Here is a 114,358-nt window from a genome sequence, read left to right as displayed (position 1 = left end):
GCTGATTTCGGGTGAAGATGGGATTCATATTTTTCCAGCTGATGCAGTCCGTCAGCAGGAAATTGTCCTGCGTGTTCCGGAAATTCTGCAATCACCTGTTCGAGTGTCGCTTTTTCATTTAGCAGCGGCTTTCGCTCAATCGCTCCCTCAATCATTCGGATATGTCCCGCCGTCTCTTTCAATTCGGTTTCCGCGGCTGCAAGGCGGGCTTCAAGCGTTCGTTTTTCCCCGAGAAGCTGATGATAGCCCGCTTCCTCTGCTTCAGCCTGTTTTAGCTTCACTGCCAGCTGCTTAAGCGTTTCCAGCTCCTGATTCAATTGAGGGTTTCGCCCATTTGGTTTATAGAGCCTTTCGCTTTCCTTCGTCAGCCTTGAATCAAGCTTTGATACGGCTTCAGCACCAAACAAGCTGGAAAAGAGCAAAAATTCCCCTATCTTGTCCCGATTAAAGGCGTGAATTTCCTGCAGCCCGAATACGTCGAACGAATATATGGCTTTGTACAACGACCTGTCTGTGCCCTGGAACAGCTGCTTTAAAACATCTCCCTGCTTTACTTCGCCCTTTTCTGTGTACACGCTTAGTTTTTCGGCAGTCCCTTTCGTCCGTTCGATCTTCAGCACCCCATACTCAGGATGTTCAGCTTCAAGAACACCGCCGTAGACACCGCCTGTTTTCGGTTCATACTTTTTCGTTTTCGGAAAACCGAACAGCATGCTTTCAATGAATGACATCATCGTCGTTTTTCCTGCCTCATTTAATCCGTAGATGACTTGGACAGGAGAGGCGGAAAAGTCAAAGGTCCGATTGGAAAATTTTCCGTATTGGTAGATATGTAAAGATATAATTCGCAAAGCTGTCACCGCCTCATGTATCAAGCACCTTAAGCTGTCTTTTCAATAATATCTGTGCCTGCTCTTTTATTTCCTTTACCTCCTCTTGGCTAAACCGGTCCGCGTGCCTTCTATACACTGGATGCCGCTCAAGCCCTTCCAGCACGTCTGACAGATCGCTGCGATCAATGTCTTCAAATAAACCGCCAAAAAAAGGATCAAGGTTTGTTAGGTTTGCTTCGTTTTCTGTCTCATCGTCCAATCTAAGAGGCCAAACGAAACGTTCCTCCTCCGCTTCTTGCTCCTGAAGAGCTTCAAGAAACTCATCCAAGGTGCCTTTTGGCGCCTCCAGCAGCCATTCCGGCGCCGTCCCTTGTAAAACAAGCCTTACACAAACAGGGCTCCCCTTTTTCCGCAGCTTCGAAAACGTGTCCTCCACCATTTGGAAGAGGGCTGTCATATTCTTTGCCTCCGTCACATCAACCGCCGCTTTTTCCCACAGGACATCATGCGCTCTCTGAAATTCATAAGATATATCTCCGTTTGTCACATGAACGAGATAATAGCCTTTATCTCCCGTCTCCTTCATATGGCGTGCTTGCGTGTTTCCCGGGTAAATGACTGCCGGATGCTCGGCAGATAGAACCTGGCGTTTATGTATATGGCCAAGCGCCCAATAATCCATCCCGCTTTTCACGAGGTCGTCATGTGTAAACGGGCAATACGGATCGTGTCCTTCAGATCCTGACAGCGTGCCGTGGAGCATGCCGATATGAAACGGTGCGTCAGTTGATCTCCGATAGCGGGCGGCTTGGTTTTCCGTCACTGCTCTGGCTTGATAGCTGAAGCCGTAAATGCTTGCTATGCGCCTGCCTTCTTTAAAAAACGATTTTTCTTCTGGAACAGCGGACGAAAAAATATGGACATTCTCAGGCCATTCAATCGGTGTCCACTCCCCGCCAAGATGATCGTGATTCCCAAAGATGACGTATACCGAAATCCCGCACTCTCTGAGTCTTTCAAACTGTTTTTTCAAAAAGAGCTGAGCCTTTAAGCTTCGATTGGCTTCATCAAACAGATCTCCCGCCAGCAAAATGAAATCAACGTGCTCTCTCACTGCAGCGTCTATCATATGTCTCACGCTTGCAAACGTGCTTTCTTTAATCCGGGCAAAAATCGGCTCCGGCAGATGCGATATCCCGTAAAACGGGCTGTCAAGATGAAGATCTGCCGCATGAATAAAGGTTAGTTCAGTCAACATTCTGCTCCTTTCCAGGATGAAGTACCCTTATTTTAGCACCGAATTCTTACGAATGCACGTTCTGTCAATAAAGAAACAGCCTGAGAATCCCCAGGCTGTTTTCCAATCAGTTTTTCGCTAAACGAAGCGCTTGTTTGATCGCTTTGAACGCGCTTGAATTGCCGTAAATTAATACACCGCCTTTATAAATTCTGGCGCCGATAACGGCCAGTATGACAATGGTGAGCAGTGTGATTCCGATTCCGACAGCCGCCTGCCAGAACGGAATATCAAGCATGCCGACGCGCAGGAACATAATCATTGGCGTAAAGAACGGAATAAACGAAGTTACCGTAATAAATCCTGCGTCAGGCGCATTTAAACCGAACATCGCGATCATAAAACCGGCGACAACCAAAAGCGTCATCGGCGTGATCGTTTGCTGCACGTCCTCTATTCTGCTGACGACACTGCCGAGAAACGCGGCAAGTGTCGCGTACAAAAAGTATCCGAGCAAAAAGAAAATGACAGCATAGATGACAGTGGTTGCAGATACGTCGGTCAAATTAAGGAATCCGCCGACAGATGAAGCCGTTTCGCTCTTTTCGTTCAGCTTAAGCGACAGAGAGCCGGCTCCTATAATAATAGCAAGCTGTGTGATCCCGACAAGCCCGATACCAAGCAGCTTTGCAAACATTTGCTGGATCGGCGGCATGCTTGAGATCAGGATTTCCATAACTCGCGAAGATTTTTCGGTTGCGACCTCCATCGCTATCATGCTGGCATACATAATCACCGAGAAATAAATGACGAACAGCATAATGTAAACAAGCCCTACCGTCTGGCCAAGCTCTTCCTCAGACTTCGCCCCTTCTTTCAGCGCCTTCTGCCCCACAGTAACGGGCGCATAAAGGCTGCTGATCGTTTCCTGCGACACGCCGAGCTCCGCCGTTCCGACAGCTGTTTTGGTTTGCGTCAGTGCCTGCTGCAGCGTTTGATACGTGCTTTCATCAGAAATCGTTAACGCTTTATATGTTCCTGAAATGGTCCCTTTTTCATCTCGTTTGATGATGAGCATGCCATCGAGTGATTCATCTTTGACTTGCTTTGTGACCTCATCCTCCGATTGCTTCGACAGCTTCACATCAAGATCGCCGTCAGTATCCACCGCTTTCAGCTGCTTTGAAAAAACCGGATATAATTCGTTTGTTTCATCAACAACGGCGATTTTTTCTTTCGCATCGTCACCTTGAAACAAAGAAATGATCGACTCCAGATTCGTTACAACTAAAACAAGCAGCACCGTGATGACAGTCGAAATAATAAAGGATTTTGCCATAATCTTATTTTTGTATGTATGAGAAAGCATGATCCAAAATTTATTCATAGACGGCCCCCACCTTTTCTATAAAAATATCATGCAGTGACGGCTCTTCAAGCTCAAACTTTCTGATAAACCCTTTTCCCTGTAGCATCGCAAAAATCTCTTGAGAAATGTCTTCATTGGCAATCTGCAGCTTGACGCCGTCTGCCGTTTCCTTCCATTGAAGAATGCCTTCATGGGACTGCAAAAAGCGCAGATCGTCATCGGAGTGAATGGTAACATTCTTTTTACCGAAGGAACGCTTGATCTCCTTCAGCTTGCCTTGTACAACCGGTTTTCCTTTCTGCAATATGCAAAGGTTCTCACAAAGCTCCTCCACGTGTTCCATCCGATGGCTTGAAAATAAAATAGAAACACCGCTGTTTTTCAGCGAGATCACAGCCTCTTTTAACAGCTCAACATTGACAGGGTCCAAGCCGCTGAATGGTTCATCAAGAATCAGGAGCTCCGGCTTATGCAAAACTGCCGAAATGAATTGGATTTTCTGCTGATTCCCCTTTGAAAGCTCTTCCACCTTCTTATTCTCGTAATCTGTAATATTGAAGCGTTCAAGCCATGTCCCGAGCTCTTTTACAGCCTCCCGCTTCTCCATCCCTTTTAATCTGGCAAGATAGACGAGCTGATCTCTTACCTTCATTTTCGGATAAAGGCCCCGTTCTTCCGGCAGATAACCGATTTTGTTGCTGATATGATAATTCACAGGACGGCCCTTCCAGCTGATTGAGCCCTCCGTAATGCTTAATAATCCTAGGATCATGCGAAACGTCGTTGTTTTTCCCGCTCCGTTTGCGCCTAATAGACCGAACATTTGCTGTTCCGGAATATCTAAGTCCAATCCGTCAACGGCTTTATAATCTCCAAATGTCTTCGTTACGTGATCAATTGTAAGCACTGAATCTCCTCCTTCCCTGACCCATTATATACTAATTTTGGATAAAGCATAATAAAGGATTTTGATTTCCTTTTTAGAATATAAATGAAGAAAGACTGATAAACCTTAAAATGGAGGAGAAACCTGATGGCTGATTATTTCCTTACCGTATTTGATCCTTCGGGGAACACGCTGGTAAACGAGCGATTCGAGGCAGAACATGAAGAAGCGGCAAAAACGCATGGTGAAGCCCTCTTAAAAGAAAAAGAGCTTCATAGTCATACTCATCGTTTAGTCAATGCAGCCGGAAAGCTGATTTTGTTTCACAGATGATCAGCTTTCCGGCTGATCTGTTACGCTTGAAACTTCGGCTCCCGTTTTTCTAAAAAGGCACGGATTCCTTCTTGGTGATCCTTGGTCCTTCTCATTCTCTCTTGGGCGCTGCGCTCAAGGGATAGCACTTTTTTCAGTTCTTCAATTTGGAGGCTTTGAAAAATAGCTTTCGTTTCGATCATCGCCAAAAGAGGGGAGGCCAACAGGGTTTCGATAATGGGTCTTGCGCCTTCGGCAGGGTCTCCGGCAAATGTCCCATCAAGAAGCCCCATATCGGCAGCTTCTGAGGCAGATAGTTTTTTTCCGCTCCAAATCAGTTTTTTCGCTTTTGCTTCACCGATTCTTTTCTTCAGCAAATAATGTCCTCCGCCGTCCGGAACAAGCCCAATGCCGATAAAATTCATCGCGAGGACGGCGTTTTTTTCAGCGAGCACAATGTCCGCACAAAGCGCCAAACTCAGGCCCAGTCCCGCAGCAGCACCATGAATGGCTGCAATTGTCACTTTCTTCATCTGATATAAATTCAGGGTGACAGCCTCAATCGTATCCATCAGCCGTTTAAATTGGTCAGGGTCATGCTCTGACGTCATCATCCTGATATCACCGCCGGCCGAAAAGCCTTTCCCGCTTCCTCTCAGGAGAACGATGAGTGCCTCGCTTGCAGACGCCATTTCGACTGCCTCCTTCAATTCAGACAGCATCTGTTCATTCAGGGCGTGATGGGCATCAGGCCGATTCAGGATAATCTCTGCAACAGCCCCATTACATGCATATTGAACAAACTCCATATAAAGCACCTCCATGTATGCGCTTACTTTTTTTCTTTCTCCTATACATTCCCCGCCATCCTCAAATAAACCTTTTTATTTTTCAAGGTCAATAGATACTGAAAAATGCATATTGTTTGAATGGAAACATAAAGTTTTATATAGTGAAAAAGAAGGGATATCTTGATGAGAAGGGAGGAAAGGAACATGGATAAATTGCTGATCAGTTTTCTATTAAGTTTATTTATGGTGTACTTTCCCCCTTCGGACGTGGTTCTGCCTTCTCAGTTTGAAGCAAGCACTGACAGCTATGTGCCTATGACTTCATATCCGCAGGAAACACAATCGGCAAAAACGCCGTCGCCGGGCAGCATGCACCCGGCTGAGCTGATCAAAGAGTACAGCCCGCTGGCGCAGTCTGTCAGGCAGCTCTCTGTCAAACCACTTGACGAACCGCTGATAAACAGGCTGGAAAAGGCTTTGGCCGTCCCTGTCAAATACCAGTCTAATTACCTCCGAATATAATTTGCTCAAGTTTTATTTGTAACTCACCCCATACTGCCAACACTACATTCGGAGGGATTTTCATTGAATATTAAAGAAAACGATCTGCCGGGCATCGGCAAAAAGTTTGAAATCGAAACAAGAAGCCACGAAAAAATGACGATTATCATTCATGATGACGGAAGAAGGGAAATTTACCGGTTTAATGACCGGGACCCGGATGAGCTTCTTTCAAATATTTCATTGGATGATTCTGAAGCAAGGCAAATTGCAGCTATTCTCGGGGGCATGGTCTATAAACCGCAAGCTCTGGAGTCCATCGAAATGGCCTTCAGCGATCTTATTATTGAATGGTTTAAGGTCGAAAAAGGCGCCAAATCGATTGGGCGCACACTCGGAGAGCTTGATGTTCGCCAGAATTACGATGTCACTGTAATTGCCATTATCAAACACAACCAGGAAAAGCTCCTAAATCCCGGAGCCGATTCGATTATTGAAGAAAATGACACCCTTGTCCTCTCAGGTGAGAGAAAGCATCTGAAGAAACTGATTCACGATTTTCTTTCTGGAGAGGGCGTGTGAGCCCCGATGGACCATCTTGTATTTGAAGTTGGAACTGCACTTGTGCTTGTGGCAATCGCCAGTGTGATCGCCAATAAAATTAAATTTTCGATTATTCCGTTTCTGATTGTGCTGGGGATGCTTGTTGGACCGCACGCGCCGAAAATGGGGATTATTGATCTAACATTTATTCAAAGCAGTGAAATCATCGAGTTTTTCGGGAGAATGGGCGTACTGTTCCTCCTCTTCTATCTCGGACTCGAATTCTCTGTCGGGAAGTTAATCAAATCAGGAAAATCAATCGCGGTCGGCGGGACGATTTATATTTTGATTAACTTCAGCCTCGGACTGCTTTACGGGTTTATCACCGGATTTTCCTTTCTGGAAGTCCTCATCCTCGCAGGCGTCATCACAATCTCGTCAAGTGCGATTGTCGCAAAAGTGCTCGTTGATTTAAAAAGAACTGCCAATCCGGAAACCGAATTGATTCTCGGCATCATCATGTTTGAAGATATTTTCCTTGCCGTATATCTGTCCGTTGTTTCCGGCCTTATACTAGGTGATGCGACATCCGTAGGGAGTGCACTCTTGTCCATTTTGATCGCCTTCGGTTATATGCTGCTGTTTTTTATCGCAGCAAGAAAACTCCCGCCGCTGTTGAACAAACTGTTGGACATTCGCTCAAACGAAGTGTTTATTATCGTCATTTTCGCAGCGCTCTTTTTTATCGCCGGGTTTTCCGAGACGATTCATGTAGCAGAAGCAATCGGCGCGCTGCTGCTCGGTTTGGTCTTTTCAGAAACAGAGCATTCCGATAGGATTGAACACCTCGTTGTTCCGTTTCGCGACTTCTTCGGTGCGATGTTCTTTTTCAGCTTCGGCCTCAGTATCGATCCGTTTTCGCTTGGTGAAGCGGTTTGGCTTGCGTTGGGTGCAGTGATTTTGACCATTCTGGGAAATTTTATCGCCGGAATGGTGGCAGGACGACGCGCAGGGCTTTCTCATAAGGCTTCATCGAATATCGGGCTGACGATCGTATCGCGGGGAGAATTTTCGATTATCGTTGCGAATCTCGGAATAGCCGGCGGACTGTCAGCCACATTAAAGCCGTTTGCCGCATTATATGTCCTCATTCTGGCGATTTTGGGACCGCTTGTCACAAAGGAATCAAAACGAATTTACCGCTTGCTGAACAAGGTATTTAAATGGAAGCCTGAGGTTCAGCCCGCAAAAAAACAGGGATAAAAAAAGCAGCACTGTGATCAGTGCTGCTTTGTCGTTTTTTCAAAAATCTGCTCTAAATATTTGATTTTTTCGTCCGTGTAGTGCTCGAAGCGCTCATTGTACGATTTCGGATCTTTCGGATTCGCAAAATGCGTAATTTTCCCTGTATCCCGATCAATAAATTTACTAGCAGCACCGCAGCCGATGCCAATAATCGTCTGGACCTCTTCCATAATCATAATGTTGTAGATGCTTTCTTGTCCCGGCAAAGAGTATCCGACGTTTTCAAGGTTTCCAAGAATGTTTTTCTGGCGGTATAAATAATAAGGCACGTACCCATGCTCTTTCGTCCAGGCTACCGCGTCTTCCATCATTTGAGAAACCTCTTCCCTGCCGGCAACTTTGTACTTATGCTTGTTTCTCGTCATTTCTGACGCCCGTTTAAATGAAAGAGTATGAACGGTAAGGGATTCCGGCATCAGTTTTTCTGTTTCTGAAAGACTGTGCCTGAACTCCTTCACGCCTTCCCCAGGCAAACCAATAATCAAGTCCATGTTAATATTATTCATGCCGTGCTGGCGTGACAGATGATATTTCTCAATGGTCTCTTCAACCGTATGGTGCCGCCCGATCGCCTTTAGCGTTTCGTTTTCATAGGATTGCGGATTGATGCTGATCCGATCAATGTCATATTTGTTTAAAACGGCGAGTTTTTCTTCTGTAATCGTATCAGGACGACCGGCCTCCACCGTAATCTCACGAATGTTTTTCACATCCGGGAAGGAGCGGACCATTTCTTCATACAACAGATCCATCTCCTCCGCTGTAATGCTTGTCGGCGTCCCGCCGCCAAAGTAAATGGTTGTAACCTTAACATCATGCTCCTTCAGCCATTCACCGATTTTCTGCATTTCGTAATGCAGTCCCCATAGGAATGAGCCGACTCTGCCTGCCTGTCCCTGGATGGCATACGCAGGGAATGTGCAATACGCGCATTTTGTCGGGCAGAACGGAATGCCGATATAAATGCTGACTTCATCCTTTACTCGGTACAAATCCGGCACTGCCGCAAGCTGACGGTCAACAATTTCCTGCATTAGCATGATTTTTTCATCATGAATTAAATAGTCTTTTTTCAACTCAGCATGCGCTTGCTCCTTGGACATTCCGCTTTGCAGTTTTTTATGAAGCAGCTTTGTGGGCCGGATTCCTGTGAGGATTCCCCACTTCTGCGTAATGCCCGTATGCGCCTGAAGAAGATTGAGATACACATAAGAAATTGTGTTTTTCACTTGCTTAAAAGCTTCTTTTTCAGTCATGCCGGGAGAAAAGAATTTTGTATGCTGTTCCTTTATGCCAGTTCCCTTCACTTCTCCCGAAACCGTCACATGCTCATCCGTTTGTGACAACGCTAAAGAAATGACAAAATCTGCGGGCTCCTCTCCGCCATACGCAAGCTCGCACTCTTCATAAAACAAATTTGCAATATTTTGCAGAGGCCGATGCAGGCGGTCATCATGTATGCCTTCTATTTTAATTTGCAACTTCATCACCTAATTTATCAGATTCAAAACTTTCTTTAGTGTACAGAAATAAACTGCTAAAATCAATCCGGCAAAAAAGCCGCCGCACCTGTCAGGGTGCGAGCGGCTTTTTTACACACGTTTCATGTGGAACTTATCAAGAAATCCTTTTCGCTGCTGCATTCGGAAATATTCCTTCATCATATAAGCGACACCTTGCTCGTCATTGGACCTTGTAACCCAATCTGCCTTTCTCTTAATTTCCGGAACGGCATTCCCCATCGCTACCCCAAGACCGGCAAGTTCGATCATCGGCAGATCGTCATACTGATGCCCAATGGCCACGACATCATCCATACTCAGGCCCAGCTCTGAAGCGACGAGGGCCAAACCCGCTTCCTTCGAGACACCTTTCGGGACGATATTCAGCTTCTCATCGTTTACGCGAATCACGTCCACCGCAGGGAAGGCTTTTGTAATCGTTTCTGTAATGTCATGCTGAATGTCGTGCTCCGTGTACACCTCGATGACGGGTGCACTCACCGGCTCATCCATGAGGAGATCGCTTAATGATTCAACGAACTGGACTGGATAAAAGATCGGGTCAGACGGATGAATGAGTGCTTTCCCCAATAAATTCGAATTCACCTTTTTCTTGTTTCCGATGGAATACTTTTCGTGAAGAAGCCGAATATTACATTGATAGCTCTCCAGCACTTGAACAATGTTAAAGGTATGATCATCAGAAATTCTTTTTTCAAAAAACGGGGCGTCAATTTTCTCAGCGATATATGCCCCGCTATGGGTGATCAGCTTGGCATCAAGCTTTAGCGATTTCGCTATTTTCTGTGCTGAGCGAAAATGACGGTTGGTCACAAGTGTGACGTAAATCCCTTTTTTCTTTACATATTCAATCGCGTCTTTCGTTGCCTGATGAATCTTCCCGTTCGACCGAAGCAGCGCTCCATCTATATTTAAGGCAAGCAATTGTTTTGACACAGAGATGTCCCCCTCCTTGATGACTGTACTTGTGTATAGGATATGACCCTGTCTCTGTGTTTAGAACAACCTTTTCTTAAAGCAAAAAAAGCCTGGCTCAGCAGACTTTATGTATGGCTTGTTGATAGGATACGATCGAAGCAGCCATTCTCCCTAATATCGTTATTTCGATTTACGAAAAATCATGTATCAGGAACCCCTTGTTTGACCAATGATGCGCTCCGAACACTTACTCTCTGTTGCTTATCCCCTCTATATAACGGCATGATATGCGACCGTATCCATTTGAAATAGGTAAGTGTAGGCGCTTTCAATGTTATTATCTCAGTTTTCCTTTCCGATGACAAGGGTTTTTTTAACTAAAAAAAGTAACCAACTTTTGTATATCCGTGGTAGGATCAGTTGTTAATTTTTAGGACTATACACTTGATCCAGAACGTACATTCCCATACAATATAAATAATAAACGAAAAAGCGGTGTTTATATGGCTGATTTAAAAGAAATATATAATGAAGAACTGATATCTCAGTTGATCCATCATGTAAGGTCATCCTATCCTGATTTTAACAAAAACAGATTCTTGGATACATTACGGCTGGAGGACTGGCCTGAACTCACTTTAAAAGAGCGGATGCGCCGCGTGACAGTTTCTTTATACGAAACTTTGCCAAAACAATACGTTGAAGCGCTCACAATTTTACGGGATACAGCCCCTCATTTTAAAGGACTCAGCGGAATTTTATTTCCAGATTATGTGGAACAGTACGGGTTAGCGCATTGGGAAGAATCAATAAAGGCATTGGAATACTTTACGCAATATTCGACCTCAGAATTTGCTGTAAGGCCTTTTTTGCTGTTAGATCAAGAAAAGATGATTGCACAATTGCTTGCATGGTCTGAGCATAAAAATGAACACGTGAGAAGACTTGCGAGCGAAGGCAGCAGGCCCCGCCTGCCATGGGGAAAATCGATACCGGCTTTGAAATCGGACCCTTCCCCCGTATTGCCGATCCTTGAGAAGCTGATGCAGGACGAGTCCTTATATGTAAGGAAAAGCGTGGCCAACAACCTTAATGATATATCAAAAACGCATCCTCATTTACTGAGTAAAGTCGCAGATCAATGGTACGGAACACATCCCCATACAGACTGGATTATCAAACACGCCTATCGGACCTTATTAAAAAAGGGTGATAAACAGGCCTTAGCGCTTTTTGGTTATGAAAATGCTGATTCGATACAACTACATGATTTAACATGCCAGCCCAAACGTATAGTTATTGGCGAAAGCCTTGAATTTTCTTTCTATATTCATTCAGACAGGGATCAAAAAGTAAGAATTGAGTACGCAATTGATTTTGTAAAAGCAAGAGGCCAGCGTCATCAGAAAGTATTTAAAATAACAGAAACAAATATACGAAAAAACGAAACGAAGTCATACACAAGAATCCAATCCTTTAAGGATTTAACCACCAGAAAGCATTACAAAGGAATTCATACATTATCAGTCATCATCAATGGAGAGGTAAAAGATTCATTGGATTTCCAAGTTTGCTGAATGAATAAAAAATCCCTTCTTATCCAAGAAGGGATTTTGCTGATTAGCCTTCAACACTGCCGTAAAGCTCTTCCAAAGGCTTCATAATGATTTTGTTCAATTCACCAATCAGCATGCTCATGCGCTGCTCCGCTTCCATCAGCTGAGAAATTTTTTCGTGCTGCTGTACAAGCGCAACTGTTTTTTGAGCCTGCGTCACTTCTTCTTGTGTAATCTCTTCTCCTGCCATTTGTTTTTGCTGGAGTCTAAGCTGTACATCACGGAAGTTTTCGAACATGCGCTTCGCTGATTCATCTGCGTTAACTTCGTCGTAAAGGTTTTTTAAACGGGTAAACTCTTCGCTCCCGCGTAATGCATTTTCCAGATCATACGCTACATCATAAAAATTAACAGCCATTGTAAATAGCTCCTTTCATCATTGCCGTTTGACATACCACTCCACTATAACAGACTATGGAGATCCTTTCATTAATCAGAACCCATTTCTTCTTAAAAAAGGATGACAAACAGTGCTTGAATCGCGCCTATAATTCCGCCGAGAAGGCCCCCCAAATAGGTAATCATTTTAAATTCTTTTTTTGAAATGGACAGCACCATTTCTTCAAGACGCTCCACCGGGAACTGATCCACCTGCTCCTTGACGATTTCCTCAAGACGCAACCGTTTTAAGACACTTTCAAGGTTGGACGAAATCCCTTCAAGCAATTTGTCTAACAGTGCCGGCAGCATTTGCTGGGTCAGCTCAGATTCATAGCGGACGGTAAGCGTGCCAATCGTATTGTTGAAGAAAGGGGCAGTCGAAAATGCTTGCAGCATTCTTCGTTTCAAACTGAAAATGAGCGCCTTTGCATTCCATTTTTCGTCTGCTTCATTAAACGTATACTCCCTCAGCTTGCCCCATTCGTTTTTTAAGAGATCAGAAAGCAATTTATTTGTTTCCTCATTCCGCAAGAATTTCAGCAGCTCCGGCAGCACGCGATCCGCAAGGCTTGAATTGCCAAGAAACATTTGCACCATGCTTCCAAGCATGCCGCGCTCTTTTAAAAAGTCATCAATCATATTGCCAAGACGGATTTTTCCTTCATCACTTTCAAAATAACGGACACTCCGTGACAATATATATCCTGAAATCATCGGAATTTTTTCCTCAAGCTTTTCCTGCACCTCTATAGGCACCAGCTCTTTTAACGATTGGTCCCCGTATTGGCGGAAAAGCTCATTCAGCTTATCATCGGTCCAGCTGCTGATCCATGCATCAGCAGCTTTTTCGGGGCGCTTCATCCCGGCTTTTTCAAGCGCTTCTTTTACTGTCACTTCAGAAAGTGACAGCTTTTGAATCAGCTGTTCCCCCACTCGAAGAGCCTGCGTTTTGGCTGCATCAGAGACGAGCCGCTTTTTAATGCCTTCAGGGGTTAAGAGATGATTGACTACCATCAGTCCCATTTGTTTTGCAAGTTCATCTCGCCGTCTTGGAATCAGCCCGGGCGTAAAAGGAACTCGCTTCCCAAACAAATAGTACGCTTTATACGGCCTAAACAGCATTTGAATTGCTAAATGATTGGTCACCGCTCCAATGGCAGCGCCGATCACGATCATAAAAATAAAGGTTCCTGCAATACCCATTCCTATTCATCTTCCTCCATCTGTGCTTCAGCTTTTTTCATATGGATTATGTACCTATACGTATTATAGAGGCTCATGCAATCACTTAGCAAACGAGGAGACAAATTCCTGTTCTTAGAAAATCAGCTTGTTCTTTTGGAATAGGGCAAGGTGAAGAATCGTATTCTGTAAAGTAGAATACCGTCAGCTGCGTTCGTCTTACATGTATTTAGTGTAAAGCTGCGGACACCCGCCGGCAGCTTTTGAATAAAAGGGGGAGTCTCACCATGATAACACTCGGTTTTATGTCCTTATCCCGCCAGCATGAAGCGGATTATTCCGCAGAACTGGCCAAAAGAGCACCCGAATTCGGCATACGTTTCATCCGGTTTACACCATTTGATATTTTACCTGACACTTTGCGTGTCAAAGCATCGGTCTATCATTCGGCCAGCAGCACATGGAACGAAACTGAAATGGCGATTCCAGATTATATTTATGATCGCTGTTTTTACGGCAAGGATTCACATTCCCAAAAAGCAAAACCAATCGTTGAGTGGCTCAAAAAATATCCGAAAACGGAATTTATCGGGCGGGGTCTTCCCGATAAGTGGACCGTCCTTCACGATTTGCAGCAGCACTCTGTAATCAATCCCTATATTCCCGAAACGATAAAGGTGAACCGCTACGAACAAATTCAATCCTTTTTATCCAAAGAAAAAGCCTGCATCCTTAAACCGGCATTCGGCGCGGGAGGCAGAGGCGTGATTCTTTTGAAGCTGGGCAAGAAAAACATCACTGCTACTTATCACATCGGAAAGGATAAGCAGACAAAAACGTTTTCCAACCAGACTTCTTTTAAAACATGGTGCAAAAAAGTGCTTCAGCATCAATATTTGCTTCAGCCTTACTTAAACATTCAAGATAAGGAACAATACCCTTGTGATATTCGTCTGTTTATGGAAAAAAACGAAGCAGGTGAATGGAATACAGTCGGAAAGGCAGTAAGACGCGGATACAAACACGGGCTGCTGGCCAATTTGTCAGGCGGATCTGATGCGCTGACATTTGACTCCTGGTTTGAAGATATACCGAAAAAACAGCAAGTGGTTTTACTAGATGATGTGTTTTCGATTACCCAATCGGTTCCGTATTATCTTGACGAGCGCTACGGGCCGTTGTTTGAACTCGGTCTTGATATATGTCTTGCTAAGGACGGGAGAATTTGGATTTTAGATATCAATTCCAAACCAGGCAGGAAGTCAATCCTGCGTGTCTCTCCCGAGCAAAAAGAACAGCTGTACACTTGTCCCCTAAAGCGCTGCCAATATCTGTTTTCTGAGCAAAGCCAGAAAGGAGTTCTTCCGCGTGAATCCTAAACGGTTTTTGATCGGCATAGACAAAACCAGTGAAAACACCCTGTTTCTGCCCTCTTCGCTGAAGCGAGACGGACTTTTGCATGCCGCATTCGGAACGAAGGTTGTCAGATGCCACGTTGCTTACAGACGGCATCTGGAACAAACCGTGCTGCTCTCTGAAAATCTGTTTCATGAGCTTTTGCTCCCCCACCGAAGCAGGGCTGATATACTGATTCATGATCATACAGTGCATATCGGGCCGTTAGTCGGCATCTTTACGGCAGGGTTTACTGTATCTCTTGAACGTCCATTTAAGGATCGTTCCCTCTTTTTTTCTAAGCTTGTCACGTTACACGAGCAAGCCGGAGGCTACTGCTTCGTTTTTGGCGCGCACCAAATCAATTGGGAGGAAGGCACGATTGAAGGCCTCCTTTACAGGGAAAACGGCTGGGAGAAAAAAATCGTTCCATTGCCGAACGTCGTTTATGACCGTTTGCCGAACCGAAAAATTGAAGATTCACTTCTCTTGCAACATACAAAAAAGAGGCTGATCGATGAATATCAGATCCCATGGTTTAATAAAACGTTTTTCAATAAATGGAACGTTCATCAATTGCTCGAAAAAGATCCGAGAACGGCACCCTTTTTGCCTAGATCCGAGCTGACACCGTCTGTGGAGCTGATAGATGAGCTCTGTGGCGCATACAAAAAAGTCTATATCAAACCGGCAAATGGAGCACTCGGCACCGGCATTTATCAGCTGAAAAGAACAGATGGCGGCCTGACGGTAAAGCATACGAATGACGCCAAAACATTTACTTCGATTGATTATTCCGATGCCGCCTCATTCCTTGCAGAATTTCAAAAACAGCACAACACGTCCGACTTTCTCATTCAGCAAGGTGTTGATCTCATCGAATTTCAAGGCAAACCAGCGGATTTCCGTGTCCATACCAATAAAAACAGAAAAGGAAAATGGACAGTGACAGCAATCGCCGTAAAAATTTCCGGAAAGAACAGCATTACAACACATCTTTCTAACGGCGGCACTGTAAAGACACTTGCGGAAGTATACGATGATCCCGCTGAAAGAGTTGAGGTCATTAAAAAGCTTTCTGCAGCGGCACTGACGGCAAGCCATGTCCTTCATGATCATATCGAGGGGTTTATCGGGGAGATCGGTTTCGATTTTGGCATTGATCAGAACGGTAAAGTATGGATGTTTGAAGCGAATTCGCGCCCGGGCCGAAGCATTTTTTCTCATCCAAATTTGCATCATGTTGATTCTCTTACAAAACGAAGAAGCTTTGAATACGCGTCATATTTATCTGAGAAGGCAATCATATCTCCTGAAGCATTGTGGCCTTCGTAACCTGTCCGCTTTTTTAATAAAGCGGGCTTATCTTTATCCAAGGCTGGGACAAACTGCATATTAAGGCCTCTTCAATGATGTTCTGGAACAATGATACAATGAACATAAGCCGTTTATATTCAGGTCAATTGATACCAAATGTAAGGAGCGTGGCCGTAATGATTTCTCATTTCAGCTGGAAACCTTTGTTCCCAAAAGAAAAGCTGCCCGGATGGAAAATTTCATTTTATTATAAAGGGACCCATTATGAAGGCATCTATCATAAGAGCGGTGAGATTGAATGGGGAGACTTGTTTCCCGCCCGCGCTGACGAGCCTGCTCTTACAAACGAGATACATGAACTGATGCTTTTTCATATTTATGACTAGCTTAGCCGCCTAAACGGCTAAGCTTTTTTTCTTTCTCAAGATTTACCACACAATTCTCCGCATGAGTTTCCGGACATTTTAACATAATACGTAGTAACAAGCCGGCAAAGCATTGGGTTACGCCGAGGCGGCAGTGACACCCGAGAAGGGTTCACAGATTGGTGCAACTCCAGTTAACCCAACCATACTAAACAAAAAAGGAGATTTTACACATGGCTAACCAAAACTCTTCAAATGACTTACTAGTTCCTGGCGCAGCTCAGGCTATCGATCAAATGAAACTTGAAATCGCTTCTGAATTCGGCGTTAACCTTGGAGCGGACACAACTTCTCGCGCTAACGGTTCTGTTGGAGGAGAAATCACAAAACGTTTAGTATCTTTCGCTCAACAGCAAATGGGCGGCAGAGTTCAATAACAATTCAATATATGGCTATAGAGGGCGCGGTTTCCGCGCTCTCTTTATTTTGTCACCCTTTTTTCCTGCTCCACATATCCTAGAAAAAAAGGGAGGGAATCGGGGTGTCATTCATCACCATTGTGAATTGGGAGCTGGTTCAGTTCGTAAGTGTATCCATGATTCATGAATATGTTTCCCATCGTTCTGTTTATTTGTACAGGTATTCTTTCCCGCGCTGTTCAAACTGAGAACATCCTTTTATAATGAAAGGCGAGGAGGTTTTTTGATGAAAATCGCTTTATTAGGAGCCAGCGGCCGTGTCGGACAAGCCTTTTTAACACAAGCTGCAGCAGATGAAAGATTTGATATTTTCGCTCTGACCAGATCTCAACATGCTGATCTTCCCCTTTCAAAAGACAGAACCGTCATGGGGAACGCCCGCCGCTTAGAAGATGTGAAAAAAATAATGGAGAATGCTGAAATCGTGATCAGCTGTCTAGGCACAGATGGTGATGATACCTTGTCAACTGCTATGGCACACATTCTCTCCGTTATGGAGGAACAGCATATCAAACGGCTTATTACGATCGGCACCGCAGGGATCCTAGATTCCCGATATGAACCGGGAAAATACCGGTTTGAAACAAATGAATCGAAACGAAAGCAGACCCGCGCAGCCAAGGAGCATGCAAAAGTATACGAAATGCTTAAAGAATCATCATTAGACTGGACAATCATCTGCCCCACTTACCTCCCGGACGGAACAGCAACCGGCGTTTATCGTACGGAGCGTAACGTTTTGCCTGAGGGCGGCACAAGCATTTCGGTCGGCGATACTGCGGACTTTTTATATCGTGAGCTCGTTACAGGTGAGTATGTCGGAAACCGTGTCGGACTGGCTTATTGACTACATAAACCAAAAACCCAAAACACGATTGTTTTGGGTTTTTGAGCGTTATGCAATGGAATGTTTCTGTCCCTTTTGCAGTTCATACATTTGATAATATTGGCCTTCTAATGCCATCAGTTCCTCGTGGTTCCCTCTCTCAACAATTTCTCCTTTATCAAGAACCAAAATCTGATCAGCATTTCTGATTGTTGAAAGCCGGTGAGCGATGACGAAGGTGGTGCGTCCTTGTTTGACGACATCAAGCGCCTTCTGGATCACGGCCTCTGTCTCTGTATCAATATGCGCCGTTGCCTCATCTAAAATCAAGATCGCGGGATCAAACGCCAAAGCTCTAGCGAAAGAAATTAACTGCCGCTCTCCAGAGGATAGCGTGCTGCCTTTTTCAATCACGGGCTCATTAATGCCCTTCGGAAGCTTCTTAAGAAGAGGCTCAGCACCGACTTGCCGCAGTGCATTTTTTATTTCTTCTTCAGTCATTCTTTCGTCATCCAGACTTACGTTAGATCCGATTGTGCCCGAGAATAAGTACGGGTCCTGAAGCACAATACCCATATGGGATCTGAGTTCCTGTCTTGACATGTTGTAAATGCTTTTTCCATCAATTAAGACATCACCTTTTTGCGCATCATAAAAACGAAACAGAAGATTCAAAATCGAGCTTTTTCCTGATCCGGTATGGCCGACGAGCGCTACGGTTTCGCCTTTTTGCGCAGTAAAGGAAATATGCTTTAATACCTCTTTACCTTCTTGATACGCAAATGACACATCACGAAATTCAACCCGCCCCAGCGCGCGCTCCTTCGCCGGTTCACCCGCTTCTTCCGTATTCTTTTCTTCAAGCAGTTCAAAAACACGCCCGGCGGAGACCCTTGCAAGCTCCAGCTTTGAAAACTGATTGACGATGCCTGTGATCGGCTGAAATAACCGGTTCAAATAATCGACAAACGCGTACAGCACACCGATAGAAACAATCCCCGCCGCATTCAGGCTCGCACCGCCAAAATGCCAGATCAGACAGACGAACGCAAGATTGCGGATGACATTGACCAGATTATGGGACATTAAGGAGTTTAAATTCAGCATCCTGTTTTGGAAATAAAAATGTGATTCATTTAATTCCTCAAATTCTCTCATTGTTTCCTTTTGATGGCGGAAAGCCTGAATAATGGTCATGCCTTGAATTGACTCATTCATTTTTGCGTTAATGTCACTGTTGATCGAGCGGATTTTTTGGTTGTAATATGACGCATATCTCCGGTATATGACCGACCACAGCCAGATAATCGGCACAATTGCCAGACATACAAACGCAAGCTTCACATCAAGCAGAAACAAAGCCGTGAATATCCCGAACATATAGATTCCGCTTGTCACAAATGTTGAAAGCACTGTGACATATAAATCCCTAATAGCCTCCGTATCATTGGTAATCCGCGCAACGACTTTTCCGGCCGGAAGGTTGTCAAAATAGCGAATCGGCATTTTCTGTATGTGCGAAAACACGTCCTGCCTCATCTTTTGAATAATCCGATTGGCGCTCATCTGCAGCAGATAATGCTGTCCGTATTGAAAGAATACCGAAAACACAAGCAAGCCCCCATACAGGCAGATCAGTAACACCATTCCCTTTATTTCCGGCTGATAGAACTGGAAAAGTTCCTGCTTAGTCAGCTTTTCGGCAGCATATGTCCGGCTCTTGTCTCCGTTTGTGATCGTCAGCTTCCCGTCAGAAACCGTTCTATTCCCGTCGAAGCTGACAGCCTGATCAACAAAATAGAACGCCATTCCCACTTGATAAATATGTGCTTCTTTTGCTTTTGAAACAGGCTCCTGCAATCGGTCCTCTCTGACATATGAGACGCCGTGAAACTGAACGGCATTTTTATCTTTTTCCGCAGCTTCATACCATGTTTTCTCAATGCCGAGGATATGGTCGTCTATCATTTTTTTGCCAATAAAGGGCCCAGTCAGTTCTGCACCGACGGCAACAGTTAGCAAAAGGACGGCTGTGATCAGCAATTTTCGATAAAGAAGTGCGTATCTCCATAACGTTTTTCCTATTTTCATGCCCCTGCTCCCCCTTCTTCCGCAGTGAACAGCTGCTGTCTTTCATATTGTTCCCGGTACCACCCATTATTGGCCAGCAGTTCTTGATGCGTGCCTCTCTCAGCAATGACGCCGCCGTCCATCACAAGGATCAGGTCAGCGTGCTCTACCGCGGATAATCGGTGCGTCAAAATAAATGTCGTTTTTCCTTTGCGGTTTTCTCTGATGTTCTTGATAATTGCAGCCTCTGTTTTGGCATCTACAGCGGAAAGTGAATCATCCAGAATCAAGATTTCCGGATTCGCCATGAGTGCTCTCGCAATCGAAATTCTTTGTTTCTGCCCGCCTGACAGTGCCACGCCTTTTTCACCGACCATTGTCTCCAGACCGGACGGAAGCATGTGCAAATCTTTTTCAAAATGTGCTTCGGCAATGGCTTGCTGAACCTCTTTATCAGTTGCATCCTGTTTTCCGTATAAAATATTTTCTTTTACAGTCCGTGAAAACAGTAAATGATCCTGCGGCACATATCCGATCCATCCGCGGAGCTGGTCAAGAGGGATTTGCTGAATCGGTACGCCTGAAAATGTAATGCTCCCTTCACCTGGAGGGTACTGGCGCAAAAGCTGCTTAATAATTGTCGTTTTTCCGCTCCCGGTTTTACCGGCAATCCCGACAGTCTGCCCTTTTCGCACCGTAAATGAAATATCCTGAAGATTGTCACTTGTTGAGCTTGGATATGTAAAGCTGACATGACTGAAAACGATATCTCCAGGCTCTTTAAGATCAGCGGGCTGTTTTGGATCTGTCACATCCGTTTCATAAGAAAGAGTTTCATTTACCCGATCTAATGACGCATTGCCGCGCTGCATCACGTTAATGAGTTCACCGATTGCAAACATCGGCCAAATCATCATGCCGAGATAAACGTTAAAGGACACTAACTCTCCAAGCGTCAGCTCGTTCCGGAATACAAGAAACGCTCCGTAGCCGAGCCCAATCAGATAGCTTGCGCCGACAAGCAGTTTTACCGTCGGCTCAAACAGTGAATCAATAAAAGCCACTTTCATATTTTTCTGATAAACATCAGCGGTCATTTCATTAAACCGGCGAACATCGTTTGTTTCCTGAACATACGCGCGAATCACCCGCACGCCTGAAACAGATTCCAGCACTCTGTCATTCAGCGCCCCGAACGCGTTTTGGGCCTCAGTAAACCGCTCATGAATTTTACTTCCATATAGACTGATTGCAATCGCCATGACTGGAAGCGGGATAATGGCGGCAAAGGTCAGCTTCCAGCTGATCAAAAACCCCATTGTCAAAAAGATCGTCATCATAAACATCGTAGAATCAACTAACGTCAAGATGCCAAACCCTGTGGTTAAACTGACGGCCTGAAGATCATTTGTCCCTCGTGCCATTAAATCGCCTGTTCGGTTTTTTTCATAAAACGGCGGCGACATAGTCAGCAAATGCCCCATCAGCTTCGTACGAAGAATTTTCTCCATCAGATTCGCTCCGCCAAACAGCTGATGCATCCAAAAATAAGACATGATATACACGGCCGCCGTCAGCACAAAAAAGATACCGATATAAAACAGCAGCCCTTCCGCAGTAAATGCCCCTGCTTTCATATCATCTATGGCGTTCCCCAAGAGCTTAGGCGGAAACATTTCAATGACATTGACTGCTAATAAAAGGACAATCGCAATCGTATAGCGCAGCCAGTACGCCTTAAAAAACCAGCCAAGCTTTTTCAAAACTGAAAACATCTATCCCCATCTCCTCATCAGCCGCCTTCTATTTTTTCCTTGCAGCTTTTTTCATCCAATTTGGCACGAACAGCCCTCGCCTCTGTATTGGTCTTCACATCCCATACACCTGTCTTTCCTTAGATTTTGTATATAAAAAAGGCATGAAGCGTCAGCTCCATGCCTTTTTTAACCGATATGTTACGCACAGCGCTTTTCAGCGCGCGGTCCGACCTAAAAAACCGTTCACGAAAACAGAACAAAAGGTTTGCCGCGCCAATATGAAACTGTTTGATAAACACGCAAATTCCTTGGCATAGCAAACCCTCCTTCCATTCTGATTTCATCTTTTTATCATCATATAAACAAAACCTTTTATTGTCAATCATTACTTGAATAGGAAAAGGTTAATGGTGCTCAAATTCGGGTAGTAGTGTTGTAAGACGCTTTGAAAGGGTGAGAAGGATGTTCCATGCTGACCGTATCATTGTTGCGTTTGACGGAAGTGAAAATAGTAAGAAAGCGCTTCAGACAGCCATTGATCTTGCTAAAACCGTAAATGCCGCTATTACCGTCGCCCATTCACATGATATGAAAGACAATCAGACCGTCATCGACCCGCCCAGACCCGCAGCTGAGGCAAGCTATATCAGCGGAGGCATGACAAGTGTTCCTGATCCGCTGATATCGGATGTAACATCACCTGAGCCAATGATCTATGAAGACCGTACGGAAGAAGTCATCGCCGAAGCAAGAATGATGCTGAATGAACAGCAGGCAGATGGAGATATCGATATATTAGAAGGCGATCCGGCTGAATCAATTATCGAGCATGCAAACCGCATTTCTGCCGATATGATCGTAACCGGAAGCAGAGACCAAAACAGGCTGAAAAAGCTAATATTCGGAAGTGTAAGTGAAAAGCTTTCAGCGAAATCGGATATACCCGTCCTGATTGTAAAGTGAGCACGCCCTGTGCTCACTTCTTTTATATTCATAATTGTGAAAAAACATAGATTTTCGTTTTTTTCTGTTATAATGCTTTCGTGCCCAAAAGCACAAAAGCATTAAAGATATATATGGGGTGTTATTTTGGATTCTCAAAAAAAGCTGACGTTTCCGTTAGCCGTCGGTTTATTTATATTGATGTTATGCATTATTATTTCTTGCTTATTCTTGCTTCATGTAGAACCTCATATCCCGCTGCTTTTAAGTGTTGTCATGCTTTCAGCAGCAGCTTTATGGTTTGGATTTCCCTGGAAGAGCATTGAAAAAGGGATTGTAGACGGGATCAAAAACGGCGTACAGCCGATTATTGTTCTAGCGCTGATCGGCATCTTAATCGGCGCCTGGATGTACAGCGGCGCAATACCGACTGTGACAGTTTATGCCCTATCCTTTATTGAACCAAGCCACCTTCTGTTGACTGCTTTGTTTTCATGTATGATCATCAGCACACTTGTTGGCTCAAGCCTGACAACTGTTAGCACAATCGGGGTAGCGCTGATCGGCGTAGCGAGCGCGGCTGGCGTTCCGCTTGAATGGACAGCAGGCGCAGTCATATGCGGCGCTTGTTTTGGTGATAAAATGTCGCCGATGTCGGACACAACCAACTTTGCAGCCGGAATAGGCGAAATACCGATCTTTGAACACATTCGCCATATGATGGGCACAACCATTCCAGCTTTGCTCATCACTGTCGTTCTGTTTTACTTTCTCGGTTCATCAGTGTCAACGGACGCTGCTTCAACCGATAATATTCAGCAGGTCATAACCGGAATAAAAGATGCCGCAAACGTGACACCGTGGGCCCTTCTTTCTCCGCTCTTAGTCGTTTTGCTGGCAATTAAACGGGTATCAGTAATCCCCGTTCTGACTGCCGGAATTATTTCCTCGGGAATTTTGACTGCTATTTTTGTACCCGACAGCAGCCTGCAGGCGTTTATGACAGCTTTGCAAAATGGCACAACTTTCGAAACTGACAATGAGGCAGCCGCTAAAATTATCAACAGAGGCGGACTGCAATCCATGATGGGCTCTGTCTCTCTCATTATGATTGCTTTTGCACTCGGGGGATTGATGGAGAAAATCGGATTGATTTCTGCACTATTGGAAGGCGTCATGAAAGGCATCCGCTCAAAAGGCCGTCTTGTTGCAGCAACTGTCTGCTCAAGCATCGGCGTCAACTTGGCAACCGGCGAACAGTATTTATCGATATTAATACCGGGACAATCATTTAAATCCTTATATGACAAACAAAACATCCAGCGAAAATTTCTGACAAGATCATTAGAGGACGGCGGAACATTAATTAACCCATTGATTCCTTGGGGCGTCAGCGGCGCATTTATGGCGAGCGCACTTGGTGTTCCAGTCATAGACTACATCCCGTTTACGTTCTTCCTCTATATATCGCCGATGATCTCCATTTTGATTGGATTTGTTAAAAAATAAAAAGAGCTCCGCTGTATAAAGCGGGCTCTTTTCTTCGTTCATTTATGAAATGCTAGCAGCCTGTTGAATGCTTTCTTGAAAAGCAGCCTGAAGCTGTTTGGTCACCGGTCCGGGTTTCCCGCTTCCGACCGATTGTCCATCGAGCGTCACGACCGGAATAATTTCTGCCGTCGTTGACGAAATAAAGATCTCTTCCGCCTGTTTCAACTCTTCTTCACTGACAGGAGTCTCATCCAGTTTGATCCCATTCTTTTCAATCAGTCCTAAAATATTCATCCGTGTAATTCCATTGAGAATGAGCCGGTTAGCCGGATGTGTTCGCACCGTGCCGTTGATAACGGCATAAACGTTAGAGGAAGTACCCTCCGTAACAACGCCGTCTCTAAGTAAAATGGCTTCAAATGCTCCCGCTTCATAGGCCTTTTGCTTCGTCATGACATTATACAGTAAATTCAGACTTTTGATATCACATCTTAGCCAGCGAAGATCCTCATCTGTAATGGCCGCCACTCCGTATGCCTGCTCTTGCTCCGGTTTTTTCACCGTAAACGTATAAGCAGTAGTCTGCGGCTCAAGCCCGGCTTCATACTGGTGTTTTCGCGGGGCCACACCTCTTGTTGTCTGAATGTATACCGCTCCCTCACTGACCGCATTTTCCTGTACAAGCTTTTGCAGGTCCCACTCGAGATCTTCTATACTGAATGGCAGTGAAATTCCGATTTCAGCAGCACTTCTGAAAAAACGCTCTGCATGCTCACGTAAACCGAACAATACTCCTTTGTACACCCTGATCACTTCATAGATGCCGTCACCAAACTGATAACCGCGATCTTCCAAATCGATTGATGCTTCACTGCGCCCAATCAGCCGGCCATTGACTAAAACCTTCATAAAAGCCCTCCCTTTTCGAGATGTCCTTGATGTCATTCAAGCTGTCATTTCACTAATTCTACCATATTGGACAAGCTGAAAAACAGAAAGATCAAGAGATCTATAGCGGAAAGGAGTTTATTTTTTCCTTAAAATCTGACATTTCGACAACTTTTCTATGTGCTTTCCAGTTTTATTCCTGTATACTTGACTGGTAATACATAGGTTGTAAACATAAGGCATCTTCATAAGCTGCCTGCTGTACAGCATTATGTAGAGATTTTATGCCAATGGAGAGATTGTTATGCGACAAACGAGAGGAGAAGCTTCTCCTTCTGCAGTTTCGCTTGCTTTTAAATTTGCAAGTTTAGCAGTTTTATGTGTGCTGCTTTTGCTTATGGTGATTTTGGGTTATTCCAACAGTTCAACGAAAGCAAAGGAAGTCACTGTCACAACTAACGGACAGCTTCGAGATGAGAAGGAAAGCCTTAAGCTGAAAAACGACTCCCCCGATCTGCTGATAAAACATCTGCAGACAAAGCAGGACATGGGAGATAAAACGGTTTACTTAACCTTCGATGACGGCCCGTCAGCCTTTACAAACCGCTTGCTCGATGTACTGAAAAGCGCTGATGTAAAAGCGACGTTTTTTATGCTGTCACCGCGGATGAACGAATTCAAACAAGCTGTGAAAAGAGCAGAAAAGGAAGGCCACGCACTCGGTTTACATGGCGTTACCCACAATAACAGATTGTTCTATCAAACACCGACATCTCCGCTAAAAGAAATGCAGGAGGCGCGTGACACGCTGCAGGACATTACAGGATATAAAACCGCTCTTGTCAGAACGCCATACGGAAGCAAGCCGTCACTAACCCCCTCACAAATCCGCAATCTTGAGAAAGACGGTTTTGTATACTGGGATTGGACGATTGACAGCATGGACTGGAAATACCGAAATTCAAAGTATGTGACGGCCGTGTTAGAGCAGCTTGAAAATATGGAACACAGCTCTTCAGGCCGCCCGAATGTGATTCTCATGCATGATCTTCCCGCTACCGTAAACGCGCTGCCGGTACTAATCAATAAATTAAAAGAAAAAGGCTATTCCTTCGGAGTGTTAGAGGACACAATGGTTCCTGTTCATGAATAAAAAAGTGAGGCGCATAAGGCGGCTCACTTTTTTATGCCCAAACTTCGGGCAAACTCGCCGATTTTTTGATGGATGACCATGTCAAACAAGCTGTCACAATACGTTGGTTCAAGGTTTATGATGACTTTCTTCATGCCGGGAATCAGACTTGCATCCTCAGGCACAAATCTAGCCGGAGCCACTTCGAGAGACGTGCCGATAACCAATAAAAGATCTGCTTGATCCAGCTTTTCATAAAGGGTGTCAAAGTGCATGACGGCGTCGCCAAAGAGAACAACATCGGTTTTTAATACCGTTCCGCAAATGTCCCCATTGTTCCCGGCCGCCGTGCACTCCGGCACCTCCCGCTCCAGCAAATGGGGAAGATCATATCGGGCGCCGCATGCCGGACAAGCTGCTGTCTGGATAGAACCATGCAGTTCGTACACATGCCTGCTCCCCGCTTTTTTATGAAGACCGTCAATGTTTTGCGTGAAAATATCGACCTGCTTCCCTTGCTTCTCCAGCTCAGCTAAAAGCAAATGGCCTTCATTCGGTTCAAAGCTGCCGCTCATTTTCATCTGGAACAATTCTTTGAATTTGGGCCAAAACAGACGCGGATAACTTAAAAAATAATCAAGGCTCATCGCTTCCATTCTTGAGGCATCCTCCGTCCAAATGCCCCCTGCTGAACGAAAGTCGGGAATCCCTGATTCTGTGCTCATTCCCGCTCCGGTCAGCACAACAATTCGCTGTGCTTCATGTAGAATACTTTTGAATGCTTCCAACTCAACACCGCCTTTTTCTCTTATTTTACCATAAAAAAAACTCCGCCTCTGTCAGACGAAGTCTCTCTTTTAAGCCCGTTCCTTTTCCTCTTTATTTAGATTCACCTGGAATGGGTCGCTTTCGTGCTTTTGCTTGACAACAACCATTTGGCCGGGATATGCAAACTGAACGCCTTCTGCACCTAAAATCTCAATAATTTTATAGTTGATATCCTCTCTAATATTAAGGTTTTCAGCCCAAACCGTCGTTTTTGTATAGAAGTTAAAAAATAAATTGTAGTAGCTGTCGGAAAACGTATCAAAGTTGACCATGATTGTTTCATTATCAACGCCCTCATGCTCTAAGAGCATTGTTCTGAGAGAATGAATGGAGCGTTCGAGGTTCTCAATCGGCGTAGCGTAGGACACATGGATGGAAAACGTAATCTGGCGTTTGGTCATTCTTGTCCAGTTCGTGATCGCTTCCATCGACAGCGTAGAGTTCGGCACCGTTACAAGCGCCCCCTGTGCTGTTCTGAATCTCGTGCTCCTAAAGGTAATATCCTCGACTGATCCTGTTACTGTCGACGTCTCCACCCAGTCACCAATTGTAAACGGCTTTTCAGTAATAATAATAATACCGCCGAAGAAGTTGCTGATGGTATCCTTCGCGGCAAGCGCAAAAGCCAGCCCGCCAAGACCTAGGCCCGCTACAAATCCGTTGACATCATAATTGAATTCCTGAGCGATCACACTGACACTGAGCGCAATGATCACAAAACGAAGCAATTTGGATAAAAACGGGGCCAGAATGTCATCCATGTCAAGCTCGAAGCGCTGATTAACTTTATGGAAGATAAACGACGATGTTGCCGTCAAATTACAAAGACCCCAGCACAAGAGCGCCACAATCAGTGAGCGGTATATTTTGCTGATGACCGGCATTTGCTCATCTAAAAACGGTGAATACCGGATCGCTAAAAACAGCCCAAGGGCAACAAAAAACCATCTGGCCGGCTTATCAAACGCCAGAACCACCTGTTTAAAAATTTCTGTTTTCGGCCGGTTTGTCAAATTAAAAAGCAGGTTAAAGAAATATCTTGTGAATAATTTTCTAAGTATAAGAAACACCAGCAAAATCGCCAAGCTGATGCCGATTTGTATGATGTTATCAAGCGTAAAATACTGCTGCAGATAATCCGGCATGACTGTCTCCCCTCTATCCCAATCAATTGTTTATTATACTAAAATATTCGTAAAGATGTTCATTTAAATGTCTTTTGCAGCACAAAACCCCGGCGAAACGCCGGGGTCATTTCTCAATTCATCTATCAGCCAGATTCAATAGGGACAGTCACTTACCTTTTTTCGTTTGTGTCTGATCAAGGAGAGTTGCTTTTTGCATTTCAGCATCCGTTTCGGCTTTAATTCTTTCCTCCACTCTGATTCTCCCTTTTCCCATGATCTCGCCTCCTTTTTTGCTATTATAAAGGATCATATTTTGTTGTGAACATGTCGAAAGACCTAATTTTCTGACGAAATGTGTTCTGATACGCTGAGTGTCTTTTTTTAGTTATACGCATTCCTCAGCCCGGACCATTCCGATATGGCAGAAAAAATTCACCAGTTTGTATCGCGGTGCATATATGGATTTGATACAATAACAGAAATGCCCATACGAGGAGCTGACTTAGCTTGTACATCATTGCCCATCGCGGAGCATCCGGCTACGCTCCGGAAAATACGATTGCCGCATTTGACCTTGCGGTGAAAATGAATGCAGATATGATCGAACTGGATGTCCAGCTTACAAAAGACAGGCAGATTGTTGTGATACACGATGACAGGGTTGACCGAACAACAAACGGATCGGGCTTTGTTAAGGATTTTACCTTGGAGGAATTGCAAAAACTCGATGCAGGAAGCTGGTACGGTCCCGCTTTTCAAGGAGAGCGTATTCCGACCCTGGAAGCGGTGCTCAAGCGCTACCACAAAAAAATCGGCCTTTTAATTGAACTAAAAGGCCATCCGTCTCAAGTCGGAATTGAAGAAGAGGTGGGACAGCTATTAGGGCAATTTTCTTTTTCTATCAATAATATTGTTCAATCCTTTCAGTTCCGCTCCGTCCAAAGGTTCCGCGAGCTTTATCCTTCGATTCCGACAGCGGTCATTACAAGGCCCAACTTTGGCATGCTGTCCAGAAATCAGATGAAGGCCTTCCGCTCTTTTGCAAACTGTGTCAATATAAAATACACACGGCTCAACCGTCTGATGATCGGCTCCGTCCATAAAAATGGCTTAAACATATTTGCATGGACTGTCAACAATCAAAAGACAGCGGCAAAATTACAAGCCATGGGCGTGGACGGCATCGTTACAGATTACCCGGATTTCATCATAAAGGATGGCAAACATGAAAATATATAGCGCGGTTTTTATTGGAGGCGCGCTTGGCGCCTGCCTCCGATACGGATTAAACTTATGGATACACACCGGTCAGTTCCCGGCGGCAACCTGGCTGGAAAATGCGGCAGGCAGCCTTCTATTAGGCATTTTGACCGGATTTTTTATGATCGGGGCAAAACGGCCTCTGCTGTCGGCTTTTTTAGGCACCGGCTTTTGCGGAGGCATCACAACAATGTCCACGTTTTCTAAGGAAACAGTGATGCTTTTGCAAGGACAACCCTCATTGGCTCTTTTATATGTGGCAGCCTCATTGATATCAGGGATCATATTTGCACTGATTGGTGTTTTTGCGGGACGGCGCATAGCAGGCATTCAGCAAAGAAAGGGGCTGCAGGAAAGATGACACTAGCGGGTATTTTCATAGGGGGCGGACTTGGCGCAATGCTTCGCTTCTGGCTTGGCAATGTCATAACTGCCAAAACCAAAGGTCTGAGCCTGCCCATTGGCATACTGACAGTCAATATTCTCGGTGCTCTCGGGCTCGGAATATTTACAGGACTTCACGTTGCAAATGCTTCGGTCTCGCTTATCATTGGCACGGGGTTTTTTGGCGCCTTTACGACCTTTTCCACTTTCAGCGTTGAAACTATTCAACTCCTTATGGTCAAACGTGTAAAAGAAAGCATCTTGTACATCGCCCTGACACTTTGCGGGTCGCTTTTTGCATTTTGGTGTGGCTGGACAATCACAATGTAAAAAAACCTTGAGCTTATTTCTCGCTCAAGGTTGCACTGTTCAGCATCACAGGCTCGGGCAGCGGCAGCTTGTGGTGCGCCGTAATCCCGGTTGTGTTGCCGGCTTCTTCTTTTATATCGATTTGCTTGATTAATCGGCCGTCCATCTTCAGCACCTTTATCGTATATGAACCGATGCGAATGGATTCACCAGCCTCAATATCGATGTTTTCTTTTAATATCAGCCCGCCGATCGTATCGACGTCTTCTTGAATCGATGCGCCAAGAAGGCTGTTCACCTGATCGATCCGAACCTTTCCATCCATCACATAATGGCCGTCGCCAAGCTTTTGGATCAGCGGCTGTTCATCTTCATCAAATTCATCTCTGATCTCTCCGACAATTTCCTCAAGAATATCCTCTGTCGTCACAAGTCCCGAGGTTCCTCCGTATTCATCCGACAATATAGCCATATGAATGCGCTCGCGCTGCATTTTAATCAGCAAGTCATGAACCGGGATCGTTTCAATCACTTCGATGACCGGCCTCACATACGGATGGATCGTCATCTTCATTCGTTCTTCTTCTGTCATAAACAGCAAATCAGAAAACAAATGCTTCGTATTGACCAAACCGATCACACTGTCTTTGTCTCCATCTGTGACTGGCCAGCGCGTGTATTTTTCCTTCAGCATGACTTCAAGCATCTCGGCCATCGTCATCTCAGTTGACACAGCAGCCATTTCCTTCCGCGGTATCATAATTTCTTTGGCGATCCGATTATCAAATTCAAAAATCTTATTCACATATTTATATTCAGACGGATTAATCTCTCCGTTTTTTAAACTCTCAGATAACAGCATCCTGAGTTCTTCCTCAGAATGGGAACCATCATGTTCTGACGCAGGCTTCAAACCGAACATCCCGCATAAAAGCCGCGCCGATCCATTGAGGATCCAAATAAACGGAAACAGGAGCAAATAGAATAAACGCAAAGGGCCCGCTATCAGTAAAGTCAGCTGTTCTGCCTTTTGAATCGCGACCGTTTTCGGGGCCAGTTCACCTACAACAACGTGCAGGAACGTGATCAAGCCGTACGCGACTGCAAAAGAGGCGGCATGTGAAACCGAGTCTGGCAAGCCGAGCGGTTCAAACAGTGGATGCAGCAGCCGTTCAAAGGCCGGCTCACCCAGTACGCCAAGCCCGATTGATGTCAATGTAATGCCTAGCTGGGATGCGGATAAATATTCATCCAAATCTGTAATGACACGCCTTGCGAGTATCGCCCGTTTGTTTCCTTCTGTGATAAGCTGATCTATTCTGGATCTCCTCACTCTAACAATCGCAAACTCGCTTGCAACGAAAAACGCGGTTAAAGCAATGAGCACGCCAATTAAAATCAGACTGTCAATATCGTCCATTTAACCCTATCCTCTCAACAAAGGATAAGGAGTCACCTCCTGATATAATCATTTTTCCTTAACATTGAGGTACGCGGTGTATTGTTGCCTAAGCAGAGGGCCCCATCATACCACCTCCAAAAGTCAAAGTTTGATTATAAATTGTATATTTTATTGTAACACAACTCATTCCAAAAATGATTTTTAATTTTTAGACTTTTATCATGAAGAAAACCTTAACTGCATGCCTGCTTGTCAATTCTGCGCCTGTCTGGATTGGAAGAGGAAGGATTTTGCGGATATAAAAAGAAAACAGCCTTGAAAACTGTTTTCTTTTCTTTGCCTTCTTAAGCAAAATCTTTATATAAAGAAATGAAAATGTCCCGTGAGTTTTTAATCTGCTCGATCGGCACACTGAAGGATAATCGGAAATGCCCGCTCATTCCAAAACCGCTGCTCGGCACAATTAATAATTTGTATTTTTGGGCGGCATGCACGCAAAATGCAACTTCATCTTCAATCGGCGATTTCGGAAAAACAAAGAAACCTCCCTTTGGCATTTCAAATTCAAAACCGGCTTCTTTTAAAATGTCTACCATTAAATCCCGGCGCTCTTTATAAGCGCTCGCGTCTACTCTTAAATCATCCATTCGTGCCACAGCCCGCTGCATCATGACAGGGGCATTCACAAATCCAAGCGTTCGATTACAATACACAAAAGCGTTGATCAAAAGGTCCGCATCCGGCATTCGGCTGTCCAATCCGATATATCCGAGCCGCTCCCCGGCTATGCCTAGATCTTTACTGAATGAGCTAGCCAATATCACACGATGGTACGATTGAAACGGATTTGCCAGCTCTTCATCATAGATTAATTGACTGTACGGTTCATCAAACAGCACATAAATCGTCTGGCCGCTCTTCTCTTCTATTTCTTTTAATAAAGCGCCTAAATCGTCTATATTTTTCTGGCTGAGAACCGTGCCTGTGGGGTTATGCGGTGTATTGAGGATCAGCCCTTTCGTCTGTGGAGTGATCGATTGCCTTACCGCTTCAATGTCGATCTCAAACCGGCCTGTCAACGGGCAGCTGACGGCCTTTCCCCCGTAGTTCTCAATATACAACTTATATTCGGCAAAATAAGGTGCAAGAATAATGACCTCTTCCCCAGGGTTTACGATGCTTTTTAACGCAACATTCAAAGCGCCTCCCGCGCCCACCGTCATGACGATACGCTCCGCTGAGAAATCAGCTTCAAAACGCGACCCCAAAAATTGCGCGACTTTTTCTCTCGCTGCAGGAAGCCCTTGGTTTTGTATGTATCCGTGGCTGCCTTTTTCAGCTTCCTCTATTAACGCTCTCTTAAAAGCTTCAGGCGGTTCAACAATCGGGTTGCCGAGTGAAAAATCAAATACCTGGTCTTCCCCGAACTCCTTCTTCAGCCTTACACCTTCATCAAACAGCTTGCGAATCCATGATCCTTTATTTAAGTTTTCTTCAACTTCCCGGGATAACCCAGCCAATTTCATCTGTCCCTTCCGTATATAAAAGTTTGAAAATTCTATCTTCCTATGTTACTTCAATCAGATGATGAATTCCACAACTTCCAATTCCGGTCTAAAAAAAACAATAAACTTGTGCAAGACACCATTCATATATTAAACTATTCTCATAACTATAACGTGATGGTTGGGAGGGATATAGATGGGGCTGAGACTTATCGCATCAGTGAACTAGCGGCACTCGCCGGAGTAACGAAACGGACAGTTGATTATTATACGAATCTCGGTCTGCTTACGCCGGCCAGATCCTGTTCAAATTACCGTTACTACGACGAAAATGCACTCAAACGACTTATATTTATTGTAGATTGCAAGAAGCAGCGATTGGCCCTGTCCGATATTAAAGATCGACTGGAGAACCAGTTTCCCTCTTCAGCTAAACTTGATGATGAAATTGGAAATCTGGCATTAGAAATTGATCATATGAATCAAAACATCTCCGGAATCTTGCATCGGTTTGAACGGCTGAAGCCCGAGGATCGTGACAAGCTGAAAAGCAAACTCCCGCCTGAAAAGCTCGCCGTGTTCCAATCATTTATGCTGCTGTTAAGTTAAAACCATTTTATCTAACAGGAGGTGTTACCTTCATTCTCATTGCAAGAGTGAAGGTTCTAATTGGACATAGTGAATTTGATTTTAGTTGCTGTTTTAATCGCCCTGACGGCATTTTTCGTGGCTTCTGAGTTTGCCATTATCAGAATCAGAGGCTCACGGATCGATCAGCTGATCGCGGAAGGAAATAAAGCAGCAATAGCCGTAAAAAAAGTGACCACGCATCTTGATGAATATTTATCTGCGTGTCAGCTCGGAATTACATTGACTTCCATCGGATTAGGGGTTTTAGGTGAATCAACGATCGAAAGGCTGCTTCACCCGCTTTTCGTCCAAATGAACGTTCCAGGTTCCCTTTCACATGTCATATCGTTTATTTTTGCGTATGCCATTATCACGTTCTTACACGTTGTTGTCGGAGAACTTGCACCTAAGACAGTCGCTATCCAAAAGGCGGAAGCAGTGTCTATGCTGTTTGCGAAACCACTGATTTGGTTTTACCGCATCGCGTTCCCATTCATTTGGCTTTTGAACAATTCCGCACGGTTATTGACCAAAGCATTTGGCCTGGAGACCGTTTCAGAAAACGAACTGGCACACTCAGAAGAAGAGCTGCGAATCATTTTGTCTGAAAGCTATAAAAGCGGTGAAATCAACCAATCAGAGTTTAAATATGTGAATAAAATCTTTGAATTTGACGACAGGCTCGCGAAAGAAATTATGATTCCGCGGACCGAAATTGTCAGCCTTCCGCATGATATCAAGATTTCTGAAATGATGGACATCATTCAGATTGAAAAATATACCCGCTACCCTGTGGAAGAGGGCGATAAAGATAACATTATCGGGGTTATTAACATTAAAGAAGTGCTGACCGCCTGCATCAGCGGTGAGGTATCTGTTGATTCCACCATTTCTCAATTCGTCAACCCGATCATTCATGTCATTGAATCTGCGCCAATCCAAGACCTGCTTGTCAAAATGCAAAAAGAGAGGGTCCACATGGCCATATTGTCTGATGAATACGGCGGTACTGCCGGGCTTGTGACGGTTGAGGACATCATTGAGGAAATTGTCGGTGAAATCCGCGACGAATTTGATATTGATGAAATTAGCGAAATCCGTAAAATCGGCGAAGGCCATTATATTCTTGACGGAAAAGTGTTAATTGACCAAGTAAACGACCTGCTAGGCATTCATTTAGAGAACGAAGAAGTCGATACAATCGGCGGCTGGTTCCTTACTCAAAAATACGATGTTGAAAAAGATGATTCCATCATCGAAGAGGGCTGCGAATTCATCATTAATGAAATTGACGGCCATCACGTCGCATATATTGAAGTGAAAAAGCTTCAAGAAGAAGAACTTCTGGAGACAGCTAACCAGCAGGAAGCATAATAAGAAAAGCACCTTGTATAAGGTGCTTTTCTTATTTTCACAGTTCAGGGCAATCTCTCAGAACGCCTTATAGCTGATCAAGTTTATTCTCTAGTTCTTTAATCCGCTGATTCAAAGCCTCTGTCATTGCTGCAAGTCTTTCCTTTGAAGGCAGGTGGGCAAAATCAGCCTGGTGAAGAGGCTCACCGATAATCAGCTTCATTTTTCCTTTTTTGAATAATTCTTTTCCGCTTGAAGGGCCCTGATATGCAGCGGGGACAAGCGGCGCTTTCCCCATTTGCGCAATCGTCACCGCACCTCTTTTCAAAGGCACATCCTCAGAGGTTCTTGTTCCGCTTGGGAAGATACCGACGATCTCTCCTTCTTTCAGCAGCTTAATCGGCGTTTTAATACTGCTTGGCCCGGGATTTTCCCGATCTACCGGAAAGGCATGAATTTTCTTCAGAAACGAACCGATCCATTTATTTTGAAAAAGCTCTTTTTTCGCCATGTAGTGTATTTGATAAGGAAGAATCCCGACTCCGAGTGTAATCACATCAACCCAGCCGGAATGTGTACACGCGATGACAAAACCTGAATCGGCCGGAAGGTTTTCTTTGTTATACACCTTCACTCCTCCGCGAAGAGAAAGAATAACTTTTAAAGCATTTGCACAAAACTTATACATATCGCACTTCCTTTGTCGTAATCAATGATTCTTTCTGTCATCTATTATAACAACATTTTTTATTACCTGGTACTAATTTTTAAGATTTCTCCCGTTTAAACGCCAAAAAGCTGAGAATTCATCCTCAGCTTTTAGATTGTTGATAAAATCATAAAATGGTTTTCATTTTATGTTTTTGTCATCTATTCAGCGTGATTGAAAATCCTTGAGTCTAGGAAAGGCTAGCATGGAGCAGACTTTCACAGGATGTGATGACAGCGGTGTTTGAGCAGGACGCCTAAGCATTTAGCCGCTGTCCCTTCATCATTCGTGAGCACCGACGCGCAGGCCTGACAACGAATGCGAGGGTTTGTCGACACGCTGAAAGCTGAGGATTCGCCCTCAGCTTTTGTTATATTTCCTCTCTGGTCGGTGGTGCCATAAACTCCGGTCCGACAGGGTCTGATATCGTATTTTCCAATATAGTATTGATATCTTTCTGATCTTCACTGTTCAGCGTCCAGCCTGTAATCTCAGATAGGGCCTCAAGCTGCCCAGGCTTTCTTGCTCCCCAAAGAGCGATATCCGCTCCCGGCTGATCTAAGATCCATCTGACAGCCAAGTGAATAACTGATTTTCCATAACGTGTCTTCGCCAGCTTATCCAATTGATTGACAGCAGAAAGATACTCTTTAAAGCGGGGCTTCTGGAATTTTGGATCGTGATTACGCAGATCATCGCCCTCAAATGTATATTCTTCAGTCATTTTGCCTGTTAACAGCCCTCTGCATAAACTGCCGTATAATAATGTTGTTATCTTGTTATCTTTCGCATAAGGAAGGACACTCTCTTCCATCTCTCTTTCAAACAGATTATATGGAGGCTGAATCGTATGGAGAGGTGCGACGGCGCGAAATGTATCCATTTGCTCAATTGAAAAATTGCTGACGCCAATCGCCCGGATTTTTCCCGCATCATATAATTCCTTCATGACTTCAGCCGTTTCTTCAATTGGCACAAGCGGATCGGGCCAATGCACCTGATAAAGATCAATATAGTCTGTTTGAAGCCGCTTCAAAGAATTCTCAACTTCCTCTACAATTCTCGCTCTGTTCGCATGGCGGAACAGCTGGTTGTTCTTCCAGTCCAGAGCCGTTTTCGTTGCGAGAATCACCTGGTCTCTTTTGCCGTACTCTTTGATTGCCTTTCCGACGATTTCCTCGGACTGCCCGAAGCCGTAAGCCGGCGCGGTGTCAATCAGTGTAATCCCCTGATCAAGAGCGGCGCGGATTGTTTCAATCGATGTTTTTTCGTCAGTGCCTCCCCACATCGTTCCGCCAATGGCCCATGTGCCGAGGCCGATTCTGGAGGCTTCTATTCCTGTATCTGCTATACTGGTATATTCCATTGTGCCACTCCTTCACTTTTTCACTATCTTTTCCCCTCTGGAAAAAATGTTAAACATTTCTCCGCACTATCTTTTGCGGCCATTTTTGGGTACTATATAGTAATGGTGTTTGATTAGGTATAAAAAAGCCGTTTGCATGTAATGTGCAACTTTAAACCTTTCTTATGCGTGTATAACATAGAGGGGAGAAAAGGCAGTGACGATCGATGAAATTTACCAAATGTACATGAATGATGTTTACAGGTTCCTGCTCTCCATGACAAAAGACAAGCATCTTGCTGAAGACTTGCTGCAGGAAACCTTTATGCGGGCATACATACACATTCACTCCTATGATCACAGCAAAGTAAAGCCCTGGCTTTTTCAAGTGGCGCGAAACGCCTTCATTGATTACGTCAGAAAGCATAAGAAAGAAGTAACCATTTCTGATGACTTAATCGGAAGCCTCTTTCAAAATGCTGTTCAAAGTCCTGCCCATCAGGTAGAGATAAAGGAAGTGCTGACTGGTTATATGTCCGAGCTCCCCGATAATTATCGGGAGGCCTTAACGCTATATTATTTAAAAGAGTTAAACTACAAAGAAGCATCCCATATTATGAATATTTCAGAGGCGAATTTTAAAAGTGTTTTATTTCGTGCCAGACAGCGGCTGAAAGCACTTTATAATAGAGGTGTTAATGATGAATGAAGAATTTAAAAAGCGTTTTGATCAATATAAAAATGGGGAAATGAGCGACCAGGAAATGACTGCATTTGAGGAAGAACTTGAGAAGCTCGAAGTATATCAGGAACTGATTGACAGCGAACTAGAGGACGATAACGATTGGGATCTCAGCATCAGTCCTGAAAAACAAAAAGCGATTTTAGCCTACGGCAAACGCAAGTCTTATTTGCGAATTTCTGTGCTTGCCGTCATTTCGACATTGATGATTTTGCCGCTTTGTACGCTGGGAAGCTACCTCTATTACGGAATGGGTGGGAAACACAGCACCGGCAATGAGTTTATGGAAACTGCCGCAGTCACTGTAGCCCTGACCATGCCGAATGTTCTTGTTGATACTTCCGGACTGAAAAGCCAAGTGAAGCTATTTGGAATGAATACGGAATTCCCGCTGCAAAAGCAGATTGGCACGAAGACGGCTGCCGTAGGGAATGAACGGGTTGAAATGTTTTATAACAAAGTAAAAGCGCCGGCAGTAAACTACTATGACTTAGAAGTGAATAAAACCGGCCATTACTTTACACATCCTTCAAACAAGTCTGAACAAACGACCGCAAAAGCAGAAAAAACGTTAAGCACATTGCCTGAAGGAACGGTATCAGAGGTCTACCTTTCATATGACCGTGCATATCCGACAAAAGACGTGTATAACAAATTCAAAGGCTATGATGTGAGCTTTTTGTGGAACGCAATCGAAACAGAGAAAAACACAAATAAGACAGCTTCCACAGAACCTCTTGGCTATCCTGGAAAGGATTCAAAGTTCTTGGCCGCCCTTAATACAAAAGGCAAGTCGAATGGCGATCAGTTTATCAACGCCCTGAAATTCATGTCCAAACACGAAAAATGGGCTCAGGTCATTTCAAAACGGAAAGACCTGAATGTAGATAACCGATTAGATTATGTAGAGAAAAACGGTGTCAATGTATACGGTTCGGTCGTTACAGGGCCAACCAAGGAAATCCAGCGCATGCTGAAAAATAAATCTGTAAAATCAGCGAATGTCGGCGAGGTGGAATTATGGAATTGGTAAGAATTTTTAAAGAACACAATGTATTCGGCTGGATCTCTGTCGGGACAGCGGTTCTGTCCCTGCTGTTGCTGAATTTGGCCATTATCAGCAACGTCACGTTTTATTCCTATCAAATGCTTCCGTTCGCCATGGCTGCCGTTCCGTTCGGCGTTGTTGAACTCTTCATCAAGAGAGGGCGCACAGGTCCAGGCCTGCTCGGCGTCATCCTTAATCTCTTTGTGATTATTTGTGTGTATACCATTGTATCTGTAGATACGAATTTACAGTTTGGCTTTTAAAAAAGACGCCTTTTCAGGCGTCTTTTTTCGTTATACCGGTTTTCGGAACAAATAACTTTCTATAGTAAAACCCATTTTATCTGTATAAAATCGATGTGCGTCTTTACGCTGAAGGCCAGATGAAAGACTGACAAAACCGAGTCCGGCTTTTCTCGCCCAGTCTGAGGCATAATTCAAAAGCATTTTGCCGTATCCCTTTGATCGGCTAGGTGCCGTTGTAACTAGATCCGCAATCCACAAGTGCTCTCCTTTATGAATGGAAACTCTCGGCAGAGCCCCGCACAGCGCTCTGATTGCTGTATTTTCATATAAGGCAAACAGCATATACGATTCTTTCTGCACACAGGCTTCAAGCCTTTGTAAATACGTCTCTATATCCAGTTCTGTTCTCAATTCACTCATAATCGGATACGACTCAGCCCATTCTTCTTTCGAGGTTAATTGTTTCATATGGATCATCTTCTCAATCCCCTTTCCTTTCGTTACAATGATCATAGCTAATAAATGGCATTTGCCAAATAGCCAATATCAGAAAAAATGACCATGCCAGCTACAAAGGAGACATGAGATGGATATTACGCCGTTTCTTGATAAAAAGAGCAAAACACCGCTGTATGAACAGCTTTATATCTTTTTTAAACAAGAAATTTCACATGCGCGAATCACAAAGGGAACAAGACTTCCGTCAAAACGCAGGCTCTCCAGCTTGCTCGATGTCAGCACGGCAACTATAGAACGAGCTTATGAGCAATTAACTGCTGAGGGCTATGTCAAAAGCAAGCCGAAAATCGGCTGGTTCGCGGCGGAAGTAGAACCAGGATTCCCGACAGCTCCTGACCATTTTCAGCAGTCTGTACAGCCGGGATTACATCAAAAAAACGCACCTGCTATTGACTTCCATCAGGGCAGCGTTGATCCGACCCTCTTTCCCTTTAACGCATGGAGAAAAAGCATAGTAAAAAGTCTTGATCGCTATTCCGGATCGTTTCACACCTCTGGCGATCCTCAAGGAGAATACGAACTCAGGCACATGATTGCCCGATTCGTCAGGCTGTCTCGGGGAGTAAATTGTGAACCCGGCCAGATTATCATCGGCGCAGGAACCACCGTGCTTCTGCAAATTCTTTGCCTTTCGCTAAAGCCAGGTACAAAAATCGGCTTTGAAGAACCGGGCTTTCACCGTTCAAGAAGGATGTTTGAAGCAAATCACATGGATGTCACTCCGATTTGTTCTGATGCAGAAGGCGTCCTGCCGGATGAGCTCTACCGTCAGAATCCTTATCTCATGTATACGACTCCTTCGCATCAGTTTCCGATTGGGACCATTATGACGATTACCCGCAGACAGGAGCTGCTGGCATGGGCGGCAGAAACAAATTCATTCATTATAGAAGATGATTACGATGGAGAATTTCGCTACAGCGGCCATCCCATTCCGTCTTTACAGGGTCTTGATCCGAATGGCAGAGTCATATATCTGGGCACTTTTTCAAAGTCACTTCTGCCTTCCTTGCGGCTCAGCTTCATGATTGTGCCCCCTGAACTCATGGAACCGATCAAAAACAGTGCTCAGTTAATGAAGCAGACCGTCTCTGTTCACTCGCAATTGGCACTGGCAGACTTCATCGAAACCGGAGAGTGGCAGAAACACATAAATAGAATGAGAAGCTTATACCGAAAAAAACACGCTATCCTGTTAGAAGCCATTCGCTCTGAACTGGGAAACACCGTTGAGATTCTCGGTAAGAACTCGGGGCTTCACATTCTGCTGCGCCTTTTGTTTCCAGCAAGTGAGGAAGAAGTAATACAAGCAGCCGCAGACCACGGTGTAACCATCTATCCCGTGTCTCCCTCATATAAAGAACAGACGCCTTTTGCTTCTGTCTTAATCGGTTATGGCGGTTTGTCAGAAGAGGACATCAGGCTCGGCATCCAAAAACTGAAAACGGCATGGGCACCGTTGATATCATCTTATTAAATAAAAAACAGGCCCCGGAAACGGAGCCTGTTTTTTAAAATGATAAAATTCCGATTAAATTTAAGAACACGATAATAATGGCAAGCGGCACGATAAAACGAAGCAAATAAAACCATGTGTAAAAGAATGCTTTACCTGCATTTGATCCATTTCGCATTTCAGCCAAGAGTTCGCTTTTCGAAATTTTCAGCGGGATAAATAGAGAAATTAACAAAGCGCCTGAAGGCATCAAAACATTGCTGACGGTAAAATCGGCAATATCAAAAAACGTTTTGCCAAATAGGTGCACATCACTCAAAACGCCATAAGACAAGCAGCATGGGATTCCGACCAAAAAGATCAAAAGCCCGCTCGTCCATGACAGTTTTTTTCTCTTCTTTTCGTCCCCTTTTCCGATTGTGGCAACGATAATTTCAACCATCGAAAATGCTGAGGTTAAGGCTGCAAATAAAAATGCAACGAGAAAACCGATAAAAAACAACGTGCCGAACGGAAGCTGTTCAAAAACGGCCGGAAGCACTGTAAACAGCAGTGTCGGTCCTTCATTTGGCTGAAAACCGAATGAGAAAACCGCCGGGAAAATAGCCAAACCTGCCAAGAGTGTCACAATGATATTCATCAAGACAATGGAGGCTGCCGAACGAGGGATATTTTGTGTTTTCGGCAAATAGGAGCTGTAGGTCACCATCACCGAAACCCCCAGTGTTAACGTAAAGAAGGCCTGTCCCAGCGCGAATAATATGGATTCCGGAGTCAGATCGCGGAAATGAGGCACAAGCAGAAACTTTACGCCTTCCATTGCACCATTAAGCGTAAGAGACCGAAGAACGAGCAGAATAAACAATAAAAACAAAATCGGCATCATCACCGCGCTTACCCGTTCAATCCCTTTTTGAACCCCTCTTGCGACAACGATGACAGTAAGTACCATAAAGACAAGCTGAGCCGCGAGCGTCTGCACCGGATTTTGGATAATAGAAGCAAAAAGAGCGCCATACTGTGCTTGAGAAAGCCCGGACAGTGAGCCTGACGCCGTTTTTACGATATACAGCAAAATCCATCCCCCAATTACACTGTAAAACGACAGCACTAAGAAACACGCGGCTACGCCGATCCACCCCGTAAGAAACCAAGCTGATCGCGGCGCTTCTTTTTTATATGCATCAATGGCATTCGTCTGGTTCCGTCTTCCAAAAATAAATTCCCCCACCAAAAGCGGATAGCCTAAGAGGATGGTAAATAACACGAAGATAAGAAAAAAGGCTCCACCCCCATTGGTCCCCGCTACGTAAGGGAATTTCCAAATCGCGCCCAAGCCGATAGCCGAGCCGGCCGCTGCCATGACGAAACCAATTTTCGAAGCCCATTGGACTGGTTTTTGCTCAGACAATAAACGTCACTTCCTTTCCAGCCTATATTATCTCTTATTTTTGTCTTCATTTCTATAGATTCATTTGCCAAGAACAGAAAAGAGGCGGCCTGTATGGCCGCTCTCTTTATCAAAAGGTTATTGATTTAATTTTGAATGCTTTCTTGAATACAGGAAATAGATTACCAAGCCGATTAACAGCCACACTAGGAAGCGGACAATCGTCACCCATCCCAGATTTAAAATCAAGAACAGGCAGAACAGAATCGCCAGGCCTGGGATCACGGGAACTCCCGGGCATTTAAAAGCTCTCGGAAGATCAGGCTGTTTCTTTCTCAAAACGATAACTGCCACAGAAATCAGGACAAATGCCGACAACGTCCCGATGTTCACCAGCTTTGCAAGTTCATCCAGTGGAACAAGTGAGCCGAGAAGCGCCGACATCGTTCCGAAAAACCAAGTGGCTACATAAGGTGTTTTGTGCTTTGGATGCACTTTAGAAAGTGAACCCGGCACAAGTCCGTCACGCGACATGGCAAACATGACGCGGGTCTGCCCGTAAAGCATCACGAGCATAACTGTTGTCATTCCCAACACGGCGCCAATATCAATGATGCCTGCCACCCAATTTTGCCCTGCGCTTTGAAGAACAAGAGAAACCGGATGATCCACACCCGCAAATTGAGCAAACGGGATAACCCCAGTCATGATGGCTGATACGGTGACATATAAAATCGTGCAGACCAGTAAAGAGAAAATAATGCCTTTAGGCAGATCCTTCGCGGGATTTTTCGTTTCTTCCGCAGCAGAGGATACAGCGTCAAATCCGATAAAAGCAAAGAATACGAGCGCCGCTGCACTGAATACGCCGCCAAAGCCCATTGGCATAAACGGCTGCCAGTTGTGCGGCTTCACGTAAACGGCTGCCACCGCGATAAACAGCAGAACAACCAGTATCTTCAAGATAACCATGATATTGTTGACTCTTTTTGATTCTTTGATGCCTAAATAAAGCAAATATGTGATCGCCATTACAATGACGAATGCAGGAAGATTAAACAGGGTAAAGGTGCCTTTCACTGCGCCCGGTGCCGCTGTTAAAGCAACCGGAAGATGAATGCCGAGCCCTGATAAAAACGATTGGAAATAACCAGACCAGCCGACCGACACTGCACTTACCGCCAGCATGTATTCTAAAATTAAATCCCACCCGATAATAAAGGCCATAAGCTCTCCCAATGTCGCATAAGTGAATGTATACACCGAACCTGAAACAGGCACACTTGACGCAAATTCCGCGTAAGACAGGGCGGCGAATAAACAAGCCAGCGCCGCCACAACAAATGAAATCGTCAGTCCGGGACCGGCCGTGACTGCGCCTGTTCCCGTCAGAACAAAAATCCCTGTGCCAATAATGGCGCCGATTCCAAGCAACGTTAAATCAAATGCCCCTAATTCTCTTTTTAAAGACTTTTCCCCGCTCGTCGCAGCGATTAAATCCTGAATGCTTTTCTTCCTAAAAACGCTCCCTTTCATTCCCCTTCAACTCCCGATCATCTATTTTTATATATTTTATTTGAATTTTCTGAATTCATGAGCAACAATGGTCATTTTTCTTTTTTTCTACTATATTTGTACTGGTCGCGAATCATTCCTTTCTCCTACTCAATATTATATATAAAATTGCAAAAATGAAAACAAAATTGTTAGAAAAATCGACAAATTTTTTATTTTGAAATTTTTCATCACACAAAAAAACCAGCTCTGGAGCTGGTTTTTCGTTGATCACGTTGAAATAAAACGGCCGCCATTCACATGAATGGTCTGCCCTGTCATATAGGAAGATTCGTCAGACGCCAGCAGAACATAGGCGCCTGCATGCTCAACCGGCTGTCCCGGTCTTCCCATTGGGGTATCCAAGCCGTGCTGTTTCACTTTTTCCTCAGGGAATGTCGCCGGAATAAGCGGTGTCCAAATCGGACCGGGCGCCACCGCATTCACTCTGATGCCTTTATCTGCGAGCGACTTCGCCATGGAACGCGTAAAGGAAACAATCGCACCCTTTGTGCTGGAATAATCAATTAACGCCGTATCCCCTTCATAAGCGGTAATCGATGTCGTATTAATAATGGCACTCCCCTCTTGCAGGTGAGGCAAAGCTTTCTTTGTCATATGAAACATGGAAAAAATATTTGTGCGATAGGTTTTTTCCAGCTGTTCTGTTGAAATATTGAGAATGCTGTCCTGGGGATGCTGTTCAGCGGCGTTGTTCACTAAGATATCGAGTTTACCAAAATGGTCCACTGTTTGCTGCACAGCTTGTTCACAATGGTTCTCGTCCCCGACATCTCCCGGGATAAGCAGGCAGCGGACATTCTCCTTTTCGATCCGTTTGCGTGTTTCCTCTGCGTCCGAATGCTCGTCTAAGTATAGAATGGAGATATCAGCCCCCTCTTTAGCAAAGGCAATAGCTGCTGCTCTCCCTATTCCGCTGTCGCCTCCAGTAATGATCGCGACTTTTCCTTTCAGTTTTCCGCTTCCTCGATAATCCTCGTCCTCTGACAGCGGCAGCGGATTCATTTTTGACTCAATGCCCGGCTGTCTGTCCTGATGCTGCGGTTCTTGTCCTTCTGTTTGTCTGTCCATTGGGTTCACATTCATCACTCCTAGACATGTGGTTGATACTGAACGTTACCACACGACAGAAATGAATAAACGCCAAAATATGTTATGAAAGAACTTCCTCGGGAATGGCACCGGTATATTGCGCTGACGGGCGGAAAATCATGTTGTTTTCTGCCTGTTCCAGTACATGGGCGCACCACCCTACCATTCGGCTTGCTGAAAAGGTCGGAGTAAACAATTCATCGTCAAAATCGATGGCCTTCATCACTGCAGCCGCGTAAAATTCAACATTTGTGTACAGCTTTCGTCCCGGTTTGTAGATTTCAAGCAAACGAATCGCTTCTGCTTCTACATGCAGCGCAAGATCAAGATCACGGTCATTGCCGGCCACCTCTTCTGCTTTCTGTCTTAAAGCTTCTGCCCGCGGGTCTTTTGTTTTGTACACCCTGTGGCCGAATCCCATCAAGCGCTCTCCTTTTTCGAGTTTTTCTTTCAGATATGCTTCAGCATGTTCTTTCTCTCCAATGTCTTCAAGCATTTTTGTCACCGCAGAAGGAGCGCCTCCGTGCAGCGGGCCTTTCATCGTGCCGAGAGCAGACGTGACGGCTGACACTAAATCACTCTCTGTTGATAACGTGACTCGTGCCGAAAAAGTGGATGCGTTCATACCGTGCTCCATGGCCAGAATCATATAGGTTTCAAGCGCTTTCTTTTTTGCCTCTGAAGGCTGTTCACCTGTGAGCATATAATAGTAGTTTTCGACATGTCCGTACTGGGAAGAAGGTGCAATTGCTTGTTCACCGCGCGTCCATCTTTTTCTGTATGCAATGATGGAAGGCGTGATTGCAATCAGCCGGATTGCTTCCTCTGTTTTCGGATGGAATGTGTACGTATTCTCCCCCAATGCTGAAACAACCGTTCTCAGCACCGACATATCGTCCATGTTGTTTGGCAGTGATTGAATCAAGCGCTCAATATGTTCCGGAAGATTCCGTTCCGCAGCCAGCTTATCTTTAAATACCTGCAATTCTTCAGTTGAAGGCAGTTTTCCAAATAAAATCAAATAAGCCGCTTCTTCAAAGCTGTGATTCAGTGCGATGTCTTTTGCATGATGTCCTCTGTAAATCAGACGCCCTTTTTCACCATCAATATGGCTGATGGATGTTTCCACACATGTAATTCCCTTTAATCCGTAATGTACCATTTGTATTCCCCCTATCCTTTTCTGTTATTATAGTAAATATAATATTTAAAAAATAATGAATATTTTAAAGGGAATTAATTAAAAATATTAATCAGAGGGAGAATAGAAATGGATTTCAAATGGCTTCACACCTTTGTGACCGCTGCAAAATATGAGAACTTCCGAAAAACGGCGGAAACGCTTTTCTTATCTCAGCCTACTGTGACCGTACATATCAAGCAATTAGAAAAAGAAATCAGCTGCAAGCTGTTCGAGCGTAAAGGCAGGCAAATCCAGCTGACTGATGAAGGCAGGGCGTATTTGCCGTATGCGCTCAGGCTTCTTGATGATTATGAAAACAGCATGGCAGAGCTTCACAGAGTGAGACAAGGCTACTCTCAAACCTTACAGCTCGCGGTTTCTCCGCTTATTGCAGATACTGTGCTTCCTTCTGTCATGAAGCGGTACACAGCAATGAATACGGAAACAGAAATGGCGGTTACGATTTTCGAATCAGCGGAAATCGCGTCACTGATTAAAGCCGGGGAAGCAGATATCGGACTAAGCTGTTTAAAGGTACAGTCTTCTTCTTTAAGCTGCCACTGCTTATACAAAGACCCTGTCGTCCTTGTTGCCCCGCCCGATAAGCGTTTCATAGAAGACAACGAAATTGATGCCAAAGAGGTGCTCGAACAATACCTGCTTTTGACCCACAATCATCCTGATTACTGGGACGACTTGCTCCGTCAAGTCAGAATGACTTTTCCATTTGTGAGAACAATGAAGGTCACTCAAACACATATAACGAAACGGTTTATCAAGGAAGGACTCGGAGTTTCATTTCTGCCTTTATCTACAGTAAAGCGTGAATTAGCAGAGAAACAGATGATCAGAATTCCTTATCAGTCTGTACAGCTGCCCTATGCCGGCGCTTACGCGATTGCCCTTTATGAAAATAAGAAAGAAAAAAAATTCTTGGATTTTTTATCACATTTTCATTTTTAGGAGCAACCAAAACGCCTGTGCTCCGTCTAATGAAAAAAACCCGTTCCAATGAACGGGTTTTCTCTAAAAATTAGAATCTTTTCGCACCGAGGTAACGAGGCTTCCAGTAGCTGTTGTTCAGGCTGCTGATTTGTACGCCGTCAGATCCTGCATGAATGAAATTGTTGTTTCCAATGTAAATCCCCATGTGAGAAGGGCCGGATTTATATGTTGTGAAGAAGACGAAATCACCAACAGACGGGCTGGCAATGCTCTTCATAGAACTCCAGTATCCTGCAGTGCTTGTTCTGCCCACACTTGTTTGTTTATTCAGTACGTACCAAATGAATCCGCTGCAGTCAAAGCCGGAAGTTGTCGTTCCGCCCCATTTATATGGCGTTCCGACTAACGCTTTTGCATCAGAAACCAGCTTGCTCACATTAAGTGATGTAGATGACGTTTTGCTGCTTGAAGACGATGAAGATGAAGCAGGTTTTGAGCTGCTTGTGCTTGTTCCTTTCACCTTCAATACTTGGTTGACATAGATTACATCTGATTTTAAGCCGTTTAAGCTTTTTAATTTGCTAACCGTAGTGCCGTATTTGCTCGCAATTTTAGAAAGGCTGTCTCCGCTCTTCACTTTATAAGTAGAAGTTGAAGACGATGACACTTTTGATGAGCTGGAGCTGCTTGAACTAGTTGAACCTTTCAGTTTCAGGACTTGTCCAACACGAAGCAAATCTGATTTTAAGCCATTCAGCTTCTTCAGTTCATTGATTGTCATGCCGTATTTTTTTGAAATTTTCCAAAGGCTGTCCCCGCTCTTTACTTTGTATGTAGAAGAAGAGGAAGAAGAACTGCTGCTTTTTGAACTTGTAGATTTGCCGTTAATCGATAAAGTTTGTCCCACATAAATAATGTCTGAACGAAGGTGGTTCTCTGATTTAATTTTACTGATCGTTGTGTCGTATTTTCTTGAAAGATCCCATAACGTGTCGCCTTTTTTCACCTTAATGCTTTGTGCAGATGCCGCTCCTGCAAATAACGTCGATCCTAAAACAACTGCTGTCGTAGCTGTAATGATTTGCTTTTTCATATTTTCCTCCCCAAATGTTAACTCTCTATATATGTATCTCTTTTTTTAAATTAATCTTATTGATTTCTATTATAAGGATAGATTCCCATCAGAAATAGTCTTGACTTCATGTGACAAATTTCTTAATTATTCGTTCTAAAAAAAAGTTTTTAAGGGTATTAAATATTTCATTTTCGTTGCAAAGGTGACAAAAAACGAGTGCTTTTGTCATGTTTTATGGGATGTTTTTCAACATAAAGGAAATAAATGAAAAACTTTCGGGGTCGGCTCACATACCGGAAAAATGAGTGGTAAAGAATATTCGAGGAGAGCTGCGGTTATCCGCAGTTTTTTTATTTAAACAAACATATCATGCAAAGACAGAGAGGTAAAGATTTTTCTGAAAAATGAATGCTTTACATCAAATAAGGCAAGATAACGAAAAGCGTTTTTTCATTTCCTTACAAGGCTTTACTTATTGTTTACATGATCAACAGCCGCATTTAACAAAATTTCCCTAACATGATAAACGGAATACATTAAAGGAGGCATGAGAAAATGAATTTGTTTCAAAATATGAAATCAAAATTTCTGCCAATCGCCGCTGTTTCTGTCCTTACAGCTGGAATCTTTGCCGGAGTTGAGCTGCAGCAAACAGAAAAGGCCAGCGCCAAAAAACAAGACAAAGCTGAGATCAGAAATGTCATTGTGATGATAGGCGACGGCATGGGGACGCCTTACATAAGAGCCTACCGTTCCATGAAAAATAACGGTGACACACCGAATAACCCGAAGTTAACAGAATTTGACCGGAACCTGACAGGCATGATGATGACGCATCCGGATGACCCTGACTATAATATTACAGATTCAGCAGCAGCCGGAACAGCATTAGCGACAGGCGTTAAGACATATAACAATGCAATCGGTGTCGATAAAAACGGGAAAAAAGTGAAATCAGTACTTGAAGAGGCCAAACAGCAAGGCAAGTCAACAGGGCTTGTCGCCACGTCTGAAATTAACCACGCCACTCCAGCCGCATATGGTGCCCACAATGAATCACGGAAAAACATGGACCAAATCGCCAACAGCTATATGGATGACAAAATAAAAGGCAAACATAAAATAGACGTGCTGCTCGGCGGCGGAAAATCTTATTTTAACCGCAAGGACAGAAACTTGACAAAGGAATTCAAACAAGCCGGCTACAGCTATGTAACAACGAAACAAGCATTGAAGAAAAATAAAGATCAGCAGGTGCTCGGGCTTTTCGCAGATGGAGGGCTTGCTAAGGCGCTCGACCGTGACAGCAAAACACCGTCTCTCAAAGAAATGACTGTTTCAGCAATTGATCGCCTGAACCAAAATAAAAAAGGATTTTTCTTGATGGTCGAAGGGAGCCAGATTGACTGGGCGGCCCATGACAATGATACAGTAGGAGCTATGAGCGAGGTTAAAGATTTTGAACAGGCCTATAAAGCCGCGATTGAATTTGCGAAAAAAGACAAACATACACTTGTGATTGCAACTGCTGACCATACAACCGGCGGCTTTACCATTGGCGCAAACGGGGAAAAGAATTGGCACGCAGAACCGATTCTCTCCGCTAAGAAAACACCTGAATTCATGGCCAAAAAAATCAGTGAAGGCAAGCCGGTTAAAGATGTGCTCGCCCGCTATGCCAATCTGAAATTCACATCTGAAGAAATCAAAAGCGTTGAAGCAGCTGCACAGGCTGACAAAAGCAAAGGGGCCTACAAAGCCATCATCAAGATTTTTAATACTCGCTCCAACAGCGGATGGACGAGTACCGATCATACCGGCGAAGAAGTACCGGTATACGCGTACGGCCCCGGAAAAGAAAAATTCCGCGGATTGATTAACAATACGGACCAGGCAAACTTCATATTTAAGATTTTAAAAACTGGAAAATAAAAAGGATGCAGAACGCTGCATCCTCTTTTTTATAAATATCTGCGGTGAACACCTTTTCCGTCGTAGGAAAACATGACTTCCTTATCCTCAAGCACAGACTCAATGTGCACGCTTCTTCCCCAAAGCTGGAATAAATAAGGGAGCACTTTCTCCAAATATTTCAAATCTAACTCTATTCCTTCATACCAATGCTTAATATAGAGCTCGTTATTTTTCATATAATCGCCGTCGTTTACTGTCAAATATGGAAAACCGCCATTTACCCGCATGCTTACGAGCTGGTCGCGCACCGACTTCCACTGTTTATCGATGATTTTATAATCTCGGCCCTGTTTTTGAAACAAATAAAGATCCTCGCGCATGACTAATTCTTTGGTTAAATAATTGCGGATGAAAGAGATATCGGATTCAATCTCCCTGACCTCAAACATTTTCTCCCGGCCGGAGTCAGGCTGCACGCCCATTTTCTTCATTTCCTCCGTCGGGTTGTTGTACCTCTCCTCAATGTCTTCAAATATTTTTAGCCCTAAATAATAAGGATTAATGCCTGTTTTGGACGGCTGAACGACACCTGCATTCAGCTTGGCGAACTCGATCGCTTCATCAGAGGTTAAATCAAGCTCACGTATAATTCGCTGGTGCCAATAGGAAGCCCAGCCCTCATTCATAATCTTGGTTTCCAGCTGAGGCCAGAAATAAAGCATTTCCTCTCTCATCATCGTTAATATATCACGCTGCCATGGCTCCAGCTCCCGGGAATGCTCCTCGATAAAAAGCAGGATATCTTTTTCAGGCCGCGGCGGGAATGGTTTTTTCGATTTTTTCACTTGTTTTTTCGGTTTCTTTTCATCCAAAGACCATAGATCATCGTAAGGCGTGGCTGCCTCTTCAATCTCCTCTTCCTCATCATCCACACTCCATTGGAGCTTTGGTCGGACCAACGACGGATCGATATGCTCCTGAATCGAAAGGATTGCATCTAAAAAAGATTCGACTTCTTTTATCCCGTGAACCTGTTCATAGTGTTTTATCCGTTCAGCTGTTGCCGCCATGCTTTCCACCATATCGCGCTTCGTGTTTTGGAAACGGCAGTTGTTTTTGAAGAAATCGCAATGAGCAAGAACGTGTGCGACAATCAATTTATTTTGGATCAGTGAGTTGCTGTCCAGCAAAAAAGCATAGCATGGATCTGAGTTAATGACCAGCTCATAGATCTTACTTAACCCTAGATCATAGTGCAGCTTCATCTTGTGAAACTGCTTGCCGAAGCTCCAGTGGCTGAATCTTGTCGGCATCCCGTACGCGCCAAATGTATAAATAATTTCAGCCGGGCAGATTTCATATCTCATCGGGTAGAAATCAAGGCCGAATCCTTTTGCAATTTCGGTAATTTCCTCAATTGCCCGCTGTAATCCCTTCTTCTCCTCCGCGTTCAACCGAATCCCCCCTACTTGGACTTATCTATAATGTATGAGCCCGCCAGACAAAAGATGATAGTCTCACTCGGGCAAGAAAAAATTCCCCCGGCACATTCATCTGTTTGCTTATTGGATAAGTGGGTAAACACACACCATACTACGAAAAAGGAGCGATACCAATTGAATGTAGCAGACGTGTTTTCTTCTTATCTCAGTAAGCTGCCAAACGTAATCATTGCTTTACTCGTCTTATTAATCGGCTGGGCTATTGCTAAAATCATTGAAAAAGCGGTATACAAAGGACTCAGCAAAACAAAAATCGACGACAAGCTCTTTGCTGGGAAAAAGCCTTCACGCTATTCCTCGGAAAAAGTCATAAGCAAGGTCGTTTATTTTATCGCACTGATCATCGTCTTTATTTTATTCTTTAACATTTTGCACCTGACAACAGTGGCATCGCCGTTTGTCAGTATGCTTTCGGCGATTGCAGCTGCGATCCCAAGCGTGCTGAAAGCCGGACTCATTCTGCTGTTAGGATGGGCTGCAGCCTCTATTTTGAGCTTCCTTGTCAAAAAAATCGGGATGAAGCTGAACACGAGTGACAAACTGCGCAAGTGGAATTTGGTGTCTGAAGGAAAAGATATTCACCAGGCTGTCAATACCGCTTCACAAATTGTCTTTTATCTCGTGCTGCTTGTTTTTCTGCCAGGGGTCTTATCTTCTTTGAAAATCAGCGGCATTTCAGGTCCTTTTACAAATATGATGGAAAGCGTGCTCGCTTTTCTGCCGAAATTATTTGCAGCGGCGCTTATCGTATTAATCGGCTGGCTTGTTGCCCGCCTTGTCCGTGATATCATTACGAATTTCCTTGCAAGCATCGGCACGGAAAGATTCGCGGCACGTATGGGTTTATCAATTTACTTAAAAGACACAAGCCTTTCAGCAGTCATCGGAACAATCGCTTATGTGCTCATTATGATTCCGGTGGTCATTTCAGCGCTTGATCAGCTGGATGTCGCCGGCATTTCAAAACCAGCTGTCTCTATGCTGAATACGATTTTAAACATGCTTCCGAACATCATAATTGCCATCGTGCTTGTTTTAGCGGGTATCTGGGCAGGAAAATGGGTGAAATCCATGGTGTCCGGACTGCTCCATCGCGCAGGCTTTGATTCTGTCTTAGGGAAAATGGGCATGGAAGCCGGAACGCCTGCAAAGCTGTCCTTGTCTCAAGTTGTCGGTATGATTGCGCAAATCATTGTCATTCTGCTCTTTACAGCTGAGGCGCTTCAAATTGTTCGGCTGCACTTCCTCGTAGAAATTGCCACTGGCATCATCGCGTATCTGCCGAATGTCCTTGTCGCCGTATTCATTCTCGGACTCGGCCTTTACGCAGGAGAATTGGTGAGAAAAGTGCTCTCAAGCATGATAAAAGGCCAGGAATTCAAGTCTTTAGCGCCTATTGCTAAATATACGATTATCGCACTTGCTTTCTTTATGGCCCTGGATCAGCTTGGTGTCGCTGCGACAATCGTCAATTCCGCGTTCATCATCGTACTTAGCGGCTTCGCACTCGCTTTCGGTTTATCCTTCGGCCTTGGCGGTAAGGATTTTGCATCACGTTATCTGTCTACATTTGAACGCAAAATGCAAAACACAGAAATCGAAAAAAACCGTAAAAACCAAAATCCGCCGAATGACATGTAAGCAAAAAACATGCACCCAGCTGGGTGCATGTTTTTTTAATTCCTTTTTTTTCATTTTTCAATCGATTATGATAAGATATAGAAAATGTCTTATTCTGAGGTCTTATTATGAAGTTAACCAATTATACAGATTATTCATTAAGAGTGTTGATTTTTCTGGCTGCAGAGCGTCCCGGAGAACTTTCAAATATAAAACAGATTGCCGAAACGTATTCTATTTCAAAAAATCATCTCATGAAAGTCATATACAGGCTCGGCCAGCTCGGCTACGTAGAAACGATACGCGGACGGGGCGGCGGCATACGATTAGGCATGGAACCTGAAGACATCAACATCGGTGAGGTTGTCAGAAAAACGGAGGACGATTTTAATATTGTTGAATGTTTTGATGCGAACAAGAATCTCTGCGTTATTTCCCCGGTTTGCGGCTTAAAACATGTGCTGAATGAAGCGCTTTTAGCCTACCTCGCAGTTTTAGACAAATACACACTGCGCGACCTCGTCAAAAACAAAGAAGATATCATGAAGCTTTTAAAAATGAAGGAATAGACTAAGATTCCTTCTTTTTTTATGCCCTTTTTCCCCCTTATTGTTAAGATAATTTGGCTATTTTTATAAAAAGGCAAAACGATGAGACAAATGTGCCGATATAAAAAAGAAACAGCAAATGCAAAATCATTGGGGGAAAAAGGAGAGCTAAGATGAAAAAGAAATTAGCAGCAGGGCTGACAGCATCTGCGATTGTCGGCACAACTTTAGTAGTGACACCAGCTGAAGCAGCAACGATTAAGGTCAAAAGCGGAGATTCTTTATGGAAACTGGCCCAAACCTATAACACAAGTGTGGCGGCCCTCACATCCGCCAATCATCTTTCGACTACTGTTCTGTCGATCGGCCAGACGCTTACTATTCCAGGCAGCAAATCCAGCACTTCTTCATCTACTTCAAGCTCAACAACCAAGAAGAGCGGAAGTTCTGTTTACACAGTGAAAAGCGGAGATTCACTTTGGCTGATCGCAAATGAGTTTAAAATGACCGTGCAAGAACTGAAAAAATTAAACGGACTAAGCAGCGATTTAATTCGTGCTGGGCAGAAATTAAAGGTGTCCGGTACTGTTTCTTCAAGCCCTAGTTCCAGTAAAAAAAGCAACTCTAATAAGAGTTCAAGCTCCAGTTCAAAAAGCAGTTCTAATAAGAGTTCAAGTTCTTCATCTTCTACGGGAACATATAAGGTGCAGCTTGGAGATTCACTTTGGAAAATTGCAAACAAAGTCAATATGTCCATCGCTGAATTGAAGGTCTTGAACAACTTAAAATCAGACACCATTTACGTGAATCAGGTGTTGAAAACAAAATCAAGCGGCTCTGATACGTCTTCTAAAGACACTTCATCCAAATCGAACCAAACTTCAGCAACAACTAAATATACCGTTAAAAGCGGTGATTCACTTTGGAAAATCGCAAACAACTATAACCTGACTGTACAGCATATCCGAAATATCAACAATCTGAAATCAGATGTGCTGTACGTTGGACAAGTATTGAAGCTGACAGGTAAAGCATCTTCAGGCTCTTCATCATCGTCGTCTTCTTCGTCAAATGCAAGCTCCGGCACGACGACTACATACACAGTGAAAAGCGGTGATTCCTTGTGGGTGATTGCTCAAAAATTTAAAGTAACAGCTCAGCAGATTCGTGAGAAAAACAATTTAAAAACGGATGTCTTGCAGGTTGGCCAAAAGCTGGTCATTTCCGGAAAAGCTTCATCATCGTCTTCATCCGGTTCTTCAAACAACACCAGCTCAACGAGTGCGAAGATTAACACAATGATTTCGGCCGCTAAAGCGCAGCTTGGGGTTCCGTATCGCTGGGGAGGCACGACACCGTCCGGGTTTGACTGCAGCGGATTCATTTACTATGTACTGAACAAAGTCACATCCGTATCTAGATTAACGGCAGCGGGATATTGGAACACAATGAAATCAGTTAGCCAGCCTGCTGTCGGAGATTTCGTTTTCTTTTCAACATATAAAGCCGGCCCTTCCCACGTCGGAATTTACCTAGGCAACGGGGAATTCATAAATGCCAACGATTCCGGAGTTGTCATTTCCAATATGAACAACTCTTACTGGAAACAGCGCTATCTCGGTGCAAAACGATATTTCTAAAAACAGAAACTGTGCGGCCTTAACGGCTGTACAGTTTTTTATTAGAGCCTAAAGACGTTGATGCTGATCATATGATTTGTCACCGGATGAAAATAGACTTCGGCCCGAACAGAAAAAGTGTCATCTTTCTGTCTGACTGTCACCCGAAAGACATCTTTAGTCTGCTGATCATTCACCTCTGTACGCCCCATATAAGCATAATCAGAAAATGAAGCGCCCTTATATTCATCCTGAATTTTGCTCCAGGCAAGCTGTTCCCACTTTTGAACGGACTCGTTTGTGTCCGTTGAATGACCTTTTGCAGCCATTGACACGATAATCAATCCGCAAAAAAGAAGCGCGATGGTATACGGCAGAGATTTCATTTTTTCAGTCTCCTGTACCCAGAATATGTTCCCTCATAGGTTTACCAAAAGCGATATCTTCATTCAGGCATTTTGATTTTATGTCTCCCTCATATTGCTACCCCTTTACTGCCGCAGACGCCAAGTTTTGCCCCGTCAATTACAGAGGATGCGGCATAAACTAATCATGAACTTCTCACCCAAGAAAGGAGAAGCGATTCATGGATTATGCCGATTACGATAAAGCGCTTTATTACACCCATCGTTCTCAATGGGATAATTTATTAATTTTAATGGTGCGTACAGAGGACGATTTGTTGTCAAAACGAATTGAGCATTTTCTGCATGCGTATCATTTTGAACAGGATTACGCCGTTTTAGAAAAGATGCTGTATTCCCTTCTCCGTTATATTGATCATGCCACAGAGCTGACTTATGAAGATCAAATAGCCCTTCTCACATAAACAAATCCCGGCGTTTAGACGCCGGGATTTCCTGCTTTTGCGAACATGCTGAGTTCTTCGACAAGCTCTTTTATGCTTTCCTTAATGTTTTCAGCCACTGTAGCATTTTCAACATCAATATGCACCGGATCAAGCACCAGCTGCTTCGGAATGACATTGGCGTAGACACCCCGCATCACAGTTCTCATATTGTTCAGCGCATTGATGCCGCCTTTTCCGCCTCCCGCTACTGCCAATAATGCAACGGGCTTATATTTGAATTGTTCGCTGCTTAGAAAATCCAAGGCATTTTTTAAAGCGCCGCTCATGCCGCTGTGATATTCAGGCGATAATAATACAATCGCATCCGCTTTCGTAACGCGTTGCTTAAGCTCCTGTACTTTCAACAGTTCAGATTGTTCCGCTTCACCGTTAAAAACGGGCAATACAAACTCGCTTAGATCAATCAAATCCGTGTGATACAGAGCTGCAATATAGGATGCTGCAATTCTTGTTCTGCCATGTTTTCTAGGCGTGCCATTTATGACTAACATGTTCATTTCGAGATCTCTCCATTCAGATTATATTTCACTGCGAAAAGCGCTGCTTGCGTGCGGTCGGCCACTTCAAGTTTTGCTAAAAGATTCGATACATGGGTTTTTACTGTTTTTTCTGAAATAAACAAGGCTGCTGCGATTTCTTTATTGCTTTTCCCGTTCGCTATTTCAGTCAGAACGTCTTTTTCCCTTCTAGTTAATTGATAGTATTTTTCTTTTTCCGGGTCGTGCTGATTTTTCATATGTGTCAGCACATGGGGCATAATAGCTGTAGAAAGCTTGTATTCGCCACCATGCACTTGTCTTAGTGTTTTCACCAATTCCTCGGGCTCCGTATCCTTTAATTGATACGCCTTCGCGCCTGCCTGAAGCGCGGGGATGACGTGCTCCTGATCAGAGTAGCTCGTCAGCACAATGATATTCGTCTCCGGAAATTGCTGTATTGCTTTTTTAATGGCTTGAATGCCGTCCATCTCGGGCATAGACAGATCCATTAGCACAAGATCCGGCTTTGTCTCTTCGATAACACGGAGAGCTTCTAATCCAGTTGCAGCTTCTCCGACGACTTCAATATCATCCTGGGTGGCAAAGAAAAAACGCAGACCCTTTCTGACAACATGATGATCATCAGCAATGACAATTTTCATACCGCCCCTCCTTTTCGGCTTTTTAGCGGAAGCCTGATGGACAGCTTTGTTCCAGTTCCAAGCGCTGACTCAATCCAAAACTTAGCGCCGGCTTTTTCCGCTCGTTCTTTCATACCTTTTATGCCAAGTGAAGGCAGACCGGCATGCGCTTCATAGCGAAATCCCGCCCCATGATCGATGATATCCAGCTCCGCATGGCACAAAGAAGCAGTCAGACTAACATACGCCGTATCCGTTCCGGCATGCTTTTTGCAGTTATTTAAAGCTTCCTGTACGACACGCCATAGCATATGCTCCTGCTCATCAGTCAGAACAGGACAGCCTTTTTGTGTAAAAATGATCTTCAATCCAATGAGCGCACCATAGCTTTTAATGGCTTCAGCCAGCCCTTTTTCCAATCCTCCGGGGCGAAGCTGCCAAATTAACGCTTTCATTTCTGCGAGCGCGTCCTGTGATAGGTTTTGGATGAAATCAATCATCTGCTGTAAATTCTCATCTTTTGTTAGTGTCTTCGCAGCTTTGGCAGTTAAACTGACGGAAAACAGCATTTGATTGACTGAATCGTGAAGCTCCTGAGCGAGGCGGTTACGCTCCATTAAAAGAGCATTTTTTTGTTGATATTCAGAAAGCCTCATACGCTGGATTGCCGTTCCGATCTGAAAGGCGACAGACTCGAGTAAATGCAGCTCTTCCTCATCAAACATGGTTTTTCCGGCCGCCGCTACATTTAACAATCCGAATCTTCTGTCCCCGTCTTCTAAAGGCACAGTTGCATGATGCGTAATCCCTTCTGTGTCAAAACAATGCAGGTTTTCTGCTGATTCGATGCGTTTGCAGTTCATGATATTTGCAGCCTTTCTAAGCCCTCCGTTATTGAATTTCGTCAGACAGTAACACTCCCCTTCGCACATCAGCACTTTTTCCTTGCGGCTTAAAGCCGGGGGCAGATAAGCGTCGGCCGCTAACGTATAAGACCCATCTTCTTCGATCAGAAAAATCCATCCGGATTGAAGGTTTGTCAGACTCAGCAACTCTTTTAAAACCTCATCCAGTGTTGCTTTGATATCGTGCCCTTGATTTAAGGTTTCCGCAATCGTTTTCAGCGTTTTTAATTTTTCCATCCTCGTTTTGCTCACGTTTCTCACTCCGGCATTGATCTTGTATTTAAGATTATACCAGTTTTTTGTATTTCATTACTTCACTTGTAGGATGATTTTCTTTCAGACTTTTGGATGAGAAAGAGAAAAAGCCGGATCATTTACAATGACCCAGCTCATACTTGAATTATTTTGCTGTTGACTCAACAATTTCATCCACCGTCTTCATTACACCTTCAGAAAGGGAGGCAAGACGCTGTTCACTGTCTTCCAAAGATGACCCTTTTACGGCGAAATAAAATTTCACCTTCGGCTCAGTTCCTGAAGGACGAAGACAGAACCAAGACCCGTCTTCCAGGAAGTATTTCAATACATTTGATTTTGGCAAGTCGATGGCTTCTTCTTTGCTTTCAGTCAGAAGCGTCCGTTTGCTTACAGCGTAATCTTCTGCTGTGACAACCTGTTTGCCCGCCATTTTCTGCGGCGGATTTTGTCTGAAGGAAGCAAGAATCGCTTCAATTTGCTCTGCTCCTTGTTTGCCTTTCAGCGTCAGGGATTTCAGCCCTTCACGATAAAAACCATACTCGTTAAAGAGATTGATGAGCGCCTCATACAAAGACATTCCCTGTTTTTTATAGAACGCGCAAACTTCAACTGCCAAAAGCGCAGCCTGAATGGCGTCCTTATCGCGGGCAAAATCCCCGATTAAATAACCGTAGCTCTCTTCATAACCGAATTGGAAGGTATACTGGCCTGATGCCTCGTATTCCTTAATCTTTTCACCGATAAACTTAAAGCCTGTCAGCGTATCAATCGTATCAAGGCCGAATGAAGAAGCTACAGCACGGCCGATTTCGCTTGTGACGATCGTTTTGAGAACAACACCGTTATCAGGCAGGATGCCTTGTTTTTTCTTTTCAGAAAGCAGGTAATGAAGCAGCAGCGCTCCGGTTTGGTTTCCTGTCAGCACTGTATATTTGCCTTGATCGTTTTTCACCGCGATGCCGAGGCGGTCAGCATCAGGATCTGTCGCGATGAGAATATCTGCATTCTGCTCCTCCCCAAGCTTAATGGCATATTCGAATGCCGCATGCTCTTCCGGGTTTGGCGATGTAACAGTGGAGAAGTTTGAATCCGGCAGTTCCTGTTCTTTGACAACCGTTACATTTTTGTAGCCGAGTGCTTCAAGTCCGCGTCTGACCGGTTTATTTGCAGTTCCATGCAGCGGTGTGAAAACAACCTTTACATCTACTTCTTCCGATAATTCAGGATGTACAGAAATGGACGTCAGTTTTTCTGTATAAACTTTATCAATATCTTCACCGATGATTTTGATTAAGCCTTTTTCTTTTAACTTATTTTCTTCGTCCACTGTGATCGTCAGCTCATTTTCAATCGCGTTTACCTGCTCAATGACGATGTCCGCTTCCTTTGGAGGCAGCTGGCCGCCATCATCCCCGTATACTTTGTAGCCGTTATATTCAGGCGGGTTATGGCTTGCCGTTACTACAATTCCCCCATAAGCGTTCAGCTGTCTGACAGCGAATGACAGCTCTGGCGTCGGGCGAAGCTCATCAAACACGTATGTTTGGATGCCTTGTGTCGCAAGTGTTTTTGCCGCTTCCATCGCGAACTCCGGAGATTTATGGCGGGAATCATAAGCAATGACAACGCCCCGTTTTTTCGCTTCCTCACCTTGCTTCGAGATGTATGCCGCAAACCCGGCCGATGCTTTGCGCACAGTGTAAATATTCATCCGATTTGTCCCGGCGCCGATTTCCCCGCGCATTCCGCCGGTACCGAATTCAAGGTCTTTATAGAAACAGTCCTCAAGGGCCTGTTCATTCCCCTCTAATTCAATAAGGCGCTCTTTTAATTCCGGGTCTAAATGTTCTGTCTGTTTCCAGCGTTCATAGCTCTTTCTCCAAGTCATATTCGTCCTCCTATGTATCAGCTTATGCCATTATTTTATATGAAGCGGGTGCCTCTGTCACTTGATAACCTGAGATCTGGCCCTTTCGGCACGTAAAAAGAAATAACGGGCTGCAGACAGCCCGTTATGATTTATTGCTCAAGCGGTACGACCGCATCGTGTAAAAGCTTGTTGAGGTTTTCTGTATGTTTGTTTTTCGCCTGCTCATCCCATTGGAATCGCTCGCTCATAAAATCAATAACGGCATCTTTATATGTTCTTACCCAATTGATATCGAAAAATAAACGTCCCGTTCTGCGGACAAAGAAGTCAGCAGGGGTTGCAGTCATCTCTTCTTCTATACTGTATTCTGCCTCAGCAAGAATATGAACCGGAATGTTGCGTTTCGCGGCCTCATCTTTCAGCGCTTCTACCCGGTCAAAGACGCGATCTACGTTAGAGCCGTATCTGATCGCAAGCTGTTTTGCGTCTTTTTCTGATAAACCGGCTGCAATTCCTTCTTTTGTTTTTGCGGTAACGAAGGACATGAGATTTTTCGAACCGCCGACGTGCCCGCCAGAGATTGGCATGTTTTTCGTTTTACATGGTCCAAAATCCTTTTCGCCTTCTTCTTTTAAGCGATCACGGACAAGATCAACGATGTGCTCCGCCATTTTTCTGTATCCAGTCAATTTTCCGCCGGCAATGGTGATCAGGCCTGAGTCAGATGTCCAAATCTCGTCTTTCCGTGAAATTTCAGAAGGATCTTTGCCTTCTTCATGAATCAGCGGACGCAGCCCCGCCCAGCTGGATTCGATGTCATTCGCAGTGATATTCAGTTCCGGGAACATGTAATTGATTGAATTGATGACATAATCACGATCCTCCGTTGTCATCCGCGGATGCTCCAGCGCCTCTTTGTAAACAGTGTCTGTTGTTCCCACGTATGTTTTGCCTTCACGAGGAATCGCAAATACCATCCGTCCATCAGGTGTATCGAAATATACAGCCTGTTTCAGCGGAAAGACAGACTGGTCAAATACAAGGTGAATGCCTTTTGTATGCTGCAAATGCTTCCCGTTTTTCGAATGGTCTTTTTCTCTGAGCTGATCGACCCAAGGGCCTGTAGCATTGACAATTTTTTTCGCATACACTTTATATTCTTTCTTTGTCAGCACATCTTCAATTAATACGCCGACGGCTTTGCCTTTTTCGTAAAGAAGCTCCTTCACTTTGGAGTAATTCACAGGCTCTGCCCCGAATTTCACCGCTTCCTTCATGACTTCGATGGTCAGTCTCGCATCGTCAGTGCGGTATTCCACATAGTACCCGCCGCCTTTTAAGCCGTCTTTTTTCACCAAAGGCTCTTTTTGCAGCGTTTCTTTTGCTGAAAGCATGCTTCTTCGTTCTGACTTTTTCACACCTGCAAGGAAGTCATAAACTCTTAACCCGATAGATGTTGTAAATGAACCGAATGTGCCGCCTTTATGAAACGGAAGCAGCATCCATTCCGGTGTAGTGACATGCGGGCCGTTTTCATACACAATCGCCCGCTCTTTTCCTACCTCAGCGACCATTTTCACTTCAAATTGTTTTAAATAGCGCAAGCCGCCATGTACCAGCTTCGTTGATCGGCTTGATGTTCCCGCCGCAAAGTCCTGCATTTCGCTTAGTGCGACCTTCATTCCCCTTGATGCCGCGTCAAGAGCTGTTCCGGCTCCTGTAATTCCTCCTCCGATAATAAATAGGTCATATGTTTTTTTCGTCATGTCTGTCAGCATGCGATCTCTTTCAAGACTTGAAAATTGATGTTTCATCATTACGTTTCCTCCTTGTTGTCACGGTAAATAGAAAAAGAGACCACAACAGCCAAAGTGCATGCTTACACTTTGGTGCTGTGGTCTCTCCTCATCTCAGGACCGTTCTTATTAACTTGTAACCATTATACCATAGTATTACTTTATTTGAAAGCCATAGCTGCTTTCACGGCTTTTTGCCAGCCTTTATACAGCTCATTTCGTTTTTCTTCTTCTAATTCAGGCTCAAACCGTTTATCCAGATTCCACTGGTTCGCGATTTCAGAACGGTCCTTCCAGAATCCCACAGCGATACCCGCCAAATAAGCCGCGCCAAGTGCAGTCGTTTCATTAATTTCCGGGCGCTCCACAGGAACATTCAACAGGTCTCCTTGGAACTGCATTAGGAAATTGTTTTTTACAGCTCCTCCGTCTACACGAAGCGTCTTTAATGAAATGTTTGAATCTGCTTCCATTGCGTCAAGCACATCTTTTGTCTGATAAGCCAATGACTCCAGTGTCGCACGGATAAAGTGCTCTTTTGTTGTCCCTCTTGTCAGGCCGAAAACCGAACCGCGCACATCGCTGTCCCAGTAAGGCGTGCCCAGTCCGACAAAGGCCGGAACGACATATACGCCGTCAGTTGAATCCACTTTCTCTGCATAAGATTCGCTAAGCGAAGAGTCCTGAAACATTCTCAATCCGTCTCTAAGCCACTGGATGGCAGAGCCAGCGACAAAAATGCTTCCTTCTAACGCATAGTTCACTTTTCCGTCAATGCCCCAAGCAATTGTTGTCAAAAGCCCATGTTCGGACTTAATTGCTTTTTCCCCGGTATTCATCAGCATGAAACATCCTGTGCCGTATGTGTTTTTCCCCATGCCTTCTTCAAAGCATGCCTGACCGAACAGCGCGGACTGCTGGTCGCCTGCCGCTCCAGCAATCGGGATATTTTTTCCGAAGAAGTGATAATCAACAGTCTCCGCATACACATGGGAAGACGGCTTCACTTCAGGGAGCATGGATTTCGGTACGCCTAGAATGTCGAGCAGTTCATCGTCCCATTTTAAATCGTAAATATTAAACATCAGTGTTCTTGAGGCATTGGAGTAATCGGTCACATGCGCTTTTCCGCCTGACATTTTCCAAATGAGCCACGTATCAATCGTTCCAAACAGCAGCTCGCCTTTTTCCGCTTTTTCTCTTGCGCCTTCCACATTGTCTAAAATCCACTTCACCTTCGTGCCGGAGAAGTATGGATCGATTAAAAGCCCAGTTTTTTCTCTGAATTTATCATTATATCCTTTTTCACGAAGTTCCTCACAAATGCCGGACGTCTGTCTGGACTGCCAAACGATTGCATTATAGACAGGACTTCCTGTATCTTTATCCCACACAACCGTCGTCTCGCGCTGGTTCGTGATGCCGATGCCGGCAATTTGAGAAGCGCTGATTCCTGATTCAGAGATGACTGAGGCGATAACCGCGAGGACAGAGCCCCAAATTTCATTGGCATTATGCTCAACCCAGCCAGGATGCGGGAAGTATTGTGTAAATTCCTTTTGAGCAGAGTGAACGATTTTGCCTTCTTTATTAAACAGAATCGCTCTTGAACTTGTCGTCCCCTGATCTAAGGATAAAATGTACGTTTCCATAAGATGTCTCCCCTTTGATTAAATATATTTTGAATTTGATAATGTTTTAGCAGAATGTGATTTCGTATAAACATAGAGTCCTAACAATACCACAACCAATATAACGCTTACAATCCAGAAGCTGCTTGTGATGTGCCCTTTAAATGCAGCGTTGTAAAATACGCCGCCGAATGATCCGCCTAAAATCGGGCCGACTACCGGAACCCATGCGTATTTCCAGTTTGATGAGCCCTTCCCCGGAATCGGAAGAAAAGCGTGGGCTATCCGCGGACCTAAGTCACGTGCAGGATTGATAGCATAGCCGGTGGTGCCTCCCAGAGAAATACCGATTGCTACAATGAGGAAACCGACGATTAAAGGATTAAGTCCTTCTGTAAATTGATTTGCCCCAATGGCCAAGATTCCAAGCACAAGGACAAATGTCCCAATCACTTCGCTTAAAACGTTTGCAAATGTATGCGGAATGCTGGGCCCTGTTGAGAAAACACCCAGCTTGGCAGCGGGATCATCCGTTGACTTCCAGTGCGGGAGGTAATGCAGATAAATAATCACCGCACCGATGATCGCTCCGATCATTTGCGCCGCAATATAAACCGGAACCTCTTTCCAAGGAAAATCTCCTACAAATGCAAGCGCTATCGTTAGCGCCGGATTCAAATGGGCACCGCTGATGCCGCCAACCGCGTATGCCGCCATCGCAACACCCAATCCCCATCCAAATACAACAACAATCCAGCCAGACTGGAATGAAAGCGATTTCTTTAAATTGACACCTGCACAAACACCTGCACCAAAAATGATAAGCAGCATCGTACCGATGACTTCTCCCCAAAATGCTGTCATAGCACATTCCTCCTAAAGTCACGATTAAAAAGCATGATAGAGAAGAAGAGAATAAAAAAACCACAACAAACCGCTTTACGGGTGCATAAACATTTGCCGTAAAGAGCTGCTGTGGTCTCCGAGTTCTCCATCACAATGTATTAACCTAGTGCAATTGTATCAGTGCATGAAAGCGGTGTCAATCACTTTCCGTCAAAAAGTTTTCATATTTTTTCCACAATTTGGTATTAGATGTTGTGACAGCTACAGCCCCCGCTTTCAATGCCTGCTCTACATCCTCTTCCGTACGGATGAACCCCCCGGCAAAGATGGGAATCCCTGTTTTCTCTTTTATTTCCTGAATGAGTGTCGGAACGATGCCGGGAAGCACTTCGATGAAGTCAGGCTTATGCTTGCCGATAAACTCCATGCTTTTCTCCATCGCGCTTGTATCAAGCAAAAACAGGCGCTGAATGGCATAAATTTTCTTCTGCTTCGCTTTGGCAATCACGTTCGATCTTGTGGAAATAATCCCAGCGGGCTTGATATCCTGACATATAAATTCCGCACCGTATTCGTCATGCTTAATCCCTTGAATGAGATCGACGTGCACCATCATGTTCTTTCCGTGCTTTTGCGCTTCTTTGATCACGCCCTTCAGCTGGCCGAGATGAATATCAAGAATAACACCGTAAGAGAACGAACTGTTCAAAAACTCATCAAATTGCTTCATATTGCGAATAGCCGGTAAGATCGGCTGGTTGTGAAAACTCATCATGTGCTCCTTTAATAAATCACTTTTATATTATATCGTTTGAAAGCTTTCTTTCACCGTTTTCACGATAAAGGAAAGGTCCTCTTCTGTCAGGCAAAATGGCGGCGCAAGCTGGATGACGTTGTTGTAGCCGGCGACTGTATCGCCGTTTTTGCCGATGATCAGCCCTTTTTCTTTGCACGCCGCAACCACTTGGTTTACTTTGGCGGCATCAGCCGGCTCTTTAGTCAATTTATCTTTGACGAGTTCGATTCCGATCAGCAACCCTTTTCCTCTAACATCCCCGACTGCCGGGTGTTCTCTCAGAGCTTGGAGCTCACCTAAAAGCTTTGCTCCAAGATCGCGGGATCGCTGAATCAGCTGTTCGTCCTCCATAATTTGCAGGTTTTTTAACGCCAAGGCACAGGCAGCCGGGCTTCCGCCGAACGTGTTCACGTGGCGGAAACGGTCATAAGTAGCTTCCCCCTGATACGCTTCGAAAATGTCCCGTTTAACAGCAGTCGCTGACAATGGCAGATACGCGCTTGTGATTCCTTTTGCCATCGTAATGATATCAGGCTTCACACCGTAGTGCATAAACCCGAACGGCTCGCCTGTTCGTCCAAACCCGCAGATCACTTCATCGCAAATCAAAAGGGCTCCGTGGCGCCGGCAAATGTCCTCCACCTTTTTCATATATCCGTCCGGCGGCATTAGGATGCCCCCGCCTGTAATGATGGGCTCCATAATGACCCCGGCAATCGTTTCGCTTAATTCCCATGTCATAATGCGGTCGATTTCATTTGCGCTTTCAAGCGTGTCTGCATCATCAGGATTCCGGTATATATCTGGCGGAGCTGCATGCAGGAACCCTTGGCTCAAAGGCTCGTATTTATATTTGCGCTGCGCCTGTCCGGTAGCTGAGAGCGCTCCCAATGTATTGCCGTGGTATGCCCGATATCTTGAAATGAATTTATAACGGCTGTGGTCGCCGTTTTGCAGATGGTACTGGCGGGCAATTTTAAAAGCAGTTTCGTTTGCTTCCGATCCGCTGTTGGAAAAAAAGATAACATAATCGCCGCCAAGCCATTCATTCAGCTTTTCCGCCAGTTGAATTGCGGGTGCGTGACTTTGCGTTAACGGGTAGTAAGGCAGCTCCTTTAGTTGCTCATAGGCAGCCTCCGCAAGCTCCTTTCTGCCGTAACCAATGTTGACGCACCACAAACCGGACATCGCATCCAAATAGCGGCGTCCGTCTATGTCGGTTACCCAGGCCCCCTCGGCCTTCTGGGCGATCAGGCTGTCCGCTTGATGCGCTCCCTTCATGGCATGCCACACAAATTGCTCATCTTTTTGCTTTAATCCCTGATTTTGCTGAATGTTTTCCATCCCCATCATCTCCATTTCATTAGCGTTCCCTATAATGCCAATTCAATTGAAACAGACTTTCTCTGTATGTGATGTCTTGGTGATGATTTCCCTGCCTTCAATATAAAGCCAGACCGGGTCAGAGTCAATAAACCGCGTAAATAATAAAACATCCCCTTTCTCAAGAAGAAAGATGATGCAGCTTCCAAAGCAAAACAGGCAAAGTGACAATGCTCAGCATCGTACTGATAAAGGTCGCACTCGAAACAACTTGGACAGCCATTGCAATAGCAATGTGAAGCCTAGCCGTTTTCTGTATGATATAGGAAATGGCGAAAATACAGAAACTCCATAAGGCACCTCCACTATACAATTTACTTTTTTTTTAAAGAAAGCACCTAAACAATTCCGCTTTTGTTAAAAAAAACCGCCAATTCAGGCGGGTTTTTTGGGAATTATTTTTTATATTGAATATGATAAATATCACGCCGTCTGTCTTTTAGCTGGCGCACTGTACCGTTTTGGCGCTGTCTTCTGAGAATTTCCAGGTCAACATCGCCGATGACGACCATTTCAATATTCGGGTTTGTTTCGCCAACAATGCCGTCTCGGGCGAATTCAAAATCAGACGGGGCAAAGATGCCTGACTGGGCGTATTGGATATCCATGTTTTCCGTTTGCGGAAGGTTTCCAACCGTTCCCGAGATAACCGTATAAATTTGATTTTCAACCGCTCTTGCCTGCGAACAGTATCTGACACGCAGATAGCCTTGACGGTCTTCTGTACAAAATGGCGTAAAGATGATTTTGGCTCCTTTATCAGCCGCAATCCGGGCAAGCTCAGGAAATTCAATGTCATAACAGATCTGGATCGCGATTTTTCCGCAGTCCGTATCAAACACGCGAACCTGGTCACCTGCGCTGATCCCCCACCATTTGCGTTCATTCGGCGTAATATGGAGTTTGTATTGCTTTTCGATTGTTCCGTCCCGTCTGAACAGGTAAGCGATATTATAAATCTTGCCTTCCTCTTCGACGAAATGAGATCCGCCGATAATGTTGACGTTATACTTCACAGCCAAGTCAGTAAACAGGCTGATGTAATCTTCTGTATACTCGGTAATTCTCTGCACCGCCAAGCTCGGTGACCGTTCCTCAAGGAAAGACATCAGCTGGGTTGTGAAAATTTCCGGGAACACCGCAAAATCAGATCTTGCGTCTGAAGCAACATCGACATAGTATTCTACTTGATTCGCAAATTCCTCAAAGGAATAAATTTTCTTCATTTCGTATTGGATCACACAAATTCTAACAGGGAACGCCGATTTATAATAGCGTTTTGTCTGCTGCGGTAGATAATCGACATTATTCCATTCCATCAGCGTCGCATACTTGATCGAAGCTGTATCATCTGGGAGATAATTCGGGTTAATTCGCATAAGGGTAAAGCCGTTCATCAGCTGAAAAGAAAGAACCGGATCGTATATTTGGTGGCGTGTCACCTGTTCAACATACTCTCTCGCTGTCATTTCATCTGCATATTTATGATAGTTTGGAATCCGTCCGCCTATGATGATGCTTTTCAGATTTAAGCGTCTGGCTAAGTCCTTTCTCGCCTCGTACAAACGGTGGCCGATCTTCATTCGTCTGTATTTCGGGTGCACCATGACTTCAATTCCGTACATATTCAAGCCGTCAGGATTATGGTTGGTGATATAACCGTCATCTGTAATGTCCTGCCACGTATGGCGGTCATCATATTCATCAAAGTTAATCAGGAGACTTGAGCACGAACCGATAATTTCACCTTCGAATTCTGCACAAAACTGTCCTTCTGAAAAATGCTCCAAATGGCTGATTAAATGCTCTCGCTTCCAAGGTTCCATCCCCGGAAAGCAGTCCTTTTGAAGATCGATAATCTTGTCGATGTCTTTCTCTTCGATATTGCGGATAACCATTTTCTTTTCAAACCGGGTCAAATCTAATTTCTCAGACAACCTACTCGCTCCTTTCTAGTTTTGTGAGTTCAGATGATCAAGCAATAGGGCGAGCTCCATTTCCGCCATTGATTCAAGCCTGTGATCATAGTCTTCAAACATCAAGGTGCCCGTTACTTTATTCGGGACAATAACACACTTCATTCCTGCGCGTTTCGCAGCAATCGAACCATTGACAGAATCCTCAAACGCGAGACATTCCGCTGGCGATACCCCCAGGTTCTTTGCCGCCAATAAATAGAGTTCAGGATTCGGCTTCACCTCTTCCACATCATCAGCCGTTTGAATAACTTCAAAATCATCAAACAGGCCGATTTGCTTCAAATGGCCGGACACCCATTTATAATCAGAGCTGGAGGCAAGGCCTATTTTTAAGCCTAAATCCTTTGCCGCATTCAAATACGCTTCGACACCAGGTCTCGCTTTTTCTGATTCCATGCGTTTAGCAAACCGCTCTCTTCTCAATTGTGTGAGCTCTTCATGGTTCAGCTTTTTCCCGATCTGCTCTTCTAAATATTCAAAAGCCCGGAAACCCGCAGCAGTTCCGATGACCTTCCCCCAGACAGATAGCGGCAGCACTGAGCCGTGCTCTTCAAATATTTCCTGAAGAACCTCATATTCGTGTGTTTCTGTATCTAGAATAAGCCCGTCAAAATCAAAAATTAACGCTTTAATCACTGGGTACAACTCCTTTAGTACGAATTGAGACATATGTATACACTCAACTATACCCCGAAACAAGTCTGCTTTCAAAAAGTAAGGTTTTATGTGAAGAAAGAGCCTGCACACTGCAAGCTCTTTCTTATTAATGAATGTTTTGGTGAGAAATGTTTGTCAGCGCTGATCCCGCAGACTCGTTCGACATCTGATTGACTGCCAGGTCTCCAAGCGCAACGATCCCGACTAGATTGTTTTGATCTACAATAGGAAGGCGGCGGATTTGGTGCTGGGCCATCAGCTGCGACGCGTCTTCCAGACTCATATTAGGGTTTCCTGATACGAGTTCTGTTGACATCACTTCTGAAACGGGTGTCTGGCCATCACGGCCCTGAGCTGTAGTTCTTAATGCAATGTCACGGTCAGTCAGCATTCCTTTTAAAACACCTTGCTCTACAACGGGGATCGCCCCGACGTTATGCTGTTTCATTAGAGAAGCCGCTTCCTGAATCGTTTGATTCGGAGAAACGGTTGCCACCTGCGTTGTCATTGTATCTTTAACTGAACTCATTTGTCAGCACCCCTTTCAATCATTAGTATGTTCAGACACGAGCCGTTTAAAAAGGGAGTTAGAGGAAAGGTTTTATGATATGATTTCTCTGATACAAAAAAGAGCTTTTCTAAAAATAGAAAAGCCCTTGCCGCATGATTATATCAGCCTTCTTTGACCGAAAAAGGCTTTGTTAGTCTTCTTTTGAAAGTCAGAAAAAGCAAACGGAAAATAAATCCCAAAATCATTCAGCATCTTGCTGTTTTTTTCAAAAATCGCCTGATCACTCAAATCAGAGTGCGGCGAAGGCTTGGTCAGGATAATATGTATCATTTGAAGACAAGCCATAATTTGAAATGCTTCTTTTAATGTTCCTTGGTAATAATGGTTATTTAAAGACAGAACGCCTTTCTTTTTAAAGCGCTGAATGTCCAGTTCGGAGAAATAAAGAGGAAATACATCATGGATCAGCTCCATAGTCAGCTCCTTGATAAAGCTCTCCTGTTCTGCAGTTGCTGCGTTCACAATTCTCACGTCAATCACCTTTCTTGCCATCGAATATCCTAAGTCTTACTCAAGAATAGCACAGAAAAAAACGCGAAAGCTAAGGTAAGTGTTTCCTATGAGAAACAGCAGCCTTCCGCTTCGAAAAGGAGCCATTTAACATGAACCAAAAAGGCAGAGGGCTTGAGATCCTCATCAATGAAAAACAGGACGGCCAATGGCTGTTTTCCGTACTCAAAACAGCGCTCAAAGCTTCTAAACCAGTGATACAAGACTGGATGTCCCATCAACAGATAAAGGTCAATCACGAATCCGTCTTAAACAATATGATTGTAAAAAAGGGAGACCGCGTGTTCATTGATCTTCAGGAAAGTGAAGCATCTTCGGTCATTCCGGAGTATGGCGAGCTTGATATTTTATATGAGGACAATCATATGCTCATCGTCAATAAACCCGCTGGCATCGCAACGCATCCGAATGAGGATGGGCAAACCGGCACACTGGCTAATTTGATCGCGTATCATTATCAGATAAATGGCGAAACATGTAAGGTGCGCCACGTCCATCGTCTTGATCAGGATACATCTGGCGCTATCGTTTTTGCCAAGCATCGTTTGGCACACGCCATCTTAGACCAGCAGTTAGAGAAAAAGACGCTGAAGCGTACGTATACCGCCATCGCTGAAGGTAAGCTACGGACGAAAAAAGGGACAATTAATTCACCGATCGGCAGAGACCGATCACACCCGACAAGACGCCGGGTTTCACCAGGCGGGCAAACAGCCGTCACTCATTTCAAGGTAATGGCCAGCAATGCTAAAGAACGGCTGTCGCTCGTTGAATTAGAGCTGGAAACAGGCAGAACACACCAAATTCGTGTTCATATGGCGAGCCTCGGCTATCCGTTGACAGGAGACTCGCTTTACGGAGGCGGGAGCAAGCTGCTAAACAGGCAGGCGCTGCACGCCAATAAAGTACAAGCGGTTCACCCGATAACAGACGAGCTCATAGTTGCTGAAGCCCCTTTCCCTGCTGATATGGAAAAACTTTGCCGCACATATTTTTCATGAAGAAAAGCCGCAGGCACTGCCTCGGCTTTTTAAGTCACTCGTTTTCCATATATAATATAGCGTTTCGGGGCATTTCCGACGTATGAAAACGGATAGCAGGTCGTCAGAATAAGCTCCTCCTTTTCATGCTGGAGCGTGATAATAGATGTGTCATCCTTATCGACAATTTTTGTTTTTACAATTTCATATGTGAATTCTCCATATGACAGGAGAAGACGGAGCTGATCCCCCTTTTCCAGCTCTCCCGTCCGGCGAAACACGGTATCCCGATGCCCCGACAGCACAATTTGCCCGTTTTCATCAGGATAATAGCTGTCCTTGTAATGCCCGACACCTTTTTCTAAATCATCAGCATCGGTGCCCTCCACGATCGGAAGCTCTGCATTGATTTTCGGTATTTCTAAAATGCCGCTCGCTTGGCCTGTCTCAGGCTTAAATGATGCTTTGTTCTTTGCTTGATCTGTGCTATTTTTCGTCCCCAAAGGTTCCTGCGGCTTTTCAGCCGCAAGTTTTGCTTCTTTTAATGTCTGTTCCGTTTTCATATTCGTATCGATCAATTTAAAGCCTCCATAGCCTGCGATCACTAGGCCGGCAGCAATGATGAATAGTGGAATAACTTTTTTCACGTTCTGGAGGCGCTCCTTTTTCTTCTGACATATAGATAAGTTCCTGACAATGTCACCGCCGCACCGATTACCATAAAGTTATAGTAGCCCGCTGACGTATCCGGAAGCTGATGATCAGACCCGCTTTCCGCAGTCTCGGTTTGTAACGGCAATGTGCTGATGCTATTAGCAGCGTTTTTTGTGTTATTGATAGGTATTTCATCGAATCTCGAAATGGCTGAAGGCGGCAGCTGATGAACCGGTGCTGTTCCCGGAGTTTCTTTTATATCAGGCAAATCTTCACCTGGCCTTGGATCCTCTTTAATCGGATCCTCCGTCCCCGGATCATCTCCAGGCTCTTCCGTTATCGGGTCTTCTGTTACAGGGTCTTCAATATCACTGGCTTCAGCAAGCTTAATTCTTCCCTCTTTTGTATACGCAATTGGCTCATCAAAACTCTTCACGTACTCAACTGTCGCTTCCAAATCCTCAGGCCCTGTCACCGGATTTTTTCCCAGCAGTCCGATTGGCTGATATTTGGCTCCTGTCGCCGTCGCCATAAAGTTGTTGACGGTCAATGTATATGTGGCATCGGGCTGGATCTCGGTGCCATCTGCCATTTTCATATCAACTGCTTTTCCGGTTTCTTTATTCCACGTATACGTAAACCCGCTGATGCTGTAGTCAGGCCCAAAAACCGGCGAGATTTGAGCATTGATAATCTCTCTTAAATCTTTTCCTTTAATCTCAAGCTTCGTTAACACATTTCCAAACGGCTGAATATTGTAAAGATCTCCCCACGTAATCGGGCCCTTCTTCAACGCTTCACGTATGCCGCCGCCATTCATAAGGGCAAAATCCGTTTTCATGGCAGCTCTCATGCCATCCGCAATCAGGTTTCCAAGAGGTGTATCGCCGTCATTTGAATACCCCCCTTCCATATCAACAGCGGCTTCGCCGACTACCTCGCTGATAATCGGTTCCGCAATTGTTTCGTATTTCTTTAAAATGGCTGACGCGCTGACATCCGGTTCGATTTTACTTTGATCAACATATACGATTTCCGCGGACTTTTTGACAATGTCTTTTGTCGTTTTATCAATCTCTACATCAACGACACCTATCGCTTTTCCATATTCAAACGCTTGAACAATCAGTTTTCCATTCACTTCACCGTTAACAACCTGATGATTATGCGCGGCAAAAATCACGTCAATTTCAGAATCTGTTTTGTTTGCAAGATCAGCAGACTCACCGGTAATGGCGTTGCCGTTTTGTTCAGCTGACATATGTGCGAGAACCGCGATGGCCTTCACGCCTTTTTTCTTGAGCTCTTCGGCCGCCTTATTCACCGCTGTTGCTTCATCTGTAAACTCGATATTTTTTATTCCTTCAGGCATAACCATGCCAGCTGCCGACTGTGTGACAACCCCGATAAAAGCAACGGGTACGCCCTCCACATTTATGATGTCATAAGCCGGCAAAAAGGGCTCTCCAGTTGATTTCATTTTACAATTGGCACATACAAGGGGAAAGTTCTGTCCATCATATCCGCTTGTGCCTTTCGGATGATCACCGCCATTTAAGATTCTCAGCAGTTCATCCGTGCCTTCATCAAATTCGTGGTTTCCCACGGTTCCGACATCAAATCCGATGTCCTCCATCAGTTCTACAGTCGGTTCATCCTGTAGAAGAGAGGAAACTGGAGAGCTTCCGCCGATCATATCTCCCGCGTGCACAATCAGCGAGTTTTTCTTTTCAGCCTTTTTTTCTTTTAAATATGCGGCGGCATAATCCATGCGTCCAAACGTGCCGTCTGCAATTCCATTTCCATCAAGATCAAGCTCATATTGCTGATCGATTTTGCCATGCAAATCATTCATGCTGAGAATTCTAAGCGGCACATGTTCTTGAGGTGCCGTTTGCCTTTTTTTATATCCCGCGCTCTCCGCTTCACTTGCTGAGGCGAAGAAAATTCTGTTTTCCACAGCTATCTTCTTCCAGTCAGCTGGCTGCACATATGTTTTATTCGACGAGTCCCCCACATATCTTGTCAGGCCTTTCCCTTGCTCTCTGGCTCTGAATTCAAACGGCATTTCCATGAGGGGATCGTTTTCATTCCAAATTCCTTTTTGATCTTTTTTTGCAGCGGCTACTGCGGCCTGAAATTGCTGATAATCCTCTTCATTGTCAACCGGCCAAATAAAATACGTCGGAGCATAGCCGTTTTTTACAAGCTCTAAGTTCACGTTTGATCCTGATTCGGTTATGACTTGTCCGAGCAGTCTGCCATAGCTGTCCTTGGCTTCACTCCCGACCTTGACAGTAATTTTATCACCTGGGGACAGAACCGTTTTTAGATAGTCAGATGCTTTTTTGCCAAATCTTAATTGATTTTCATCTGCGTCATTTTTTGGTGTGTGATATGTTTCAGGTGTATCTACATTTACAAACCGGATTTTTGTCGTTCCAAGCACCGGAGATTTAAGATGAATGGTATCGCCGTCAAATACCCGGTCAACAATCCCTTCATATTCTCCCTCTGCAGACGGAGGTGCGGGCTGCTCTTCAAGCAACTTCAGGTCAGCCGATTTTCGCGGAAGCAGCTGAAAGGTTTGGTATCTGCTTAACACACCGGTAAATTCATACCATTTGCCCTCATCAAGCTCGTTTATCACCCCTGTTTCATTCATAACCCGGAGCGTCATTGCATGATGGTCGTCATCAATCATTGGTACATTGTAACCGCCGCCGGCAGGAGAACTTGGAATTGAGGAAACAAAAGCGGTTAGTTTCACAAGGCTTCCTTCATACTGATTACCTAGGCTGCCGTTAATAAGTTCATTGATTGTTAAGTGTTTGGGGGCGGGGAGGGATTGATTTGACTGGTTGATTTTGATGCCTGATGAGCTTGGAACGATTTCTTTCAGCCCCTGGTAAGACGTGATTTTCCCTGTCACCGTGACATCCATACCCTCTTTTAATTCGGGAAATTGTTCAGGGGATGGCGAATAAATGTTAATGCCTCCGGTTTCATCTTGCAAAAAGGTCGACAGCTTCCCGCCTCCGATTGCGTTTTGATCAGCTGTAATGATCCCTTTTATCGTTACTTCTTCATTCAGCCTTCCCCGTGCTTCATTTATGGTCACTTGCTGTTCAGCCGGCGGAGTTTTCGTGTCATCGGTTACGTTCATCGACTGAACGTTTTTAAGTCCTGTCGTGTTAAAGTAATTTTCAAGCTTTCCTTGAACCGTTATCTTTTTCCCAAGAAGAAGCGGATTGGTTTGCAGCCCAAATTGGCTTCTGAAGGCGGAGGGGATTTGCACAGGAAGGATGTGTTCGGGCGATGTCTCGTTTTTACGGTCTGCCAGCGCGACATTATAATCATTTGAAAAAGGGCTTGTCAGCTTATAATGCTGTGGGGAAACAGCCTGGCCGACTGCATATCCTTCGACAAGCGCCTGTCCTTCTTTTTGCTGTATTGCCTTCTCAATCGATATAGGCTGTTGCGGTTCAGCTGCCTTTACAGCTTCGAACGTGTACATTACATTTAAGAACATTAATGCCGTGATCAACACAATATGCAGAATACGCCTCATCATATTTCCTCCCTTATACACATAATGACAACGATTTTGTCTGCTTATCATTTCGACAGACAGCATATAATTCCTTTCAGGCTTCTGCATAATACACGGCAGACTGACACAAAATACAGCTGATCTGAAAAAAAAGGAGGAATTCGGTTTGGATCAGTTCAATCAGCAGCAGCAATCCCAAATGAACAAAGGTATTCCTGGCAAACCGCATAAAAACCACGGCGGACATGAAATGTTTGATATGCATGAGGTGCTTTCCGGAACACTTACTGTGCTTGATCAGTTTATGATGCTGAGACAATTCTGTAAGGATCAAGAATTACTAAACATCCTTGATCGTCAACATCAATTCATCACATCTCAATACAATATAACTGCAGAATGCTTCAAAACAGGAAGCGAACCTTCACAAAAAACAGCAACTTATATGATGAAGGAAGACAACCAGACTGTTTACGGCATGCAGCCGTCACAGCCTAAAAAACCTGTTCAATCCATGAATGATATTGATGACAGCATCATCAGCCGACAAATGCTTTGCGCGATTAAAGCACAAGCTTCTATGCTGACGATGGCTTCTCTGGAAATGACAAATCCGGCCGTAAGACGCGTACTGTCTGCGCAAATTCAGGAGTATGTTGAAATGGCATTTGAAATTTTCCTATACCAAAACAAACACGGCTATTACCAGGTTCCTCAGCTTGATGCGCAGGATATGGAACAGCTGAGAAATTCATTCGCCCCTGCCCAAGGACAAATGCCTCCGACACAAGGCGGAATGGGTCAGCAAGGACTTCACTAATAACAAAGGCATTGGATAGATACTATCCAATGCCGCACTGTTTTTTTCAAATTTTTTCTTAAAATCTTTTTCAAATTGATCAAGACTTTCCTTTGTTGCTGATTTAAACCCTTTTTCAAAGTCCCCTTTTTTTGCCGTTTCCTTAATCATTTCTGAAATAATGTCTTTCCCGTATTTGTCCGTCAGCTCATCGATCATATAAAAGCTTTGCAAATAGACATCAGTGTCATATTCGGCTCTAGCTTCCTGCCAGTCTCGATCAGTCTGCAAACGGTCAAAGGGCACGACAGAAAACGTGATCGGATCTATGAGCAATTCATAGTTCGCAATCCACTCGCTTAACCCTTCATGAAACCATAACGGAAACTCATCGGGATCCGTCTCAAGCTCCTTCAATTTCTGGTGAAACGCATGGTGCGAGTATTCATGAATCAACAATCTCTGATACAAATAAACCGCTACCTCGTCCCCTTCTAACAGTTTCTTTTTCTCTTCAGGCAACAATCCGATCAGCTGCTCCCGTTCAGAATAAAAACCAACTACATCCAATAAACCGGAGTAAGCCTCCATCTGTTTTTCATTAGGAAAAAAAATAATGTCAATAGGCTTTTGATTCGAATATCCAATCATAATCTGATTAATACTGACCGCATATTCAAGCGTTTCTTTCGTCAATGGCAGTAAGGACTTTTCCTTAGAAGTGTAATAAATATCGGCCTGTTTGAATGACTCTTTCTTCATGTGCTTCGTCACTTGTTCTTTTGTTATTCCAGATGCCTGACCTGGAAAAGACAGGATATACATCGCGCTTGATACGATGGCTGAGCTTACAGCCAGCATCACAAGGACTCCGCACAGGAATAGAGCGGATGCCGCACGCTTTCCTATGCCATCCCGCAAACGTCTCCCTCCCTGAGCCGGTCCGTCTTGTACCTTTTTATTTTTACTCTATGCAGCCTGAGTTCGCAGTGTGTCATTAACGCAAAGAAAAAGCCGCACAAATTGTGCGGCTTTTTTATTTATTCAGCGTTAGGGAATACGCGCTGTACAGTTTGTGTAAATTCATCAAATAATCCGGCGATTGGGTCACCATTTTGAATACGTTTTCCATATCCTTGCATACGCTCTACAAAATCAGGGTTAGCTGAAACGTAAACATTATCAATGTTTTTGTCAGTAGATCTTACCTTTTTGGCTATTTTTTTCTTCAGATTGTTTTCTACTGCACCTTTATTTCCATTGGTTAAAACGACTGCAACGTAGGCTTGATTTCCAGCCACAATGATATCGGCATGCTTTACTTCTTTTAGGTCTGTTACTTTATCAGCTGCTTCATCAGCAACCTCAAGTTTTCGGTCGTTGTTATTATCGTCATTTACACGATTGTTATTGACATTATCATTAACATTGTTGTCAACGTTATCCCGATTGTTTACATTCCGCATATCGTCATTGGCCGGATTTCGATAATTTACGTTTCTTACATCATTATTATCACGTCTGCCCTCACCTTGGTCGGCCACACCGCAGCCAGTCATAAGCAAAGGGATAAGAAGCACAGACGCAAGGACTTGTTTTTTTCCAAACATGTGAATTCCTCCTTTATCACTTTACTTATAGGTTTTTCTAACTGGCTTTAATTATGCATGCAAATCTGGAGGAAATGCTTTCCCGGGAAATATAACGGTTAATTTGTCTAACGAGGGGGAAAATATGAATACACTGCAAAGGAGGGATCATGTTGTTCAACCAGCGAAGAGGAATCAGCCCCGCAGCATTGATCATAGGATCAACTATGCTTATTGCTGCATTATCACCTCAGATCCGCCAAAGAATCAGCGGGTTTATCACAGGACAAATGAACAGACGAAATTCAGAAAATAACACGTTTGATGCTTCTAATGTAGGAAACATGGTCAAACAAGCATTTAGCGGAAGCAGCGGTGATAAGCAGCATCAAAGCCAGCGGCAAAATGGCCGTCAGCACCAGCACGCTGGACAGCAGCAACCACAGCATCAGCATACACAGTCTCAAACTAGGCAAACTGAGACAGCCGCGAAAAAAAGACAGCCGCATTATGCTGAACCCATTCATTTTGAACAAAGCGCAATGAATGTCATGGACGACAACACGATGATGGAAATGCTGGAGGACTTAGAACCCGGCCGTTAAAAAAACGTGTAATCCTTGTTTGGGGATTACACGTTTTCATATGTTACGCTTCTTCAGCTTCAATCACTCTGGATTGATCATGAAATGCCCCTTGATCAATTTCCTTTGTGACCTTACTTGTAATAAGACCGGAAGTCATGCTTCCGCTGACATTCAAAGCAGTACGCCCCATGTCAATTAACGGTTCAATTGAGATTAATAAACCTGCGAGCGCGACAGGCATGTTTAATGATGATAAAACAAGAAGCGCCGCGAATGTCGCTCCGCCGCCGACTCCGGCGACACCGAAGGAGCTGATGGCAACGACTGCGATAACAGTGATAATAAACACCGGGTCAAAAGGATTTTGGCCGACAGTCGGAGCAATCATCATCGCCAGCATCGCAGGATAAATGCCGGCACATCCATTTTGGCCGATCGAAAGACCGAACGAACCGGCAAAGTTTGCGATTCCCTCCGGTACACCCATGCTTCTCTGTGTTTTAATATTCAGCGGTAAAGCACCTGCGCTAGACCTTGACGTAAATGCAAATACAAGTACAGGCACCGCTTTTTTCAAATAAATCACCGGATTCAAGCCGCTGAACGTCAGTAGCAGCAAATGAATGATAAACATAGTGATTAACGCGGCATATGAAGCAATCACGAACATGCCCAGTTTTAGAATGCTGTCAAGATCACTCGTTGCAATTGTTTTTGTCATGATGGCCAGCACCCCATAAGGCGTCAGTCTCAAAATGAGTGTGACAACACGCATGACAATGGCATAAACGGCATCAACCAGTTTTTTAAATGTTTCTGCCTGTTCCGGCTGTTTGTGTTTTACGCCGAGGAATGCCACTCCAAGGAAAGCGGCAAAAATAACGACAGCGATCGTTGAAGTCGGTCTAGCTCCCGTAAAATCTAAAAACGGGTTTCCAGGCAGCAGTTCAACAATCTGCTGCGGCAGCGTTTTCGCTGTCATATCCTCTGATTTCTGCTGAAGCTCCTGTCCCCGTGAAAGCTCTGTACTTCCTTGGTCAACCTGAATCGCCTGCAGATCAAATGAAAGCGCGGACGCGATACCGACAGCTGCAGCAACTGCTGTTGTTGCTACTAAAATCCCGATAATCAAACCGCTGATTTTTCCAAGATTTTTTGTCAGCTTCAGCTTTGTAAATGCGCCGAGAATCGAAATAAAGACGAGCGGCATAACAACCATCTGAAGCAATTTGACATATCCGCCCCCGGCAATATTAAACCAGTCGGCTGTTTGAATGACTATATTAGAAGTCGGGCCGTAAATCAGCTGAAGCGCAAATCCGAATACAATTCCCAGCCCCAGCGCAGTAAATACACGTTTAGAGAAGGAAACATGTTTTTTCTGCATAACAAAGAGCCCTAAGATAAGTAAAAATAAAATAAATACATGTAATACAACCAGTAAAGTCTCCAAAGCAGGTAAACTCTCCCTTCAAATTTTCTCATTTACTATATTACACTAATTCCGATGGGTCAAGTGCGAATTATTTCAACTTATCAATTCAAGTAAAAAAACCTTATGTAATGCCTTTTTTGTTCTTTTCTTTCCCTTCCATCTTTAGTACCTTATATAAGGGTGATAATATTGCTGAAAGAACTGTTTGTAAATTTGACCATTTTAATCACATTTAATTATCTCTTCACCCACCTGTTTAAAGAAAGGTTAGTACATAAAAAAGACAGCATATCTTTTCAAGCTGTTAAGGGACTGGCCTGCGGTTTACTCGGGGTTATTCTGATGGTTTTTGGATTTACCTATCAGCATTCAATTATTGATCTTCGAAATATCCCTATTATGATTGCCGCTCTTTATGGAGGCTGGGTTTCAACGGCAACGGCCCTGGCCATGATCACTGCAGGCCGCTTGCTGATTACGATGAACACATCTGCACTATACTCGGTTATTATCATTTGTATCGCTGCCATCCCGTCACTCATTGTTTCTAGAAGAAAAAAAGTTCAACTAAAACATGCTTTCTATCTTTTAATAATCACAAATAGCTTGATCTCCTTTTCCTTTTATTTTCTTATAGATTTACATTCATACGAACTTCATTTGTATTTTTGGATCATATCAATAGCGGGCGGCATGCTCAGTTTATATATTATTGATCATGAAACAAATGCACATCTTCTTTTTAAACAATATAAGTTTCAGGCGCACTTTGACTTTTTAACAGGCGTGTATAACCGAAGAAAGTTTGAAGAAACCACAAAAGCTCTGTATCAGCAGGCGGCCGATACCCCGCATTTTCAATTTGCACTGATTTATATGGATATCGATCATTTTAAGACCATCAATGACCAATATGGCCATCATGAAGGAGATCAGGTGCTCAAAGAGCTGGGGTTACGTCTGAAGCAGAGCATCCGAAATACAGATCCTGCCGCTCGGATCGGCGGTGAAGAATTTGCCGTGCTCCTGCCGAACTGTTCTCTTGATAAAGCAGCCCGGATCGCTGAACGGATCAGGAGAACTGTAAGCGATGCACCGATTGTATTAACAAACGGCGAAGAGCTTTCAGTTACGATATCACTAGGGGCCGCTCATTACCCCAATAATACGGAACAGCCAGGATCCTTGCCCATTCTTGCCGATCAAATGCTTTACAAAGCGAAAGAAACGGGACGGAACAGAGTGTGTTTTTCAGAAAAAAAAGAATGAATTCAATGTTCGAATTCATTCTTCCAATCTGAAAGACGTTTCAAAGGCAGAAAAGCCGGGACAAGATCTCCCTGATATTCTTTTTCTATAAATGCCGCTGTATCATCAGCTTGATAAAGCTCAAGAATGGTTTGCAGCGCTTCCCGATCTTGATCCTCCGCTCTGACAACAATCAAATTCATCTCTTCCTCAGACATGAGTCCGCCGCTCTTTAGCGTATGCTTTTTCGGGTTCAAGCCCGCTTTTTTTGCTTCTGATGGTTTCATGACAAACACGTCGGCACCGCTCACTGCATCCTGTTGCCGGACAGCTTTTAATTTCAGGTGTCTCGGATTATCTTTAATCATATCAACTGAACCTGTTCCGTTAAATCCGTTTTTCAGCGTTAGCAAACCCGCTTCCTGGAGCACCGTAAGCGCCCTGCCAAAATCGAACGCTTTATCCGGAACAGAAACGACAGCTCCCCGCGGTATATCTTGGATTCGGTCATATCGTTTTGAATAAATGCCCATGGGCGTTATGTATGTCGTCCCGAGCGGTGCCAAATTAAGTTTGTATTTTTCAGTGAACGACTGAAAATATGAAATGGTTTGAAAGGCGTTGGCATCAATTTCTTTGTTAGCAAGTGCGATATCAGACTCCGCATAATCAGAAAAAGGGATCAGCTGAATATCCAGCCCTGCCTCTTCAGCCTTTTGAGCAATATAGTTCCATATTGCCCCGTCAGACTCAGCAATCCCGATTTTTATCGATTCATGTTCTGCAGACGGTGAACATGCAGTAAATGAAACGAGAAGAACAAGGACGAAACTGCATATAAGCCACTTTTTCATTGTGACCATACTCCTATCTATGTATTAGAGCATGCAAGCAATATCAGACATAAAAATCATACGCTCTCTTAGTTGATAAACGTTGTCATTTGTAATATTGATTAACTTTTACCTTACTCATATCCAATAAGGTTGTCAATTCCTATTACTTATCTTCCCAAAATGAAGGAATACTAAGGCAAACGTATGATCACATATCGAGAAAGCAGATGAATTTCCGCAAATAAATATCAAATTGAAAAATAAATATGGTATTTTCCGAAAAAAGTTTCAATAAGCAGTTGTTTTTTCCGAAGATTACTGGTAGAGTAAAGGTAATTATTTTTGTTCGAACTATCTTTAAGAAGAAAGTTTTGTAAGAGTTTTCGTCTTGAAAGTTTGTTAAGAGCAAGAATAGTGAATTTAAGCGTTATGATCGCTTTAGGAGGAAATTTCATGTTAGAAGGTAAAGTAAAATGGTTCAACTCTGAAAAAGGTTTCGGATTCATCGAAGTAGAAGGTCAAGACGATGTATTCGTTCATTTCTCTGCTATTCAAGGCGAAGGCTTCAAAACTTTAGAAGAAGGCCAAGCTGTTTCTTTTGAAATCGTTGAAGGAAACCGCGGACCACAAGCTGCTAACGTTACTAAAGAAGCGTAAGCATAAATTGATATGAAAAACTGCAGGTGCAAACCTGCAGTTTTTATTTTGACAAAAAAGCTGTTTTGCATAAGCAAAACAGCTTTTTTTATTAGTTTGCAATATCCCGCTTCATGAAGATTCCGAAAGCAAGCAACAAGAAGATGATAAAGTAGATCGCCAGCATGACGAGAGAAAACGTCATAGTCATCCCTTTTATTAACGGTGTGCCATCCACATACTGAGTCAAGTCGACATTAGCAAACAATATATATTTTGCCCAGTCAAATTTCGCTGCAATAAATGCAGTTGCAGTCGTACCTGCAACCAACAAGAAGATGGAAAAACCAACCGCAAGAGAGCTGTTTCTGAATACCGCAGACAGCATAAACGCCATCGTCGCCACCATTAAAGCCGAGACGGATTCAGAAAGATACGTTGTGGCCAAATGCCCCATCATGTTTTGCTCAATGACATGGCCATCCTTATAGATTAAATGAATGTTCGCGGCGGTTTCACCACCCGTCCCGAAGAAGATCAACCCTAATAAAGTAGAACCGATAAATAAAATCAACAGCAACAGGAGCCCAAACAGGAGAACTGTAATATATTTGGACATCAAAATTTGAAAACGGCTGAGCGGCCGAATCATTAATAGCTTAATCGTTCCCCAATTAAATTCGTTCGCGACAATTCCGGCCGCGATGATAATAGTAAACAGACCGGTAAGGATGGTAAAGTTTGCTGAATCCGTTACATAAGACCATACCGTATAGCCCGTGTCACTAGGGATATTATGCTCGATGCGATAGTCGTTGAGTGTGATTGTTTCTTTATACCCATCTTTCAGTGAAGGATCTTCTTTGATTTCTTTCTTTAATTCGGCGTTTTGTGCTTGAAGTTCTTGTTTCCAATGGGAATTTGATTCACCAGCAGAAAAATGATTCGCCAAAAATGCAAATCCAACCATTGTCAGCCCCAGAATTCCGATCATCACCCATGTTCCGGCTCGGCTGAAAATTTTGAGCCACTCATTATAAATCAAATTAAGCATGCTGAACCTCCTCTTTTGTTTCACCTGTCATTTCTAAGAAACGGTCCTCTAATGATTTTGTTATGACCTTGACCTCATAAATACGGATTTGCTGCATCACCAGCAATTCAATAACCGCAGGGACTTCCTCTTTAGCCAGTTTGATTTCTACACCATTTGTCTTACTCAGCAAATCGTACTGATTTAAAACAGCAGCGGCTTCACTCGGCTGCTCAACCTGGAAGAAATATGTATCATTCTCATCAATGTTTTCATCTTTTACATTTTGAATATCGATCAGCTTTCCTTTTTGCAGAATCGCAATTCGATCACACATCAGTTCCATTTCTGACAGCAGGTGGCTTGAAACGATGACAGCCATTCCTCTTTCTCGGGTCAGCTTCTTTAAATGATCTCTGATTTCTCTGATCCCCGCCGGATCAAGGCCGTTTGTCGGTTCATCCAAAATCAGCACTTTCGGATCGTGCAGAAGGCATTGTGCCAAGCCAAGACGCTGTCTCATCCCTAGAGAATATGTTTTCACCTTGTCGTGGATTCTGTCTGTTAAACCGACCAGCTCAACAACTTCATCAATTTTTTCCTTCGTGACACCCTTGACCATCCTTGCGTATTGCTGGAGATTTTTATATCCGCTCAAAAATTTATACAGCTCGGGATTCTCAACGATCGCTCCAATATGCTTAATCGCCTTGGCATATTCTTTCGTAATGGATTGGCCGCAAATGAGGACATCACCTTTCGACAGCTTCATTAACCCCACCATCATCCGGATGGTTGTCGTTTTCCCCGCTCCGTTTGGTCCCAAAAAACCGAATACCTCGCCTTCACGAATCGTAAAACTGAGGTCATCAATGATCGTTCGGCCTCTGATGTTTTTAGTCACGTTTTTCAATTCCAACACTGTTTTCATCATATTCCTCCTCTTTCTAGCAAACTTCCATTTTTGATTTAAACCATTGCAAAACAGACATGCCTTCCTGTTCACGAATATCTTCTACTTCACGCTGCGCAACTTTTTCTCCATTGGCGAGGACGATTACTTCATCTAACAAAGTCTCAATTTCATCAATTTCATGTGTCGCGATCACGACAATCTGCTGCTCAAAATCAATGTACGACACAAGGCTGTTTACGATGGAATCCCTGACCATCGGATCAAGCCCGGAAAAAGGTTCATCAAGCAAGATGACGTCTGCCCGTCTCGCTAAAGCAAGAACGATTTTCAGCCGGCCCCGATTTCCTTTTGATAGCTTTTTGATCTTTTTTTCCGGATTCAGCTGCATCTCATTCAATAGCTTATAAGCCTGTTCTGTTTGAAAATCAGGAAACTGCGACTGATAAAAATTCACCATATCTTTAACAGTGAAATGCGGATAAAACATATCAAGCTCAGTAAGATAAGCCGTTTGACGCACCATTTCTCTCGTAACCTGCTCTTCATCAACTTTCACAAATCCTGAAGTCGGAAACAGAAGGCCAGCCATCATTTTCAGGGTCGTTGACTTGCCGCTGCCGTTCGGTCCGATCAGGCCATAAATCCGTCCGGATGATAGGGTGATTGACACATCATTGATGGCCGTATGGCGGCCGTATTTTTTTGATACATGTTCTAGCTTGATTTCCATTTCAGCCTCCCTCTGTGAATGTTTTAATCCCTTCTACCATTTCCTCTTTCGTTAGCCCCAGCTCTTTCATTTGCTTGACAAAGCCTTCCAGCACCTCTCGTGTCAGCTTGTCTTTCAGCTCGTCTACGATTTCTGCTTTTTCCGCAATAAACGTCCCTTGACCTCTTCTTGTCTCCACAATACCCAGCCTTTCCATCTCACTGTAAGTTCTTTGAATTGTATTGGGATTTACCTTAGTTTGAATCGCCATTTCTCTTACTGAAGGAAGCTTGTCTCCTGGGAGCAGCTCCTTCCTGACCAGCCTATAAAAGATCTGATCAGCGATCTGCAGATAAATCGGTTTCGAGGATTGGAATTGATTGTCCATATTTACACCTCTACTTTACGATCAAGCAGTTTTGAAGCCATGATGAGCAGCAAGAACGTGATGACTATAGCAATAGGAAACCCTAGCACAGACAGATGGATAGGTTTTAGTTCCAATCTCCAAACGTTATGGAAGTGGAAATCAAAATTGCAATAGACTGTTACAGGCCAGAAATGCTTTTGAGATTCAACCAAAGGGCTTATGATGTATTCATCGAAGAATAACCACATTGCGACCAACAGAACCATCGCAGCCCACCGCATTCCGCGCCAATTTCTGAGAGAGTGAAAAACAGTCCAAAACACAATGACTGTTACTGACATATCTAACGAAGAAATAAGCCCATACATATTCAGCAAAGCCACTGTACTCGTTATATCAACTTGATGCTCCAGCAGATTTTTTACAGAGAGCATATGATACATCCATATGCCATAGGCTGTTAATGCCAACTGAATCACAAATTGATAGAGCAAAGATGCTGCCAATTTAGAAGAAAACAGCCAGAAGCCGCCATTTGGATTGTACAGCCAAAGCTGTGATTTCCCTTCCTTGCGAAGGTGATAAAACACAAAAACAGGAGATAAGAAAAGCAGAAAAAAAGCAACTGCAACAAAAAAACCAAAAATGACTAGAGGTTCTTTCGTGCGAGAAGCTATAATATGGCCTGTTCCCAATAAGAAAATGATTCCGCATATCCATACTAGCAGCCACATTCTTGAAAGCTTGATATCTTTCTTTAATAAACCTAAAAAAGAATTCATGTCTTTACCTCCCGGAAAAAATCCTCGGTGTATGAGTAACATAGTACACTAGATCAAGATGGAATACAACATATTCCATGGATTTATTTGATAAAAACATAATTGATGGAAACAGCAAAAAAGGCAAACCCGCATGAGTAAACGGATTTGCCTTTTTCATTACTTTTTCTTATTTTTCATAGAGAGCAGCGCATCACGATAGCTGCGGTCCTGCATTTTGTCACTTTCCTCAGTGACCTCTTCTTCTGCATGAACTTCATCAGAATGCTTAAACTTTTGCAGCGCCTGCCTGTAAATATCATCACCCATTGTGTCACGCTTCTCTTTTGGAGAATCGTTTTTGACAACGGATGGCGTATGCTCGGCAGCCCTTGCTTCAGCAGGGTAATGCGCTTCGTTTTTTTCCTCTTCTGGAGGTGCGATTCTATCGGTTGCTTCTTGCTTCTCAGGTCCAGGTGAGGCGTTGCGGACGTTAAATGTAATAAGGGCCGCAATGACAATGACAGCAGCAATTATTGCTATAATAATGGCCATTTCAACCTCTCCTTACTGTCCTGCTGTTAGGTTTCCTGTGACTTGGCTGACACGTCTTCCCAACGCGCGTCCAAGCTGAATACCTTCCTCAGACATTAACTCATCACTGTCTACCGGACAAGTGACACCTGCTCCGTAATAAGAGCCATAAAGTGCGTTTTCAGGCACGTTGCCAGGCAGTCCGACAACAATCATGCCTTGGTGGAACATCGGCGTGATTAAATTGTGCATTGTCATTTCCAAGCCGCCGTGTGTTGTTGCCGTTGTGCAGAAGACAGCACCGACTTTGTTGATCAGCTCGCCTTCAGCCCACAAGTAGCCAAGTCTGTCGATCCAAGTTTTAAGACCGGAGCTGATTGTTCCGAAATGCCCTGGGCATCCCCAAATAATCGCATCCATATCTTTAAGCTTGCGGATATCAGCCTGATCTACATGGTCGATGAACACTTCAGCCGCGTCGTTTTCTCTCGCGCCTTCAGCAATCGCTTCTGCAAGCACTTTAGTATGTTCGCCTTCACTATCATACACTACATAAATTTTCATTCAGGAAACCTCCCTGTACAGATTAAGATTCCTTAGCTTCTTTTGGAGCAGGAAGTAATGAAAGCTCCTCTTTTTTCTTCTTACGCAATTTATCTTTTCTGACGTCACGCAGGAAGATACTTAAAATCAAACCTGCTACACAGAATAAGGTTGCCCACATAAAGGCATCATTTATCCCCATGACATTGGAATCGAGTGACGCGTGTTTATAAATATGTGAGTACACATATGTTTTCGCCGTATCATAAGACACATTCATATTCACCATTAAATTCGAAACTGCATTTTGGAACGCATGGAGGAAGTTCGGGTCCGCCGTGCTTGTTTTATCTGCAATTTGTGAATAATGGAATGTCGTCCGGTTTGTATAAATCGTCGTAATTAAACTTGTTCCGATTGATCCGCTGATTTGGCGAAGCGTGTTGCTCATCGCCGTTCCGTGGCTGTTCAGACGGGCAGGAAGCTGGTTCATCCCGGCTGTCATGACTGGCATCATTAAGAGAGACATACCAAATGCACGAATTGAATAGATCAGCATGATGTGTGTATATGGTGTATCAATTGTCAATTGCGTGTATTGATACGTTGTTACCACTGTCACGAGAAGCCCGATAATCGCAAGCGGTCTCGGTCCGAATTTATCGAACAAAATACCTGAGATCGGTGACATAATCAGCATAACGATCGCACCCGGAAGCAGAAGCAGACCGGATTGAAGCGCCGTAAAGCCGACCAGGTTTTGCAGATAAATCGGTAAAAGGAACATACCAGTGTAAAGTGCCACTGTAATAATGATATTAATGACACTCGAGAGTGAGAAAATGTCATATTTAAACACTCTGAAATCAAGCATCGGATCATCATGACGCAATTGCTGAACAACAAAAGCAACAATTGCAATGGCTCCGATAATAACTGTAGACAATACAATCGGGTCGGTCCAGCCGTCAGATCCGGCTTCACTGACTCCGTATAATAAGGAGGCGAATCCGACAATCGAGAGGATTGCGCCAAGAGTATCGAGTTTGATTTTTTGCGGCTCCACCATATTTTTAAAGATGAAGAAAGCCACAATGATAACAATTGCGCCGATCGGCACAAGACCGTAAAACATAATGCGCCATGTATAATGCTCAATAATCCACCCGGAAAGAGTCGGGCCGACCGCTGGAGCAAACATCATCGCTAGCCCGAAAATCCCCATTCCTTTCCCCCTGCTTTCAGGCGGGAAAATTAACAGAATGGTTGTCATAACGAGCGGCTGCAAGATACCTCCGCCCACGGCCTGAATCAAACGGCCGATCAGCATTGTAGAGAAGTTAGGTGCGATACCGCAGACTAACGTACCGAGCGTAAAACAAAACATCGCGACGAGAAAGAGACTCCGCTGGCCAAATCGTGTAATCAGGAAAGCAGATAACGGAATCAATACACCGTTAACAAGCATGTAACCTGTTGTCAGCCACTGAATCGTCGTTGCACTTACGCCAAATTCAGTCATTAAGTGCGGCATTGCAACATTAAGCAGTGTTTGGTTTAGAATTGCCAAAAATAAACCCGCCATTAGCACAATCAGCAATGACATAGGGTTTTTTGCATTTTTTTCTTTGCCTGTAGCCATCTAAGACAACCTCCTTTCATGGTTTGATGACTGATCTGTTTTACTCAGAAATTTTAACAGATGCATTCATTCCAGGAAGCACCTTATCAGATGGGTTTTTGATTGAAATTTTCACAGGAATTTTTTGTGTTACTTTTGTGTAGTTTCCGCTTGAATTTGTAGAAGGAAGCATATCAAAAGTTGAGTTAGTCGCATAACCAATTTCTTCTACAGTACCGTCAAATGTTGTATCAGGGTCTCCGTCAACTACTACGTCTACACTATTTCCTACTTCAATATCCGCAATATCTGTTTCTTTAATATTTGCTGTGATGTATAGGTTGTCCATGTCAATCGTTTGTGCAATTGTTGTACCAGCTTGTACGGTTTGTCCGTTTTTCACTTCGTTTTTCACAATTGTTCCATCCATAATGGATTTTACGTCAACAGTTTGTTCGCCTTTGATTTTTGCAACTGTGTCGCCTTTTTTCACTGTTTTTCCTTCGTCCAGATCCCAGTCAGATACTTTACCTGCTGCTGGAGCAGTAATAGCAGCCATATCGCCCGCTACTTTTGCTTCATCTGTTTTTACGTAGTTTGTGCTTTGATAATAGTAGTAAGCACCTCCAGCTATAATTGCAAGAACAACAATCAAACCGATAATGTTGGTCAGAATTAAACGTCCTCTGTTCATTTTGTTTTCTCCTTTCGTTTCATCCTCTATCATTTTGCGGAAAGCTGGTGAAAATATGTGAGAAGTTTTTAATTACCGCTTTTTTCTGAACAGCCTTCAGCAAGCTTCGTTAAGCTTCCGGCTAGTTTGCGCAAATACTGCAGCTGGGAGGTATCAAGCTTTTGGTACAAGCCGGCACCCATTTTTGCATATTGCACAGCGGCTTTTTCTATCAGTTCTTCCCCCTCTTCGGTTAACTGAATCATGACGATACGGCGGTCATCCGGACTGTCATATCGATTCATCAATTGGCGCTTATACAGAATATCTGTCATCCGCGTCACAGAAGCAGGCTTAAGATCAAGCGACATTGCCAGCTTGCTTAGCGGGGTGCTTCCGCTTTGATGAATTTTAAACATCAGCAAATATTGAAGGACTGTAATATCAAAAGGCTCAAGCACAATCTCCAATATCTTCTTCTGTTTTTTATATATCGCCCGAGACGTATCGAAGAGCTGTTCAAAAGTGAGCAAAGCACGTTCTGATTCAGTCAACTCCTTTTCACCTCATTCCTCAATAATAGTTCACAAGATAAAATATTAATAAATGAAAGAAGATTTGTCAAAGGAAAAATTTCTTTTTCTCCCGTATTTTTTTCGCAAGCGTTTTCTTGCTTTTATTAAATAAAAAAAAGCCCTGAAATGGGCTTTTCATTACGAAAATTGATGGCTTACACCAGACTCTTCATTTCTGAAAAAGTTCTTTAGAGCCTGAAAAACATCAGATTTCTGTTTTAAAATATAGTACTTAAATTTCTCATCTTTTACATTTTTATATGCAGACATTAACGTTGAATGCCTGTTGTACTGATTGACCTCGCCGTAGCAAAACAGATTGGCCTTCTTCATAATATCATTGACCAGCTTCACACAGCGCGCGTTATCAGATGTCAGGTTGTCACCGTCAGAAAAATGAAACGGGTAAATGTTATAGCGGGCAGGATTGTACTTTTCATCAATAAGCTCAAGCGACTTCCGATATACGGAAGAACAAATTGTTCCGCCGCTTTCTCCCTTTGAGAAAAAATCCTCCTCCGAGACCACTCTTGCTTCTGTATGATGGGCAATAAATTCAATTTCCACAGTCTCGTATTTTGTCCGCAAAAAACGGGTCATCCAGAAAAAGAAGCTTCTGGCCATGTATTTTTCCCAAACCCCCATACTGCCGCTTGTATCCATCATGGCTAAAACGACGGCTTTTGATTCGGGCTTTGTGATGTCATTCCACGTCTTATATTTCAGGTCCTCCGGATAAATTGGGTAGAACGACGGTTTTCCTGACATTGCGTTTCGTTTAAAGGCTGACATCATCGTTCTTTTCTTATCAATATTACCGGTTAACCCTGTTTTACGGATATCATTAAACTCGATATCTGTATGAATGATATTGTCCCGCTCTTTTTGCTGGAGATTCGGAAGCTCTAATTCTTTAAAAAGCGCTTCTTCTAAATCCATTAATGAAACTTCCGCTTCATAATAATCCTCGCCTGCCTGATCACCGGCACCCTGCCCTTTTCCAGGCCCTTGTTTTTTGTCTGATCCATCCCGGGCCACAACATCTCCAACCTGGCTCTCGCCGTCTCCTTGCCCTACATGTTTATTTTTATCATAGTTATAACGGATTTTATACTCATCAAGTGAACGGATTGGGATCTTCACTACATCTTTTCCATTAGACATAATAATGCTTTCCTCAGTTACGAGGTCCGGAAGATTGTTTTTGATCGCTTCCTGCACTTTTTTCTGGTGGCGCTGCTGGTCATCGAAGCCTTTGCGATGGAGGGACCAGTTTTCCTCAGAAATCAAAAAATGGCCGCTGTCATTTTGGGACATGAATTCCCCTCCTTAACCATTTGTGGTCGTGATACATACGTATTCCGGCTTGTGCCAGATTATGAAACAAGTCTTTCGAAAAGATTTATATTCATCATATGCACATATGCATGTTTAATTGACAAACTATTTAGAAAATGGGACAAAATAACCCGCCCTATTCGGACGGGTCACGTTGCTTATCGGTTCAGCAGGCTGCCGACATATTTCAGCAGCTCATTGGCGCTCGTCGAGTTGTAGCCGTGCTCATCAATTAAACGGGCCACGACTTCATTTACCTTTTTCAGCTGCTGCTCATCCGGCGTTTTTGTTGAGGTCGTAATTTTAACGACATCCTTCAGATCAGCAAACAGCTTTTTCTGAATAGCTTCACGCAGTCTTTCATGGGAATTGTAATCAAACCGCTTGCCTTTTCTCGCATAGGCCGAGATGCGGATTAAAATTTCTTCGCGGAACGCTTTTTTGGCGTTTTCCGAAATGCCGATCTGCTCTTCGATGGATCTCATCAGCTTTTCGTCAGGGTTCATTTCCTCTCCTGTCAAAGGATCACGAAGCTTATTTTTATTGCAATAAGCCTCTACGTTATCGAGGTAATTGTCCATAAGTGTTTTTGCTGATTCTTCATACGAATACACAAACGCTTTTTGAACTTCCTTTTTCGCAATGTCGTCATATTCCTTGCGGGCGGCAGAAATAAAATTCAAATACCGCTCCCTGTCCTCGCTTGAAATTGATGGGTGCTGATCAAGACCTTCTTTTAAGGAACGAAGGACATCGAGAGAATTAATCGATTCCATATTTTTTCTAATAATCGTTGAAGAAATCCGGTTGATCACGTACCGCGGATCAATGCCGCTCATGCCTTCATCATTATATTCTTTTTTCATATCCTCAACGTCGACAGAATTATATCCTTCCACACTTTCCCCATCATACAGTCTCATTTTCTTGACCAGATCAATATCCGACCGCTTCGGCTCTTTTAACCGGGTAAGGATTGAGAACATCGCGGCGACCTTCAACGTATGCGGGGCAATATGAACATCCGCCACATCGCTTTCTGCGATCATTTTTTCATAAATTCTCTCTTCCTCAGACACTTTTAAATTATAAGGAACCGGCATCACGATGATTCTCGAGTGCAGGGCTTCATTCTTCTTATTAGATATAAATGAGCGATACTCCGTTTCATTCGTGTGAGCCACGATCAGCTCATCAGCAGAAATTAACGCAAACCGCCCAGCTTTAAAATTCCCTTCCTGTGTCAAGGAAAGCAAATGCCAGAGAAATTTCTCATCACATTTCAGCATCTCCTGAAACTCCATCATCCCGCGGTTCGCTTTATTCAGCTCTCCGTCAAACCGATAAGCGCGCGGATCTGATTCTGAACCGTACTCGGCGATTGTTGAGAAATCAATACTCCCCGTCAAATCGGCAATATCCTGAGATTTCGGATCAGAGGGACTGAATGTTCCAATTCCCGTACGCTTATCTTCTGAAAAGAAGATGCGCTCCACCTTCACATCCTCAATTCTTCCTCCATACTCTTCCTCCAGCCTCATGACATTTAAAGGAGAAAGACTTCCTTCTATTCTAATGCCGTATTCCCTGTAAAAGTCATCGCGTAAATGATGGGGGATTAAATGTAGAGGGTCCTCGTGCATCGGGCAGCCTTTAATCGCATATACAGCGCCATTATCTGTCAGCGTGTACGCTTCGAGACCTTTTTTAAGCATTGTGACCAGCGTGGATTTACCGCCGCTCACAGGCCCCATCAGCAATAGAATCCGCTTTCTGACATCTAGACGTTTGGCAGCCGGATGAAAATACTCTTCCACAAGACGCTCCAGAGATTCTTCAAGCCCGAACAGCTCGCGGTCAAAAAAACTGTACTTCTTGCGCCCGTCAATCTCCTCTATCCCGCTGTCTTTTATCATATTAAAAACTCGAGAATGAGCAGATTGCGCGACCATCGGATTTTCTTTAATAATCTCCAAATAATCGGCGAAAGTTCCTTCCCATTTCAGCCGCTGCTCTTCCTCTCTGTACTGTTCAATTTTCTTTAATATATCCATAAGGACCTCCTCTATCATGTTTGATACACTATGCAAATAAGGTACTTTGATACAATCTATGCCGCCATCTCGTGATACATGCTTTGGTTTCTTAAAAATAAAGATACTTATACATCGTTGACAAGGCAGACCGCGACCGTTCATAATAAAGAAAAATACAGAATCATCCAGACTCGGACAGCACGGAAAAATTGAAGAGGGGGAGAGACGGTGAAAACAATCATCATGATGGGTGTCATTGTCACTTTTTTAGTATCAATTTTTACCGCAGGATACGAAAGCAAGCCTGGAAAAGAATAAAAAAGGGTGCTCCTGAAAGAGCACCCTTTTTGTATAACAGAACAATGTTTTACAGTTTTGTTTTTTCTTTAATCTGTGAATGCGGATCGCATTCATATTTGTTTTCGTACTCAATTGTTCCGATACTGCATCCCGGCCCGATGATCACTTCTTTTCCCCTGACGACTGCCGCTTCGGTATTCTCCAAATAAACCCGATCTCCTTCTATGACATCGGCGATCAGCTTCCCTTTCTTCCGGCTAAAAAAACTCGCGCGTCTTTTCACTGTAATTGTTGTTCCGCCGATTTCCTGCACATGGCTTATATCATGGCTCAATCCCAGCTTGATCTCACCCGAATTTAATAACCCCGATACATCAACACAGCCTGTGACATGGAACATTTCTGTTTCACAATCACCTTTTACGCTAAGCTTCCCTTTCACATCGCAGGATTCTCCAGTCATATTCCCGCCAATTTCAGTCTGGCCTTTCAGATTGAATCGATCAAATTGAAGTGAGCCGCTGACTTTCATTGTCCCATATATATTGATTTTGCCGGCTGTCAGATCGCCTTTACATTCACTTTCTCCGAGCACACGCAGCCGCTCAGTCTCTGCTTTTCCGAGAAAAAGGCCCGTTCCGTATATGCGGCAGCCTACAGCAGACAGCCCTTCTCCAACTACACCTTCTCCTTTGATGCTGACATTGTGATACGCGCCTCCTGCGGCATGCCCAGCGCCATATAATTTTAAATTTCCCAGTTTTGTTGTCTCCATTACGATCCTCCTTACAACTTTGTGGATGTTTCAACCGACGCGCTTGGATCACAGGTATAGTCCCCACTGTATTCGACGGTTTCAATCTGGCAATCCGGGCCGATGACCACTTTATTACCGCGCACGGTTTTCGCCTTTGTATTTGTCAATTCAATCACGTCACCTTCGATCAGCTCTGCTGTTAGAACAGGCTGCGGCATCAATCTGAGCAATGTCAGCATTCCTTTTCTGCAGGTCACTTGAAGATGGCGGCAGCCGATCTCCCGCGCATAGCTTTCCCCTGCAGAAAGCTTAATGATCACCTGGTCTGCATTTAAAAGCCCGCTGATTTTGCATTTCCCTTCTGATTGAAAGGTTTCTGTTTCACAATCTGCTTCCATGACAGCTTTTCCGCTAATGTCAATTCCATCAGCCTTGACAGTGCCGCAAAATGTTGATGATCCAGCGATTTTCAATTGTTTTGCAGATACCTCTCCTTGAATAAAACCAGTGCCATTCATCCGGATAGATTCTGCTTCAACGTCTCCGTGTATCTTTCCTGAACCGCTGATGGTTACCGCTTTCGCTTTGACGCTGCCGTCCGCTTTTCCGTTTCCATTAAAAGAAAAAGTATCACACTCCACGTCCCCGGCCACTGTCCCGCTGCCATTAATCTCAACAGATTGAAATGTTCCTCCCTTTGAACTTCCTGATCCGTTTATCACCAGCTTTTCCACTACATCCATCGATGGCCCTCCTGCATAAATGTTGTTTTTAATTCCTCTGAAGCTTTTAATAAATCTACCCGTTCCACAACCTTTACGGATGATTCAAACAAAATGCTGTCCGCCGCAGCCGCTATAAAACAAGTTGTGACACCGAGCTTGCGGAGCACAATCAGCTCCGTCTGTTTTTCAATCTCTTCATTATCATGCTTCTTTAATACCTCTGCAGCCATTTTTGCTTCTGCAAGGCTGACATTTCCAGACTGCAGCAGTCCCTCAAGCACATATAGCGAAAGCAAATCGCTGGATGAAAAAACCGGACTTCCTCCGTCTTCTGAATAGGCTTCAAGAGCAGGCCTTGAAACCAAACCTTTATGAAGCAATTCATCAGCGGTCATGCTGACATCCTTCATTTTCGGCGACAGCATTTCCCTCATTTCATCCAAAGACAAATTTTCTTTCATCTTTTGAATCATTGATATACGTTTTAAAATCTCCTCTCTCGGAAAAAACGTCTCTTGCCCTGTAAATGTGGATTTACGAATAAACCATTCCTCAGGTATTAAGTTTTTCCGCTTCCATCGATACAGCTGACCGTATGAAATCGATGTTCTTTCAAGTAATTCTTTTTTAGAGATTAATTGTTTTTCCATAAGTCCAGCTCCTTTGATGGGTACATTGTAACATAACACTGTTACGTTGTTAAGCCCAAAAACGAAACAAAGCATTTCAACATCCGCAAAAAAACCCGCCCATCATCGATGAGCGGGTTTTTTCACTATTTTAAATCACGGTAATTTTGCTGGCGCAGCGCTTCATAAACAAGAATCGCGGCAGTATTGGACAGATTTAACGATCTGACGTGCTCTGTCATCGGAAGACGCAGGCAGCGGTCCATATTATTTTGAATTAAATCTTTTGGCAAACCGCTTGTTTCTCTTCCGAACACGAAGAAATAATCCTCGTCAAGATCAGTGTAATCAAATGATGTATGAGGCTGCTGGCCAAATTTTGTAATAAAGAAAAACTTGCCTTTTTTATATGCCTCAAACAATTCTTCTAACGAATCATGATACACAACGTTAACAAACTCCCAATAATCGAGTCCGGCACGCTTCAGCATTTTATCATCCGTTGAAAAGCCGAGCGGACGAATCAGGTGTAGCGTTGTATTGGTTGCTGCACAAGTACGTGCAATATTCCCTGTGTTAGCGGGAATTTCTGGTTGATATAAAACGACATGTAATGCCACAATGTTCACCTCTGTTTTTCTTATCCGCCCATCATTATAACATTAATTACTCTTTTGTCGTATCATCAACGATATGAAAAAAGGCATATCGTATTGACGGCGTGTATGCCGTAGAATCCTCATATGACCAATACCTCATCCGGCTGTCATAGGTCTGGGCGTTGACAAGCGGCATATTGCCTTTGTCCTTTGCCACGACAATCGTTGTATGATTAAACCGGCCGTCTCCTTCGAAGTCATAGCAAATCACATCGCCCGGCATCAGTTCTTCCGCTGATTTCACCCGCACCGCACGCAGTCCGGCCTTCGAATTCGACAAATACATTTTCATAGAGTGAGCCACCGTCCAGCTGTAGCTCCATGAGCTTTGTTTCATCCACCAGCCTGATCCCCTGTTCGGATGACCGCGCATCGGCGCGCCTCCTGCATGAAGACACTGAGAAATAAAATTTGTACAGTTATCGCTGAAATTTTTATAAGCAGGATTGCGCTTGTTCCAAAATTTCTCGGCATATTGGACAGCGCCGAGACGATCGTATTGAAAAGCCCTGCCAAACGCTTCTCTTTCCTCTTCAGCTTCAGAATAGTCAATAATACTGGTCCCTTCATGAAATCCAGCCGGCTTTTTCGCAATTTCCTGATCACTAATCAAAATGTGATCATACAGGAAAGCCATTCGCTCCTCTATGTGCTCTTCTATATACAAGCTGTCATCTTGTTCCTTACACACGTATTCGTAATGGATGGTATACGAAAGGCAGGTCGTTCCGTCATCCTCAACCCGCACATGATTAATCACGGCCTTTGCTTTCGCTTTTATGATGTCAACTTTACGTTTTTCCAGAAGCTTTTTCTTACGCTCCATGACTTTAAGGTCTCCGACTTGAGACTCCTGTCTCATAGCATGCCCGTTAACCAGAAAGCCCAGCCGCTCCTCCGCTAATTGTTCTAAAATGTACTTCAAGCTCACCCCACCCGCCATACTTTTTTATAGAGAAAAAACACTTGGATGATCTCAAGTGTTTTTTCCTTCTGCTCTATACGTATGTCAGGACAGGCCTTGTTTAGTCATGCCTGAAGCTTTTAGCAACTCAATTCCTTTTTCAATTTCCAGCTTTGCCTCTTCATCCTTCTCTTTTCCCAGCGCTTTTTCAAGCTCTTCCGCGTAGGCGGGGTCTCCGATTTTTCCGATTGCCCATGCGGCTGTCCCCCTGATGACAGGACGCGGATCCTTATGCATCAATTCCGCCAATTCAGGCAGTGCGGAAGCATCTTTAAAATGCGCAAGCGCGAGAATGGCGTTTCGCTGAATCGGTTTTTTCCCGCGCCAAGAACCTGAGACATGCCCGAATTTCTCCTTAAATTCCCGATTGCTGATGGTCAAAAGCGGCTTCAATAACGGTTTGGCAATCTCAGGATCAGGCTCCATTTCCGGATGAAGATGAAAATCCTTCCCTTTATTGAGAGGGCATACCGTTTGGCACGTATCGCACCCGTACAGGCGGTTTCCGATTTTTGTCCGGAATTCATCAGGTAAAAATCCTTTTGTCTGGGTCAGAAAAGAGATGCAGCGCTGCGCATTAAGCTGCCCGGGATTAACCAGTGCTCCCGTCGGACAGGCATCCAAGCATTTCGTGCAGGACCCGCACATATCTTCAATCGGCACATCAGGCTCAAAAGGAATATTTGTGATCATTTCCGCCAAATACACATAAGAGCCATATTCGGGCGTTGTGATCATACAGTTTTTTGCACTGAATCCGATTCCGGCACGTTCCGCAACGGCGCGATCAGACAATTCACCTGTATCAACCATTGACTTCGTTCTGATATCCTCATGCTTGCTTTTTAGAAAATCCTCCAGCAGATCAAGCTTTTCTCTCAGCACATCATGATAGTCTTTTCCCCAGGAAGCTCTGCAAAAAATGCCCCTGCGCTCAGTTCTCGTGCTTCTCGGCGCATCCTTCATTCTGGAAGGATATGCGAGAGCAATTGCCACTATTGATTTCGCTTTCGGCAAAAGAAGCTTCGGCGTCACCCTTTTTTCGATATCTGGCTCTTCAAAGCCGGAGAGATAGCCGAGCGATTCTTGAAGAATCAAACGGTCTTTTAAACTGTCAAAAGTATCAGCGGTCGTAAAACCAATCTTGTCCACGCCAATGCTTTTCGCGTATTCAATTAATTCTTCTTTGAGCTGATAAACGTTCATGTTTTGCACAGCCTCCTTTCTTTGTGATAAAACGATACAGCGTTTATAATAGGTTGATATCACGTAACTGGAGTGAATGCTAGTGAATATCAAACTTGATTCTGTTATTACTGAACGTGCGGCCGGCTTACATGCAGCTGCTGTCATTTATGAGAATATCGAAGTCGGCTCCTCACCGCAAATGCTGAAAGGCAGACTCCGCCTGTTTCAAGAATCCTTGTTTTTCGACTATGCGGACGGCGGTATATCCGATGAATCCTTCGTCAAGGAATGGCAGGAACTCTTTAAACAGCTTAACCCTTCATTTGAGGGAGTAACAACCCCAATGGAGGACATGCTGGTCCCGATATCCAAGGAACAATTCATGGAAAGTAAAGACTCGGCCCATGACACAATCGATTTTTTCGCATTAAAATATTCTCTGCCTATTATGATTTATGATGCCGGAAAGCTTCATGAGCCGGTCCGGATCTCATTGGGAGAAAAAGAAAACATACTGCTTTTCTCTGATGAAAACGGCATTTTTGGCGATTTCAAAAACAACGTCAACCACTATCCCGTTTCAAACGAGACTAAGAATATGCTGCAAATCATTTTTTTCCCGCCATCGATTGAGAAAAGCAGCGCTGTTAACCTCTTATCATCATTAACGAAAATGTTTGAACAAATTCACGGCGGCACCCATACAGTACATTGGCTTACGTAAAAGAACACGAATGTCGTGTTCTTTTTTACATAAAAAAACGCAATACTTCGTTTATCTGAGAAACGAAACACTGCGTTAATAACGTATGTATGGAGCGGGTGATGAGAATCGAACTCACGACATCAGCTTGGAAGGCTGAGGTTTTACCACTAAACTACACCCGCATTTGTGGTTGTCAGTAACAGTACCGCTCTGACTTTTTTTATATTACATGTTTATTTATTTTTCGTCAAGGGAATATAAAAATTTTGTCGAAAAAAAGTTATCTTTTTGTAAAGTTGTTAAGTTCCATTTACATAATGTTAAGTATACTATACAATATAATCAATCGAGATTGTGAAGGGGACAGACGTCATGATGAAAAATAAAGTAAAAGAGCTGAGGGCACGCTTCGGCTATTCTCAGGAAAAACTCGGAGAAACAGTCGGCGTCACAAGACAGACTGTGGCAGCTATTGAAAAAGGCGATTATGTTCCCTCACTGCTGTTAGCACTGAAAATCTGCAAAGCCTTCTCCATGAAAATGGAGGATGTCTTTTGGTTAGAGGAGGAAAACTAAGATGAGCATGAAAACAAAAGCAGCTTTTCACCTTGTGTTATTTGGCCTTGCATGCTGGACGCTGATTTCATACTTTGAAGCCTCAGAAGGCATAGCATCTTTTTTCGGCACAAAGAGCGGCGGGATGGTATTTGAATTAAACCTCACCCCCTTTATTCTGTTTGTTGCGGCGTCTGCGGTTTATTTGTACTTACAGAAAAAAAGCCGCCCTGCCAGAAAACAGCTTCTTCTGCCTGATGAGTTTGAAGAGCAGGATGAAAGAGAGCAGATGATGACGGCAAAAGCATGTCGCGCGTCATATATCGCTGTCTACTTCTCGCTGCCTGCCGCAGCGGTTCTTCTCATTTTTTATCCGCTATTTCAATCGCGCATTCCGTTTTTCCCTATTATTATTGTGTTTATCATCATGATCATCCAGCACCTTTCCTACGTCATCTCTTTCAAGAAAAACGAAAAAAACTCCGGCGCGCTGTAATCGGCCGGAGTTTTTTCTTACCAGCTTGCTTTTTTCACACCGGGAATCTGGCCTTTATGGGCCAGCTCCCTGAAAGCGATTCTGGACATTTTAAACTTCCTCATATATGCTCTCGGGCGCCCCGTTACCATGCAGCGGTTGTGAAGCCTTCCCGGTGCTGAATCTCTTGGCAGCTTGCTGAGTGCCTCGTAATCTCCTTTTTCCTTCAACTCTCGTCTAATACCAGCGTATTGCTCAACAAGCTGTTGGCGTTTTAACTCTTTTGCCACTTTTGATTTTTTAGCCAAGTCACATAGCCTCCCTTTAAATCGAAATTGTTACGATTTAAAATGTATCATGCACCATTCAAAAAAGCAAGCATACCGCTTTGTAAAACAGGCGGCTTGAAGCCGCCCACTCTAATGATGCAATTCCACATAATACAGTAACGCATCTTGATGCTTAATGAGCTCTTTTTTATGTTCAGAGGTGTGCATTGTCTCGTCAGTCCCTCTAATACTGCTGCCGATCAAAGCAGGCTTCTCGAAAGTAATCGGTTCCGGCGATGAAATATTCTGAGTCATTTCCTGTGTTGTGCTATCGTCGCGTTTCACCGATGAATCAGCCGCTATATTTCCCTGTTTATCCACAATGCCAAAATGAATGGTGGTATGTTTATTCTTTCCTTCCCCCTCTTCATTCTCAAAATAAACAAATTGTATGGTATCGGGTTTTTCCTCTGAATAATCTGCACGAACCGGTCCAAACCTCTCAACAAGCTTTCCCTTTTGATAATGTTCGATGTACATGTCAGCTGAAGAAATACCTTCACCGATATTGACGGCTTCGGCAGTGAATGCCTGTGAAGCTGCGACATCCATTCTGTTTTTTTCAAGATCTGATATGTCCGCCGCTTTGATTTCCATCTGTTTTGAATGTCCGCATGCTGACAGCATAGCTATGAGGCAAATGACTGCCGCGCTTCTCAATGTTTTCAGAAAAAAAGCCCCCTTTTTTTGAATATCATACCATGTTCGGGGGGCTGTATTTTAGTTAAACTCATGCATTTTTCTCTTTGACAAAATAAGTGTTTCCTACCGCTTCTCCCCTTTTGTTCTGAAGCTTTCTCGTCCGATCATTTTCAAACGGCAAAAGCGGAAATACAAGCTCTGCAAAATAATACGCTTCTTCTAAATGCGGATAGCCGGAGAATATAAACGATTCTATGCCGAGTGCCTGGTACTCCGCTATCCGGTCGGCAATCGTCTGCGGATCACCGACAAGAGCTGTTCCTGCCCCTCCTCTGACCAGGCCGATCCCCGCCCACAGATTCGGGCTGATTTCAAGTTTCGTCCGATCGCCTTGATGAAGGACGGCCATCCGCTGCTGGCCTGAAGAGTCGTAACGGCTCAAAGCTGCCTGCGCTTTGGCAATGGTGTCATCATCCAAGTGGCTGATCAAGCGCTCTGCCGCTTCCCATGCCTCTTGTTCAGTTTCACGGGCAATGACATGCAGCCTAATGCCAAATCGAACGGATCTCCCTTCTTTTGCCGCTTGCTTTTTGACTCTTTCTATCTTTTCTTTTACTTGTTCAGGCGGCTCACCCCATGTCAAGTACACGTCTGTATGCTTTGCGGCAGCTTCAATCCCAGCCTGTGACGAACCACCGAAATAGATGGGCGGATGCGGCTCTTGCTGCGGCGGGAAAAGCAGATTGCTGTTTTCCACTTTTATATGCTTTCCTTCATAGGAAACCGTTTCTCCTTGCAAAAGTCTCCGCCAAACGGTTAAAAATTCGTCTGTTGCCTCGTAGCGCTCATCATGGCTGATAAACAGGCCATCGCCTGCCAGCTCATACGGATCGCCCCCTGCCACAACGTTGATCAGCAGCCGGCCGTCTGAAATGCGGTCTAGGGTGGATGTCATTCTGGCTGCCAGAGAAGGCTGCATTAAACCAGGTCTTACCGCGACTAAAAACTTTAAGTCCTTTGTTTCTCCCGCCAGTGCCGACGCTGTAAGCCACGGGTCCTCGCACGATCTTCCCGTTGGCAGAAGAACTCCTGTATATCCCAGCCTGTCTGCCGCCTGCGCGACTTGTTTAAAGTAAAGATGATCCGCAGTCCGTCCATCACTTTCAGATCCTAAATATCTCGCGTCTCCATGAGTCGGTATAAACCAAAGAATTTCCATATTCATCTCCCCTTTATATCTTTTATCCTTCGTAGCTGTTTCTCCACTTTAACAGCTTTCGTTCAAGCAGCCTGACGAAGGAATCCGTCAACTTTCCAACCACTGCAAAAATGATAATCCCTGCAAAGACTTTATTCGTTTGTGAAAACTGTCTCGCATCCATGATCATATAGCCGACTCCCGAGCTTGAGCCCATCAGCTCTGCCACAACGAGCCCGAGCCATGCAATGCCGAGCGATAAGCGAATGCCTAGCAATATATTGGGCAGGGCTGCCGGCAATATCACTTTGGATATCTGCTGATGCCATTTAAATTCAAGCACCCGGGCGACTTCAAACAGCTTCGCGTCAACCCCGCGGATGCCGTTAAACGTATTGATATAGACAGGAAAGAAGGCACCGAGCGCAATCAGCAAAATTTTAGATACTTCGTCAAATCCGAACCATAAAATAAACAGCGGCGTGACGGCCAGATGAGGTACGGTTCTAAGCATTTGCAACGACGGATCAAGATACAGCTCCGTCCGTTTGGAGAACCCGGCCAAAATCCCGATCATCAATCCAAGTCCCGCGCCAAGCAAAAAACCAAGCGCCGCCCGATAAATGCTGATTTGCAGATGGCCGAACAGTTCGCCGGACAAAATAAGCTCCTTAAAGGTCAGAACAATCGTAACAGGTGTAGGCAGCACTGTAGCGGACACAACTCCCAGCCCGCCGATGACCTGCCAGATGGCAATGATGACAGCGGGCAGTAAAAGCCCCTTCATCCAGCCGTATCTCTTCCTTCCGGGCTTTTTTCGCACCGCTTCCGTATTCGTTTTGGGCAGCGAGCCCGCAGCCTCTGCTTTCATCATTGATCACCTCCTGAGGAATGTTCCTTTAATGCTTTTTTGATAAAAGTGTTATCGACAACATCCTTCACATCAATCTTCTTATCTATCGCCTTTGTTCGAAATTGAAAATCTGCTGTTTCCTGCTGCGCTTTCACAATGTCGTCACTGATGACCTCATTCAGAGGTTCAGTATTTTTCAGCACATTTTCGACGACCTTTTTATCGAGATCTTTAATGTCAGAATACAAGTCCGCTGCTTCATCCAGATGTTCCTTTTGCCATACAACGGCTTTATTAAACACCTTCAGAAAACGGACTACTTCGTCTGGATGCTCCTCTGAAAACTTTGTTCTTACTAAAGTAAAACCCGGTGAATATAAATCTGTGCTTTCTCCGTTCACAAGGATTTTTGCTCCGTGTTTCATTGTTTCTAAGGACAAGTACGGCTCCCAAATGGACCAGGCATCAACAGATCCGTTTTCAAATGCGGAAGCTGCTTCATCAGGCTGAAGCTGAATAATTGTCACATCGTTAGCTGACAACCCCACTTGATCAAGCGCTTTATACAAAAAATCAAACCCGCTGCTGCCTTTGGCGACTGCAATTTTCTTCCCTTTTAAGTCCTTAACGTCTTGAATGCCGCTGTTTTGATTGACAAGGATGCCGTTTGCTTTCAAGCCGTCCTGAGACAAACCGATTTCTTTAAAGTCAATGCCTGCCGCCTGTCCAGCGATCACAGGCGAATTACCGACTTGAGAAAAATCAAGTTTGTCTGCCGCAAGGCCTTCAAATTGGGGCGGACCGCTTTGAAACTCCACCCATTTCACTTTGATGCCTTCTTTTTCAAATGCATCTTCGAACCAGCCTTTTTCCTTTGCGATCAAAAGCGGGCTTAAGCTTTGCTGAATACCAATACGAATTTCCTTCAATTGTTTGTGGTCACCGCTGGCTCCATTTGCTCCACAGCCTGCGAGCAGAAAAATAACGGCAACCAATACAATGAGTCCTTTTTTCATTTCCGCTTCCGCCCTTTCTATATCCCTGATCCTTCTGCGTACTCCAAATCTTCTGTTTTCTCGAATTCCGACAGCACTTTCTGTCTGATCGCTTGGAAATCCGGAGTCGTCCGGTTCCGCGGATACGCCAGGTGAATGGGCATCAGCTTATGGATTTTCCCCGGTTTGGCCTTAAGGATCGCAAGCTCATTTCCTAAATAAACAGATTCATCTATATCATGAGTCACGAGAATCATCGTTGTTTTTTTCCTCCTCCATATATCCAGCAGCACGTCCTGCAGGTGTTTTCTTGTAAAAGCGTCGAGTGCACCAAACGGTTCATCTAAAAGCAGCACCTCAGGCTCCCGCAGAAGGGCCCGGGCGATGGCTACTCTTTGTGACATGCCGCCTGACAGCTCGCGCGGATATGCTTTTTCCGATCCTTTCAATCTGACAATCTCGATCAGTTCATCCACCTTTTGTTTGACTTTTGGGTCCTTCAAATTCAAGTCGGCTGCAATATTCTGCTCAACAGTCAGCCAAGGAAAGAGGCGGTGTTCCTGAAAAATAAATCCTTGCTGAATACCCGGAGCTGTTACGCTGCGGCCGTTAATTTCAACACTCCCGTCATATTCAGAATCAAGCCCTGCAATAATCTTTAATAGGGTGCTTTTTCCGCACCCGCTCGGTCCGATAAGCGTTAGAAATTCGCCTGGTGCGATTGATAATTCTATGTTCTCTAAGACCGTGTTTTTGCGGCCCTCTTGAACAAATGCCTTTTCTTTGATGCTGATGGTCACAGCCACTTTTATCCCTCTCTTTCTGCCAACCCCGCCTTCAAAAAAACAAAAAGGCCCCCATCTCTGTTCTTGTAGAGATGAGAGCCTTCGGCGGTCCGATCAGCTGCCCAATTGTTTTTTTGTTTGAATAACATGTTAATTCAAATTATTCCGATATGTCAACTCTTTTTTAAATACGATTTTTGATATCCTTGTTTATCACTTACTCTGCTTGTTTCGCAAATAGAGAAGGAAAAATTATTTCTCCAAAAATTATTAAGTGTCATAAAAAGCTTTTACAACAAGGTTTTCCAACACTTTCGATACTAGATATCGATTAATAGAGATAACTATTTTATAATAATTATAAAATAATATTGACTTTTTACTTAGAGATGATATTATGTTCTTATAAATTCCAAGAGGTGATAACATGAGTTCAAATAAACTGACAACTAGCTGGGGCGCTCCGGTTGGAGATAATCAAAACTCAATGACTGCCGGTTCTCGCGGACCAACTTTAATTCAAGATGTACATTTACTCGAAAAATTGGCCCATTTCAACCGAGAACGTGTTCCTGAACGTGTTGTTCACGCCAAAGGAGCAGGCGCACACGGATATTTTGAAGTGACAAACGACGTAACAAAATACACGAAAGCCGCTTTCCTTTCTGAAGTCGGCAAACGCACACCGTTGTTCATCCGTTTCTCAACAGTTGCCGGTGAACTTGGCTCTGCTGACACAGTTCGCGACCCGCGTGGATTTGCTGTTAAATTTTATACTGAAGAAGGAAACTACGACATCGTCGGCAACAATACGCCTGTATTCTTTATCCGCGATGCGATTAAGTTCCCTGATTTCATCCATACACAAAAAAGAGATCCAAAAACACACCTGAAAAACCCTACGGCTGTATGGGATTTCTGGTCACTTTCACCAGAGTCACTTCACCAAGTGACAATCCTGATGTCTGACCGCGGAATTCCTGCAACACTTCGCCACATGCACGGCTTCGGAAGCCATACATTCAAATGGACAAATGCCGAAGGCGAAGGCGTATGGATTAAATATCACTTTAAAACAGAACAAGGCGTGAAAAACCTTGATGTCAATACGGCAGCAAAAATTGCCGGTGAAAACCCTGATTACCATACAGAAGACCTTTTCAACGCAATCGAAAACGGTGATTATCCTGCATGGAAACTATATGTGCAAATCATGCCTTTAGAAGATGCAAATACGTACCGTTTCGATCCGTTTGATGTCACAAAAGTTTGGTCTCAAAAAGACTACCCGTTAATCGAGGTCGGACGCATGGTTCTAGACAGAAATCCGGAAAACTACTTTGCAGAGGTAGAACAAGCGACATTTTCACCTGGAACCCTCGTGCCTGGTATTGATGTTTCACCGGATAAAATGCTTCAAGGCCGACTTTTTGCTTATCATGATGCACACCGCTACCGTGTCGGTGCAAACCATCAAGCGCTGCCAATTAACCGCGCTCGCAACAAAGTAAACAATTATCAGCGTGATGGACAAATGCGCTTTGACGATAACGGCGGCGGATCTGTGTATTACGAGCCTAACAGCTTCGGCGGTCCAAAAGAGTCACCTGAGGATAAGCAAGCAGCATATCCGGTACAAGGTATCGCTGACAGCGTAAGCTACGATCACAACGATCACTATACTCAAGCCGGTGATCTGTATCGTTTAATGAGTGAAGATGAACGTACCCGCCTTGTTGAAAATATCGTTAATGCTATGAAGCCGGTAGAAAAAGAAGAAATCAAGCTGCGCCAAATCGAGCACTTCTACAAAGCGGATCCTGAATACGGAAAACGCGTGGCAGAAGGCCTTGGATTGCCGATTAAAAAAGATGCTTAATGTAGAAATGCAAAAACCCGCTGTAATCAGCGGGTTTTTTTCTATTTAGTTACACATTGCGTATGCTTCTCATCAATCTTCATATAAATTTCTTCCATGAGCTCCGCGCTGTTTATAATCTCTCGTTTGTTTTTTTCAATCAGCAGCTCAAGCGGCAAAATCTGATTCCCGTAGGTTTTTCGCTTCCTGAATCGTTTTCTCCCCTTTTCTTTTTTGACTCCCATCAATAATCCCTCCTTTTTCATACAAAAAAGGCCCTTATCTAAAAGATAAGAGCCTTCGGTGTCCCGATCAGCAAATACTGGAAATGGATATTAGCTATATTAAAACGCATTCCATTTCGACTGTCAATCTATTATTTATACAGCTGGCTGCCTTGATTCACAAATTCTTCAGCTTTTTCTTTCATCCCCTCTTCAATAGCTTCCCATTCACTAATCTCTTTGTCCTTCGCATAATCCCGAATATCCTGTGAAATTCTCATGCTGCAAAATTTCGGACCGCACATGGAACAAAAGTGAGCGGTTTTTGCTCCTTCAGCAGGCAGGGTTTCATCATGGTATTCAAGGGCTCTCTCCGGATCAAGAGATAAATTAAACTGATCCCGCCAGCGGAATTCAAAACGGGCTTTCGATAACGCATCATCCCGGATTTGCGCTCCGGGATGCCCTTTTGCAAGGTCCGCAGCGTGCGCAGCGATCTTATATGTAATGACTCCTTCACGAACATCATCACGGTTTGGCAGCCCTAAATGCTCCTTCGGCGTTACATAACAAAGCATTGCTGTCCCGTACCAACCGATCATCGCCGCTCCGATCGCTGAAGTAATATGGTCATATCCCGGAGCAATATCCGTTGTCAGCGGTCCCAATGTGTAAAAAGGCGCTTCTTTACAAAGGTCCATTTGTTTATCGACGTTCTCTTTGATTTTATGCATCGGAACATGTCCAGGACCCTCAATCATCACCTGAACATCATGCTTCCAGGCAATTTGCGTCAGCTCTCCAAGCGTCTCTAATTCAGCAAACTGCGCTTCGTCATTGGCATCAGCAATTGATCCGGGACGCAAACCATCCCCAAGAGAGAAAGCAATATCATACGTTTTCATAATCTCACATATTTCTTCAAAATGTGTGTATAAAAAGCTTTCTTGATGATGAGCCAGACACCACTGCGCCATAATCGCTCCCCCGCGTGACACAATACCAGTTGTCCGTTTGGCAGTCAGCGGTACATACCTAAGCAAAACACCCGCGTGAATCGTAAAATAATCCACTCCCTGCTCTGCCTGCTCGATTAGCGTATCACGATAAATCTCCCACGTTAAATCCTCCGCTACGCCGTTTACTTTTTCAAGCGCCTGATAAATCGGAACAGTTCCCACAGGCACGGGGCAATTGCGGATAATCCATTCACGCGTCGTATGAATATCTTTTCCGGTAGAGAGATCCATCATTGTATCTGCTCCCCAGCGGATGGCCCACGTCATTTTTTCCACTTCTTCTTCAATGGATGACGTAACCGCTGAATTCCCGATATTCGCATTAATCTTCACATGAAAATTCCGGCCGATAATCATTGGCTCACTTTCAGGGTGATTAATGTTTGAAGGAATAATCGCCCGGCCGCTGGCTACCTCGTCTCTGACGAATTCAGGAGACACATGCTCACGAATGGCGATAAATTCCATCTCAGGTGTAATGATCCCCTTTTTTGCATAGTGCATTTGTGTGACATTTTGACCTGCCTTCGCCCTCAGCGGTTTCCGCTTTAATCCTGGGTAGCTTACGTTTGGATTTGCTTTTTTATAACCGTTATCTTCTGGTTTTATAGCCCGACCTTCATACTCTTCCACGTCACCGCGCTCTGTAATCCATTTTTGGCGGAGCGGCTTTAATCCTTCTTGAATATTAATGGTTACTTCAGGGTCCGTATACGGTCCGCTTGTATCATAGACACGCACAGGCGCGTTTTCCTCTTCGCCGAACGATCCCGTCGTCGGACTCAATAGGATCTCCCTCATCGGTACTTGGATGTCCGAAGAAGAACCCTCCACGTATACCTTCTTGCTGCCTGAAAAACTTGACATAATGGAAATGTTGGCTTGCTGCACTGAATTGTTTTGCATTACTTTTCCTTCCCCTCTCTACGTTTGAAAGGACAAAATCAAGCCCATAACCAGCACAAAAAACCGGATTCATATAAATGAACCCGGTTACAGTCAGAAAGAAACATATTATTGCCCAGCAAGACAATAACAAAAACAATTCCTCTACTTCCCCACGCTGGTACGAACCAGATCAGGTCCAAAGGGTTAAGAAGCTTACCTTCTCTCTCAGCCCGAAAGCGGGCACCCCCAGTAACTATTGATTTCGCACTCATCTTATCATAAAATCAATCTGAAAAAAAGAGGAATATAGATAATATTCAGCCAATTTCACCCTAAATATTTGACCGGCAACGGGATTTCAGCTATTTCATGTTCAGCCATCATCACCCGATATGCCTTTGCACCCGACCTTGAACTCACAGTCTGAAACAGCTGATCATTTATGAAATGGAGAGCAGCCCCATCATCCGCTGCATAGCCACTGCATAAGAACTTGTTAGATATCAGCTGGTGGTATGCCGGTCTCCGATCCTTTTCCCCGTCATAATGGGGACAAAAGCTCCCTTGCAAAAAACCTAAACTTTTCAAACTTGTCAGCGGTCCGGCTGAATCTGTCACCCCTTCTTCAAACCAGCAGATCGCACCGGCACTTATTCCAGCTAAAACCACACCGTTCTTCCATGCTTCCCTGAGAATATGGTCCAGCCCCCACTCTTTCCATAACACAAGTAAATTCCGCGTATTTCCCCCGCCAACATAAATCACGTCCATTTCCATAACAAAAGAAGCTAAATCTGATGATGGCGGCTTAAACAAAGATAAATGAGACGGCACGCAATCCAATGTTTGAAATGCATGATAAAACCGCTGAATATAGTTTTGGGAATCTCCGCTCGCTGTCGGCAAAAAACAAATACGAGGCTGCTCTCGTTTTGATTGATTGAGGATATATTGATCGAGGGACAAATTATCCGGCTCCATCGAAAAACCCCCGCCCCCCATCGCAATAATCTGCTTCATCATCACACCCCCCAACAAAATTTGTTGCTTATTATAGCATTTTGTATAGAAGCAAGAAACAAAGCCAAATACTTTCTTATCAGGAGCTGCTAAAAAAACAAAGGAGGTGGTTTCCCATTGAACAAAGTCTTTGTCCCAAAGATATTCTTGATTTGTTAACAACAATAAAAACCAGCATTAACAAATACACTGTCGCAATAACAGAAGCCGAAAATCCCCACATCAGAAGAGCATTGCATGATCAATTAGATACAACTGTTTATCTCCATGATGAACTGTCAGATCTTCTGTTAGAAAAGGGGTGGCTCGGGTGAGCAATTACGCTTTTATCTTGAAGTAAAGACCACAAAAAGAGACGGGATCTCAAAGATGAGATACCGTCTCTTTTTTATTGCTCCACTCTTCTTAAAGCCTCGTTTACCGTTTCTTTTATAAACGCGTCTTCACCGCTTAATCGGTCTAAACTGAGATCACCGTTTCTCAGCCTTTCGGAAATATTGTTTATATCCTCCTCTACTGTGATTTGCAGCTCACCGGCCAAAAACATTCTGTGTAATTCATCTGCAACCAAACTTTCTTTATTCACTTCCATCCACTCCTTTATTTTCAATATTATTCTTAGTCTGTCCCTAGGCCGAGACGAATAATAGGAAAAAAGTATGAATCAAACGAATCTTTTTTCCTCCTTCTTACGTATATCTGTTGAGAAAAAAGAAAAAGGGGAAGATCTACATGTCATTTTTTAAGAAGCTTGCGGCAAGTGCCGGAATTGGAGCTGCAAAAGTAGATACAATTTTAGAAAAAGACGCATATTTTCCAGGAGAAGAAGTACAGGGAACGGTACATGTCAAAGGCGGAAAAATCGCTCAGGACATCCGTTATATCGATTTACAGCTTAGCACACGGTATGTCATTGTAAAAGACGATGAAGAGCACCGGAAATACGCTACAATTCATTCTTTCCGGGTCACTGGTTCATTTACCATACAGCCTGGTGAAGAGCATCAATTTCCGTTCACATTCACTCTGCCTCTAGATACGCCGATCACTGTAGGGAAAGTAGAGGTTGCCGTGGTGACAGCCCTTGACATTCAAGGCGGTATCGATAAATCCGATCATGACCGCATTTTTGTTGAAGCGCACCCTTGGATTGAAAATGTGCTTGAAGCAATCGAAAACCTGGGCTTCCGTCTTAACGAAGCAGACTGCGAACAAGCGCCCTACTTCCAGCGTCGTCTTCCGTTCGTTCAAGAATTCGAATTCGTTCCGACTTCCGGATATTATCGTCAGATGCTTGATGAATTAGAGCTCATTTTCCTTTTAGACGAAGACGGTTTGGAAATCATTTTCGAAGTCGACCGCAGAGCAAGAGGACTCCGAGGGTGGCTGGAAGAGATGTATAATGACGGAGAACAGCTTGTACGCGTCCGTTTCAGCCAATCAGAGCTTGAAGATACAGAAGAGCTAGAAGAGGTGCTAGAAGAGATCCTAGACCAATACGCTGAGTAAGTATAAAAAGGAGCCTCGCTCCTTTTCTTTAATAAAAAATAAAAACCCGTTCCTGTTAAGAAACGGGTTTTTCAGTATACCGGTGGTCGGGGTCGAACCGACACTCCAGAAGGAACACGATTTTGAGTCGTGCGCGTCTGCCAATTCCGCCACACCGGCAAGTTTTACGTCGTATCTAACCGACGAATATAAATATATCATGGATCTCACAAAGTGTCAACGTATTTCAAAAAAGTTTTTATGGAAATATAAAATAAAAGTGTTGAAAGACTAGCTATACAGCCGCTTTATAATAGGCATCGGAACTTAACTTTTTATGATAAATCAAAGCATTAAAAAAATGATCTACATAAGTAGATCATTAATATGATTAGTTATAATGATAAAACACAAACACCAATTCAACTTACCATGTAAGTAAAATTGGTGCCGAGGGCCGGACTTGAACCGGCACGGTAGTCACCTACCGCAGGATTTTAAGTCCTGTGTGTCTGCCAATTCCACCACCCCGGCAATAAGAAGGCGACACCCGGATTCGAACCGGGGATAAAGGTTTTGCAGACCTCTGCCTTACCACTTGGCTATGCCGCCGTAATTGGAGCGGAAGACGGGATTCGAACCCGCGACCCCCACCTTGGCAAGGTGGTGTTCTACCACTGAACTACTTCCGCATTTTTAATGGACTTAATACATTATATGCAGTTGATATAAAAAGTGAGACTGGGCTAGCTGGATTCGAACCAACGCATGACGGAGTCAAAGTCCGTTGCCTTACCGCTTGGCTATAGCCCAATGATAATATGGGGCGATTGATGGGAATCGAACCCACGAGTGCCAGAGCCACAATCTGGTGCGTTAACCACTTCGCCACAACCGCCATAATCTCAAGATGTCATAAATTTGGCAGGGGCAGTAGGAATCGAACCCACACCGGAGGTTTTGGAGACCTCTGTTCTACCGTTAAACTATGCCCCTATAAATGGTGGAGGGGGGCAGATTCGAACTGCCGAACCCTGAGGGAGCGGATTTACAGTCCGCCGCGTTTAGCCACTTCGCTACCCCTCCACATTAAATTTTGAAAAAACAGTGCCGGCAAGAGGACTTGAACCCCCAACCTACTGATTACAAGTCAGTTGCTCTACCAATTGAGCTACACCGGCATAGGTGGTGGCTCGGGACGGAATCGAACCGCCGACACACGGATTTTCAGTCCGTTGCTCTACCAACTGAGCTACCGAGCCTAAGTATTTAAATGGCGGTCCGGACGGGACTCGAACCCGCGACCTCCTGCGTGACAGGCAGGCATTCTAACCAACTGAACTACCGGACCATTTTGAAATTTGGTTGCGGGGGCAGGATTTGAACCTGCGACCTTCGGGTTATGAGCCCGACGAGCTACCGAACTGCTCCACCCCGCGATGATATAATGGTGGAGGATGACGGGCTCGAACCGCCGACCCTCTGCTTGTAAGGCAGATGCTCTCCCAGCTGAGCTAATCCTCCATCATATAATGACCCGTACGGGATTCGAACCCGTGTTACCGCCGTGAAAGGGCGGTGTCTTAACCGCTTGACCAACGGGCCCAGACTTTCAATTGTAATTATGTATAAGTATCAGTGGCGGAGAGCAAGGGATTCGAACCCTTGAGACGGAGTTGACCGCCTACACGATTTCCAATCGTGCTCCTTCGACCACTCGGACAGCTCTCCAATAATGGCTCCGCAGGTAGGATTCGAACCTACGACCGATCGGTTAACAGCCGATAGCTCTACCACTGAGCTACTGCGGAATGAAGTCTGCCTGGCGATGTCCTACTCTCACAGGGGGAAACCCCCTACTACCATCGGCGCTGAAGAGCTTAACTTCCGTGTTCGGCATGGGAACGGGTGTGACCTCTTCGCCATCATCACCAGACAATTTCAGTGACATTTAACATTATACTATGTATTCTTGAGAAAATCAAGTGTTTTTTTGAAAAACTTATTCTCTCAAAACTAGATAACAGGTGTGACATCATTCAAAAATATGGTTAAGTCCTCGATCGATTAGTATCTGTCAGCTCCATGTGTCGCCACA

General features: G+C 44.2%; 116 protein-coding genes, 17 tRNA genes, 2 rRNA genes, 1 pseudogene and 1 riboswitch (2 of these 137 cut by a window edge). Of the genes and pseudogenes, 40 read left to right on the top strand and 96 right to left on the bottom strand.

Annotation, left to right across the window (positions count from 1 at the left end):
* The 4 genes from sbcE to ACFVP7_RS05435 form a co-directional block, all read right to left on the bottom strand.
* On the bottom strand, positions 1-860 hold the start of the coding sequence (sbcE, locus tag ACFVP7_RS05450; RefSeq protein WP_396583038.1) for a DNA repair/recombination ATPase SbcE. 2,032 nt of this gene lie to the left of the window's left edge; the window shows 860 of its 2,892 coding nt (coding positions 1-860); it begins with the start codon at positions 858-860; its stop codon lies off the left edge, out of view.
* Positions 861-864: 4 nt separating this feature from the next.
* A complete protein-coding gene (locus tag ACFVP7_RS05445) occupies positions 865-2,091 on the bottom strand; it encodes an exonuclease SbcCD subunit D (protein WP_396583037.1) in 1,227 nt (408 codons plus the stop codon).
* Positions 2,092-2,197: 106 nt separating this feature from the next.
* The gene (locus tag ACFVP7_RS05440; RefSeq protein WP_015383237.1) at positions 2,198-3,457 is read right to left on the bottom strand and encodes an ABC transporter permease; all 1,260 of its coding nucleotides are present in this window, start codon (positions 3,455-3,457) and stop codon (positions 2,198-2,200) included.
* Positions 3,450-4,346 (bottom strand): ABC transporter ATP-binding protein, encoded by an 897-nt coding sequence (locus ACFVP7_RS05435; protein WP_003233262.1) that lies wholly within the window; start codon positions 4,344-4,346, stop codon positions 3,450-3,452. Before ACFVP7_RS05435 ends, ACFVP7_RS05440 begins: the two co-directional genes overlap by 8 nt.
* Positions 4,347-4,472: 126 nt before the next feature.
* On the opposite strand from ACFVP7_RS05435, the gene ACFVP7_RS05430 reads away from it, so the two are divergent.
* On the top strand, positions 4,473-4,658 hold the full coding sequence (locus ACFVP7_RS05430; protein WP_015715596.1) for a YhzD family protein: 186 nt from the start codon (positions 4,473-4,475) through the stop codon (positions 4,656-4,658).
* 20 nt (positions 4,659-4,678) lie between these two features.
* On the opposite strand, the gene ACFVP7_RS05425 is transcribed toward ACFVP7_RS05430, so the two are convergent.
* Positions 4,679-5,446, bottom strand: a complete 768-nt coding sequence (locus tag ACFVP7_RS05425) for an enoyl-CoA hydratase (protein WP_169037391.1) — start codon at positions 5,444-5,446, stop codon at positions 4,679-4,681.
* Between the two features lie 165 nt (positions 5,447-5,611).
* On the opposite strand from ACFVP7_RS05425, the gene khtS reads away from it, so the two are divergent.
* From khtS to khtU, 3 genes are all read left to right on the top strand, one after another.
* Positions 5,612-5,950 carry a K(+)/H(+) antiporter modulator KhtS gene (khtS, locus tag ACFVP7_RS05420; RefSeq protein ID WP_077670575.1) on the top strand — a complete coding sequence of 113 codons (339 nt, stop codon included), beginning with the start codon at positions 5,612-5,614 and terminating at the stop codon, positions 5,948-5,950.
* Positions 5,951-6,013: 63 nt separating this feature from the next.
* Positions 6,014-6,511 (top strand): K(+)/H(+) antiporter subunit KhtT, encoded by a 498-nt coding sequence (gene khtT, locus ACFVP7_RS05415; RefSeq protein WP_003233269.1) that lies wholly within the window; start codon positions 6,014-6,016, stop codon positions 6,509-6,511.
* A gap of 6 nt (positions 6,512-6,517) precedes the next feature.
* Positions 6,518-7,735 (top strand): K(+)/H(+) antiporter subunit KhtU, encoded by a 1,218-nt coding sequence (gene khtU / locus ACFVP7_RS05410; RefSeq protein WP_003233272.1) that lies wholly within the window; start codon positions 6,518-6,520, stop codon positions 7,733-7,735.
* 17 nt (positions 7,736-7,752) lie between these two features.
* Here the strand turns inward: khtU and ACFVP7_RS05405 are convergent, their stop codons facing one another.
* Together ACFVP7_RS05405 and ACFVP7_RS05400 are read right to left on the bottom strand one after the other, a co-directional pair.
* Complete coding sequence (locus ACFVP7_RS05405; RefSeq protein WP_128473763.1) at positions 7,753-9,258, bottom strand: coproporphyrinogen III oxidase; 1,506 nt, start codon at positions 9,256-9,258, stop codon at positions 7,753-7,755.
* 111 nt (positions 9,259-9,369) lie between these two features.
* Positions 9,370-10,236 carry a Cof-type HAD-IIB family hydrolase gene (locus ACFVP7_RS05400; protein WP_003233277.1) on the bottom strand — a complete coding sequence of 289 codons (867 nt, stop codon included), beginning with the start codon at positions 10,234-10,236 and terminating at the stop codon, positions 9,370-9,372.
* Positions 10,237-10,721: 485 nt separating this feature from the next.
* On the opposite strand from ACFVP7_RS05400, the gene ACFVP7_RS05395 reads away from it, so the two are divergent.
* Entirely contained in the window at positions 10,722-11,795 is a 1,074-nt protein-coding gene (locus ACFVP7_RS05395) for a DNA alkylation repair protein (protein WP_049140668.1), read from the top strand.
* 43 nt (positions 11,796-11,838) lie between these two features.
* Here ACFVP7_RS05395 and ACFVP7_RS05390 read toward each other — a convergent pair whose 3' ends face one another.
* Both ACFVP7_RS05390 and ACFVP7_RS05385 read right to left on the bottom strand, forming a co-directional pair.
* On the bottom strand, positions 11,839-12,192 hold the full coding sequence (locus ACFVP7_RS05390) for a YlbF family regulator (protein ID WP_003224239.1): 354 nt from the start codon (positions 12,190-12,192) through the stop codon (positions 11,839-11,841).
* A gap of 92 nt (positions 12,193-12,284) precedes the next feature.
* Positions 12,285-13,418, bottom strand: coding sequence for a DUF445 domain-containing protein (locus tag ACFVP7_RS05385; protein ID WP_021479649.1), 1,134 nt, complete (start codon positions 13,416-13,418; stop codon positions 12,285-12,287).
* A 266-nt stretch (positions 13,419-13,684) separates the two neighbouring features.
* Between ACFVP7_RS05385 and spaC the strand changes: the two genes are divergently transcribed.
* The 6 genes from spaC (at position 13,685) to ACFVP7_RS05355 (ending at position 17,800) form a co-directional block, all read left to right on the top strand.
* On the top strand, positions 13,685-14,776 hold the full coding sequence (spaC, locus tag ACFVP7_RS05380) for a spore coat associated protein SpaC (RefSeq protein WP_032725304.1): 1,092 nt from the start codon (positions 13,685-13,687) through the stop codon (positions 14,774-14,776).
* The gene (gene yheD, locus ACFVP7_RS05375; RefSeq protein WP_042977721.1) at positions 14,766-16,127 is read left to right on the top strand and encodes a spore coat associated protein YheD; all 1,362 of its coding nucleotides are present in this window, start codon (positions 14,766-14,768) and stop codon (positions 16,125-16,127) included. Before spaC ends, yheD begins: the two co-directional genes overlap by 11 nt.
* Positions 16,128-16,276: 149 nt before the next feature.
* Positions 16,277-16,495: a YheE family protein gene (locus ACFVP7_RS05370; protein ID WP_010886462.1), complete on the top strand. Its 219-nt coding sequence runs from the start codon at positions 16,277-16,279 to the stop codon at positions 16,493-16,495.
* A gap of 212 nt (positions 16,496-16,707) precedes the next feature.
* Entirely contained in the window at positions 16,708-16,911 is a 204-nt protein-coding gene (gene sspB, locus ACFVP7_RS05365) for a beta type acid-soluble spore protein SspB (RefSeq protein WP_003233287.1), read from the top strand.
* Positions 16,912-17,015: 104 nt separating this feature from the next.
* On the top strand, positions 17,016-17,141 hold the full coding sequence (locus ACFVP7_RS05360) for a hypothetical protein (protein WP_003245136.1): 126 nt from the start codon (positions 17,016-17,018) through the stop codon (positions 17,139-17,141).
* A 38-nt stretch (positions 17,142-17,179) separates the two neighbouring features.
* Positions 17,180-17,800 carry an SDR family oxidoreductase gene (locus ACFVP7_RS05355; protein ID WP_273796246.1) on the top strand — a complete coding sequence of 207 codons (621 nt, stop codon included), beginning with the start codon at positions 17,180-17,182 and terminating at the stop codon, positions 17,798-17,800.
* Positions 17,801-17,848: 48 nt separating this feature from the next.
* On the opposite strand, the gene bmrD is transcribed toward ACFVP7_RS05355, so the two are convergent.
* The 3 genes from bmrD to ACFVP7_RS05340 all read right to left on the bottom strand — a co-directional run bounded on the left by bmrD (position 17,849) and on the right by ACFVP7_RS05340 (position 21,905).
* Positions 17,849-19,870: a multidrug resistance ABC transporter ATP-binding protein/permease BmrD gene (gene bmrD / locus ACFVP7_RS05350; protein WP_338733001.1), complete on the bottom strand. Its 2,022-nt coding sequence runs from the start codon at positions 19,868-19,870 to the stop codon at positions 17,849-17,851.
* Entirely contained in the window at positions 19,867-21,624 is a 1,758-nt protein-coding gene (gene bmrC, locus ACFVP7_RS05345; protein ID WP_273797432.1) for a multidrug ABC transporter ATP-binding protein BmrC, read from the bottom strand. Before bmrC ends, bmrD begins: the two co-directional genes overlap by 4 nt.
* A 119-nt stretch (positions 21,625-21,743) precedes the next feature.
* On the bottom strand, positions 21,744-21,905 hold the full coding sequence (locus tag ACFVP7_RS05340) for a hypothetical protein (protein WP_010886461.1): 162 nt from the start codon (positions 21,903-21,905) through the stop codon (positions 21,744-21,746).
* Positions 21,906-22,068: 163 nt separating this feature from the next.
* On the opposite strand from ACFVP7_RS05340, the gene ACFVP7_RS05335 reads away from it, so the two are divergent.
* Both ACFVP7_RS05335 and nhaC read left to right on the top strand, forming a co-directional pair.
* Positions 22,069-22,569 carry a universal stress protein gene (locus tag ACFVP7_RS05335; protein ID WP_015252456.1) on the top strand — a complete coding sequence of 167 codons (501 nt, stop codon included), beginning with the start codon at positions 22,069-22,071 and terminating at the stop codon, positions 22,567-22,569.
* Positions 22,570-22,695: 126 nt separating this feature from the next.
* Entirely contained in the window at positions 22,696-24,057 is a 1,362-nt protein-coding gene (gene nhaC / locus ACFVP7_RS05330) for a Na+/H+ antiporter NhaC (RefSeq protein ID WP_338732999.1), read from the top strand.
* Between the two features lie 42 nt (positions 24,058-24,099).
* On the opposite strand, the gene dat is transcribed toward nhaC, so the two are convergent.
* Positions 24,100-24,948, bottom strand: a complete 849-nt coding sequence (gene dat, locus ACFVP7_RS05325) for a D-amino-acid transaminase (RefSeq protein WP_015483020.1) — start codon at positions 24,946-24,948, stop codon at positions 24,100-24,102.
* 283 nt (positions 24,949-25,231) lie between these two features.
* On the opposite strand from dat, the gene ACFVP7_RS05320 reads away from it, so the two are divergent.
* On the top strand, positions 25,232-26,080 hold the full coding sequence (locus tag ACFVP7_RS05320) for a polysaccharide deacetylase family protein (protein ID WP_032725295.1): 849 nt from the start codon (positions 25,232-25,234) through the stop codon (positions 26,078-26,080).
* A gap of 23 nt (positions 26,081-26,103) precedes the next feature.
* Here ACFVP7_RS05320 and srtN read toward each other — a convergent pair whose 3' ends face one another.
* The 3 genes from srtN to ACFVP7_RS05305 all read right to left on the bottom strand — a co-directional run bounded on the left by srtN (position 26,104) and on the right by ACFVP7_RS05305 (position 28,288).
* Entirely contained in the window at positions 26,104-26,847 is a 744-nt protein-coding gene (srtN, locus tag ACFVP7_RS05315) for a sirtuin NAD-dependent deacetylase (protein ID WP_227057332.1), read from the bottom strand.
* A 69-nt stretch (positions 26,848-26,916) separates the two neighbouring features.
* Positions 26,917-28,032, bottom strand: a complete 1,116-nt coding sequence (gene mscY / locus ACFVP7_RS05310; RefSeq protein ID WP_338732996.1) for a small-conductance mechanosensitive channel protein MscY — start codon at positions 28,030-28,032, stop codon at positions 26,917-26,919.
* Between the two features lie 148 nt (positions 28,033-28,180).
* Positions 28,181-28,288: a YhdX family protein gene (locus ACFVP7_RS05305; RefSeq protein ID WP_009966908.1), complete on the bottom strand. Its 108-nt coding sequence runs from the start codon at positions 28,286-28,288 to the stop codon at positions 28,181-28,183.
* 233 nt (positions 28,289-28,521) lie between these two features.
* On the opposite strand from ACFVP7_RS05305, the gene ACFVP7_RS05300 reads away from it, so the two are divergent.
* The 3 genes from ACFVP7_RS05300 to crcB are packed head-to-tail and all read left to right on the top strand — an operon-like array spanning position 28,522 to position 29,988.
* Positions 28,522-29,253, top strand: coding sequence for a glycerophosphodiester phosphodiesterase family protein (locus ACFVP7_RS05300; RefSeq protein ID WP_338732994.1), 732 nt, complete (start codon positions 28,522-28,524; stop codon positions 29,251-29,253).
* Positions 29,240-29,635: a CrcB family protein gene (locus ACFVP7_RS05295; RefSeq protein ID WP_338732992.1), complete on the top strand. Its 396-nt coding sequence runs from the start codon at positions 29,240-29,242 to the stop codon at positions 29,633-29,635. Before ACFVP7_RS05300 ends, ACFVP7_RS05295 begins: the two co-directional genes overlap by 14 nt.
* The gene (gene crcB / locus ACFVP7_RS05290; protein ID WP_338732990.1) at positions 29,632-29,988 is read left to right on the top strand and encodes a fluoride efflux transporter CrcB; all 357 of its coding nucleotides are present in this window, start codon (positions 29,632-29,634) and stop codon (positions 29,986-29,988) included. The genes ACFVP7_RS05295 and crcB overlap by 4 nt, the downstream gene beginning before the upstream one ends.
* 13 nt (positions 29,989-30,001) lie before the next feature.
* Here the strand turns inward: crcB and ACFVP7_RS05285 are convergent, their stop codons facing one another.
* Both ACFVP7_RS05285 and ACFVP7_RS05280 read right to left on the bottom strand, forming a co-directional pair.
* Positions 30,002-31,387: a hemolysin family protein gene (locus ACFVP7_RS05285; RefSeq protein ID WP_003233322.1), complete on the bottom strand. Its 1,386-nt coding sequence runs from the start codon at positions 31,385-31,387 to the stop codon at positions 30,002-30,004.
* Between the two features lie 326 nt (positions 31,388-31,713).
* Positions 31,714-32,895 carry a pyridoxal phosphate-dependent aminotransferase gene (locus tag ACFVP7_RS05280; protein ID WP_326069311.1) on the bottom strand — a complete coding sequence of 394 codons (1,182 nt, stop codon included), beginning with the start codon at positions 32,893-32,895 and terminating at the stop codon, positions 31,714-31,716.
* Positions 32,896-33,051: 156 nt separating this feature from the next.
* Here ACFVP7_RS05280 and cueR point away from each other — a divergent pair, with 156 nt between their 5' ends.
* Positions 33,052-33,483, top strand: a complete 432-nt coding sequence (gene cueR, locus ACFVP7_RS05275; RefSeq protein ID WP_010886460.1) for a Cu(I)-responsive transcriptional regulator — start codon at positions 33,052-33,054, stop codon at positions 33,481-33,483.
* Between the two features lie 60 nt (positions 33,484-33,543).
* Positions 33,544-34,878 carry a hemolysin family protein gene (locus ACFVP7_RS05270; protein WP_009966903.1) on the top strand — a complete coding sequence of 445 codons (1,335 nt, stop codon included), beginning with the start codon at positions 33,544-33,546 and terminating at the stop codon, positions 34,876-34,878.
* Positions 34,879-34,945: 67 nt separating this feature from the next.
* Here ACFVP7_RS05270 and ACFVP7_RS05265 read toward each other — a convergent pair whose 3' ends face one another.
* The gene (locus ACFVP7_RS05265) at positions 34,946-35,545 is read right to left on the bottom strand and encodes a 1-acylglycerol-3-phosphate O-acyltransferase (protein WP_003233335.1); all 600 of its coding nucleotides are present in this window, start codon (positions 35,543-35,545) and stop codon (positions 34,946-34,948) included.
* 391 nt (positions 35,546-35,936) lie between these two features.
* Entirely contained in the window at positions 35,937-36,932 is a 996-nt protein-coding gene (gene akrN / locus ACFVP7_RS05260; RefSeq protein ID WP_003245422.1) for an aldo/keto reductase AkrN, read from the bottom strand.
* A 196-nt stretch (positions 36,933-37,128) separates the two neighbouring features.
* Here akrN and sigM point away from each other — a divergent pair, with 196 nt between their 5' ends.
* The 3 genes from sigM to ACFVP7_RS05245 are packed head-to-tail and all read left to right on the top strand — an operon-like array spanning position 37,129 to position 38,964.
* Entirely contained in the window at positions 37,129-37,620 is a 492-nt protein-coding gene (gene sigM / locus ACFVP7_RS05255) for an RNA polymerase sigma factor SigM (RefSeq protein ID WP_003224177.1), read from the top strand.
* A complete protein-coding gene (locus tag ACFVP7_RS05250; RefSeq protein ID WP_010886459.1) occupies positions 37,610-38,686 on the top strand; it encodes an anti-sigma factor in 1,077 nt (358 codons plus the stop codon). The genes sigM and ACFVP7_RS05250 overlap by 11 nt, the downstream gene beginning before the upstream one ends.
* Positions 38,674-38,964 carry an anti-sigma-M factor gene (locus tag ACFVP7_RS05245; RefSeq protein ID WP_003233341.1) on the top strand — a complete coding sequence of 97 codons (291 nt, stop codon included), beginning with the start codon at positions 38,674-38,676 and terminating at the stop codon, positions 38,962-38,964. Before ACFVP7_RS05250 ends, ACFVP7_RS05245 begins: the two co-directional genes overlap by 13 nt.
* Before the next feature lie 30 nt (positions 38,965-38,994).
* Here the strand turns inward: ACFVP7_RS05245 and ACFVP7_RS05240 are convergent, their stop codons facing one another.
* The gene (locus tag ACFVP7_RS05240) at positions 38,995-39,423 is read right to left on the bottom strand and encodes a GNAT family N-acetyltransferase (RefSeq protein WP_153255846.1); all 429 of its coding nucleotides are present in this window, start codon (positions 39,421-39,423) and stop codon (positions 38,995-38,997) included.
* A gap of 109 nt (positions 39,424-39,532) precedes the next feature.
* Here ACFVP7_RS05240 and ACFVP7_RS05235 point away from each other — a divergent pair, with 109 nt between their 5' ends.
* Positions 39,533-40,942 (top strand): PLP-dependent aminotransferase family protein, encoded by a 1,410-nt coding sequence (locus tag ACFVP7_RS05235; RefSeq protein WP_338732978.1) that lies wholly within the window; start codon positions 39,533-39,535, stop codon positions 40,940-40,942.
* A gap of 34 nt (positions 40,943-40,976) precedes the next feature.
* Here ACFVP7_RS05235 and ACFVP7_RS05230 read toward each other — a convergent pair whose 3' ends face one another.
* The 4 genes from ACFVP7_RS05230 to citA all read right to left on the bottom strand — a co-directional run bounded on the left by ACFVP7_RS05230 (position 40,977) and on the right by citA (position 46,140).
* Positions 40,977-42,332 carry a sodium-dependent transporter gene (locus ACFVP7_RS05230; protein WP_338732976.1) on the bottom strand — a complete coding sequence of 452 codons (1,356 nt, stop codon included), beginning with the start codon at positions 42,330-42,332 and terminating at the stop codon, positions 40,977-40,979.
* A gap of 117 nt (positions 42,333-42,449) precedes the next feature.
* Entirely contained in the window at positions 42,450-43,847 is a 1,398-nt protein-coding gene (gene bcaP / locus ACFVP7_RS05225) for a branched-chain amino acid transporter BcaP (RefSeq protein WP_003245791.1), read from the bottom strand.
* Between the two features lie 249 nt (positions 43,848-44,096).
* Positions 44,097-44,966 (bottom strand): SDR family oxidoreductase, encoded by an 870-nt coding sequence (locus ACFVP7_RS05220; RefSeq protein WP_029726337.1) that lies wholly within the window; start codon positions 44,964-44,966, stop codon positions 44,097-44,099.
* A 73-nt stretch (positions 44,967-45,039) separates the two neighbouring features.
* On the bottom strand, positions 45,040-46,140 hold the full coding sequence (gene citA / locus ACFVP7_RS05215; protein WP_181216924.1) for a citrate synthase CitA: 1,101 nt from the start codon (positions 46,138-46,140) through the stop codon (positions 45,040-45,042).
* A gap of 108 nt (positions 46,141-46,248) precedes the next feature.
* On the opposite strand from citA, the gene citR reads away from it, so the two are divergent.
* The gene (citR, locus tag ACFVP7_RS05210) at positions 46,249-47,124 is read left to right on the top strand and encodes a transcriptional regulator CitR (RefSeq protein ID WP_003233357.1); all 876 of its coding nucleotides are present in this window, start codon (positions 46,249-46,251) and stop codon (positions 47,122-47,124) included.
* Between the two features lie 70 nt (positions 47,125-47,194).
* Here the strand turns inward: citR and lytE are convergent, their stop codons facing one another.
* Positions 47,195-48,199 carry a peptidoglycan endopeptidase LytE gene (gene lytE, locus ACFVP7_RS05205; RefSeq protein WP_072175834.1) on the bottom strand — a complete coding sequence of 335 codons (1,005 nt, stop codon included), beginning with the start codon at positions 48,197-48,199 and terminating at the stop codon, positions 47,195-47,197.
* A gap of 537 nt (positions 48,200-48,736) precedes the next feature.
* Between lytE and phoA the strand changes: the two genes are divergently transcribed.
* Complete coding sequence (gene phoA / locus ACFVP7_RS05200) at positions 48,737-50,113, top strand: alkaline phosphatase PhoA (protein WP_338732969.1); 1,377 nt, start codon at positions 48,737-48,739, stop codon at positions 50,111-50,113.
* Positions 50,114-50,142: 29 nt separating this feature from the next.
* Here phoA and spoVR read toward each other — a convergent pair whose 3' ends face one another.
* Positions 50,143-51,549, bottom strand: a complete 1,407-nt coding sequence (spoVR, locus tag ACFVP7_RS05195; protein ID WP_014479295.1) for a stage V sporulation protein SpoVR — start codon at positions 51,547-51,549, stop codon at positions 50,143-50,145.
* Positions 51,550-51,579: 30 nt separating this feature from the next.
* Here spoVR and ACFVP7_RS05190 point away from each other — a divergent pair, with 30 nt between their 5' ends.
* The 3 genes from ACFVP7_RS05190 (at position 51,580) to lytF (ending at position 55,405) form a co-directional block, all read left to right on the top strand.
* Entirely contained in the window at positions 51,580-53,238 is a 1,659-nt protein-coding gene (locus ACFVP7_RS05190; RefSeq protein WP_338732965.1) for a mechanosensitive ion channel, read from the top strand.
* Between the two features lie 107 nt (positions 53,239-53,345).
* Positions 53,346-53,786, top strand: coding sequence for a nitric oxide-sensing transcriptional repressor NsrR (gene nsrR / locus ACFVP7_RS05185; protein WP_014479293.1), 441 nt, complete (start codon positions 53,346-53,348; stop codon positions 53,784-53,786).
* 152 nt (positions 53,787-53,938) lie between these two features.
* Positions 53,939-55,405: a peptidoglycan endopeptidase LytF gene (gene lytF, locus ACFVP7_RS05180; protein ID WP_338732963.1), complete on the top strand. Its 1,467-nt coding sequence runs from the start codon at positions 53,939-53,941 to the stop codon at positions 55,403-55,405.
* 41 nt (positions 55,406-55,446) lie between these two features.
* Here lytF and ACFVP7_RS05175 read toward each other — a convergent pair whose 3' ends face one another.
* Positions 55,447-55,770: a YqzG/YhdC family protein gene (locus tag ACFVP7_RS05175; RefSeq protein WP_014476269.1), complete on the bottom strand. Its 324-nt coding sequence runs from the start codon at positions 55,768-55,770 to the stop codon at positions 55,447-55,449.
* Between the two features lie 200 nt (positions 55,771-55,970).
* Between ACFVP7_RS05175 and ACFVP7_RS05170 the strand changes: the two genes are divergently transcribed.
* Positions 55,971-56,213 carry a YhdB family protein gene (locus ACFVP7_RS05170; RefSeq protein ID WP_003233373.1) on the top strand — a complete coding sequence of 81 codons (243 nt, stop codon included), beginning with the start codon at positions 55,971-55,973 and terminating at the stop codon, positions 56,211-56,213.
* 14 nt (positions 56,214-56,227) lie between these two features.
* Here the strand turns inward: ACFVP7_RS05170 and yhdA are convergent, their stop codons facing one another.
* From yhdA to ACFVP7_RS05100, 14 genes and pseudogenes are all read right to left on the bottom strand, one after another.
* Complete coding sequence (yhdA, locus tag ACFVP7_RS05165) at positions 56,228-56,752, bottom strand: FMN-dependent NADPH-azoreductase (RefSeq protein ID WP_003244703.1); 525 nt, start codon at positions 56,750-56,752, stop codon at positions 56,228-56,230.
* Positions 56,749-57,396: a two-component system response regulator YhcZ gene (gene yhcZ / locus ACFVP7_RS05160; protein WP_046380879.1), complete on the bottom strand. Its 648-nt coding sequence runs from the start codon at positions 57,394-57,396 to the stop codon at positions 56,749-56,751. The genes yhdA and yhcZ overlap by 4 nt, the downstream gene beginning before the upstream one ends.
* Complete coding sequence (yhcY, locus tag ACFVP7_RS05155) at positions 57,393-58,532, bottom strand: two-component system sensor histidine kinase YhcY (RefSeq protein WP_003245750.1); 1,140 nt, start codon at positions 58,530-58,532, stop codon at positions 57,393-57,395. Before yhcY ends, yhcZ begins: the two co-directional genes overlap by 4 nt.
* 148 nt (positions 58,533-58,680) lie before the next feature.
* A complete protein-coding gene (gene pgcA, locus ACFVP7_RS05150) occupies positions 58,681-60,426 on the bottom strand; it encodes a phosphoglucomutase (protein WP_338732957.1) in 1,746 nt (581 codons plus the stop codon).
* A gap of 131 nt (positions 60,427-60,557) precedes the next feature.
* Positions 60,558-62,225 carry a glycerol-3-phosphate dehydrogenase gene (glpD, locus tag ACFVP7_RS05145; protein WP_015715569.1) on the bottom strand — a complete coding sequence of 556 codons (1,668 nt, stop codon included), beginning with the start codon at positions 62,223-62,225 and terminating at the stop codon, positions 60,558-60,560.
* Positions 62,226-62,365: 140 nt separating this feature from the next.
* Complete coding sequence (gene glpK, locus ACFVP7_RS05140; RefSeq protein ID WP_003233384.1) at positions 62,366-63,856, bottom strand: glycerol kinase GlpK; 1,491 nt, start codon at positions 63,854-63,856, stop codon at positions 62,366-62,368.
* A gap of 18 nt (positions 63,857-63,874) precedes the next feature.
* Complete coding sequence (glpF, locus tag ACFVP7_RS05135) at positions 63,875-64,699, bottom strand: glycerol uptake facilitator protein GlpF (RefSeq protein ID WP_003233386.1); 825 nt, start codon at positions 64,697-64,699, stop codon at positions 63,875-63,877.
* A 178-nt stretch (positions 64,700-64,877) separates the two neighbouring features.
* Positions 64,878-65,456, bottom strand: a complete 579-nt coding sequence (glpP, locus tag ACFVP7_RS05130; RefSeq protein WP_077670554.1) for a glycerol uptake operon antiterminator GlpP — start codon at positions 65,454-65,456, stop codon at positions 64,878-64,880.
* A gap of 27 nt (positions 65,457-65,483) precedes the next feature.
* Positions 65,484-66,836, bottom strand: a complete 1,353-nt coding sequence (locus tag ACFVP7_RS05125) for an aspartate aminotransferase family protein (RefSeq protein WP_077670553.1) — start codon at positions 66,834-66,836, stop codon at positions 65,484-65,486.
* A 145-nt stretch (positions 66,837-66,981) separates the two neighbouring features.
* Positions 66,982-67,083 (bottom strand): annotated as a pseudogene (locus ACFVP7_RS05120) (hypothetical protein); the annotation flags it as partial.
* Positions 67,084-67,255: 172 nt separating this feature from the next.
* Positions 67,256-68,797, bottom strand: coding sequence for a bifunctional GNAT family N-acetyltransferase/carbon-nitrogen hydrolase family protein (locus ACFVP7_RS05115; RefSeq protein ID WP_042977688.1), 1,542 nt, complete (start codon positions 68,795-68,797; stop codon positions 67,256-67,258).
* A 15-nt stretch (positions 68,798-68,812) separates the two neighbouring features.
* Positions 68,813-69,475, bottom strand: a complete 663-nt coding sequence (locus ACFVP7_RS05110) for an HAD family hydrolase (protein ID WP_338732948.1) — start codon at positions 69,473-69,475, stop codon at positions 68,813-68,815.
* A 127-nt stretch (positions 69,476-69,602) separates the two neighbouring features.
* Positions 69,603-70,025 (bottom strand): CBS domain-containing protein, encoded by a 423-nt coding sequence (locus tag ACFVP7_RS05105; RefSeq protein WP_003245462.1) that lies wholly within the window; start codon positions 70,023-70,025, stop codon positions 69,603-69,605.
* A gap of 138 nt (positions 70,026-70,163) precedes the next feature.
* Positions 70,164-70,559 carry a YhcU family protein gene (locus tag ACFVP7_RS05100; protein ID WP_015252484.1) on the bottom strand — a complete coding sequence of 132 codons (396 nt, stop codon included), beginning with the start codon at positions 70,557-70,559 and terminating at the stop codon, positions 70,164-70,166.
* A gap of 110 nt (positions 70,560-70,669) precedes the next feature.
* Here ACFVP7_RS05100 and ACFVP7_RS05095 point away from each other — a divergent pair, with 110 nt between their 5' ends.
* Positions 70,670-71,578, top strand: coding sequence for an RluA family pseudouridine synthase (locus ACFVP7_RS05095; protein ID WP_336805125.1), 909 nt, complete (start codon positions 70,670-70,672; stop codon positions 71,576-71,578).
* 29 nt (positions 71,579-71,607) lie between these two features.
* Here ACFVP7_RS05095 and srtA read toward each other — a convergent pair whose 3' ends face one another.
* Both srtA and yhcR read right to left on the bottom strand, forming a co-directional pair.
* Entirely contained in the window at positions 71,608-72,204 is a 597-nt protein-coding gene (srtA, locus tag ACFVP7_RS05090; protein WP_024572803.1) for a sortase SrtA, read from the bottom strand.
* Entirely contained in the window at positions 72,201-75,848 is a 3,648-nt protein-coding gene (gene yhcR, locus ACFVP7_RS05085) for an endonuclease YhcR (RefSeq protein ID WP_375060427.1), read from the bottom strand. The genes srtA and yhcR overlap by 4 nt, the downstream gene beginning before the upstream one ends.
* An 82-nt stretch (positions 75,849-75,930) precedes the next feature.
* Here yhcR and ACFVP7_RS05080 point away from each other — a divergent pair, with 82 nt between their 5' ends.
* Entirely contained in the window at positions 75,931-76,584 is a 654-nt protein-coding gene (locus tag ACFVP7_RS05080) for a spore coat protein (RefSeq protein WP_009966881.1), read from the top strand.
* Here ACFVP7_RS05080 and ACFVP7_RS05075 read toward each other — a convergent pair.
* Both ACFVP7_RS05075 and ACFVP7_RS05070 read right to left on the bottom strand, forming a co-directional pair.
* Positions 76,516-77,484 carry a hypothetical protein gene (locus ACFVP7_RS05075; protein ID WP_003245770.1) on the bottom strand — a complete coding sequence of 323 codons (969 nt, stop codon included), beginning with the start codon at positions 77,482-77,484 and terminating at the stop codon, positions 76,516-76,518. The two genes, ACFVP7_RS05080 and ACFVP7_RS05075, sit on opposite strands and share 69 nt — an antisense overlap.
* A gap of 119 nt (positions 77,485-77,603) precedes the next feature.
* Positions 77,604-78,173, bottom strand: a complete 570-nt coding sequence (locus ACFVP7_RS05070) for a YhcN/YlaJ family sporulation lipoprotein (RefSeq protein ID WP_003245125.1) — start codon at positions 78,171-78,173, stop codon at positions 77,604-77,606.
* A 149-nt stretch (positions 78,174-78,322) separates the two neighbouring features.
* Here ACFVP7_RS05070 and ACFVP7_RS05065 point away from each other — a divergent pair, with 149 nt between their 5' ends.
* A complete protein-coding gene (locus ACFVP7_RS05065; protein WP_338732936.1) occupies positions 78,323-78,757 on the top strand; it encodes a hypothetical protein in 435 nt (144 codons plus the stop codon).
* A gap of 43 nt (positions 78,758-78,800) precedes the next feature.
* Here ACFVP7_RS05065 and tcyP read toward each other — a convergent pair whose 3' ends face one another.
* Positions 78,801-80,192: an L-cystine transporter TcyP gene (tcyP, locus tag ACFVP7_RS05060; protein WP_003244685.1), complete on the bottom strand. Its 1,392-nt coding sequence runs from the start codon at positions 80,190-80,192 to the stop codon at positions 78,801-78,803.
* A 171-nt stretch (positions 80,193-80,363) separates the two neighbouring features.
* Here tcyP and dgcK point away from each other — a divergent pair, with 171 nt between their 5' ends.
* Complete coding sequence (dgcK, locus tag ACFVP7_RS05055; RefSeq protein ID WP_003233417.1) at positions 80,364-81,443, top strand: diguanylate cyclase DgcK; 1,080 nt, start codon at positions 80,364-80,366, stop codon at positions 81,441-81,443.
* 2 nt (positions 81,444-81,445) lie between these two features.
* On the opposite strand, the gene ACFVP7_RS05050 is transcribed toward dgcK, so the two are convergent.
* Positions 81,446-82,276, bottom strand: a complete 831-nt coding sequence (locus ACFVP7_RS05050) for a MetQ/NlpA family ABC transporter substrate-binding protein (RefSeq protein ID WP_327845385.1) — start codon at positions 82,274-82,276, stop codon at positions 81,446-81,448.
* Between the two features lie 435 nt (positions 82,277-82,711).
* Between ACFVP7_RS05050 and cspB the strand changes: the two genes are divergently transcribed.
* On the top strand, positions 82,712-82,915 hold the full coding sequence (gene cspB / locus ACFVP7_RS05045; RefSeq protein WP_003224086.1) for a cold shock-like protein CspB: 204 nt from the start codon (positions 82,712-82,714) through the stop codon (positions 82,913-82,915).
* A gap of 91 nt (positions 82,916-83,006) precedes the next feature.
* Here cspB and ACFVP7_RS05040 read toward each other — a convergent pair whose 3' ends face one another.
* From ACFVP7_RS05040 to queG, 19 genes are all read right to left on the bottom strand, one after another.
* Positions 83,007-83,948, bottom strand: a complete 942-nt coding sequence (locus ACFVP7_RS05040) for an ABC transporter permease (protein WP_003233421.1) — start codon at positions 83,946-83,948, stop codon at positions 83,007-83,009.
* A complete protein-coding gene (locus ACFVP7_RS05035; protein ID WP_024572923.1) occupies positions 83,941-84,858 on the bottom strand; it encodes an ABC transporter ATP-binding protein in 918 nt (305 codons plus the stop codon). The genes ACFVP7_RS05040 and ACFVP7_RS05035 overlap by 8 nt, the downstream gene beginning before the upstream one ends.
* 16 nt (positions 84,859-84,874) lie before the next feature.
* Complete coding sequence (locus ACFVP7_RS05030) at positions 84,875-85,573, bottom strand: ABC transporter ATP-binding protein (protein WP_285299876.1); 699 nt, start codon at positions 85,571-85,573, stop codon at positions 84,875-84,877.
* Position 85,574: 1 nt separating this feature from the next.
* The gene (locus tag ACFVP7_RS05025; RefSeq protein ID WP_015252495.1) at positions 85,575-85,940 is read right to left on the bottom strand and encodes a GntR family transcriptional regulator; all 366 of its coding nucleotides are present in this window, start codon (positions 85,938-85,940) and stop codon (positions 85,575-85,577) included.
* A 2-nt stretch (positions 85,941-85,942) separates the two neighbouring features.
* Positions 85,943-86,704, bottom strand: coding sequence for a hypothetical protein (locus ACFVP7_RS05020; RefSeq protein WP_128992567.1), 762 nt, complete (start codon positions 86,702-86,704; stop codon positions 85,943-85,945).
* Positions 86,705-86,708: 4 nt separating this feature from the next.
* Positions 86,709-86,864: a hypothetical protein gene (locus tag ACFVP7_RS05015; protein ID WP_003233426.1), complete on the bottom strand. Its 156-nt coding sequence runs from the start codon at positions 86,862-86,864 to the stop codon at positions 86,709-86,711.
* Positions 86,864-87,238, bottom strand: a complete 375-nt coding sequence (locus tag ACFVP7_RS05010) for a hypothetical protein (RefSeq protein WP_003233427.1) — start codon at positions 87,236-87,238, stop codon at positions 86,864-86,866. Before ACFVP7_RS05010 ends, ACFVP7_RS05015 begins: the two co-directional genes overlap by 1 nt.
* Before the next feature lie 12 nt (positions 87,239-87,250).
* On the bottom strand, positions 87,251-87,781 hold the full coding sequence (locus tag ACFVP7_RS05005) for an NAD(P)H-dependent oxidoreductase (protein ID WP_003233428.1): 531 nt from the start codon (positions 87,779-87,781) through the stop codon (positions 87,251-87,253).
* 22 nt (positions 87,782-87,803) lie between these two features.
* A complete protein-coding gene (locus tag ACFVP7_RS05000) occupies positions 87,804-89,402 on the bottom strand; it encodes an MFS transporter (protein ID WP_003233429.1) in 1,599 nt (532 codons plus the stop codon).
* 40 nt (positions 89,403-89,442) lie between these two features.
* On the bottom strand, positions 89,443-90,108 hold the full coding sequence (locus ACFVP7_RS04995; RefSeq protein ID WP_014476241.1) for an HlyD family efflux transporter periplasmic adaptor subunit: 666 nt from the start codon (positions 90,106-90,108) through the stop codon (positions 89,443-89,445).
* Between the two features lie 35 nt (positions 90,109-90,143).
* Positions 90,144-90,608: a MarR family transcriptional regulator gene (locus ACFVP7_RS04990; protein WP_003233431.1), complete on the bottom strand. Its 465-nt coding sequence runs from the start codon at positions 90,606-90,608 to the stop codon at positions 90,144-90,146.
* Between the two features lie 159 nt (positions 90,609-90,767).
* On the bottom strand, positions 90,768-91,946 hold the full coding sequence (gene yhbH, locus ACFVP7_RS04985) for a sporulation protein YhbH (RefSeq protein WP_003233432.1): 1,179 nt from the start codon (positions 91,944-91,946) through the stop codon (positions 90,768-90,770).
* A 179-nt stretch (positions 91,947-92,125) separates the two neighbouring features.
* The gene (gene prkA / locus ACFVP7_RS04980) at positions 92,126-94,021 is read right to left on the bottom strand and encodes a serine/threonine protein kinase PrkA (RefSeq protein ID WP_003239626.1); all 1,896 of its coding nucleotides are present in this window, start codon (positions 94,019-94,021) and stop codon (positions 92,126-92,128) included.
* Between the two features lie 349 nt (positions 94,022-94,370).
* A complete protein-coding gene (locus ACFVP7_RS04975; RefSeq protein WP_335389021.1) occupies positions 94,371-95,078 on the bottom strand; it encodes a polymer-forming cytoskeletal protein in 708 nt (235 codons plus the stop codon).
* An 11-nt stretch (positions 95,079-95,089) separates the two neighbouring features.
* Positions 95,090-95,803 (bottom strand): polymer-forming cytoskeletal protein, encoded by a 714-nt coding sequence (locus tag ACFVP7_RS04970; RefSeq protein ID WP_041851048.1) that lies wholly within the window; start codon positions 95,801-95,803, stop codon positions 95,090-95,092.
* On the bottom strand, positions 95,794-96,435 hold the full coding sequence (locus tag ACFVP7_RS04965) for a YhbD family protein (RefSeq protein ID WP_338732908.1): 642 nt from the start codon (positions 96,433-96,435) through the stop codon (positions 95,794-95,796). Before ACFVP7_RS04965 ends, ACFVP7_RS04970 begins: the two co-directional genes overlap by 10 nt.
* A 125-nt stretch (positions 96,436-96,560) precedes the next feature.
* On the bottom strand, positions 96,561-97,043 hold the full coding sequence (gene trmL / locus ACFVP7_RS04960; protein ID WP_010886453.1) for a tRNA (uridine(34)/cytosine(34)/5-carboxymethylaminomethyluridine(34)-2'-O)-methyltransferase TrmL: 483 nt from the start codon (positions 97,041-97,043) through the stop codon (positions 96,561-96,563).
* Between the two features lie 37 nt (positions 97,044-97,080).
* Positions 97,081-98,016 (bottom strand): amidase domain-containing protein, encoded by a 936-nt coding sequence (locus tag ACFVP7_RS04955; RefSeq protein WP_010886452.1) that lies wholly within the window; start codon positions 98,014-98,016, stop codon positions 97,081-97,083.
* Between the two features lie 66 nt (positions 98,017-98,082).
* Complete coding sequence (gene queG, locus ACFVP7_RS04950; protein WP_101501924.1) at positions 98,083-99,243, bottom strand: tRNA epoxyqueuosine(34) reductase QueG; 1,161 nt, start codon at positions 99,241-99,243, stop codon at positions 98,083-98,085.
* 82 nt (positions 99,244-99,325) lie between these two features.
* Between queG and ACFVP7_RS04945 the strand changes: the two genes are divergently transcribed.
* A complete protein-coding gene (locus ACFVP7_RS04945; RefSeq protein ID WP_125121274.1) occupies positions 99,326-99,949 on the top strand; it encodes a B3/4 domain-containing protein in 624 nt (207 codons plus the stop codon).
* Between the two features lie 90 nt (positions 99,950-100,039).
* Here ACFVP7_RS04945 and ACFVP7_RS04940 read toward each other — a convergent pair.
* Positions 100,040-100,113, bottom strand: a tRNA-Gly gene (locus ACFVP7_RS04940).
* Positions 100,114-100,306: 193 nt separating this feature from the next.
* On the opposite strand from ACFVP7_RS04940, the gene ACFVP7_RS04935 reads away from it, so the two are divergent.
* Positions 100,307-100,507: a helix-turn-helix transcriptional regulator gene (locus ACFVP7_RS04935; protein WP_009966860.1), complete on the top strand. Its 201-nt coding sequence runs from the start codon at positions 100,307-100,309 to the stop codon at positions 100,505-100,507.
* 1 nt (position 100,508) lies between these two features.
* The gene (locus tag ACFVP7_RS04930) at positions 100,509-100,982 is read left to right on the top strand and encodes a membrane protein (RefSeq protein ID WP_014476230.1); all 474 of its coding nucleotides are present in this window, start codon (positions 100,509-100,511) and stop codon (positions 100,980-100,982) included.
* Positions 100,983-100,999: 17 nt separating this feature from the next.
* Here ACFVP7_RS04930 and rpsN read toward each other — a convergent pair whose 3' ends face one another.
* The 6 genes from rpsN to ACFVP7_RS04900 all read right to left on the bottom strand — a co-directional run bounded on the left by rpsN (position 101,000) and on the right by ACFVP7_RS04900 (position 105,784).
* On the bottom strand, positions 101,000-101,269 hold the full coding sequence (gene rpsN / locus ACFVP7_RS04925) for a 30S ribosomal protein S14 (protein ID WP_003233455.1): 270 nt from the start codon (positions 101,267-101,269) through the stop codon (positions 101,000-101,002).
* A gap of 111 nt (positions 101,270-101,380) precedes the next feature.
* Positions 101,381-101,917 carry a hypothetical protein gene (locus ACFVP7_RS04920; protein ID WP_032725752.1) on the bottom strand — a complete coding sequence of 179 codons (537 nt, stop codon included), beginning with the start codon at positions 101,915-101,917 and terminating at the stop codon, positions 101,381-101,383.
* 103 nt (positions 101,918-102,020) lie between these two features.
* On the bottom strand, positions 102,021-103,151 hold the full coding sequence (ssuD, locus tag ACFVP7_RS04915; RefSeq protein ID WP_003245787.1) for an FMNH2-dependent alkanesulfonate monooxygenase: 1,131 nt from the start codon (positions 103,149-103,151) through the stop codon (positions 102,021-102,023).
* A 22-nt stretch (positions 103,152-103,173) separates the two neighbouring features.
* The gene (locus ACFVP7_RS04910; RefSeq protein WP_160245305.1) at positions 103,174-104,004 is read right to left on the bottom strand and encodes an ABC transporter permease; all 831 of its coding nucleotides are present in this window, start codon (positions 104,002-104,004) and stop codon (positions 103,174-103,176) included.
* Positions 104,001-104,999, bottom strand: a complete 999-nt coding sequence (locus ACFVP7_RS04905; protein WP_024572624.1) for an aliphatic sulfonate ABC transporter substrate-binding protein — start codon at positions 104,997-104,999, stop codon at positions 104,001-104,003. The genes ACFVP7_RS04910 and ACFVP7_RS04905 overlap by 4 nt, the downstream gene beginning before the upstream one ends.
* A gap of 17 nt (positions 105,000-105,016) precedes the next feature.
* The gene (locus ACFVP7_RS04900; RefSeq protein ID WP_041351616.1) at positions 105,017-105,784 is read right to left on the bottom strand and encodes an ABC transporter ATP-binding protein; all 768 of its coding nucleotides are present in this window, start codon (positions 105,782-105,784) and stop codon (positions 105,017-105,019) included.
* Between the two features lie 406 nt (positions 105,785-106,190).
* Here ACFVP7_RS04900 and katA point away from each other — a divergent pair, with 406 nt between their 5' ends.
* Entirely contained in the window at positions 106,191-107,642 is a 1,452-nt protein-coding gene (katA, locus tag ACFVP7_RS04895) for a catalase KatA (protein WP_014476225.1), read from the top strand.
* A gap of 41 nt (positions 107,643-107,683) precedes the next feature.
* Here the strand turns inward: katA and senS are convergent, their stop codons facing one another.
* The 3 genes from senS to ACFVP7_RS04880 form a co-directional block, all read right to left on the bottom strand.
* Entirely contained in the window at positions 107,684-107,866 is a 183-nt protein-coding gene (senS, locus tag ACFVP7_RS04890; protein ID WP_029317517.1) for a transcriptional regulator SenS, read from the bottom strand.
* A 131-nt stretch (positions 107,867-107,997) separates the two neighbouring features.
* Complete coding sequence (gene thiC / locus ACFVP7_RS04885; RefSeq protein WP_338732893.1) at positions 107,998-109,770, bottom strand: phosphomethylpyrimidine synthase ThiC; 1,773 nt, start codon at positions 109,768-109,770, stop codon at positions 107,998-108,000.
* A gap of 132 nt (positions 109,771-109,902) precedes the next feature.
* Positions 109,903-110,010, bottom strand: a riboswitch (TPP riboswitch).
* 69 nt (positions 110,011-110,079) lie between these two features.
* A complete protein-coding gene (locus ACFVP7_RS04880) occupies positions 110,080-110,772 on the bottom strand; it encodes a Type 1 glutamine amidotransferase-like domain-containing protein (RefSeq protein ID WP_029317514.1) in 693 nt (230 codons plus the stop codon).
* Between the two features lie 41 nt (positions 110,773-110,813).
* On the opposite strand from ACFVP7_RS04880, the gene ACFVP7_RS04875 reads away from it, so the two are divergent.
* Positions 110,814-111,086: a spore coat protein gene (locus ACFVP7_RS04875; protein WP_072692951.1), complete on the top strand. Its 273-nt coding sequence runs from the start codon at positions 110,814-110,816 to the stop codon at positions 111,084-111,086.
* Between the two features lie 74 nt (positions 111,087-111,160).
* On the opposite strand, the gene ACFVP7_RS04870 is transcribed toward ACFVP7_RS04875, so the two are convergent.
* Positions 111,161-111,364 (bottom strand): hypothetical protein, encoded by a 204-nt coding sequence (locus ACFVP7_RS04870; protein WP_014479229.1) that lies wholly within the window; start codon positions 111,362-111,364, stop codon positions 111,161-111,163.
* A 140-nt stretch (positions 111,365-111,504) separates the two neighbouring features.
* Here ACFVP7_RS04870 and spo0M point away from each other — a divergent pair, with 140 nt between their 5' ends.
* Positions 111,505-112,281 (top strand): sporulation control protein Spo0M, encoded by a 777-nt coding sequence (spo0M, locus tag ACFVP7_RS04865; RefSeq protein WP_338732889.1) that lies wholly within the window; start codon positions 111,505-111,507, stop codon positions 112,279-112,281.
* Positions 112,282-112,358: 77 nt separating this feature from the next.
* Here spo0M and ACFVP7_RS04860 read toward each other — a convergent pair.
* The 18 genes from ACFVP7_RS04860 to ACFVP7_RS04775 form a co-directional block, all read right to left on the bottom strand.
* Positions 112,359-112,440, bottom strand: a tRNA-Leu gene (locus tag ACFVP7_RS04860).
* A gap of 265 nt (positions 112,441-112,705) precedes the next feature.
* Positions 112,706-112,794: transfer RNA gene (locus ACFVP7_RS04855), tRNA-Leu, on the bottom strand.
* A gap of 7 nt (positions 112,795-112,801) precedes the next feature.
* Positions 112,802-112,872 (bottom strand) — tRNA-Cys (locus ACFVP7_RS04850).
* Between the two features lie 5 nt (positions 112,873-112,877).
* Positions 112,878-112,952 (bottom strand) — tRNA-Gly (locus tag ACFVP7_RS04845).
* Between the two features lie 49 nt (positions 112,953-113,001).
* A tRNA-Gln gene (locus ACFVP7_RS04840) sits at positions 113,002-113,073 on the bottom strand.
* Between the two features lie 9 nt (positions 113,074-113,082).
* Positions 113,083-113,158, bottom strand: a tRNA-His gene (locus ACFVP7_RS04835).
* A 24-nt stretch (positions 113,159-113,182) separates the two neighbouring features.
* Positions 113,183-113,256: transfer RNA gene (locus ACFVP7_RS04830), tRNA-Trp, on the bottom strand.
* Positions 113,257-113,261: 5 nt separating this feature from the next.
* Positions 113,262-113,346, bottom strand: a tRNA-Tyr gene (locus ACFVP7_RS04825).
* 22 nt (positions 113,347-113,368) lie between these two features.
* Positions 113,369-113,441 (bottom strand) — tRNA-Thr (locus tag ACFVP7_RS04820).
* Positions 113,442-113,446: 5 nt separating this feature from the next.
* Positions 113,447-113,522, bottom strand: a tRNA-Phe gene (locus ACFVP7_RS04815).
* A gap of 12 nt (positions 113,523-113,534) precedes the next feature.
* A tRNA-Asp gene (locus ACFVP7_RS04810) sits at positions 113,535-113,611 on the bottom strand.
* Positions 113,612-113,622: 11 nt separating this feature from the next.
* Positions 113,623-113,699 (bottom strand) — tRNA-Met (locus ACFVP7_RS04805).
* Positions 113,700-113,708: 9 nt separating this feature from the next.
* Positions 113,709-113,784, bottom strand: a tRNA-Val gene (locus ACFVP7_RS04800).
* A 9-nt stretch (positions 113,785-113,793) separates the two neighbouring features.
* Positions 113,794-113,865 (bottom strand) — tRNA-Glu (locus tag ACFVP7_RS04795).
* Positions 113,866-113,899: 34 nt separating this feature from the next.
* Positions 113,900-113,991: transfer RNA gene (locus tag ACFVP7_RS04790), tRNA-Ser, on the bottom strand.
* Between the two features lie 5 nt (positions 113,992-113,996).
* Positions 113,997-114,071, bottom strand: a tRNA-Asn gene (locus ACFVP7_RS04785).
* Between the two features lie 9 nt (positions 114,072-114,080).
* Positions 114,081-114,196: ribosomal RNA gene (gene rrf / locus ACFVP7_RS04780) — 5S ribosomal RNA — on the bottom strand.
* Between the two features lie 111 nt (positions 114,197-114,307).
* Positions 114,308-114,358 (bottom strand): 23S ribosomal RNA (locus tag ACFVP7_RS04775) (it continues 2,877 nt past the right edge of the window).

Source organism: Bacillus sp. SG20033 (genome assembly GCF_044570195.1).
Classification (GTDB): Bacteria; Bacillota; Bacilli; order Bacillales; family Bacillaceae; genus Bacillus; species Bacillus subtilis.
This window is presented reverse-complemented; position numbering and strand designations above follow the sequence as displayed.

Coding starts and splice junctions, on each gene's coding strand:
- ACFVP7_RS05445 (WP_396583037.1), bottom strand. CDS start 2,091: ATGTTGACTGAACTAACCTTTATTCATGCGGCAGATCTTCATCTTGAC.
- ACFVP7_RS05440 (WP_015383237.1), bottom strand. CDS start 3,457: ATGAATAAATTTTGGATCATGCTTTCTCATACATACAAAAATAAGATT.
- ACFVP7_RS05430 (WP_015715596.1), top strand. CDS start 4,473: ATGGCTGATTATTTCCTTACCGTATTTGATCCTTCGGGGAACACGCTG.
- ACFVP7_RS05425 (WP_169037391.1), bottom strand. CDS start 5,446: ATGGAGTTTGTTCAATATGCATGTAATGGGGCTGTTGCAGAGATTATC.
- khtS (WP_077670575.1), top strand. CDS start 5,612: ATGAGAAGGGAGGAAAGGAACATGGATAAATTGCTGATCAGTTTTCTA.
- khtU (WP_003233272.1), top strand. CDS start 6,518: ATGGACCATCTTGTATTTGAAGTTGGAACTGCACTTGTGCTTGTGGCA.
- ACFVP7_RS05395 (WP_049140668.1), top strand. CDS start 10,722: ATGGCTGATTTAAAAGAAATATATAATGAAGAACTGATATCTCAGTTG.
- ACFVP7_RS05390 (WP_003224239.1), bottom strand. CDS start 12,192: ATGGCTGTTAATTTTTATGATGTAGCGTATGATCTGGAAAATGCATTA.
- ACFVP7_RS05385 (WP_021479649.1), bottom strand. CDS start 13,418: ATGGGTATTGCAGGAACCTTTATTTTTATGATCGTGATCGGCGCTGCC.
- spaC (WP_032725304.1), top strand. CDS start 13,685: ATGATAACACTCGGTTTTATGTCCTTATCCCGCCAGCATGAAGCGGAT.
- sspB (WP_003233287.1), top strand. CDS start 16,708: ATGGCTAACCAAAACTCTTCAAATGACTTACTAGTTCCTGGCGCAGCT.
- ACFVP7_RS05355 (WP_273796246.1), top strand. CDS start 17,180: ATGAAAATCGCTTTATTAGGAGCCAGCGGCCGTGTCGGACAAGCCTTT.
- bmrD (WP_338733001.1), bottom strand. CDS start 19,870: ATGAAAATAGGAAAAACGTTATGGAGATACGCACTTCTTTATCGAAAA.
- bmrC (WP_273797432.1), bottom strand. CDS start 21,624: ATGTTTTCAGTTTTGAAAAAGCTTGGCTGGTTTTTTAAGGCGTACTGG.
- ACFVP7_RS05335 (WP_015252456.1), top strand. CDS start 22,069: ATGTTCCATGCTGACCGTATCATTGTTGCGTTTGACGGAAGTGAAAAT.
- dat (WP_015483020.1), bottom strand. CDS start 24,948: ATGAAGGTTTTAGTCAATGGCCGGCTGATTGGGCGCAGTGAAGCATCA.
- ACFVP7_RS05320 (WP_032725295.1), top strand. CDS start 25,232: ATGCGACAAACGAGAGGAGAAGCTTCTCCTTCTGCAGTTTCGCTTGCT.
- mscY (WP_338732996.1), bottom strand. CDS start 28,032: ATGCCGGATTATCTGCAGCAGTATTTTACGCTTGATAACATCATACAA.
- ACFVP7_RS05305 (WP_009966908.1), bottom strand. CDS start 28,288: ATGGGAAAAGGGAGAATCAGAGTGGAGGAAAGAATTAAAGCCGAAACG.
- ACFVP7_RS05295 (WP_338732992.1), top strand. CDS start 29,240: ATGAAAATATATAGCGCGGTTTTTATTGGAGGCGCGCTTGGCGCCTGC.
- crcB (WP_338732990.1), top strand. CDS start 29,632: ATGACACTAGCGGGTATTTTCATAGGGGGCGGACTTGGCGCAATGCTT.
- ACFVP7_RS05285 (WP_003233322.1), bottom strand. CDS start 31,387: ATGGACGATATTGACAGTCTGATTTTAATTGGCGTGCTCATTGCTTTA.
- ACFVP7_RS05280 (WP_326069311.1), bottom strand. CDS start 32,895: ATGAAATTGGCTGGGTTATCCCGGGAAGTTGAAGAAAACTTAAATAAA.
- cueR (WP_010886460.1), top strand. CDS start 33,052: ATGGTTGGGAGGGATATAGATGGGGCTGAGACTTATCGCATCAGTGAA.
- ACFVP7_RS05265 (WP_003233335.1), bottom strand. CDS start 35,545: ATGTATAAGTTTTGTGCAAATGCTTTAAAAGTTATTCTTTCTCTTCGC.
- akrN (WP_003245422.1), bottom strand. CDS start 36,932: ATGGAATATACCAGTATAGCAGATACAGGAATAGAAGCCTCCAGAATC.
- ACFVP7_RS05250 (WP_010886459.1), top strand. CDS start 37,610: ATGATGAATGAAGAATTTAAAAAGCGTTTTGATCAATATAAAAATGGG.
- ACFVP7_RS05245 (WP_003233341.1), top strand. CDS start 38,674: ATGGAATTGGTAAGAATTTTTAAAGAACACAATGTATTCGGCTGGATC.
- ACFVP7_RS05240 (WP_153255846.1), bottom strand. CDS start 39,423: ATGATCCATATGAAACAATTAACCTCGAAAGAAGAATGGGCTGAGTCG.
- ACFVP7_RS05235 (WP_338732978.1), top strand. CDS start 39,533: ATGGATATTACGCCGTTTCTTGATAAAAAGAGCAAAACACCGCTGTAT.
- bcaP (WP_003245791.1), bottom strand. CDS start 43,847: ATGAAAGGGAGCGTTTTTAGGAAGAAAAGCATTCAGGATTTAATCGCT.
- citA (WP_181216924.1), bottom strand. CDS start 46,140: ATGGTACATTACGGATTAAAGGGAATTACATGTGTGGAAACATCCATC.
- citR (WP_003233357.1), top strand. CDS start 46,249: ATGGATTTCAAATGGCTTCACACCTTTGTGACCGCTGCAAAATATGAG.
- lytE (WP_072175834.1), bottom strand. CDS start 48,199: ATGAAAAAGCAAATCATTACAGCTACGACAGCAGTTGTTTTAGGATCG.
- phoA (WP_338732969.1), top strand. CDS start 48,737: ATGAATTTGTTTCAAAATATGAAATCAAAATTTCTGCCAATCGCCGCT.
- ACFVP7_RS05190 (WP_338732965.1), top strand. CDS start 51,580: ATGTATGAGCCCGCCAGACAAAAGATGATAGTCTCACTCGGGCAAGAA.
- nsrR (WP_014479293.1), top strand. CDS start 53,346: ATGAAGTTAACCAATTATACAGATTATTCATTAAGAGTGTTGATTTTT.
- lytF (WP_338732963.1), top strand. CDS start 53,939: ATGAAAAAGAAATTAGCAGCAGGGCTGACAGCATCTGCGATTGTCGGC.
- ACFVP7_RS05175 (WP_014476269.1), bottom strand. CDS start 55,770: ATGAAATCTCTGCCGTATACCATCGCGCTTCTTTTTTGCGGATTGATT.
- ACFVP7_RS05170 (WP_003233373.1), top strand. CDS start 55,971: ATGGATTATGCCGATTACGATAAAGCGCTTTATTACACCCATCGTTCT.
- yhdA (WP_003244703.1), bottom strand. CDS start 56,752: ATGAACATGTTAGTCATAAATGGCACGCCTAGAAAACATGGCAGAACA.
- yhcZ (WP_046380879.1), bottom strand. CDS start 57,396: ATGAAAATTGTCATTGCTGATGATCATCATGTTGTCAGAAAGGGTCTG.
- pgcA (WP_338732957.1), bottom strand. CDS start 60,426: ATGACTTGGAGAAAGAGCTATGAACGCTGGAAACAGACAGAACATTTA.
- glpD (WP_015715569.1), bottom strand. CDS start 62,225: ATGATGAAACATCAATTTTCAAGTCTTGAAAGAGATCGCATGCTGACA.
- glpK (WP_003233384.1), bottom strand. CDS start 63,856: ATGGAAACGTACATTTTATCCTTAGATCAGGGGACGACAAGTTCAAGA.
- glpF (WP_003233386.1), bottom strand. CDS start 64,699: ATGACAGCATTTTGGGGAGAAGTCATCGGTACGATGCTGCTTATCATT.
- glpP (WP_077670554.1), bottom strand. CDS start 65,456: ATGATGAGTTTTCACAACCAGCCGATCTTACCGGCTATTCGCAATATG.
- ACFVP7_RS05125 (WP_077670553.1), bottom strand. CDS start 66,836: ATGGAGATGATGGGGATGGAAAACATTCAGCAAAATCAGGGATTAAAG.
- ACFVP7_RS05105 (WP_003245462.1), bottom strand. CDS start 70,025: ATGAGTTCAGTTAAAGATACAATGACAACGCAGGTGGCAACCGTTTCT.
- ACFVP7_RS05100 (WP_015252484.1), bottom strand. CDS start 70,559: ATGGCAAGAAAGGTGATTGACGTGAGAATTGTGAACGCAGCAACTGCA.
- ACFVP7_RS05095 (WP_336805125.1), top strand. CDS start 70,670: ATGAACCAAAAAGGCAGAGGGCTTGAGATCCTCATCAATGAAAAACAG.
- yhcR (WP_375060427.1), bottom strand. CDS start 75,848: ATGCTGTCTGTCGAAATGATAAGCAGACAAAATCGTTGTCATTATGTG.
- ACFVP7_RS05070 (WP_003245125.1), bottom strand. CDS start 78,173: ATGTTTGGAAAAAAACAAGTCCTTGCGTCTGTGCTTCTTATCCCTTTG.
- ACFVP7_RS05065 (WP_338732936.1), top strand. CDS start 78,323: ATGTTGTTCAACCAGCGAAGAGGAATCAGCCCCGCAGCATTGATCATA.
- ACFVP7_RS05050 (WP_327845385.1), bottom strand. CDS start 82,276: ATGAAAAAGTGGCTTATATGCAGTTTCGTCCTTGTTCTTCTCGTTTCA.
- cspB (WP_003224086.1), top strand. CDS start 82,712: ATGTTAGAAGGTAAAGTAAAATGGTTCAACTCTGAAAAAGGTTTCGGA.
- ACFVP7_RS05040 (WP_003233421.1), bottom strand. CDS start 83,948: ATGCTTAATTTGATTTATAATGAGTGGCTCAAAATTTTCAGCCGAGCC.
- ACFVP7_RS05035 (WP_024572923.1), bottom strand. CDS start 84,858: ATGAAAACAGTGTTGGAATTGAAAAACGTGACTAAAAACATCAGAGGC.
- ACFVP7_RS05030 (WP_285299876.1), bottom strand. CDS start 85,573: ATGGAAATCAAGCTAGAACATGTATCAAAAAAATACGGCCGCCATACG.
- ACFVP7_RS05025 (WP_015252495.1), bottom strand. CDS start 85,940: ATGGACAATCAATTCCAATCCTCGAAACCGATTTATCTGCAGATCGCT.
- ACFVP7_RS05020 (WP_128992567.1), bottom strand. CDS start 86,704: ATGAATTCTTTTTTAGGTTTATTAAAGAAAGATATCAAGCTTTCAAGA.
- ACFVP7_RS05015 (WP_003233426.1), bottom strand. CDS start 86,864: ATGAAAAAGGCAAATCCGTTTACTCATGCGGGTTTGCCTTTTTTGCTG.
- ACFVP7_RS05010 (WP_003233427.1), bottom strand. CDS start 87,238: ATGGCCATTATTATAGCAATAATTGCTGCTGTCATTGTCATTGCGGCC.
- ACFVP7_RS05005 (WP_003233428.1), bottom strand. CDS start 87,781: ATGAAAATTTATGTAGTGTATGATAGTGAAGGCGAACATACTAAAGTG.
- ACFVP7_RS05000 (WP_003233429.1), bottom strand. CDS start 89,402: ATGGCTACAGGCAAAGAAAAAAATGCAAAAAACCCTATGTCATTGCTG.
- ACFVP7_RS04995 (WP_014476241.1), bottom strand. CDS start 90,108: ATGATAGAGGATGAAACGAAAGGAGAAAACAAAATGAACAGAGGACGT.
- yhbH (WP_003233432.1), bottom strand. CDS start 91,946: ATGTCCCAAAATGACAGCGGCCATTTTTTGATTTCTGAGGAAAACTGG.
- prkA (WP_003239626.1), bottom strand. CDS start 94,021: ATGGATATATTAAAGAAAATTGAACAGTACAGAGAGGAAGAGCAGCGG.
- ACFVP7_RS04975 (WP_335389021.1), bottom strand. CDS start 95,078: ATGGAGACAACAAAACTGGGAAATTTAAAATTATATGGCGCTGGGCAT.
- ACFVP7_RS04970 (WP_041851048.1), bottom strand. CDS start 95,803: ATGGATGTAGTGGAAAAGCTGGTGATAAACGGATCAGGAAGTTCAAAG.
- ACFVP7_RS04965 (WP_338732908.1), bottom strand. CDS start 96,435: ATGGAAAAACAATTAATCTCTAAAAAAGAATTACTTGAAAGAACATCG.
- ACFVP7_RS04955 (WP_010886452.1), bottom strand. CDS start 98,016: ATGGCGGGTGGGGTGAGCTTGAAGTACATTTTAGAACAATTAGCGGAG.
- queG (WP_101501924.1), bottom strand. CDS start 99,243: ATGAACGTTTATCAGCTCAAAGAAGAATTAATTGAATACGCGAAAAGC.
- ACFVP7_RS04935 (WP_009966860.1), top strand. CDS start 100,307: ATGAAAAATAAAGTAAAAGAGCTGAGGGCACGCTTCGGCTATTCTCAG.
- ACFVP7_RS04930 (WP_014476230.1), top strand. CDS start 100,509: ATGAGCATGAAAACAAAAGCAGCTTTTCACCTTGTGTTATTTGGCCTT.
- ACFVP7_RS04920 (WP_032725752.1), bottom strand. CDS start 101,917: ATGCTGTCAGCATGCGGACATTCAAAACAGATGGAAATCAAAGCGGCG.
- ssuD (WP_003245787.1), bottom strand. CDS start 103,151: ATGGAAATTCTTTGGTTTATACCGACTCATGGAGACGCGAGATATTTA.
- ACFVP7_RS04910 (WP_160245305.1), bottom strand. CDS start 104,004: ATGATGAAAGCAGAGGCTGCGGGCTCGCTGCCCAAAACGAATACGGAA.
- ACFVP7_RS04905 (WP_024572624.1), bottom strand. CDS start 104,999: ATGAAAAAAGGACTCATTGTATTGGTTGCCGTTATTTTTCTGCTCGCA.
- katA (WP_014476225.1), top strand. CDS start 106,191: ATGAGTTCAAATAAACTGACAACTAGCTGGGGCGCTCCGGTTGGAGAT.
- senS (WP_029317517.1), bottom strand. CDS start 107,866: ATGGGAGTCAAAAAAGAAAAGGGGAGAAAACGATTCAGGAAGCGAAAA.
- thiC (WP_338732893.1), bottom strand. CDS start 109,770: ATGCAAAACAATTCAGTGCAGCAAGCCAACATTTCCATTATGTCAAGT.
- ACFVP7_RS04880 (WP_029317514.1), bottom strand. CDS start 110,772: ATGAAGCAGATTATTGCGATGGGGGGCGGGGGTTTTTCGATGGAGCCG.
- ACFVP7_RS04870 (WP_014479229.1), bottom strand. CDS start 111,364: ATGGAAGTGAATAAAGAAAGTTTGGTTGCAGATGAATTACACAGAATG.
- spo0M (WP_338732889.1), top strand. CDS start 111,505: ATGTCATTTTTTAAGAAGCTTGCGGCAAGTGCCGGAATTGGAGCTGCA.